The following is a 115,343-nucleotide window of genomic DNA, read 5'->3' on the forward strand; positions in this document are numbered from 1 at the left end:
AGGATGCCTTGCGCGAGTTTATTACCGAGCGCATTTTTGAGCATTTCCCACTGGCCAATATTGATTACTTCACCTAAGCGTTGACCAGACACTTTTATTAAGAGCTATTGATTAAAAAAGCAGGTTACATGAGTCCAGAATCGTTCTGGTTTCCATGTAGCCTGCTTTGTTCTTATTTAAAATAACCTTCGAGTAAAACAAACACCCTCGTTGCTGCGCTAGATAATCATCCAGTCTGGTGTAATTTGCTGTAGCCAGATCGTAATTTTCGTCATCTGATCCGTAAATAACAGCACCCCGAGGAACAACATTAATGCGCCCCCGGCTTTCATCATGATATTGGAATAACGCAAGATCCATCGTGTAGAACCGATGAAAAAAGCCAGAATGAAGAACGGTAACGCAAATCCAGCTGTGTATCCCGTAATCAAAGCCAACCAGGTTGTTGGTTCGCTCGCAGCCATCGCGATGATGGCAGTCAAAATTGGTCCAATACAAGGCGACCAACCTGCCGAAAAACCAATACCAAAAATAAAGGAGCCCAAGTAACCCGCTGGTTTCCATTTCATGTCCATCTTACGCTCTTTCATCAGAAACTGAGGTTTGAACAAACCAAGCAAAAATAAACCCATTAACATAATCAAGATCGCGGATAATTGACGAATGAGATCACGGTTATCATTGAAAAATTGGCCAAACAATCCGGCTCCCAGTCCGAGCGAATAAAACACAGCCGAGAAGCCCAAAATAAACGCCAGCGTATGAGTCAATGTCTTGAAGCGAACTTCACGCTGATTGCGCTCATCCTTCAACCGTTGTACCGTCATCCCCGTAATATAGGAAAGATACGATGGATACAGCGGAAGACAGCATGGCGATATAAACGAAGCTAATCCTGCTACAAAAGCCAGCCACACATTAACATCAGGCATGAAGCGGATATCTCCCTTCCCTGGGGGCTCACTTGCTCACGTTCAGACTCAGGCTCGGAACCCTTTTTTTCCAATCATCGTAAGAATCAGCATCATGATAAGCAAAAGTACAATTGTTGCTCCTGGTGCAAGGTTCCAGATCCCGGCCACAACCAGTCCAATGACCACGGCAATTTCGCCAATGACCACGGATAATATAATCGCCGATTTGAAACTTCGTGCCATCAGCAAGCTTACAGCTACCGGAATGGTAAGCAATGCCGATACCAGCAATGCGCCCACGATTTTGATCGCCGTACTAATGACAAGGGCTGTCATCACCGTAATCAGCATGTTAAGCAATTTCACAGGCAATCCGGTAACCGCTGCGGCATCCTCTTCAAAGCTGAGTAGGAAAAACTCCTTATGTAACAGTGCTACAACGACGACCACGATCAACGTTACCACACCAACCAGCTTCAAATCCGTGGAGTCCAGTGTATAAATACTGCCGAACAGGTAACTCATAACATCTGTATTATAACCTTTGCCCAGCGTGAAGAACAACGAAGCCAGCGCTACTCCACCGGACATGATGATCGCGATCGATAACTCGGCGTAACTCTTGTACGCCTTACGCAGTTTCTCTATTGCAAATGATGCGAGCACGGCGAAAATAAGCCCCACCGCAATCGGATACACTTCAATCAGGAATCCGAGTGCAACCCCGGCAATAGTAACATGAGACAGGGTATCCCCGATCATGGATAAACGGCGCAGCACCAAAAACAATCCGATCAACGGAGCGGTGATGCCGATCAGCAATCCCCCCGCCAGCGCCCGCTGAAAAAAATCACTCATTAAAATTTCCAAAACACACACGACTCCTTCGGCCTTGCTCTAATCTGGTTGCACTCGCTTCTAACGTACCTGGGTGGTGGTATGCTGCAAATTAGTCTCGGCACAATCTTCCACCTCATGGGAATGACGGACATGGAAATGAATTTTTCCGTTCGTCACCGCAGCTTTGGAACCGAGATAACTCTCCATCCGGTCCATATCATGTGAAACCATCAGGAATGTCATCCGGTGATGTTCATGCATATGGGTAATGAGTTCAAAAAAGCTGGCCTGGGATTCGGCATCGATACCTACCGTCGGTTCATCCAGAATCAGCAGATCAGGATGATTAATAAGCGCCCGTGCCAAAAACACACGCTGTTGCTGTCCACCGGACAGTTGTCCGATCCGTTTGTTCGCCAAATCCTCAATCCGCATCACTTGCATAGCATCTGTGCACTGCTGCTGACATTTACGGGACATTCGGCGGAACATATTCTTGTTGTTGTACAATCCAGACATCACGACTTCCCGTACCGTTGCAGGGAACAATGGGTTAAATGCATTCTTCTGCGGAACATATCCAATCCGTTCCCAATCCTTGAATCGGCGGATCGACTGTCCGAATAGCTTGATATCTCCCTCAGCTGGAGGCAAGAGTCCAACCAGCATTCGCAGCAATGTCGTTTTGCCCGCCCCGTTTGAACCGATAATACCGACAAAATCCCTTTCCTGGACCATAAAATCGAGATTTTCGATCACTCTCTGGTCGCCGTAGGAAAATGATAATTTATCGATCTCTATAATTGGATCATGACACAATGGCATGATTTGCTGCATGGCAAAGCCGCCCTTCATTATATATAAGGATTGCAAACGAATCCTTCAGTCTATCTTATTTTAATGCGATCAGCAGATTTTGCAAATTTTTCTCCATCAGGGTGAAATAATCATCCCCGTTGGTAGCCTGTTCTTTGGTTAAACCTTCTACCGGATTCAGGACCATTGTCTCTACACCCGCTTCATTGGCGAGGGTTTTCGCCAGTTTATCAGATACCAGCTCTTCGAAGAAAATGTATTTAATCCCTTCATCCTTCACCAACTTGGCCAACTTCACAATATCTTGACCTGTGGGTTCCGCATCTGGAGAAAGTCCCATAATAGCATGCTGGGTCAACCCATAATCACGTGCAAGATACCCAAAGGCTTGGTGTGATACGACAATTTCCTTATTGGGTACGTTGGACAATTCATCCGTAAAGTGCTGATCCAACGTTTCCAGCTTGGTCCGCAGCTCTTCGTAGCGTTGTTCATATCCTTCTTTATGTGCAGGGTCTACTTCAACCAGGCTGTTTTTAATATTCTCAGCCATTACCATTGCCGATTTTGGACTTACCCACGTATGAGGGTCCACATGATGGTTCGCAATGTCCTCTGCGTTAGCTTCATCTGCATGTTCGTCGCTATGTTCATCCACCTGTTCTTCACCATGACCGTGTCCATCATCACCTTCAGCAGTCAATAGAGTAACCCCTTCACTTACTGCAACTGACTTCACCTTGGTATCGCTATTCAGTGACTTCAGGAAGTTGGGTACCCATCCTTCCAGACCTGCACCATTGTATAGAAACAACTGCGCTTTGGATGTATTCACAATATCTTGACTCTTCGGCGTCCAGTCATGTGGTTCAACACCTGTTGGCAGCAAATTAATGACATTTGCATCTTCCCCACCAATTGTCGAAGTAAACGCATAGACAGGATAGAAGCTCGTAATCACATTCACTTTGCCTTCCACCAGCTTGGCACTCTCCGAATTATTCTGACCGCATGCCGACAATATGAGTAAACTAAGAACAAGCAGACCGCTTAGCAACAATTTAATATGCCTTCTTCTACCTGTCGCTAGAGTCTGGTTTACCTGGTCTAGATTTCTTCCATTATAAAGTTTCACTAGTATTCACTCCGCATCTCTTAATCGTAAACATTACTGAAAGAATTATAGGTAACCTGCTCGAACTTGTCAAGCCGCTCTGTCCTATTCATTCTTTCCTTGAGCACGGAGTTCATAACAGTATATGCTTGTTTTCTTCGCATCAGATCCGATTTCATCCCAAAATAAAAAGTGACCCGATTCTCATCGAGCCACCTTCTATTACAACTATATAAATCAAATCCTTGGTTACACGGTCAAAGTCCTATTTCACTTGTGCGCCATTAGGCATATTATCCGGTACCGTTGCCAGTGTAAGCTGGTCGCCATGGGATGCTGCCAGGATCATGCCCTGGGACAGTTCACCGCGCAATTTCACAGGCTTGAGGTTCGTAACACAGATGACTTTGCGTCCAACCATATCTTCAGGTGAATAAAACTTCGCGATTCCCGATACAACCTGACGTTGCTCATAGCCCAGATCCAGCTGCAACTTCAGCAATTTATCGGCTTTCTTGACCGGTTCACAGGCAATAACTTGAGCGACACGCAATTCCACTTTGGCGAAATCATCAATACCGATCTCTTCTTTGCCTTCTGGTGCTGAGACGGGTTGAGCGGCTTCAGAAGAGCCTCCAGCATCAGCTTGAGCTGCCTCAGGCTGCGCTTCAGCTTTTTTGCCTCCAGTCATCGCTTCAGCAATATAAGCAATCTCCTGTTCAGAGTCCAGACGTGGGAAGATCGGATCACCCTTCTGCAAAGCGTTGCCAGCCGGAATAACGCCCCATTGCTTCGCTGAATCCCAAGTCGTCAGTTCACCTTCCTGAATGCCGAGTTGTTCCCAGATTTTGCGCGGAGCACGTGTTAGGAACGGTTGCAAGAGGATGGAAGCAATCCGCAAGCTTTCAATCAGATGCGACATTACCGATGCCAGTTCGTTGCGTTTCGCTTCATCACGAGCCAGAGCCCAAGGCTGAGTCTCGTCAATGTATTTGTTACTGCGGCTAACAAACTGACTGATCGCTGTCAACGCTACGGAAAATTGCAGATTTTCCATTGCCTGCTCCACTTTCTCCACGGCAGCAAGACCCGCTTCTTCAAGAGATGCATCAAATTCGGTCACACCAGAAGTAAACTCAGGGGCTTTGCCTTCGAAATATTTGTCCACCATGGCTACCGTACGGTTCAACAGGTTTCCAAGGTCATTTGCCAGGTCGGAGTTCACACGTTCTACAAAGCTTTCTGGAGTAAATGTACCATCTGAACCAAATGGAACTTCACGGAGCAGGTAATAACGCAGTGCATCCAGACCATATCGGTCAATCAAGGTTACCGGGTCAACGACATTACCCTTTGATTTGGACATTTTGCCGTCTTTCATCAACAGCCAACCGTGAGCGAATACTTTCTTCGGTAAAGGTAGGTCCAACGCCATCAGCATAATCGGCCAGTAAATCGTATGGAATCGAACAATTTCTTTCCCTACCAGATGCACGTCCGCAGGCCAGAATTTGTTGTAAAGCGATTCGTCGGATGATCCATAGCCCAGAGCTGTAATATAGTTAGACAACGCATCAATCCATACGTATACAACGTGTTTCGGATCGCCTTTAACTTTGACGCCCCATTCGAAAGTAGTCCGAGATACGGCCAAATCTTCCAGACCTGGCTTGATGAAGTTGTTGATCATTTCATTTTTGCGGGACTCCGGTTGAATAAAACCCGGATTCTCTTCGTAATATTTCAGCAAACGATCAGCATACTTACTCATCCGGAAGAAGTAGGATTCTTCTTTTACCAGCTCCACCGGATGCCCGCTATCCGGACTTTTAGCCGAGATAATCTCGCCTTTGTCATTCTTCTCCACATCAACCAGCTGGGTTTCCGTGTAATAGGTCTCATCCGGGATACTGTACCAGCCTTCGTACTCACCCTTGTAGATATCCCCTTGTTTCAACAAACGGTCAAAGATATCCTGAACCACTGTTTTGTGGCGCTCTTCCGTCGTACGAATGAAGTCGTCATTGGAAATGTCCAGTTTGTTCCACAGTTCCTTGATGCCAACCACGATGTCGTCTACAAAAGCCTGCGGTGACTGTCCTTTCTCCTGTGCCTTGCGTTCAATCTTCTGTCCGTGTTCATCGGTTCCTGTTAAATAACGAACAGCATAACCACGCAGACGTTTGTAACGAACCATGGCATCACCCGCCACGGTCGTGTACGCATGCCCGATATGCAGTTTGTCACTCGGATAATAAATCGGTGTTGTCAGATAAAATGTTTTTTGATCAGCCATAGATGACTTCTCCTCCTTCATATAGTCGTGCTTTTTCATTGCATTTGTCTAAAAAAGAACACAAAAAACTCCCGTCCCTGTATGGGACGAGAGTTGCTCTCACGTGTTACCACCCAAATTCCCCGTGCTTTTCACAAACCACAGGCTCTGCCGGTCCTTCGACCGCCCATTAACGCTGGATCACGCCTCAGCCTTACGACAGCCGTTCTAATCAACGTCTGCACGCTCGAAAGAGGTTCCTCCGGGACCATATTCCATCCTCCTCCCAGACCGGTTCTCAGCTCATCCGGCTCTCTGCACTGGCGGTGTGTCTGTACTTATCCCTTCACTGGAAATCATTATACCAAAAATATACTGAAATACTGCCTCCTTTGTCAAGTGGACAGCAATCTTAAATCAACTCAAACCGGCAAAAAACGACCATTAGATCGTTAATCGGATACCATGACAGACTTTTCAGCCTTCGGTGGTACCAGATCCACTCCGCCTGGATGAAACGGATGGCATTTCGCAATACGTTTTGCCGCAAGCAGCGATCCTTTGAACGCACCGTGCACCTCAATCGCCTCCATCGCGTAAGCCGAGCAAGTAGGATAGAAACGACACGTTGGCGGCTTCAATGGAGAGATATAGCTGCGATACACCCGAATGGGAGCCTGAACCAGTCTGCGAGATAACTTCATCGTCAGTGCTTCCCGTGAGTGTGCTGATGTCCGGATGACACTTTGGCTGGCACATGTTCGGCACAGTCCTTACAGTAACCGAAAACTTCAAATTTATGATCGACAACTTGGAATTGCTCAGGCGCATCTGCAAGCTGCATTGGGCAAAAAACGATCGGATATGTCTTCTGGCATTTCAGACAAATCATATGATGGTGATGGTGATCCTCGCTGCAATGTGCTCTGAACTTCACCCCATCTTCAAAGATGACCTGCTCCAGCACACCCAATTCTTGCATGACACGCAAATTCCGGTACACCGTGTCAAAACTCAGTCCGCTGTAAGTCTTACCCATATATTCATAGACGTCCTTGGGTGTCAAATACCCAGGGGATTCAGCAAATAACCGGGCCAGTGTCTTCCGCTGATCCGTAATGCGGAGCCCCTGCGAGGACATGGTAGTAATAATCTGTTCTGTCGACAGCATGATCTAATGCACCTCCTGTCATTCGAGCATTCTGCATAAATCCAAAGAGCGAATTCCTTTCAGCAATACTTAGTTCGAAATGGTTTGATTCGTCTAGGTATTGTACCCGTGAGCCTATGGAATCAAATTATGCAAATGCTGATACTTATGCTTGATTTATATACTACTAATAATGCCTTAAATGAAGTTCATAGTCAACGAACGAACCTGAGCCCGCCGCTGCTTCAGTCACAATTAAAAAGGACCCCATGAACATGGAGTCCTTTTCTGACGGTTCAGATGTTTAATCCTTCGGGCGACTTTTGGGGTGACAGGATTTATAGCATATAAGCTTTCACTCCAAACCGTCCGTTCCTGGTGAAAGGTGAAACAATTACTTCTCTGTCGGAAGAGGTGTGAACAGCAGGTTAACCGGCAAATTACTTCCCGGTGCTGCGGAGAACAGAATCGTTACACTTTGACCATAGGAACCTGTACGATAGAGTACACTTTGTTCATTTGGTGCGCTTACGGATTTGCCGTTCGAAATCTGAACAAGTTCTCCATTAACGAGCGCTACACCCGAGTATTTACCACCACGTGGGTTGAACGAGATCAATGTGCGTGGAGCCACATTGTTCAGTGTGATTTTGTACAGCACGCCAAAGTTACCCGCGTTGGAAGCATCTGTGTACGCCATTGGATCTGTCCCGACCAAATTCGGGTCACTTGCATTATCCCCCAGCGGCAAACGAGCAGGCTTCGAACCTACTTCTTGGTCATACGTAATGATACGGGTTGCATTCGGGTATGTTCCCCGGTTATGCACACCGTCACGATCCAGAACAGGCAGTGTGGACCATACAGCCATCGGATCTTTGCTTTCTTCAATCATGATAACGTTGTAATCCAGTTCATAATCGCTGAAGACATCCGAGTACAAGGAGATGACTTGACCCTGTTTCATAGGAAGAACACTCAAATCGGTCAGAATTAGCTTGCTCTCTCCAGGCTGGATGTACACTTTCTTTTGTCCTGTACCGTTCTGTATGGACTTGAACCAGCGATCAATGGACAGTTTACCTGCCGCAGTTGCTATTGGTGATGGACCTGCAAAACCCATGTTTTGCTGTTCAATGGATGCTGTATACGCATTGTTGTTTGTCGCAACAACATACATTTTCACGCTTTTACCTGTGTTGTTTACATGGTGAATCATGAAACGTGTTTGTCCAAAGGAAGATTCCTTATAAACAATACCTTCTGTATTAACGGTTTCCGGGCTGTTACTACGAATCAGCAAACTTGGCTCGTCGTAATAAGTGAAAGGTATTTTCTCCATCGATGGTACCCCACTACCATCGAAGCTGAACTTCTCACCTACTGGTGTAAACAACTGATTAAAATCAGACATGGTGTACAGCGTTTCACCTGTGATGTTAACCGTCTTGGTATAGCTGTTACTAGCACCATGTTTGTCCGTAACGGTAATTGTTACACTCTTAGGTCCAGGAACAAAGAATGCCAGAGCATTGTTTTCCCATTCAGTTTTCACAATGGCATTTTCATCATCGGTGCTTTGATCAATGTACGTGATCTTTTCACCCATTTTGTACTCTTCCTTGTCTGTCGTAAACATCGCTACAGGAGGAAGATTTAGTTTTTGTACCTGAATCTTTACAGCGTACGGGGCACTCCATTGTCCGCTCGAATCCTGGACAGCATACGTTACCGTATATGTACCTGGTTGGTCAAACGAATCCTGACGGCCAGTCCAACGCTCATCCACGATGTCCAGTCCCTTGGGAGAGCTCGATTTAGTGTTGTATGTTACCGTGTCTCCTGCAAAAATCTCTTTTTGTACCGTGAAGCTGGCTACCGGTTTGGAATTCAGGTTCAGTATAACAGTCTTGGCAGACTGATTAACTTTATAAGTAATGTTAAGTGCCTGAGTAATCGACGTCAGTGGCACCATGAACGTATTTTTTTGTTGATAGGCAGGGCCTTTCATCGTTCTCGATTCACCGTTAACGGTGTAAACGCTACTATTCGTTTTGAAGCGAAGTTCATCTTCGCCGCTAATAATAATGGTTTCTTTGGTTGTATTGTCATATTTCACTTCATAACCAACCCGATCAACCAGTGCGCGGATCGCTACATAAGATACTCCATTTTTAACAGCCATCGGCTGTCCGGCAAGATATGTTTTGCCGTCTTGCACCATTTTGTTGCTGTTCATATAAAGTGTCAGATCTCCGCCCTTACTTCCGGCTATAGATTGACCGCTTGTAGATGGTTGCTCAACTTCAACTGGAGCCGTTGGAACTGTTGTTTCCTCGCCTGCATCCTCTTCATCAGCAGGGTCTGTATTAGGGTCAACCGGAGTAACATCTGTACCTGTAGGTTCATCTGTTACCGGGTTTGTTCCTTCGACTGCATTATTATCAGACTGTTTTGAATCTGACCCGGACTTTACATCCGATTCCGCGATCGTTTGTTCTTTCTTCACAACCTCCACGGATTTAACATTGGCTGTATTTGTTGTTGTTGTATCACTTTGATCGGCTGCTAGTGCATTCGCTGGAATCGCTGCAAACGCTTGGAATACAGCTAAAGCGGTAAGTATGGATAATTTCTTCTTCAAATTCATTCTTTGTCTTTGGCTCCTTCTGCTCCCATTTTATAAATATCCCCCTCAAAAAGTCATACTATTAGACGCTTACTACCGGGAAAAGTTGCTAAAAATATTTGATAAGAATTGTAAACATTTAATAGAGCGAAAATACTATGAAAATAGTTATCTATTACACGTTCGACTTGGAGTGCAATCTGTATTAAAATCTGCCGCAAATCACAATAAAAAAATCCCTCCAAGACATGGTTGAATAAGCACCATGCCACAGAGAGATTTAGAGATTTAGAATTTGCTAACGCAAACTGACAGGCAAGCGTCCTGTTGGCTGCAATTCACCTGTTAAGACGAGAGACAAAGCACGAACCACTGCAGGAGTGTTCTCGTACGTACATATATAACTTCCCGGCGTCGGAATCTCCAATAGATCATATGGATTACGCAGAGCAACTACAATCAGGGAGTACTTTTCACTAAGTTTTTGAACCAAATGATGTTGCCCTTTCGGAAGATGGCCTGCGGAAGTGTAAGTACATACGATGATTTGATCTTCCTCCGTCACATTCTTCAGTATCTCGTCCGCTTCATCATAAGACGGCTGTGTCGTTATTTTGTGCTCCCGAACTCCGGCTCTAAGCTGCGATAACGCCACGCCAAGTGAATCTGTGTGAGACCATGGTTCATCCACTTCTGTCCGTTGCACAACTTCAGGCCAGATGACATAGACATTCTTCTCAGGGTCTAAGGGAAGCAACCCATCATTCTGAACCACAGTAATGCTATTGGAGGCAATCTCATCCAACGTGGATTCGATGGAGGCCAACGATCTTGATGATTCATCTTTCTCTTTTGTTGAGAACATGATCCCATCCTCATCAGATCCATCCGATACAGCATCATCCTTTTCCATGGAGACAAACGTATGCTCCCACTGACCACAACGCGCTGCCTTCCATGAAATAATACGTTCCAATGCCTGGTTAATGGTGGCTTCATCCACTCGTCCAGTACGAACGGCTTCCACAACAGCTTCCACAGCAGAGATTTGATCTTGCAGTGTGTGACTGACCAGAATTAGATCAGCACCTGCCTCCACAGCACGAATGGCTGCTTCGGCCACACCATATGGCTTGGATATCGCATGCATTTCCAGACAGTCTGTAATAATAATGCCGTCAAAGCCCATTTCCTCGCGTAACAGCCCCGTCAACACTTTACGGGACAATGTAGCTGGAATCGGCTCCGGTTCAATCGCCGGGAAGATGACGTGAGCAGTCATGATGGCATCCACTCCGGCCTCAATAGCGCGATGAAACGGCAGAAGTTCCACCTGATCCAGCCTGTTACGTTCATGAGGTACAGTGACCATACCGAGATGTGAATCCACCGCTGTATCTCCATGTCCGGGAAAATGTTTGGCTGTTGCAGCAACGCCTCGGGATTGATATCCTTTGATGGCTGCTGCACCGTGAGAAGCTACGCTCTCCGCATTCTCGCCATAGGAGCGCACACCGATGACCGGGTTAAGAACGTTATTATTCACATCCAATACTGGGGCGAGGTTCATATCGATACCGATGCTTTTTAACTCTTGACCTAGAATCTGTGCGCATTCAAGGGTATAGTCCGGATTACCCGTTGCTCCAAGCGCCATGTTTCCAGGTACCTGGGTCACTCCCTCTTTATCAATCCGGGCCACCATCCCGCCCTCCTGATCCACGGAGATCATCAGAGGTAAATCCCCGGCTTCAGCGGCAATTGCTTGCAAGTCGGCAGACAGTCGATTGATTTGGTCTACACTTTCAACATTCCGTCTGAAATAAATGACGCCTCCGACATGATAATCACGGATCAGTCGATTGACCTGTTCATCCGCATGCTGTCCATGGAATCCACACATAAACATCTGTCCTACCCGCTGTTCCAACGAAAGCTGATCGATCGAATTCATACGCATGCTTTCCTCCCCATTATGAACCTGCTCTTTGGTTTGACCTGAATTCTGATGGTTTCATGTGAAAATGTTTATGGAACACTTTGGAGAAATATCGCCGCTCCTTATACCCCGTTGCTTCTCCAATGGCTGTAATACTCCATTCCGTTGTACTTAATAATAAGGCTGCGCTCTCCATCCGCTTATGGGTCATATATTCAACAAAGGTTACGCCCATCTGGTTTTTGAAAAGCTGACAAAAGTAACCCGGACTGATGCCCAGCCAATCAGCTACCTCATCAATACCCAGATCACATTCCAGTCTGGCGTTCATATACTCGCACGCAGAACTGATCAGCTCAGAAACAGAAGGGCGAGGTACGCTTTTCTTATCATGACAAACATAAGCAAGTGCCTCAGCCAATTCGATTAATTCCTTGATGGAGGTTGCTGAATGCAATGCACTCCAGAAATGCATTTCGTCTTGTTCAGCCATGACATGTACTTCGCGCAATTCACGAAGCATATGTACAAGCAGAAAACGCAGGCTGTTTTCGGCTACGCCATCCAGCGCACTCTTATGCTCGCTCATCCGATGTTTCAGCATAACGAGCAGGTCAATCAATCCCTGTTTATTTCCCTGTCTGATCCAGCGAGTGATCAAGTCCAAATCCTCTTTTGTAATCCACATCGTTGCTCTTCTGGAAGGTTCTTTAGATGACTCTATTAAGTAATCAGCAGAATCTTTTCCCAACTCATCGCTGCGCTGATTAGAATCATTCATGATCAGCAAACGCTGACAGTGCCGGTATCGCTCAGCCATCTGATCATCCAGTTTCACAGGCATAACATCCTGAATGACCCTTGTCTTCATACCTGAACCGGGCTCAAATGTCGTATCTAATTCCATCTGAACCTGTTGAGCCAATGCATCTACCCGCAGTCTCCATTCATCTGATGCCTCCACCAACATACACCATTCTCCCTTACGGGCCGAAATCAGCAGAGTTCCTTCACAGATCCGGTCTGTAATTTCCCTAAGCCTAGAACGGATCATTCCATGCCAGCTTTGGTGCCGGGTCCCAGACCATCCGATCGAATGCTTAAAATACCCCGAAACATCGATAAGTAGCAGGATATACCGTAACGAGGATGCATGTTGTTCAGGGGAAGAAGGAGGAAAAGAAAATAACGAATCTTCCTCTTTTCGCATCAGGTCAATGATATGTTTGTGCTTTACCCATACTTCCATCTCAGATTTGCGGTGACGTTCAGCCTCCACTTCCAACCGTTTCTTCTGAATCTGACTAGCAAGCTCACGCAATTTATGTTCCAGATCCAGGTAATCGATTGGCTTGCATATGTATTCATGGACATTGTAACGGATGGCCGTACGGGCATACTCGAACTGCTGATATCCTGTCAGCAAAATAATCTCACAAGTTTCACCTTGTTCCCGTAATATTCGAATCAGTTCCAGACCATCCATGGAGGGCATACGAATATCACATAACATGATGTCAGGGTGGCATTCTGCAACTTTGTCCAGTGCTTCTGACCCACTTCTAGCCGTACCCACAATTTCAATGCCCATGTCTTCCCATGGCAAAATAAAACTCAAATTCTCCAAAATCGGCAGCTCATCGTCAACCAGCAACGCGGTTAGATTCATTCATCTTCCCCCTGCTCATATTGTGGAATAATACATTGAATGATGGTGCCATGTCCCGTTGATGAACATATAAACACCCCGTATCCGGCCCCATATTGAATCCTTATCCGATCTGCAACACTTCTTAAACCCAGCCCTCGACGCTCTGCCATTGAAGACAGTGGCTTCGTTCCCTCAGCCATAATGTATTCAGGTGGGTCTTCTGCCATATATTCGAATCGGGCCAACATTTCCTGGGGAATACCGATCCCATTATCCTCAACTCGCAGCACCAGGTTATTCCGTTCCACAAATGCACTGATCCGAAGTACACCCTGATATTCAATTCCCTCGAACCCGTGCTGAATACTATTTTCCACAAGAGGTTGGAGGGTAAGTTTGAGCATAGATGAGGTGTACAGATGAGATGGAATATCGATCTCATACCGAAACAAATCACTGAACCTGTAATGCTGGATCTCAAGATAACTCTGCAAGTGCCTTAACTCCTCACCGAGCGAAATCTCCTCCTGATCCTGAATACTGATGCGCAGCATATTGCCAAGACGTGTCACCATTTCACTTACTTTACGCCCTTCTCCCCTCATGGCTAGTCCGTTAATGGATTCCAGCGTATTAAATAGAAAATGAGGTTTGATCTGGGCTTGAAGCACGCGCAGTTCTGCCTTGGCCTTCTGTTCCTGCTCAGCACGCACACGTCGGAACAGACCTCCGATCCGATCCAGCAATTCATTGAACCCTTGGGCGAGTAATTGCATCTCGTCAAAGCCACTTCCTTCGACTCGGGCATTAAAATCCCCGTCATCTACACGCCTCATGAATCGCACGAGTACCGCAATATTGCCGGTAATCCGGTTCATGAAGAACACATTGAAAACCATCGCAGCAAGCAGACACAGCAGAATGATAATAATCGACCAGCCTGCGAACACATTCGTCTCTGCCGATAATGCTTCCCATGAAGCGACACTGACCAGGCTCCAGTTATAGTTTTTCAGATGATATTGTGAAATGATGCTTTCACTGCCATCGAACACTGCTCTGGTGCTGCTGAACCCCGGTCCGTAAATTCCAGATCGCACACCCAGATTTTCCATCTTCTCTCCGCTGTAACGTCCGGAAGGATCGTATACGATCAGACCCTCTTCGTTGATCAGTAGGAACGAAGTTTCCTGTGCAGGATCACTTACTTGCAAATGGCGGAAGATGCGGTCCATCTCCCCTTTTTTAATCTGAACGACAAGGACCCCAATATTCTGAAAATAACTGAGTTCCTTGACTAACCGAATCTGAGTAAAGACAGGCTCTACGCCCGTCAGTTCAGGATATTCCAGAGGGGCCAGCCATTTGGGCACGCCGTTGAGTTCCTGGATTTCTTTGAATATTGGATGAACTTTAAATTGTTGAAAAGGAAGAGCTTGAAAATTTTCTTTCGTAAATATAGAAACTATCTGGTTATCCTGAGACGAACGCGGACGCAAATCATACAAGAAGGCATAACTAATGAACGGGTAGTTGTATAAAAGGGAACGGAAATTACGCTGGCTGGCATTCAGCGACAATTGATTACCGATTCCAAGATCCTGTTTGCTCGGATCTTTGGCGTTCAAAGCCATCTGGAATACCGAAGTGGCAATGCCATTGTCCGTGACATTGTTGATCTGCTGAAAAACATTCTCGATATTATAGCTAATCGCCTGGAGTGCATATTCAGACTGCTGATTGTATTTTTTCTCAATCGTATGTGATGTGACCAAGAACATGCCGATTCCAAGCGTGCACATCGGTACAATGATGAGCAACAGAAAGGCCATGGCCAGCTTCATCCGCAAGTTCATTTCCCGTTCTCCCTATATAACGCATCGTTAATTAACCTTTAACACTACCTGCCGTTACGCCTTCAATGATTTTCTCCTGCAATATGGCGTAGATTACAACAACCGGTACAACACTGTATACAATGCCTGCTGACATCTGGGCATAGTTCATTTGATACTGATCACGAAACTGGACCATGCCGACAGGCAGTGTACGCAGTTTATCGGTGGATAAGAAATAGTTGGCGAGTAAAAATTCGTTCCAGTTGCCGAGGAAATTCACGATAAACACCGTAACAATGGCTGGAACTGTAAGGGGTATCACTATTCTAGCAAAGATACCCGGAGCCCTCAACCCATCCATAACCGCGGCTTCCTCAATTTCTCCAGGGAGCGACCGCATAAAAGCAGCCAAAATAATAATCGTGAACGGAATTGCATTCGCAACATAAGGAATGATCAGCGCCAAATGAGTATCCAAAATGCCGAGCTTGCGGACAAGCAAATAAATCGGCAGCATGAGCGCATTGTTTGGAATCAGCATGCCCGCCAGAATGAGACTGTACAGTAACATGCTCCATTTGCGGTGTCTCATCCGCGTTATAGCAAAAGCAAACATGGCACCAAGCACAATCGTTCCGACTGAGGACAAGACCGAAATGTACATACTGTTCCAGAAATACGTACCAATCTTGGCATTTACCCAAGCCTCTACGTAGTTATTAAACACCCAAGTGGAGGGCAGACCGAACGGATTCAGTGCAATTTCGTTGTTATCCTGCTTGAATGAAGAAAAGATTACGAATAAAAAGGGAAACAGAATCGCAAGTAGATACAACATCAACAAAACATGAGGTATACTGCCTTTTATGTTCTTTACCATCAATATTCCACCCTTTCGTTGCGTCTCGCCACCAGCAACTGATATACCGCGGTGAGCACAAGCGTCAGAGCAAAGATCAGAACCGCAATCGTATTGCCATAACCGTATTTAAAATTGGTAATCGCGTATTTGATCATATACGTGGCAAGCACTTCGGTAGAGCCTGCGGGTCCACCTTTGGTCATAACCAGAACAATGTCAGCTGCTTTCATGGCCCCGGCAATGGATAACATGATGACGACGGAAATGATAGGTCTGATAAGTGGCAATGTAATTTTGAATGCTCTTTGTACGGCAGTTGCTCCATCGATGGCTGCCGCTTCATCCAGATCCTTGGGAATAGCCAGAATGGCCGCCAAAACCATGACAATATAGAATCCCGTCCACTGCCAAGCATTGGTTACGAGAATGGATATCATTGCGAACCGATTATCGGATAGCCAATAGACCGGCGAAATACCTACGGCTTCAAGTAACTGATTCAACAGGCCGATGTTAGGCTCATAGATGAATCCCCACAGAATACCGATGACTGCCGTTGACATAATGGACGGCAAAAAGACGGCTGTTTTGTACAATCCCTTCAATTTCTTTACATTCGCAATGAGCAAGGAAAACAGCACAATGAGAGGCACCTGGATCAAAACAGAAAATGCGATAAAGAAACCGTTATTGCGAGTTGAAATCCAAAAACGTTCATCTGTCAATGCTTTTGCATAGTTGGACAGTCCCACAAAACGCGGCTCTGCGGATACACCGTTCCAACTGGTCAGACTGTAATAGAGTGAACTGCCGATAGGATACAGGAAAAACATGATAAACAAGATCAGTGCCGGCAACACAAACAACGTATAGATCAGCGGGCTGCGGAGTGAAGTATTCATGATCTACCTCCTTCAGTGACTTCAACTTCTTATGCTCATATATAGAGCAGATTCCTCAGCAGTGTAATTCTTTAGATAGGACCAAGGGTTTTACCCCGGCAGTGTTCCAACCGGGGTAAACCAGCATGGTGTTAGCAGGTACGTTTCTTTGCTTGATAGATCGCTTATTCTACTGAAGCATTAGCCTCTTCCTGAACCTTTTGCAATTCTTCGGCCATTTTCTCTGGCGTAGTCTGTCCACCAACCAGCTTCTGAATTTGCAGGTTGCCGATCTCTGTCGTAACATCAGCTTGAACGAGTGCATCAAACGCCGGGAAAGAAGTCTGCGATGCATTCAGAACAGCTACGATTTCTTTCATTAAATCGTCGGTGATGCTGTCAGTCAGCACTTTTTCATCCAGTTTCATCGCTGGTAACACACCGTCTTCTACGAGCCCACGTACTTGCATATCTTCGTTGTAGAAGTTTTTGATAAAGGCTTTAACAGCCGCCAACTTCTGCGGGTCATCCGCAGCCGCTGCAGAGAAACCGTATCCATTATTGACGTCACGCATCAGGGCTGTCTGATCTCCTACACCGTTCTCTACCGGAGGCATATTGAAGAAACCAACTTTGCCAATGAGCGACTCCCCGCTCTGTCCTTCCTTGAATACAGACGATTTCCACGTTCCGTCATACATCAGAATCGCTTCACCGCTCGTAAATTGAGTTGTATATTCAGCATATTCATAACCAAGCTCGCCTTTTTTGAAGTAACCTTTATCCACCCATTCCTTATGCTTCGCGAATCCTGCGACAACGCCTGGATCAGTCCACTTGGCTTCGCCTGTAGCAAACTTCGCCGTAATATCAGGTCCAGCGTAACGGGACCACAGATGGTTCGTTAACATGAGTGGAACCCAGCCTGCTTTGGAAGCAGAAGCAAGTGGCACCTTGCCATCAGCCTTGATCTCAGCGAGCATATTATCCAGCTCAGCCATTGTTGAAGGCGCTTTCCAACCTTTTTGCGTAAAATACTCTTTATTGTAGAAGAATCCTTCACCCGATCCCCCAATAGGCAGTCCGTACACTTTGCCTTCATAGGTGAATGGTTCAAGCGATGAAAATTGGTCCTGAATGCCCAGCTCTTGCAAGATCGGCGTGAGATCCAACAACATGCCTTCTTTAGCATATACTTTGGAGTCTGGACTACCGAACAATTCGAAGATATCCGGCGGATTGCCTGCTGCCATCTCACCACGAAGTTTCTCCTTACGGTTTACATCGGATTCAACTCCGTCCAGTGTAAAGGTCAGGTTGGGTACTTCGCTCTCCACTTTGGCCACAACGTCCTGCAGAATGGCCAGCCTTTTTTGTTTGTCGGCACCCACCTGAGTGTGACGGAGAAGCATCTCAACCGGTTCCTTGCTTGGCTCCGCAGGCGTATTGCCTGCTCCCTGTTGTGGTTCGTTAGTTGAGCTCGAACAACCTGCCAATGTCCATGATGTGATAAGCAATAATGAAAGCAGTAATGTCATTCCTTTTTTCATTCGTATGACCCCCCTCAAGATATTGAGCATTTGGCTTTACACTCTGATTATAAAAAGTTGTAGCTTACATCGTAAGGATGACAATTCATCAATGGAGGGATAAAATCCTTCACTGGACAAATAATCTTGCATTTACAATTGATAACAGCAAAAAAACAGCCCCTGCGAAACATGTTCGCAAAGACTGCTTGGTTGGAAGATCTGTATATAAATGTTTACTTAATGGAGCAAGTCATGCCCGCTGTTTCCGTACGACCTTGTTCAATCAAACGATACGCCCGCTCTACTTCCTCATCACTTGGAGAAGGAACTCCATCGAGCGGATAGGCTTTCCCCAGTGCCTGCCATTTGTAAATACCCATCTGATGATAAGGCAGAATTTCGAACTTCTCGACTCCATTTAGCGTTCCAATAAACCGCCCCAGATTGAGCAAGTCCTCTTCCTCATTGTGAATCCCTGGCACATACACGTGGCGAATCCACATTTTTCGTCCATTGTCCGATAACCATTGTGCGGTGCGCAATGTTCTCTCGTTGGATTTGCCTGTCAGCTTGATATGTTTCTCATCATTGATGTGCTTCAGATCCAACAAAACCAGGTCCGTGTTATCTAACAAATCATGAATTCGATCCGGTTCATTGAAACCGTTGCTGTCCAGCGTAGTATGCAATCCCCAGCGGCGTTTTGCTTCTTTGAAAACTTCGGCTACAAAATGAGCCTGTAATGTTGGCTCTCCGCCGGATACCGTAAGTCCTCCGCCGGAACTACGATAGTAGGACAGGTATGGCTCGATTTCAGCCAGTACCTCCTCCACGCTCATTTCCCTGCCACCATCCAGTGCCCATGTATCCGGATTGTGACAATACTGGCATTTGAGCAGACATCCCTGCATAAAAAGCACGAAGCGGATGCCTGGGCCGTCAACCGTCCCGAAAGTTTCGAGTGAATGAATATGTCCATTAACCATGCTGCCTCTTCCTTTCTTTATCGCATCCGCTGTGCGTTTAATATAGAGGTTCTATTCCTTTGAACCGTTGAGTTAAGCCCAAGTTACATCGAACCGTGGAAGGTCCGGTTAATGACATCGAGTTGTTGCTCACGTGTCAGTTTGATGAAGTTAACCGCGTAACCGGATACCCGTACTGTCAGCTGCGGATAGTTTTCCGGGTGATCCATCGCGTCAATCAACTGCTGGCGATCAAATACGTTCACGTTCAGATGGTGTGCCCCTTGACCAAAATAACCGTCCATCATGGCAACCAGATTGGATTTACGTGTATCTGACTCTTTTCCGAGTGCTTTAGGCACGATGGAGAATGTGTTAGAGATCCCGTCAAGGCTGTGTTCGTACGGCAATTTGGCTACTGAGCCAAGGGATGCCAGTGCACCTTTTTTGTCCCGACCATGCATTGGATTCGCTCCTGGTGCAAACGGTTCGCCTGCTTTACGGCCATCCGGTGTTGTACCTGTTTTCTTGCCGTACACTACGTTCGATGTGATCGTCAGTACAGACTGTGTTGGGATCGCATTACGATACGCTTTGTGTTTGCGAATCATGCCCATGAAGCTTTCCACCAGTTCAACTGCGATGCTATCGACACTGTCTTCATTGTTACCGTAACAAGGGAAGTCGCCTTCAATTTCAAAATCAATTGCGATGCCTTGTTCGTTGCGGATCGGTTTGACTTTCGCATACTTGATGGCACTCAGAGAGTCTGCTGCAACCGAGAGTCCAGCAATACCACAAGCCATCGTACGTACGATGTCGCGGTCATGCAGGGCCATTTCAATACGCTCATAGCTGTATTTGTCATGCATGTAGTGAATGACGTTGAGTGAGTTCATATACAGTTTGGCGAGCCATTCCATCATCGGTTTGAAACGTTTCATAACTTCATTGTACTCCAGCACTTCGCTTGTGATCGCCGGATATTCAGGTCCAACTTGTGCTCCCGATTTCTCATCACGACCGCCGTTGATTGCATACAGCAATGCTTTTGCCAGGTTGGCACGAGCGCCGAAGAACTGCATTTGTTTCCCGATCTTCATCGCAGATACACAGCAAGCAATACCATAATCGTCTCCATAGATCGGACGCATCAGATCATCATTTTCATACTGGATGGAGCTCGTTTCGATGGATACTTTCGTACAGTATTGTTTGAACGCTTCCGGAAGCTTGGTGGACCAAAGTACAGTAAGATTCGGCTCAGGTGCAGGACCAAGGTTGTTCAAAGTGTGCAGGAAACGGAAGCTGCTTTTCGTAACACGGGTTTCTCCATTTACGGACATGCCACCGATGGATTCAGTTACCCATGTTGGGTCTCCACTGAACAATTCATTATAATCCGGCGTACGCAGGAATTTGACGATCCGCAGTTTCATAACAAAATGGTCAACCAGTTCTTGAGCCTGTTCTTCAGTTAGCAAGCCTTCTTGCAAGTCACGTTCAATGTAAATATCAAGGAACGAAGAAACACGTCCGAGCGACATCGCCGCACCATTTTGCTCTTTAATCGCAGCCAGGTAACCGAAGTAGAGCCATTGGAACGCTTCTTTTGCGGTTGTGGCTGGCAAAGAAATATCGAAACCATGCATTTCACCCAGTTGTTTTAACTCTTGCAATGCACGAATCTGTTCGGACAGTTCTTCGCGGAGGCGAATGACATCTTCATCAATCACATCGACTTCAAGTGCATTCAGCTCACTTTTTTTATTTCGAATCAGGAAGTCCACGCCGTACAGAGCTACCCTGCGATAGTCACCGATGATCCGGCCACGGCCGTAAGCATCAGGCAGACCGGTAATAATCCCTGCTTTACGTGCTGCACGCATTTCAGATGTATAAGCATCAAATACGCCCTGGTTATGTGTTTTACGGATGTTCGTAAATATATCTATGACGCCTTGAGGCATTTCAAAACCATAAGCTTCACAAGCATCAATCATCATGCGAATTCCACCGAATGGCTGAATGGAACGTTTGAATGGAGCATCTGTTTGAACACCAACAATCTGTTCTTTGGATTTATCCAGATAACCTGGTTGGTGAGAAACAATCGTTGCTGGCGTGTTTACGTCAACATCAAGTACCCCGCCGTTATCGCGCTCTTTTTTAGTCAAATCGGATACGATATCCCATAACTCTTTCGTATTCTGAGTTGCACCTGCAAGAAATGCTTCGTCGCCATAGTAAGGTGATAAGTTGCGTGCCAGAAAATCATTCACATCTACGGATTTCGTCCATGTTCCTTTGGTAAAGTTTCTCCAGCCTGTTTGTTGTTTGACATCTTTTTCGATCACCGACATAGTAATCCCTCCACAAATTTGGATTTCCGGACACATGACAGGATGCTTCACTCGTCTCATCTGTGCCCAGAGCCGCGATTAATGTGATAAATTTCACATGTGAGCCGGAACATGTTCTCTCTACTTGGGAACCGGAACCGCGGATGAATGTTTTTCTTACATTTTCAGTATACGTCTTCGTTCTTTCATCATCTGTGATTTTTATCACAAAGTTTGTGACCATCCTCACTCCACCTGTGCTGTGCCATGGTGAACCCTGCAAATTCACACTTAGCCACTGCGCGGACAGAACAACTTCCGATTGCTGTTATCCCCGGATTTTTTTGATTTTATTTTTCAAAGGGTAAAATACGGGGATAAAGGCGAACGCTTCGCTTCTTCAGTTTTTTCTGCCCTCTCCGTTATGGTATGAATACCTGGTTCAAAAAGTAACATCACGGATTCCGTGTAACCTCTTTTAAAAAAGACAACTGCAAAGATTACGTTTTACCTTTTTTTACTGGAAAGACGGCAATCGGGGCTCCCCTTTCGGGGAACCCTGACTATCTGCCTTAATCCTGCTGTTGTGCTTTAGTTGTTATTCAAACTTGCCATAGAATGCGTTGCGATACACATCTGCCAGTTCAGTCACTAGCGGCAGTTTTGGATTGGCTGTTGTACATTGGTCCTCGAATGCGCGGTCTGCCAGATAATCGACATGTGCCTCAAAGTCTTTGGCATCGAATCCGATTTCCTGGAACGACTCTTCAATACCCAATGTTTTGTTCAGTTTGCGAATGGCATTAATGAGGCTGGTAACCCCTTCTTCTGTCGTACGTGCAGGCAATCCCAGAATGCGGGCAATTTCCGCATAACGCTCATCTGCAACAAAGTGCGAATATTTCGGGAACGATGCAAACTTCGTCGGTTTTTTCGCATTGTAGCGAATGACGTGTGGCATCAGGATCGCATTGGTACGTCCATGTGCGGTGTGGTACTGACCGCCCCATTTGTGTGCCAAGCTGTGGTTAATGCCCAGGAACGCGTTGGCAAAAGCCATACCGGCAATCGTTGAAGCGTTATGCATTTTCTCACGAGCCAATTTGTCACCTTGCAGCGCTGATTGCTCGAGGTATTGGAATACCAGTTGAATCGCTTTGATCGCGAGTCCATCCGTGTAATCATTCGCCATGACGGATACATATGCTTCAATGGCGTGAGTCAATACGTCCATACCTGTATCCGCAACAGCGGTTTTAGGCAGAGAGTATACGAATTCCGGGTCTACAATGGCTACGTCTGGTGTTAACTCGTAGTCTGCCAGTGGATATTTCGTATTGCCTTGATTTTTATCTGTAATAACTGCGAACGATGTTACTTCCGAACCTGTGCCCGAAGTTGTCGGGATCGCTACGAATTTCGCTTTCACGCCAAGACGTGGATATTTGTAGATCCGTTTGCGGATATCCATGAATTTTTGCTTCAAATCATTGAAATCCGTGTCAGGATATTCATAGAACAGCCACATCGCTTTGGCAGCATCCATCGGTGATCCCCCGCCGAGAGCGATAATGCAGTCTGGCTGGAAGCGGCGCATCATTTCCGTACCGCGGTCTACCGTTGTTGTGGATGGATCGGGTTCGACATCAGAGAACACTTCAATGGCTACTGGCATTTGACGCTGACGCAGATAGTGCTCTACTTTTTCCACATAACCGAGTTTGACCATCATGGCATCCGTAATAATGGCTACGCGTGTGATGTCCGGCATTTTGGCAAGATACTGTGTTGCACCTTTTTCGAAGTAGACTTTATTCGGCACTTTGAACCACTGCATATTCACGGTACGGCGAGCCACCCTTTTCACGTTGATTAAGTTTACAGCGGTTACGTTGGAAGAAGTCGAGTTACGTCCATACGATCCGCAGCCCAATGTCAGTGACGGCATGTTGGTGTTATAGATGTCACCGATGGCGCCGTGTGTGGATGGCGAATTCACGATAATCCGTCCGGTTTGCAGGCGATCTGCGAATTTGCTAATGACTTCTTCGTTCGTCGAATGAATAACAGAGGAGTGACCCATGCCGCCAAAAGCAACCACTTCTGCTGCACGCTCAATCCCTTCAGCTGCCGTTTTCACTTTGTAACAAGCCAGTACCGGGCTTAGTTTTTCAGCCGACAACGGGAATTTTGTACCTACCCCTTCAATCTCGGCTACGAGAATTTTGGTGTTAGCAGGGACCTCGATACCGCACATTTGCGCAATGCTGACTGCAGATTGACCAACAATCGCCGGGTTCACCGCACATTTCTCAGCATTAATCGCACCTGCGGTCAGTTTCGCTGCCTCATCCTTGTTGACGAAGTAACAGCCGTTCGCGATCATTTTCTTTTTCACCTGATCGAAGATCGGTTCTTCGATGATGACTGCTTGCTCGGAAGCACAAATCATGCCGTTATCGAACGATTTGGACAAAATCAGATCCGTTACTGCTTGATTGATATCTGCGCTTTTCTCAATAAAGCAAGGTACGTTCCCTGGCCCTACGCCCAGTGCTGGTTTACCACAGCTGTATGCCGCCCGTACCATACCTGATCCGCCTGTTGCCAGAATGAGCGCCACATCATTATGATTCATCAGTGCGTTTGTGCGATCCATGGAAGGATCATCAATCCACTGGATACAATCCGCTGGAGCACCATGCTTCACTGCAGCATCAAGCAGGATTTTGGCGGCTTCCCGGCTACAGTTCTGTGCAGATGGGTGGAAACCGAAGATGATTGGGTTACGCGTTTTGATGGAAATCAGTGCTTTGAACATCGTGGTGGATGTCGGATTCGTTACCGGGGTAATCCCCATGATGATGCCGACAGGCTCCGCAATTTTCTGGAAGCTTTCGTACTCGTTATCTTCGATAACCCCTACTGTTTTGTCATATTTTATGCTATGATACACATATTCTGTTGCAAATATATTTTTGGTGATTTTATCCTCATACACACCCCGACCTGTTTCTTCCACGGCCATTTTGGCGAGCATCATATGTTTGTCCAGACCTGCCAGCGCCATCGCTTGCACGATGCGGTCAATCTGTTTCTGATCCATGGACATGAATGCTGCATGTGCTTTATTCGCTTTGTCAATTAACGTTTGAATATACTGACCTGCTGTCGGTTCTTTTACTGGGGCGACTTCGTTCTTTACAGCCATCTCCCTCATCCTCCTAAAGGTTCGTATTGGTTTGTCTCTCTTCTTTACATTCACATCGTACCATGGGGAAAGAGTTAATTATGTGATTTTTTTCACAAAGTATAACAAATTTAATTTAAGTTTTTTAGTGTCTCTCACTTAGCCATTTACACTTCCTATTTAAACTATAGGGCTGTCAGATTCATCCTCTCCTTTCGAAAGTGAATTTAATCACAATGTTTGAAATTTCGCCATTTTTGCCCCCTTTCCACGCCCCTCAAACGGCAAGATAAGGTATATACTGAACTTAAAAATTGAACCACCGCAATTTGTACCGTCCTTCCCGGCCGAGAGATGACCCTGATCAGGACGGCAACGGTTTGCGGCGAACCACGGGGGCCAGTCCAAGCTGCAGAAGGCCGTCCGATGGACACAAAGGGGAGATAGACTTATGAGAGAACAACTGAGTGTACTGGAAAAACGCGGAAATACCAACTGTTTCTCGGAAGCGAATTTCAACCATCTGCTCGTAACGATGAAGGACAGAACCTATCCGGAAGGAACCCATCTGTATTGGGAGGGGGATGTCTCTGACAAACTTTATTATATGAAACGAGGCCGTGCTCAGATCACCAAATCCACGGATGAAGGCAAGGAATTGATTATGTACATGTATCAAGCCGGTGATATGATTGGGCAGGCTGATCCGTTCTTCGGATCGAAACACAGCTTTTCGGCGGAAGTGCTGGAGGATAGTGAGATCGGCGTACTGGAGCATAAAGACCTGGAAATGCTGATCTGCCAACACTGTGACTTTGCGATCGACTTTATGAAATGGATGGGTATCCATCACCGGTTAACCCAAACCAAATTCCGTGATCTGATGTTATATGGCAAACCGGGCGCACTCTGCTCCACGCTGATTCGATTGTCCAATTCCTACGGCGAGCCCCATGGAGAGCATGTCATGATTCATAAAAAAATAACACACACGGATCTGTCCAATATGATTGGAGCGACCCGTGAAAGTGTCAACCGCATGTTAAGCGATTTGCGTAAAAAAGACGCCATTGAATACGATAACGGCATGATTGTCATCAAGGATCTGCACATGCTCCAGGGCATCTGTCACTGTGAATTATGTCCTAACGAGATTTGCCGAATCTGACGCTTTTCCCATCTTGTAAAACTTTTGATACGCAAATGAAAAAAGCCCATCTTCTATAACGAAGATTGGGCTTTTGTTATGCTTAAGATACAGTAGTCAACTCGAGCTTTACTGCATCACGTGGATTCAATTTCATGTCCAAACCGTTTTCCATCAGTTCCTTATCATTCACCATGATCATCCAGCGTTGGTTCATCCGGGGAATTACATTTTCAACGGAAACAACGAATTTGTTGTTCTCCGACATTCTTACAATCCCACTGGACTTCAATACATCACGCACAGTACATTCCTGAACATACACCCCGGCATATTGACGATTGAGATTTGGCATAATATTTCCACCGCTCACCTTGAGTAATGTTGTTTGGTAAACAACATCGTCTCCCCCACTGTCAGCGGCTTTTACATATATGATCACTTCATCTTTGACATGAAGCTCCATGTCCCAATTTTCCGGGTCAATATCCTTGCCATTCAGTTTGACCGCCCAGCTAAGTGAGGAGTCCAGAGAAACTTCCCCCACGGATTGGATCCGCTTGCCATCTGCTGTAAAATCGACAAGTCCACTGTTCAATAGTGCTTTCTTGAGCGTCAGACCTTCACTAAAATCTCTCTTAATGGACTTCGTTGCGTCAGGCAAAAAAGTACTGCCATCCACTGCCACAGTAATAGTATTCTGCGATTCGGTCTCTTTGACGATTGGCTGTTCGGAAGGCTGTGTCTCGCTACACCCGGCTAATATAACCAGAATAAGCAGACATATACCTATGTAACCGGGGATTCTCTTCTTCATGTAGGTAACACCACCCTGCGTAAAATCATTCACCCTGTTGTCCATAACCTCTATTATGGCACAAAATTCATGCAAAAAAAGTGTCAATGCCGTTACTTTTCATCCAGCAGCGTCCATAACTGGTTTGTACAACACAAAGAGCCTGCAAGCAGGCCCTTTGGCTCCTAATTATTATTAAGGTCTATTAAGTAGCATGTTTACTGAACACAAGCCTGCATGTAGGTACGGCCTCCGTCTCCATCCTTCAGATACGGGTTGAGCCCAAAGAACTGTTCCTCCGACACATAGACGCCTGTCAGCAAACGCCCTTCAAGTAATCCACCATCCACCTGTACACAGAACGAAGGTGCATCCACATATTCCTGGTAGAGCGGAATCTGACCCGATGATTGGTGTACCTTGGATACCTTGCCTTGCTCGTGCAGCGGCCGTTCAGAGAAATAGGTAGGTACAATATAACGGGCAATCACATCCAGCTCTTGTACAGTGTAGAAGGTGTCATCACCCAGCCAAGGCGCAAGCATGCGGATCTTCTCATATTGTGACCATACAATCGCCTGAATCAGCATCTCCGCTTTAACAAAACGCCCTTCGCCCACATCCAGATACACACGTTCTTCATGAACGTTGGCTTCGGCCTGAACCCCGATGGAATCGGGTTGTCTCAGTTCACATCCAATACATTTCCAGCCTCTTGCTGTCTGAATCCATTTTTGCAGTACCGCCGGAGCCATTACCTGACCATTGCTATTCGTGGAATGAGTCTTCTCTCCTGCAACATCATCCTTAACCGACGGGGAATATGAGGTTCGTTTAAATAGCTCCGCAGCTTTTTTGTAGATTAAATGTACCTGGATGGATGCGCTCTCAAGTTCTGCAATATCTTGCTTGCCGTAGCGTACTTCACGGGATAAGCTTTCTTCTCTCATGACAAGTGGCCTCCTCGCTCCGGCCGCCTGCGGCCATTTTATTTACAATTATACTACAACTCGCGACAACATGTGCAGGACCCTTAAGACAAAAACTCCTGATTTCCACTGGAAATCAAGAGCCTTTATCCCATCAGTTCACTTAGTTTGAGCCGGGGAAGCTGTTACTACTCAACCCACTGCTCTGCCCAGTCTTGAATTTGATTCATAACGGGCTGTAGCGCCTTGCCTTTCTCTGTCAGTTCATATTCAATACGAACTGGCGTCTCCGGATAGACATGACGGATCAGAATTCCTTCGCTTTCCAGATCTTTCATCCGTTCTGACAACATCTTATCACTCATCGATGGAATCAGGTTGGAGATATCCTTGAACCGCTTCGAACCACTCATCAACGTTTGAATAATCAAACCGTTCCAGCGCTTACCCAAGAAAGAAAACGCCGTCTCAAAGCGCGGACACATCCGCAGATCTTGGCCTTCCACATTAATCACCTCTTTAGAGATCACTCAACTTACGTTTAGTTAGTATATTTCATAATAACATATTTAAGTCTCAAAGAAAACGTCTGCCGCTAAAAAGTTAAAATTTTAGGGGCATAACTCAACTTCGATGATACAACTCAGTATACATCACATGGGACAACGGAACCATGGGAAAATATCGTCTAACTCCCATGTAGCTATCTTACCCAAAAAGAACCCAGCTGCCACAGTCATACTTGACTTGGAGAAGGGTTCTTTGGTATATCGTTTATTTTATCCGTTCATACAGCCAATTTGCAGCTTAAACCAGCACGTTACCAAGTGATCTTACAGGCTCGCTGAAGCCAAATTCCGGCTTAACGTTGCGCGTAGGATATGCCCACTTCACTCCATTGCTGATCACTTTTAAAATTTCCGGATTGTAGAAGGTCGGGTATGTTTCATGACCTGGACGGAAATAGAAGATTTTTCCTGAACCGCGGAGGAACGTGCATCCGCTTCGGAATACCTCTCCGCCTTGGAAATTACTTACAAACACCAGTTCATCCGGTACTGGAATATCGAAGAATTCTCCGTACATTTCTTCTTTTTCCAGAATGATCTTGCTATTGATTCCCTCGGCAATCGGATGGGACGGATTCACACACCAGATAATCTCCTGCTCATTAGCTTCACGCCATTTCAGATCACAACTTGTGCCCATCAGCGCTTTGAATGGCTTGGAGAAGTGACCAGAGTGCAGCACAATCAACCCCATACCATCCAGGACTCGCTGTGCAACCTTCTGTGTAATCTCGTCGCTCACACGCTCATGCGCCATATGTCCCCACCATATAAGCACATCTGTCGAATTCAGCACCTCATCACTTAATCCATGCTCAGGCTGATCCAGTGTTGCAGTGCGAATGGCAAAGCCTTCGCCTCCCAGCCCGTTTGCCAACGCCATGTGCAAACCGTCAGGGTAGACTTCTTTTACTTCATCATGAATTTTCTCATGGACAAATTCATTCCAAATGGTGACGTTAATCATATTCAATTTCCCCCTAGTGTAACTCTAAACCCACCACATATCTCCCAGCGGCTCTTCAATCAATACTTGTTGGAGATTTTGCACAGCTTTAGAGAATCCTTCTTCTACCGACATCAGACCATCTTCGTGTTCAATACTTACGACATAATCATATCCAACCAGACGCAGAGCACTAATAATATCAGCCCAAGTCTTGTTATCGTGACCATAACCGACCGAGCGGAATTGCCAAGCACGATCAAGCATGTTTGTATAATCCTGCATATCCGTTACACCATATTTGTTCACGTTAATTGGATCAATAGTTGTATCTTTCGCATGGAAGTGATGAATCGCGCCTTCACGTCCCAGAATGTGGATCGCTTGCACCGGATCAATACCTTGCCACCACATGTGGCTCGGGTCCAAGTTAGCGCCAATCACTTCGCCTGCTGCTTCACGCAATCTCAGCAAGGTAGCTGGTGTATGCACAGAGAATCCACCGTGCAGTTCCAGTCCCACTTTCACATTGTGATCTGCAGCGAATTTGCCCCACTCTGTCCAGTAAGGGATAACTTTGTTGTCCCATTGCCATTTAAGAACTTCCTGGAAGTCATTCGGCCATGGTGCAACAGGCCAGTTCGGATATTTGGCATCCTCATGGTCTCCCGGACAACCGGAGAATGTGTTTACAACAGGCACTTCCAGTTTCTCAGCCAGTTCTACCGTCTTAACGAAATCATCGTGGAATCCTTTCGCAATATCCTTTTGTGGATGAAGTGGGTTACCGTGACAGCTCAGTGCGCTGATGGTCAGACCGCGAGATTCTACTGCATTTTTGAAGTTTTTCAATGCTGTCGGGTTGCTCAGAAGCTCATCCGGTTTACAATGAGCATTCCCTGGATGTCCACCAGTTCCGATTTCTACTGCTTTCAAGCCTTTGGATGCAACATAGTCAAGTGCATCCTCCAATTTACGTCCTCCGAATAGTACCAAAAATACGCCGAGTTTCAAGTGCGATTCCTCCCTAGATTAAATATCATATTAATTGCTGGTTTTATGAACCATGAACTGCATAAATATACCGTTCAGATCACATGATTGTATCGTTATTGTGGAAAATCAAGAGCTTTTCTATCCTGAAAATAAACGTAAGAATACTGGTTATTTCATTGGAAATGACATCCGGTCGGTTTAGTCGAAATAAACCGCTCTGCCTGTCTGAGCAGACTCGTAGATCGCTTCAAGAATCTGAGTAACCACGATGGCTTGTTCAGGTTTTACAACTGGATCTTTGTCTTCTATGATCGCTTCAAGCCACATTCTAGCTTCACGATCCGCTTCATTTTCTGCACTACCGGAATAAAAAGCAACCCCGCCTGCATCCAGATCTACCTTAGTTTCAAACAGACGGCTGCGTTTCTCGCCATTGATACGCAGACCATCTTTCATATCCGCGCCACCTTCTGTTCCGCAAAGCAGTGATTTCGCTTCGCCGAACTCAGCTACGTTCAGCGCCCAGCTGGACTCGACGATAATTGTAGCCCCATTCTCCATCGCCACAAAGCCGAATGCAGAATCCTCTACCTTAAATTGTTCCGGGTCCCACGGACCAAAAGCATTGGCCGCATTCTCACGTTGACCCAGCTTGTGGAAAGTTGAGCCCATAACACTCTTCGGCTTGTAATTATCCATCAGCCAAAGAGTCAGGTCCAATGCATGCGTACCGATATCAATTAGCGGTCCTCCACCCTGCTTTTCCTCATCAAGGAACACACCCCAGGTAGGTACAGCACGGCGGCGAAGTGCAATCGCCTTACCGAAATAAATATCGCCCAGCTCGCCTTCTTCACACATTTGTTTCAGATATTGGCTGTCATTGCGGAATCGGTTCTGATACGCAATGGACAACTTTTTGCCTGTACGTTGTGCGGCTTCCAGCATAGCCTGCGCTTGTGCAGACGTTTTCGCCATTGGCTTTTCACACATTACATGTTTGCCCGCCTCAAGGGAAGCGACCGTGATAACGGAGTGGGAGTCGTTTGGTGTACACACATGTACCACATCAATACTCTCATCCTTCAGCATCTCGTGATAATCCGTATATACTTTAGCTCCCTCAGCACCGAATTCGGCTGCTGCCTCCTCCGCACGTTCTTTCACAATGTCACAGAAAGCGACCATACGGCCCTGAGATTGTTTGGACAGGCTGGGCATATGTTTACCTTTGGCGATTCCGCCACAACCTACGATGGCGATATTAAGTACTTTAGACATGAACAAGTCCTCCATTAGCGGCATATTTTCTAATCCAGTTCATACTGCTCTCGATGCTTTGCAGTGGAGGATTCTGACATACATCCTGTTCCACAACAAGCCACTCGGCTCCCGCCTGATCTGACGCTGTAGCTACAGCTCCCAGATCTACCTCACCTTGGCCGAATTCCACTGTCAGGACTTGGCCTTCTGAACGGCGCATGTCTTTCCAGTGGACAAGTGGCAGACGTCCCGCATACTTCGCGATGACTTCCGTTGGCGGGTATCCTGCGGCGTGAGCCCAACACGAATCCAGCTCCACTTGCAGGTGGGAAGCGGTTACGGTATCATACATCGCGTATAACGCCGGCTGACCCTCAACCTGCTCTGTAAATTCAAAATCATGATTGTGATACATTAACACCATGTCCTGCGCTGCACATTTCTCACCAATCTCATTCAGGGAAGCAAATACGTTATCCCATTGCCGTTGTTCTTCCGACAGATAAGGGACAATCAGGTTTTTGTTTCCGATGGCTTTGTGATAAGCGATCACGCCATCAAGATCCTCAATCAGACTATTGTACTGAACATGGGTACCCACGATCTCCAGACCGAATTCATCCAAAATGGCCTTTACTTCTTCCGGGCTATGCCCGTAAAAGTTGTGAAACTCTACGCCTTGATATCCAAGCTCTGCAACCTTGTCGAGTGTACCTTTGAAATCTTGCTCCAGTTCATCCCGTACCGTATATAGCTGTAATCCAACCTTCAACATTTACCGGTTCACCTCATCCGAGATCAATTAGTGTGACTGTACAGCCTCTGACTGATTTTCATCTGTATTGTTTTCTGCTCCTGCTTGATAAGTGCTCTCCAGCTGGATGTGTTTGCCCTCAAACGAGGAGCGTTGGAACGCATGCATAGCTTCAAGAACATGATAGGCAAGCTTACCACTGGCCTTGTGTTCGCGTCCGGCTCGAATGGATTCAACCATTTCGGTAACGCCGATTCCACGCTCGTTCTGTCTGCTCTCAAAAGCAGGCGTCACAGTCTCCCATGTGTCCTGACCGAATCTGCGGAGCTTCACTTCCCCGTTAAAAAAGTTAGGATCCGGTATGCTCATCGTACCTTCGGTACCGTAGATTTCAATCCGTGGCAAATCCGAAGCACCCCGGATATCGAAGCTGGTGATCATTGTTGCAATGGCACCTTCCTCAAAATCAATCGTTCCTGCCAAGTGTGTTGGCGTCTGTACCTCAAGAGATGTACCTTCCTTCGGACCGGAACCAATAACGCGGTCCGTGATCTGTACACCTGCCGATGAACTGATTCTGCGAATCGGTCCAAGGAGAGTAATCAGTGCGGTCAAATAGTAAGGCCCCATATCGAACATCGGTCCGCCACCAGCGACATAAAAGAACTCCGGATTCGGATGCCAAGCCTCCGGCCCTCCACCCATGAAGAATGATGTTGCCGCAATCGGTTTACCGATCAGTCCTTCTTCAATAGCCTTGCGGGCAGTCTGAATACCTGAGCCAAGGAACGTATCCGGTGCTGAACCAACATACAATCCTTTTTCCTCAGCCAGTTCGATTACCTTGCGACCATCCTCAAGAGAGATTGCCAGTGGTTTCTCGGCATACACATGTTTGCCTGCTTCAAGCACAGCCAGATCAGTCATGGCATGACTGCCAGGAACCGTGAGATTTAGTACAAGCTCAATTTCATTATCTTGCAGTAACTCATCTACATTGTAAACGTTTGCGATATTGAATTCATCAGCTCGTTCTTGTGCCCGTTCACGGATCAAATCCGCAACAGCCACCACTTCAATGAGAGGATTATCTTTAAAATTTTCAAGATAAATGGCGCTAATGTTACCGCAACCAATAATACCCGCTTTCATTTTCTCCACAGTGATGTTCATCTCCTTATGAATGGTGAGAACCTGTAAATTTGCATATTTGGAATTGAAGGTTTTACGCTTAAGTGTTGCACTTGAATTTAATACTATGGTATTCCGTTTCGGCTTCAATTAAAATGAATAATATGATCGAAACATGAACTATCTGGTCATAATTTTCAAATTGCAAGGAGTATGCCAATGCCGACTGATTATTCCTGCCAGGTTCTTACAGCAGGCTTCTCGTTTCATCGCAAACCTTATATAGGCTTGCATCCTGAGGGAGTAAAGAATTACTTGTTAAGACTCCAGACGGACGGACGTTGCCGAGCACGTGTAGACGGCACCATGTCGCTTGTTGATGCGGGTGATCTGCTTCTGTTTAGTCCAGATGAGCCGTATGAACTGAGAATAGACAAAGAACAAAATCCGATGGGTGAACGACTTGTGGAGAGTGGTGATTACCATATTTTCTTCAATGGGGACTGGGTGGATGAGTGGTGGAAACATCACAAGCGGCCGAACCGGATCAAGGTGCAGCTGACCGAAAGCCTGCTTACCCTGTTTCGACAGCTCGTATTGGAGCAGCGCCGTATTTCCAATCCGTACCCTGAAATCGCCAGTTATTATATGCGAATTCTTTGTCTTGAAGTGGATCGTATGCTCTCGGAGCATCCGACGATTACCAACACCAACTATGTGGCATATGAGATTAAAAGTTACATCGAGGAGAACGCTTCTTCTCTATTCAAGCTTGAAGATATAGCTACCCATATTGGAATCAGTGTTTCAAGGGGAGTTCATCTCTTCAAAGAAGCGTTTGGTAAAAGTATTATGCAATATACACTGGATGTACGACTGAACATGGCCAGGGAACGGATCATTTTTAGTCCAATGACACTCGAACATGTAGCCGAATCTTCCGGCTTTAACAATTATACGTATTTCCACCGGGTATTCCGCTCCCGGTTTGGCATGTCGCCCAAAGAATTCCGCGTCATTCACCGGGAACAGATGTAATCGCTTCATTAATACGTATACGTATTATCCGTAACCGAAACTTATTTGCGCGCGGCAATCGCCTCGGATACAACCATAGCCAGATCTTCATTGCCAAACATGGATAGCACGCCCAATACGGTGTCGTCCGGAATGTCACCGGCTTCCTCCTTGGATACAACTAGCTTCAGCACCTGCTGCAAACGCTCGTTGCTCAGTTGTTCCGGGTAGGCTTGCCGGTACATCTCTTCCGGATCCAGTCCCTGATTGACACACCACTGGGCAAATACCAGAATCATCATTTCCTCTTCCTGTTTATACGTCTCAATTACAGCTTCCTCAATCTGTTTGTTGCGTTCTTTTTCATATTCATCCATGGTGTTATTCTTCCTCCATTATCGTTTAATGAATCATTGGTGCGGAAGGCTTCATTTATACTCCCGCACGACCTTCTGCAAGATTAACCACGGATAAGCTGTTCAGCCAGGTCATGACTGTCCATAACGTGACTTGCACTGATGGCACAGTCATCCGGGGTTTCAAGATTTGCCAAAAATTGATCAATCGCTCCCGTAAATCCTCTTCGGGTCAAAATACTTTCCCACCTGCCAAAGGTTTCCTTGCGTTCCTGTGCACCGCGTTCCTCATACTTCGCTATTTCCATGTTCAGCACTTCTACCGATCTTCCCCCGCCATACAGCTCAAGCTTCTCCAGATCCGCTCCTGCTTGGCGTATCATATCGAATCTGCCATATGCCGTTCTACCCAACTTGGCTGATCCTGCGGCGTGCAGCAGGCGGTCCAAGTCATTTTTACGTATCCACTGATGGAGCAGCTGCACATTGTGATCTGAATACCATAACATCAGGTCAAGAATATGAATCAGATCATCATAGATAGTTTCCGCAGCGGGACGATCCTGAATGCCTGTACGATGTTTAGTAACTGTCAGCGATTCAAAGCCTTGTCCAGCCTGCATCCATTCCTTCGCGTTTTGATACAAAGGTGCAAATCTCCGGTTAAAACCTACCGCCAAAAGAAGACCCTGTGCTTCCGCAAATGCGGTCATTTCTTCCGACTCCCGTAACGTATAGGACAGCGGTTTGTCCACGTATACTGCCAGCCCCCGCTCCAAACATTGCATGACAATGTCAAAATGAGTTTCTGTCGCTGTATGTACAAACACCGCATCCAGATCCCAGGACAACAATTCTTTCATATCCGTTGTTCCATTGTTCAATCTATAGGTATGCTGTATTTCCTTCACCGGCTCGGGAGAACGGTTCATAATCCCCGCAATTTCCACGTCCGAGTGGGCAGTCAACAGCGGCAAATATACTTTACGTGCAATGTCCCCGAGTCCGATGATCGCAGCACGGGTTCGCTTGGTTGTTTCCATTATGATCATTCCACCTTCAGATGAGTTCTATATTTCTACGTCCTATAGTGTAACCCTTCAGGCAGCAACATGCCAGTGATTGCAGCTAGAACCGCCATGAATTGTCCATCCTTTGGTTGAACGTGGTAAACTTTAGAGAGAAAGCAATACGGATTGGGATACAGTAAGACCTTCCTGGTCTGAAAGGAGCGTTTGGGATTTTGCGAAAATGGTTATGGCTCCTCTTATATGTTTTACTTGCCGGAGTCACGTTTATTTACAGATATGAACTGCTGGCCTGGACCGATCTGCATCAGTCCATTCCACTTTTACTAGCCATGGCGACATTGTTTGCTCTTGTACCCGTAATTCCGTACAAGATCGTCATTATTGCCTTTGGCTATAGTTACGGTACTGCAACAGCAGCCTGGATATGCTGGCTTGGGACCACATTTGCTGCACTGCTGGTATACACCGGAGCGAGGACGATATTCCGAAATCAGGCCAGATCCTATCTCGAACGCATTCGGGGTTTGAATCGATTTACAACATGGATGGAGGCTCATCCCTTCATGGGTATCGTGTCTATGCGACTGCTGCCCATCGTGCCCCAAATGGCGGTTAATATCTACGCGGGCATTACCTATACCCCATTCTGGGTCTTCATGGTTGCGACGGCAATTGGCAAACTGCCTGCGATTTTTGTTTTTGCCTATGCAGGTGCACAAGCAGAAACATCAATCTGGGTGAGCCTGCTAATCCTTGCCGGTTATCTGGTGTTCATGACGATAATATTGCTCTTGTTTCGCTTACGCTCTCGTAAAAAAGCCTAAGTGGGAACAGTCAGAAACATTTCAGATTCATCCTCTTTACGATCCTGCTTGGTTGGCTTGCCAATTCGGGATATAATAGAAGAGTAAGCCAAAATATCATTCTTCATCAGAAATGGAGTGACTATAGCATGGAACAACATACTAGTGAAAAAGCAACTTTTGCAGGCGGGTGCTTCTGGTGTATGGTATCCCCCTTCGAGGAACTACCCGGCATTCATAAGATTGTATCGGGTTATACAGGAGGACATACGGAGAACCCCACATATGAGGAGGTCTGCTCGGAAACGACTGGTCACGTAGAGGCCGTTCAAATTACATTCGACCCGGCCATCTTCCCATATGAGAAGCTCGTTGAATTGTTCTGGCAACAGATCGACCCAACGGATACGGGTGGACAATTCCATGACCGTGGATCATCTTACCAGACGGCCATCTTCTATCACAGTGAAGAACAACGCCAGATCGCAGAAGCTTCCAAAGCAGCTTTGGCACAAAGCGGACGTTTTGACAAACCAATTTTCACACCGATTTTGCCAGCGAAAACGTTCTATGAAGCAGAGGAGCATCACCAAGGGTACCATCACAAAAATCCTGCGCACTACAAACGGTACCGTAAAGGTTCTGGACGTGAAGACTTTATCGAAAGCAACTGGTCCGGCAAAGTGGATAAAGACGGCCTGAAAGAGCGTCTGACGCCGCTGCAGTTCGAAGTTACCCAGAACAACGCAACCGAACCAGCATTTCATAACGAGTTCTGGGACCACCATGGTGACGGAATTTACGTGGACATCGTATCCGGTGAGCCACTGTTCAGTTCCACCGACAAATACGATTCCGGCTGCGGCTGGCCAAGTTTCACCCGTCCACTGCGGGACTACAATGTGAAGGAAAAAACGGATCTCAGCCATTTCATGATTCGTACCGAAGTGAGAAGTCGTGAAGGGGATTCCCATTTGGGTCACCTGTTCAATGACGGCCCTGCCGAAGCTGGTGGAATGCGTTATTGCATCAATTCCGCAGCCCTTCGTTTTGTACCCAAAGAAGACCTAGAAAAAGAAGGATATGCCGAATACGCCGTACTGTTTAATTAAGTTATGATTCATTGAAGTACGGAAATAATGAAGCGCTAGCGAATCGAACGCACCTTAAGATGACAATTAACGTGCAATACTAATTTTAACGAGCTTCAGTCACGTTATTCGGTTGAAATCTACGAAAAAGCCTGAGGCAGCACATGTAAAGCGATCAAATAATGCCTCTACGATTCGTTAAACCACAGACTTGAGGGAATTGGAGTATTAACTTGTGCTCAGTTCGTTAGACATTAATTAAGACTAAAAGGGGCTTCCCGTCATCTTTATGACATATGGGAAGCCCCCTTTTTAGTTTGCTTTTTTTGTATATAGATTGAAATTGGCTTACATCATACTCACAATCCAGCCGATCCAGTAAGCAAATGGAATCAATAACAACTGCGCCAACAATGTACCAAATAAACGGGATACAAGCATACAGCCATAGATCTGATTCATTCGATCCAGCCGAATTTCACCACGCAGAGATTTGTCGCTGAGCAACGAAATACGAGGATCAATCAGGATGGTTAACAAAATGGTCGCTACTCCATTAATGAGTCCGGTGGATTGCGAAGCAGCTACAGCCTGACCCGGATAAAGATACGCAGCGTACAGACTGGACAGGACCCCAGTCGTATAGATTGCTGTCACCGCTATGTTCAACGTCATTAGACGTCTGGGCATTCCGTTTTGTACCAATAGTTTTGCCATTTTCCATGATGGCGGGGTAATATAATACATCGCGTTTTTGAGCTTGCTGCGTTTCATCAGTCCTCGAACCATGGAAGGAATCGATCCTGCCGCCTCAAAATGAACGACCATTCGGGAAGCGAGCTTGACCATCGTTGGAAAACTTAGAATAGCCAAGGCCGTTCCTATCGTAGCCGCACCCATCAGCCAGTGCAGTTGCGCTGCAAAGTGTGGGTTCCCTCCACTCGCCGCAGTATCCACCAGATTGCCTACCATCGGCCCTTGGGCCATATTGGAGGTACGCGAAACCAGCAACAAAATTCCGGACAGGGACAAGGCCAGCGCTATTCGCCGAGTGCGTAATCCCCCAAGGCGCAGTGCATAGGACAGGCTGTCAGCCGCATGAATAAGCATGGTAAATAACATAGGAATGGCCAGGCTCAAACTAAACATATGTAAATCTCCTTATCTTTTTCCTAATGTGCTTCTATTGTAATTTCAAGTATGGAAGCATTATACTCCTCATCCACATAAAAGTATAGAAAAGCACTAAGAAGTTGAACAGTAGAATGCACAAAAATACAGCACACGCTTCGAAGTTCTCCACAATAATCGTTTATTCATCCGGGTGCAGGGTAATATACAAATAACTTATATTGTACAGGAGGGAATCAATATGCCGTGGAACAAACAGGATTATCCCGTTTCCATGAAAAATCTGGAGCCTCGTGTCAGACATAAGGCCATTGAGATTGCCAATGCATTGCTGGATGACGGTTATGAGGAAGGACGCTCCATTGCAATCGCGACTGCCAAAGCGGAAGAATGGGATGAGAATCATCCCACATCGAAGCATTCGAAGCAGGCTACAAAACATACTTCATCAGACAGCAAATCGGAGCATGGAAAATCTTCATCTCCACGCCGTCATTCCGAACCTGTCTCTTCTTCCAAAAGCCATGATAATATTCATGTCGTTCCTACCGACTCTGGCTGGGCCATCAAGGAAGAAGGTCAATCCAAATCTCTGGCTACGTTCCGAACCAAAGCCGAAGCTGTGGATGCTGCCAAAGAAAAGAGTGAAAAACAAAACATTCGGGCTATTATCCATAATGAAGATGGGCAAATTGCCTCTTCCATCAAGCCTTGAGTGAATCTGTTCTAAAATAGAAATATCGTGAATGTATTACTTTTAATTTTTTTTACTGAAGGCAAGCAAAAAAGCCCTTTCGCCGCTAATGGAATGATTCCCATCAAGCATGCAAAAGGGCTTTGTGTTTGGTATGAGGCAAGCCCACCTTACTTGAACAACATTCATTTCGAATAGGGTGGCCGTTACGTTTAATGCGAAACCCCTCTAGCCACAGGAGCTCGTTGTGAAGCACCGCTGACTACTTTGGCAGCAGTCGACACGGGCAGCTTCACAGCTGAGGTCGTAACCGTCCGGCGAGCCGGGAAACTGACCATATACGTAATCACTTTACTGGCAATCCATACGGCCAGAATGGTATATAAAGTTTCTTTTACCGGTAGAAAGAAAAGCGACAATCCGAGTACAAACGCATCGCTGACAAAGAAAACCGTTCCCAGCTTCCAGCCCTTCCAACGGCTAATGAGCACCGCCAGAATGTCGTCTCCACCTGTTGCTCCTCCGAATCGAAGCACCATACCAGCACCCACGCCGGTGATAACACCGGACAAGACTGCCGGAATCCACAAATTACCGTGAAACGGAATAACCAGGGTGGAGTACCGCTCAAACCCGTCATAGAACAATGAGAATGCGGCCACACCCAGCAGCGCCTGAATCATGAACTTCCAGCCCTTGAGGAACCAGGCCAGAATCATGACTGGAATATCCAGCAGCAGCATGCCAATAGCAGGTGATAAGCCTGTCGCGTACTTTCCAAGCAGGGCCAGACCGACAAATCCGCCCTCCGATAAATGATTCTGAAAATTAATGTGATAGTAGGCAAATGCCAAAATAAATGTTCCGAGCAGCATAATGGCGAACTTTACCGCCTCTGTCTTAACTTGTTGTAAGGTTAACGATGTTCTCTTCATTCAGGTTCCCTCGCAGTTTGTAAAGGTTGGTTTGCACCGACCGTACCCTGCAAAAGGCAAGCCTGGAAGAAATCATCGTATTTGTCCTTCGAATATTATTCATTCCAATCCCCTCTTTCGCAGAGTCAGCCGTTTTTTTCTTTACGGTGGTGTACTCTACAAGGGGCGCTAAGTATAAGAGAGATCGTAACGTTTCCAGATCGTCCTTGGGGAAATTATCCTTCGGGAACTCATGGTATCCTGATCCTTTCTGTCTGTTGGTGGTTAGCTGTGCCAATTAAACTGATGAATATTACACCATGCATAAGACCATATAAACTTTACACTTAACCACTTCGATTGCAGTACCCTCTTTCGATCGCTGTTATCCCCGGATTTTTTGATTCCCTTTTCCTAAGGGAAAAATCCTGTGATAAAGGCGAACACTTCGTTTCTTCAGACGGGTTCTGCACTCTACGTTCTCGTGTAAAAATTTAGTTCGCCTTCTATAGACACATGTAACGTTCAATTCAGTTTAAAAATCTAAGCTAACTTGCTTGTTCTTCTATTATATAACACCGATGTGATTGGGTCGAAACAGCAGACCCTTCAAATATGAGCAAAAAGCACACTCTTGCCTGCTTGAGCCGCCAAACAGCCACACCAGGACAAGCTTCTCTACCTAATGGTGCTACCTGCTCCTTCATTCTATGACTGAAGCTTCCAAATATAACTGTCCAGTCACCCAACTGTGACAATTTGGGTCCATTTTTTATTTTTCCGCGGATTTTAAAGGAATCATTTCCCTCTTGCACATACACTATAGCAAATGTAATCGGCTTATCTTGGGTCCAGTTAAACGTTCCAGACTTACTCTGCTGTTTATGGTATAATATAACAATTGAATCCCACTACCCGTTTAAGCGAGGCGGATTATGAAAACGTTAAAGCCAAGAGTCTTTATTGGCTGCTCGCTGGAAGCGAAGCCGATTGCAGCCGCAGTACACGAAAACTTGCGTTTCTCGGCCGAAGTTACCCCTTGGTACTCCGGAGTTTTTAATCCAAGCAGCTATACCATGGACGATTTGGAAGCAGAAGTGCGTACAACAGACTTTGCCATTTTTATTTTTCATCCGGATGATATATCGAAAATTCGTGGGAAGTACTATGCCTCTGTCCGTGATAATACAATGCTGGAAATGGGTTTGTTTATGGGTCGGTTAGGACGAAAGCGTATTTTTTTCATTCTTCCAGAGGATATTACTGACATCAAAGACGCCAGCAAGATCGAAGGTTTACGTATGCCCACAGATCTGCTGGGGTTAAATCCACTGGTTTATGAAATTCGTTCAGACGGGAAATGGGCGCCAGCCGTCTCGGTGGCCTGTTCCAAAATCGCCGACAGCATCGAAGAACAGGGGCGATGGAGCGATCCCGAAGTGGAAAAAATTATCGAGAAGCACAAAAGGTCTGAGGGTGAAGCCCGATTACAGTTGCTCAAGCTGCTGCGATTCTTCAGGGAGTTACTGCGTACCCGCAAAGCAGATTCGGTTATGTTGGAGCGAATGAGCGATGCACTTCGAAGTGCATTTGTATCCCTTCCTCCATTTGCCGTGCGTGGGACTGCCATATACCGTACAGATGACAGTGGTCATATTGAACAATTATGTGGTAACGTTGGGGAACCGGGAAGAAAATATAACTTGTCCGCCAATGACGACAAGCAGCCCGATGATCCGAAGCGCATTCTGGTCATTGATTCTTACCTGGAGAACAAAATCAAGATCAACCTCTATGACGATTATCTTGAGAAAGAGTATCTGCTATGCTATCCTGTAGCCAAGAGGTATGTAATCACAGTCCATATTATTGGACATATTGAAGCGGATGAGGCGATATTTCAGCAGATGGATTTGGAGAACCGTCATCTGTTCAACGCCATCAACGATTTGTTAGGAGGCGAACCGGAATGAAACCGGAAACGAAAAAAATAAGCAAGCGCTGGGGCAGCGACAAAAAGGTACGCCTCAGTTCTGCGCCCGAATCATCACGACCGGTTCCGGAACCCAAGGAAGAAGATCGTTTCCACAAACCGGCCGTACCGCTGACTACGATTGGCCCTTCCCTGAAGGGTAAGGAAAGACCTTACAAAGTGATTCTGGAAAAAGAGGCTCTTTACGAGAAGCCTCAGTATCTGGCTTAACCGCTTTATGCTCATATACAACTCTGCCGTCTGGTTCGGTAGATCATCTGGCCCCGCCGCCCAAGGCAGGGGCTTTTTTGTTGCAACACTTTGGCAACCCTTCATAACATTCGCTAGTACCAACGGACTAAAAGCTCTTCACCTATTCGGCTGATGCATTAAGTCATTTTCTTTATGCCCTTAGGTTTCCTGCAAAACCCAAAAATTATACCTTATTTTGGAGAAGGCTTGTCCCTATTTCACCGCCTACAACCTCAGCATAAATCGCATATGTGCTACTTCCAATATTTCTCGGTTGTATTGTGTATCATCATTGCATATATTGATTATAATATAAGAACATACGTTCTGTAAATAAGAACATGTCCGAATTCAAGGTTAAGGAAGTGAAAGTATGTCATCATCCCCTTCCGCCCCATCCCCTGCGGATGAAGACCACCGATTGATTAAAAGCATGGTTGTACGCACTCTTCTGCTGGATGTGCTTGAACGGGATATTCGCACACTGGATACGTTGCAGCTCAAAATGCCAGAGGTCTACATTCTGTCTCTAACCCGCATTCAGAATGATGTACTTAAGGAAATGCTTACGCTTCGCAAACAAATGAGAACTCGTGGCGTCAAGGTTCTGGAGGAGAAACGGCAAGTTGATGGAATCGAAACCCAGTACCTGTGCAGAGGCTATTTGCAGCGGTTCTATATGCTGTGGACGTTCGCGCGGAATGAAGTCAAAAAAGAGCTTAGTCGGCATCTGGATATGGATTTGACCCAGCCGATATAGCTAATTCATCTGCTTAATGTACCCTTCATCGTTTGAATTCACATTTCTTTCTTAGTCCACTTGGTTCACTTACTCCTTAGACTCCTCACCCTTCTGCCTAATCGAAACAGGTTGACCCCGGGAGGCTGCGTTCATTAAGATGGAATAGACATGTCTGTGCATTCCGTTCAGACTTGTAATGAAAATGGATTCCTATAAGCAACAAGCCTGCCTGCCATTAAAGGCGGACAGACTTGTTCATTGGGAATTGCTTTCAACGTCTTATCAATCAAGGAGCTGTACTTCATGGACTTGAATTCGCATTTAATTAATAATCAAACACCCGCACATACAGGCATTGCCGCAAATGTTACTGAGCTGATAGGCCAGACACCTGCCGTCAGACTGAACAGACTTACAGGTAGCGATTCCGCTGACGTATACGTCAAGCTGGAATACTTCAATCCGAGCGGCAGCGTCAAAGACCGTGCCGCCTATAACCTGATCGTTCAGGCTGAACGGGCAGAACTACTGCTTCCCGGCGCAACCATTATCGAACCAACCAGCGGCAATACCGGCATCGGTCTTGCAATGAATGCTGCTGCCAAGGGATATAAGGCCATTCTGATCATGCCGGACAACATGTCCAAGGAACGCATCAACATTCTGAAAGCCTATGGCGCAGATGTCGTGCTCACCCCTGCCGCAGAACGGATGCCTGGCGCGATTCGCAAGGCCAAAGAACTTCAGGCCGACATTCCGGGAAGTTTCATTCCCCAGCAATTCGAGAATCAAGCGAACCCGGACATCCACCGGATCACCACGGCTCCCGAAATTATGCAGCAGATGGAAGGCAAGCTGGACGCCTTTATCGCCACGGCGGGAACAGGCGGTACGATCACCGGAACGGGAGAAGAACTGCGTAAGCAGCTGCCGGACATTCGTATCTATGCGGTAGAGCCGAAAGGTTCACCTGTGCTGTCCGGCGGCGAGCCCGGACCCCACAAGCTCGTCGGTACAAGTCCGGGGTTCATTCCGGACATTCTGAATACCGACGTGTGGGATGCCATTATCCAGGTGTCCGATGAGGATGCACTGGATACGATGCGGCAGCTTGCTGCCCGGGAAGGGCTGCTACTCGGCCCTTCCTCTGGCGCTTCGGTGTGGGCCTCCCTGCGCATCGCGCGGGAACTGGGGCCGGGTCACCGAGTGCTCTGCATTGCGCCCGATACCGGGGAACGGTATTTGAGCATGGGTATTTTTTAACAAAGAAAAACTCTTACACAAGTTAAAGACTCCCCTCCAAAATGAGCGCTTGATCACAGCTGGACGTTGAATCCGCAGCGTACAAGTACTTACTCTGGAAAGGGAGCCAGTTAAGTTAAATATTCTAAATATGAATGTGAACTAGTGTGTCAGGGTTGTCCATTCTACACCTTCGGGAAGCAGAGCCGCAATGCGGTCTTTGGCTTCCTTTTTGCTGTATAACGATTCATCGAGAATCGCGGCGGTACCTGAATCACTGCTGGTCCGAATCAAACGTCCCAGACCTTGCTTCACGCGCAGCAACATGTATGGAAGATCGATCTCTTCATAAGGTGCAGCAGACGCTGTGCGTTTTGCATTAAATACAGGGTCCTGTGGTGGATACGGGAGCGACCAGATCATGACATTGGATAATGACGGTCCTGGAACGTCCAGACCTTCCCACAGATTGACGGAGCACAGTACACTCTCCTCATCCTCCTGGAAAGCGGCAATCAGGTCACTAATCTCCCGATCTCCCTCATACATAAAGCGTAACCCTTGAGCCTCAGGGACATGAACAATGTCCTGCTTGAATGCACGCAGCTCTTCCATCGTACGGAACAGAATCAGGGCACGACCCCCACTCTCCTGAAGCAACGTTACGGCGTCACGCAACCGATTTTCATTTTCCGGGTGACCAGGTACGGTTTCATCTGTAATCTTCATCTGCATTTTGTCCGCATAGTCATATGGAGAAGCCACGGAGAACGATACAAAATCATCAATCCCCAGACTGTCTGCCACATAACGGAATGAATTATCCACAGATAACGTTGCGGATGAGAAGACAATCGGAATGCCTGTGTTGAACACACGCTCGTTCAGAATTTCCTTCACGGTACGCGGCATGATCGATAAGGTTGTCTCGTCATCGCTCTGTTCAGCCCAGCAGATGTACCCATCTTCCTTACGGAACAACGCAAGGGCAGACTGAATCATGTCCAGATGTTCTTCCACTACACGCATCTGATAGCCGTCCAGCGAGAACAATCCGCTCTCAAATACCAATTCTTCGCCGATCGCATCCAATACGCTGGTCAGTCGTTCAATCTCCCGCAGCAACGGCGGTTCTACCCGCACTTCTTTCCGTTCCGATCCGGGAATGGCTACCGTATACGTATCCAGCAACGCGAACAGTCGCTCACTGCTCTCTATCGCTTCATCCACACGCTCGGCGAGGGATTCACGAATCTCACCTTCAAGCAGGCGAGTGACGAGTTCCTCGAAGATGCGGTGTTTCAATTTGTAGCTCAGTGCGTTCAGGGCCGCTTCTTCCAGCAAATGTCCTTCATCAAATACAACCGAGCTGTGATCAGGCAGCAATGGCAATTGTCCCTCGCGTTTGCGCGCTTCATAGGTCCACACATGCTCCATATAGTAATCATGGGAACAGATGATGATGTCCTTGGAACGGCGGTAGTGGTCACGTGATAACGTCAGACCACAGCGTTGACGTTTGGGACAAACGAAGCAATCCTGGAACGGGTCCCAGTTAATTTTATTCCACTGGCGATCATTCAGATGTGGATACTGTTTACGGTCACCATACGGATGGAAGGCCTGAAGCGTACCCGGCGTATTCACAAAATCCGGAAGGCTCTCATGCACCTCTTCGATCACCTGCGCATCCTCGTCCGCAAATCTCATCGCACTTAATTTATTCAGACAGACGTATTGGTCAGGTGATTTTCCCAGACGTGCATCCACTTCCAAGTCCAGATGTGCAGCCAGCTTCGCAATATCTCCGCCGGGCTTCACAAGCTGTTCAATCAAGGACTCATCAGCACAGGCAATCACCGCCGGTTTACCCGTATAACGTGCATAACAGACCGCGTAGAGCAGATAGACTAGTGTCTTGCCTGTCCCCACACCAGCCTCAGCCATAATGGTCTTTTTATCTCCATAGGCCCGTTCGAGCTGGTACGCCATAAAAATCTGTTCATCCCGTACCTCGAAGCCAGACTCAGGCAAAATATCGTAAAAAACATCGGCAACCCATTCCCCTAAACGGGATACAAAGGGCTCTGCCGGATCATATGCAAAAGGATAACGTTGTGTAGACAATCCTAGGTCAGCCTCCATTCTTCTATAAGTGGTGCATTTTTATCTAAAAACCGTCCATAGGGCAAAAGTTAATTATCCCACGCCATGAGGTGGGTGACAAGCTTTTTTTGCGAAATTTTATGTATAGAACCGGACCACAGGGAAAATATATACAGAAACCCAACTTAAGGAAAGGTGGTCTCTATGGATAACCATTCTTCACAACCTGATCATTCCTCAGACAAGGCACCCGAGACATTAACGGATCGGCAAGGCCATCCCATCACGGACAATCAGAATGTTCGAACCGTCGGCAGTCGAGGACCGACTACGCTGGAGAACTATCATTTTCTCGAAAAGATCACCCATTTTGACCGTGAACGCACCCCGGAAAGGGTTGTCCATGCCCGCGGAGCTGGCGCTCATGGTGTATTTCAGGCGTATGGAACGGCCGGAGATGAACCGGTATCGAAATACACACGCGCACGTCTGTTTCAGGAAAAAGGCAAAGAAACGCCCGTATTCGTTCGCTTCTCTACAGTTATTCATGGTGGACATTCACCGGAGACACTTCGGGACCCGCGTGGATTTGCTGTAAAATTCTATACCGAGGACGGCAACTGGGATCTGGTGGGCAACAATCTGAAAATCTTTTTCATTCGTGACCCGCTCAAGTTTCCGGATATGGTACATGCCTTCAAGCCCGACCCGTTGACCAATGCACAGGATATGGAACGGTTTTTCGATTTCGTTTCGCTCAGTCCTGAAGCCACCCATATGATTACGTTTCTCTTCTCCCCTTGGGGAATTCCGGCCAACTATCGACAAATGCAGGGGTCGGGCGTCAATACATACAAATGGGTGAATCAGGAGGGCACAGGCGTGCTCATTAAATATCACTGGGAGCCGCTCAATCAAGGCATACGCAACCTTCTCCAGAAGGACGCCAGCGATATTCAGGGGCAGAACTTTAACCACGCTACACTCGACCTGTATCACGCCATTGAACAAGGAGATTACCCGGAATGGGAATTGTGCGTTCAGGTTATGGAGGACGGCGAGCATCCAGAACTGGATTTTGATCCGCTGGACCCGACCAAACTGTGGCCGCCAGAGCAGTTTCCGTTTTTGCCGGTTGGGAAAATGACGCTAAACCGCAATCCCGAAGACTACTTTAATGAAGTGGAACAAGCAGCGTTTGGCACAGGTGTACTGGTGGATGGACTGGATTTCTCGGATGATAAACTGCTGCAAGGCCGCACCTTCTCCTACTCGGATACCCAGCGTCACCGGGTCGGTGCCAACTATCTGCAACTGCCAGTTAATGCACCCAAAAATCGGGTTGCCACCAATCAGAGCGGCGGGCAGATGCAATATCAGGTCGACCGTGCACCAGGTCAGAATCCACACGTCAACTATGAACCTTCCTCGTTGGGCGGCTTAAAAGAAGCAACCCCACGTGGCAAGGAGCATGAACCTCTTATTGAGGGTCATCTTGTTCGCGAGAAAATTGAGCGTACCAATGACTTCGGACAAGCCGGGGATACCTACCGTTCGTTTGAAGATTGGGAGCGAGACGAGCTGATCAGCAATCTGGTAGATGCTTTAGCCACATGCAAACCGGATATCCGCGAGCGCATGATCTCCCATTTCACACAAGCGGATGCCGATTATGGACGCCGGGTAGCGGAAGGATTATCCGCCGTCTCAACGGATGACAGTGCCACGGTCCAGCCCAAGCATGAGCCCACAGTGGAACAGGCCGCCAAGCGCAGCCATGAAGCAGATCCATATTAAGCACTGGCTGGTTTAGTTAAGGCGTATTTTAAGGTAAAGGACATGTTATATAGAAACGTATAGGTTCGTTAATTAACCCTCGGTAGCAAAGACTGCTTAAGCAGCTGCTATCGGGGGTATTTGGCGTTTCAACCTGAGCAACCTGTGAGCTGATCATGTGGGGCCCTTCTATTTTAAATATTTATAAGGTTGATTTCGGTTGATTGGAGGTATGGATCATGCCGTTTGCTGCGAAAAGGGGCTCTTTCTACGTTAATTTCAGATGATCCCCTGTTAAATGAGGGACATGAACTGAGCGCAGGATTATACGCTACTCATATGAATTTCCATTTCCGACCAGTTATACGAGGCTTATCAGTAGGTTGTGTCCATCTGATCAAATGATTATTGATGATAACGTTTACAACATTTACCATGAACCTGTGTCCTCTAGGACTTCATTTCCCAATTACTAAGGAGGTTTGCTTAATGAAATTATTCCCAATCACTTCTGTTCATGCATCATCTCAACGTTCGCTGAAATCGAAAATGACTCACATCTGCCTAAGTGCCGCGTTCCCACTATTATTGCTCGGCGGTGGATCGGCTGGTGCGGCGGAACTGATCGATAGCGGACTGCAAAATCCCTCTGATTCTGTGGCTGCCTCCAGCATCGCACTCGCTGCAGGTGATCTATATGTCGCACCTGGCGGCTCGGCTAGCAATCCCGGAACCCTCGCGAGTCCTACGTCACTGGCTAACGCGTTGACCCAGATCGCACCGGGTAAAACAATATATCTGCGCGGTGGCACCTACAGTTTCTCGGAAACGGTTACGATTGAGCGAGGCAACAGTGGTACATCGGGACAACGCAAGAATCTGGTGGCGTACGGATCGGAAAAGCCTATCTTTGATTTCTCGGCCCAAACCTTCGCCTCCACCAATCGCGGGCTGCAAATGTTCGGAGACTACTGGCTCGTCAAAGGACTTGAAGTGAAGGGCGCGGGCGACAACGGTATCTTTATCGGGGGCAGTTACAACCGTCTGGAACAGATCGAAGCTCATCATAACCGGGATACTGGCATCCAACTCGGACGTTATGCTTCGACTGCGGCAAACAGCGAATGGCCTGCCTATAATGAAATTATTCGCTCCTATTCCCATGATAACTATGATCCGGATGACGGAGAAGATGCGGACGGCTTTGCCGCCAAATTGACGGTTGGCCCGGGCAACCTGTTCGACGGTTGTATCGCTGCCTATAATGTGGACGATGGCTGGGATCTGTACAGCAAAACAGATACGGGCGCCATTGGCGTCGTAACGATCCGCAACAGCATCTCCCATCACAATGGGCAGACTTCGGATGGTACATCCACCTCCAATAGTGACGGTAACGGCTTCAAGCTGGGCGGCGAGAAAATCGCGGTGAATCACATCGTGGAGAACAGCATTGCTTTTCAAAATAAAAAGCACGGCTTCACCTATAACAGCAATCCCGGTTCAATCCAGATGAAAAACAATACGTCCTGGCAAAATGGCCAAAGCAACTTTGCCTTTGATGTAGGCACACATATCTTCACCAACAACCTGTCCTTCGAAGGCGGCGCCAGCGACAAAACCAGCGGAACCGACGTCAGCAGCACCAACGTCTGGTGGAAAAACAAGAAGAGCGTGAACGACAAAGGCCTGCTCGCCAGCGCAGCCGACTTTGTCTCCCTCGTACCTTCGGTGACACGCAGCGCGGATGGAACGCCTGTCCTGGGCGACTTCCTGAAGCTTGCCACTGGCAGTGATCTGATTGGGTCGGGTACGCCATCGGGTACGAATATTGGTGCGCGGTAGGTTGTAGTTAGACAGGTGTAGGTAATAATTGCGGGATTAAACACAAAAGCCCCTTCCCATGCCAGCCTGATCGGTGGTAATGGAGAAGGGAATTTTTGGGTTTGAATGATCGGGCAACCAACAGTTAATGCTAGTTACTTATGTTTTCGAATATTTTGGGCTGGTTTTGAAAGGTTACATCTGCCCTGCTCGCGTATAGGTTGGGTTAATCGTTTGCGCTCATACTCTGCACAAAACCTCGATCATCAGCCTACCGCCTGTGCGGAAACCTTGCTCAAACGCTGCTTCCACGTACATGGACGTCGATTGCCCGATTAAGTCTACCAATTCTTCCAATGCATCATATTCGTTCTCCGTATGTTGTGTCTTATAGTTCTGCATCAGGTCCGATATGCGGCGATTGATCTCCTGATACTCGGCATGCTCAGGATGAATCGACTCGTCCAACCGCAGGTTTCCGTGAAACAAATCCTCGATCAGGTTTGACATGTTATCCTTCATGGTACGGTCACCTCAGGGATATTGTAACTCAGGGGATGAGGTGAGATGATAATTTAGCGGGAAATCCGCTAGTATAACTGCGAACGTGACAAGTGGGACATCCCAACCGCTATATTAATAAAGTGGATCATCCTCTATCTAGTCGGATGTGTCTGCCGAAATATCATCTTCGAAATCCATCCAGCAGACCATTTTCCCTAAGGAACCGCTGCTTGAATATTATGTTATCTAATGCCGATTCTCCTTTTAATTGTTAATCAAGGAAGTGGATTTTCGTTTTCCCACCTCTCAACTGCTCTTGTCTAATGTGAATGGCGTCTAATTTTGAAGCGAAAATATTTATTTGTTGAAAGCTAGAATACTCCGCTGAGTATTAACCTCCAAGCCTTGTTACCGCACCACAACTAACAGTACAATAATTCCGAGACAAGTCAGCCAGCTTACTGGGTGACCGAAATTTAATCCCCAGCCGACTCCGAACCTTTTCTCGACCATTAGGTTTGGATCTTTGCGATTGAAATAAATCATACCTAATAGCCATTTATCATCATCATGGACAGGTCTGACATTGGAGGAATCGTCAGATCGCTCCAAGCGGCTTCCGCCCTGACCAGCCCAGAACGATAAGGCGAAGGCGTATAGGATGATAAAAGCTATTATAATTAGGATAATGGGGATAGCGAAATTGATGTTAAGTAGAGATATCATGTTTAGTTGCACAACGGAAAACAGGATAACTATTAAGAAGCTTGCTGTAATCATAAAATATGACCAAGTACGGCGGAATGTTACGTCTTGTCTGATGGAACGGTTAGGATCAGTGGGTTGAACCTGATGCTTCACTCTGCGAATACTCCAATTCTCAAATATGAACAAAAGTGTTATGAACACTTGCATTATCGTAGGCATAAACACAGAACTATAAGATTTAGCTGCATAGCGGTCTACGTTCCAGCTGCTGTTGAAATGGATCGGAATCTGATCAGGAATAAGATCGTAGTTGCGTAGCACAGTTAGAATACTAACACCAATAATTAAAAAATGAATGAGGAACCAATTACTAGACAAGCCAATGTTTCTTTCCCGAAATTCAGTGTCCACTGCCATGATCGATGGTTCCGGAGCAGTAGGCAGCATAGGTAGTAAACTTTTCATTTTGAAATGATAGCTAATGTTTATGACTAGGGAGATTACGACCATGGCGAGTGAATAAGTGACAATGATCCAACTTTGTTGCTTGGAATGTTCAACGTATATTAGGCAGATGATGCAAACAATGAATAGGATGGTATGTAAGGTAGCACTAATCCTAGCATATGATTTCCGCATCTGGCGCAGAGGCTCACTGTGGAATTGTGCAGCGCTGACGGTGACCCCAAAACTAATCGTCTCTCTTGTTAAATAAGGCATGCTTACCATGAGTACAATGGTAGGTACAAATACAAAGATCATTACCATAACAGGCATTATCGTTATATCATTCGCCTCCTCTTATACATAAGTGTGTATTCGAAAACTCTATAACCCTTATAGCATAGGGGAATCATCACTATGCCTTTTTGCGTATGATTATCCTATTAAATTAGGATAGGTAATCGACTTGAACATAAATTTAATTATAATCGCTTTTAGTGACTACAGGGGCGAAATTAACAATTTATCCAGATTTTTTGTTACGTAGAGTTACTCATCTGACAACTGCAAGATGTACATCAAATCCATCGCTGTAAAACTAGCTATTTCTCCTCTGAATATATAAATACATAATTACTCTCATCCGACTTCTCTTCTGAGAAAACAAAACCTAACCGATCAAAATTTCTGATATCCTTCACATCTGTAATTTTACGCTCTGCCATATATCGTACCATCTCACCTCTGGCCATCTTGGCCCTGGTTGCCTTTTCAATGACTTTGCCCTCGACCATTTGTCCAAATACACAAGTGATAAATCGGGTTTCCTCCCTCAGAAAAGGCGTGATGTTTTTGCTATACTCTTTTGAAGCCAAATTCAGAATACAGTCGCTTTCCGATTGAAGCTGCTCTGCCAATTTGCTGCCCCAGAACTGATAAAGGGACTTGAACGCCGAACCTTGAAACTTGCCCTGCATCTCCAACCGATAAGGAGTGACCCCATCCAAAGGCCGTAACATGCCATAAAAACCGGATAATATGCGCAAATGCTGCTCCAGATACGCCAGTTCCTCCTTTTGCAACACACCTGGCGACATATACTGATACTGAATACCCTCATAGGCATAGATGGCTGGGGTAAGATTTGCTTTTATATTCATATTCCGGATCCGCTCCACGTTCTGTTCGGCGATTGCATCGTTACACTTCCACATTGCTTTGAGTTCATCATAGGTTAACTTTTGAAGCAAACTGAGTAGCTGTTCTGATTCGTTTATAAAATGCGGCATCTGTGTCATAGCCATAAGATCGGTATCGATCTTCATCTTTTTAGCTGGTGATATAATAATCCTCATCGTGCTGATCCATCCTTAATCTACCGTTGTTTTTGTCGTTATTCATTGTACAGGATTGGCTAGGTGAATCCAATATCTAGGCTTAACTAAATCCATTCATGGTGCCTTTGAAATGACTCAAAAATGAACAAGTCAGCCCACGATTGGACCGGCTTGTTCATTAGAATTCAACACATTAAATTGTTGAAAAAGTAAGGGGTGCATATCAAACCGCTAATTAGGGAGATACGCTCCCCGCGCTGCTATTTTGCTCTGTTTTTGTAGTCGGCAATTGAATCATTGGCGTATTTGACCCACTTACATATGGAAGGGCTCCATCCCATTTCTTGATGGTTTCATATTCAACGAGTTGACTCGATAATGATTGTTGAAGCTCTTTATTTGCTTTAGCTTGACCTTCTGCTTCAATCAATAGTTTGTCTGCATTACCTTGCGCTTCCACGCGCTTACGATCTGCTTCTTTCTTGGCGATCTCAAGTTCAGTCGTTTTACGTTCCAGTTCTTGTGAAGCTTCGACACGCTTATCGATTGCTTCCTGAGTCTTAGCATCAGGTTGAGGAACACCTACAGTAACGTTCGATACAATAAATCCTAACTCTTTAACGTCATCAGAAAAACGTTGTTGAACATCCACTCCTGCTTCGGATGACTTTTCACCATAAACATCAATGACTGTAAACTTAGAAATACCTTTACGAGCTGCGTCGCGGAAACGTGTTTTGAGATATGTATCCTCAATTTCTTGAATGCTAATTGGCCCAAAAGTATTGAATATAGAAGATACTTTACTTGGTTCTACTTGGTAGTTGTAAGCAAAATCAATTGTGATGTTTTTCCCATCAGAAGTTGCAATCTGAATATCTCTGTATTCAACCGTTTGAATTCGGATCGGATATTTGGTTACTTTATCAAACGCTCCAACGAGTTTCCACCCTTGACTTAGTGTACTATCTTTTACGCCTCCATTGGGTGAATAGACGACCCCAACATATCCATTAGGAATTCGTGTTAAAAAGAAGGTCACCAGTAACACTCCCACAATAATAACTACTGCAACCGCAATAGCCCCTACTTTAAACGTCTTTGAATTTTCCATCACCATTCTCCTCTTGTTTGAATTTATTGTATTTCTTCAGCAGTCTACCACCTATTTTATTGAATAGCGGGAACATTAATGACCATAGAATAAATGCTAGGATAAAGATTAAAATGATTCCCCCAATAAATGGCATATTCGTCCTCCCCTCTATGGATGTAACCGAGTACAAATTTATAAATAGCAACTAATTATATCCTCCTTTATATATACTTTGTAAAATCGTATTCGGTTTCAATGATATTCAGACACCATTCCAATATTCTTCTACCGCTGTCAATTGAAAAAGAGGGACATAATAATACGGAAGATTTTCCCAATCCCCTCGCCTGCACAATCAAAATATAAAAGAAACCCCGGTAGCACGTCTGCATTCAGCAGCGTACAGCCGAGGTTCATCATTATCATTTCAAATAATACATTATTTATCTCTACTTAAACTCACCTTGTAAAATCATGCTGCCCAATCGTCAGCAACGTTGGTCTGCTCTTACTCCACAACGAAGTTGCAATCTTCGGATTATAATAATAAAGTGCTCCGTGTGTTGGATCAGTGCCATTCAAAGCTTTACGAGCTGCCTGATAGGAAGTCTGGGTTGGCTTCGTATTAAACTGTCCATCGTCTATGGCTGTGAACTGCCCTTTTTGGAAAATTACTTTCGGAATTGATGACGGGAATGCATTCGAATGCACTCGATTCAGGACGACCGCGCCTACAGCAACCTGTCCTTCAAAGGACTCTCCGCGTGCTTCCCCATGAATCAGCTTCGCAAGCTGGCGCAGCGTGTTACCTTGGGCTGCTGCCTTCTTGTTCAGTCTGTTCAGTGTTGCCGGGCCTGCAATCCCATCCGCACTCAGCCCCTGAGCCTGCTGGAACTTACGGACAGCGCCTTTGGTGATAGAGCCATAATACCCCGTCAATCCAGCTTTAAAATACCCCAATTCGTTTAACTGCTCCTGCAATTGCAGTACATGTTCACCGCGAACGCCTTGTTCCAGCTTCTGCGCTCCGGCAGGCGGAGCTGCCATCGTGAGACCGAGAGCCATTGCGAAGGCACCGAGAAGCACACTGACTCGTCCTGCTCTTTTGCCAGCCTTTCTCCCTCTGCGATGGGTGATTTTCCGGCTAATGGTAATAGGTTCCATGTGGTCGGTGCTTGTGTGCAAATCATGCAGATCAAGCCTCTCATCCCCGCTATCTAATCTAAACTCTTCATCAAGGCTGTAGATATAGCTCGTCATCTTCATCTGGTTCATTTCTTTTATCTCTCTAACAGGAGTAAGATCAATCACATCATATCTCCCGTTTATCTCACTCATCCTATCGTTGCCATTATAGCTGTACATCACATTCATACCGACATTCTCAATCACACGTATCAGTTCACACATGCTATTCTGTCCACTCATCATTTGCTTTTCATTCATTTTATTCTTCTCATTCATCATATTCTTTTCAATCATTTCACACGTCTGATCCATTTCATTACTGTTCTTCATGATTAGATTAACCTCCACTTTTCTGAATCCAGATCCCACTTTTTCCCCCTGAATCCTCACGGCCCTACATCCCGAGTGTCATTATAGGATATAGAAAAAGTAACGTCTATCGGACCGATGGCGCAGGCGAAAATCCACTCTAAACACAGCAAAAAGAGACATGAGCCCATGGTCACGCCATAGTCATGCCTCTTCTTGTATCAACCTTCTGCCGCTTATCCACCCCGTTATAGTCGTAGGCAGGCAGACCCGCACAAAAGTTGCGTTGTATTTATTGACATTTATTCGGCCAGTTCCAGACCCTTGGTTTCCCGGCCCAGGAACAGCACAGCCGCAGCGCCAATGAGGATGGTCACGAAGAATATCGTGAAAATTAGGCTGATTGCGACTTCACGCTGAACCAGCATACCAACCATTAATGGAGCAAGCACGCCCCCAATCCGGCCTACCGATGTAGCAAGACCCACACCTGTTGAACGAACGGAAGTGGGGTACAATTCCGGACTGTATGCGTACAGACCGCCCCAAGCTCCCAGATTGAAGAAGGAAAGACAGATACCTGCGGTCAGGATCGTCGCTTCCGTTGTTGCCAGTCCAAAAGCAATCGCACTTACTGCTGTCAATGTAAGATAAACGACAAGTACAAATTTGCGGCCAAACCGCTCAATGAAGTACGCCGCTGTGAAGTAACCTGGCAGCTGTGCGATCGTCATAATCAGCACGTACTGGAAGCTTTTGACCAGCGTAAAGCCTTTTGCCATAACAACCGACGGCAACCACAGGAACATGCCATAATAAGAGAAAATGACGGTAAACCACAAGATCCAGAGCATCAACGTTGTGCGGCGATGAGGTGCCGACCAGACCGTCGCTACCTTTTCGCGGAACGTGATTTTCTTAATCTTGGTATTGTTCTTGTAACGAGGCGGGTCCTGAATGGCACGGCGCAGATACAGCGCATAGAACGCTGGAACGGCACCAATGGCAAAAGCAATTCTCCAGCCATATTCCGGGATAACAAAGTTGGCAATGAGTGCCGATACAATCCAGCCACCTGCCCAGAAACTCTCCAGTAGTACAACTGCACGTCCACGTTCTGCCGTAGGCATCGACTCCGATACCAATGTAGATGCCACGGGCAGCTCTCCGCCGAGGCCGATACCTGCAATCAGACGCAGTACACACAATACAGCGAATCCGGTGGCCAAGGCTGACAGACCGCTCGCGATCGTAAAGATCAGTAGGGTCCACATCAAAATGGCCTTTCGGCCGAAACGGTCCGCAAGTGCCCCCGCAAGCAATGCACCGAGCGCCATACCGATGGAGTTGATACTCGTAAGCACCCCGACTTGTCCAGGGCTGAGACTCCATTCCTTGGCGAGTGCAGCCACGATGAAGGAAATCATGCCGACTTCCATTGCATCAAACAGCCAGCTCATGCCGGCACTGAACAGCAGCTTGCGCTGCTTGGGATTCCGCAATACTTCCAGTTTGCTCATGTCTTATAGCTCCCTTGATCTCTATGTAGTCATTCTGACACTAAACCATTATTATGCAGAATGATCCAGAAATCAATGTAAAATACGCATATCCGTTGATCTTCTTCCTATACCTTACCCCTTGAGTGAACCCGCTGTCAGACCTGCTACAAAATAACGCTGGAGCAGAATGAACAGCACGATCATCGGAATGGCTGTTACCAGTACACCGGTGAGCATCATCGGATAGTTGGTCACGTATTCCCCGCGGAACTGCATGAGTGCGAGTGGTAACGTCAGCTTGGACTTACTGCTGAGCATCAGCATCGGAATGAGCAGATCATTCCACACCATAACGAGCAGGAACGTGGCTGTAGCTGCCAGAGAAGGTGCGGCGAGTGGTAGGGCAATCCGTGTATAGAGCCTCCACTCGCTTGCTCCATCCATACTGCCCGCTTCCAGTATTTCCGCATTCAGCATACGCATGAAGCCCGTCAGCATAAATACGGAGACCGGCATCAGCATCGCGGCTGAAACTATAATTAGTCCTGTCAGACTGTCCGACCATCCGAGCGTACGCGTCAGGGAATAGATCGGCAGCATGCTCACTTGGGAAGGAACGATCAGACCTGCAACGAACAAAGCAAACACAATTTTGCCCACACTGCCACCCCAGCGAACAATGGCATAAGCAATCATGCTGCTGAGCAACAACTCAATCGCAACGGTACCCAGCGTTACGACCAGACTGTTCCCGAAATACTGCCACATCGGCTGGTTGCGGAACATGCCAGTGAGATTGTCCCATGTAAACGGGTCCGGCCAGCTAAATGGACTGATGAAGAAGTTGCTGCTCGTTTTGAACGATGACACAAATACAAAGTACAGCGGCACAAGAATTAACAGGGCGTACACCAATAGGATCAGTCGATTGAACCATTTTAAAACCATAGGAACCCCCTCCCTTCTTCTTTAAGTCTTTTAGGTCTGCTCAGGCATCGTTCTCATTCAAGTTTTCTGCCCTAAAGTCATTTCAACGTAATGAAATCCAGAACTCGTTCAATAATTCGTTTAACAATTAGAATACTCACGACTCACCTATTCACGAACATATCAATCCGTCCAATCGTTAATAGCTTACCCGGTCGGCACGCAGCGCCTTGAACTGCAATAACGTCAGCAAAGCGAGCAGAACCAGGAAGATCATCGAACCCGCAGAAGCCAGGCCAAATGAGTAGCTGCCAAAGGCGGTGTGATAGATATAAGTTGTCAAAATTTCAGTAGCATAGTTCGGGCCTCCGTCTGTCATCGTGAAAATGAGATCAAAAGCCTTGAAGGATTGAATCGTGGTATAGGCCACGACAATCGTTGCCGAAGGTGCAAGCAGAGGCCATGTCACGGTACGGAATACCTGCCATTTGCTGCCGCCATCCATACGTGCTGCTTCATACAGCTCCGCTGGAATGCCTTGCAGACCTGCGATAAACACGATCATCATCTGCCCGGCATGTGCCCAGACCTGTACCGCGGCAATCGAGTAAATTGCGATCTTCGGATCACCAATCCAGTTGTGGGCAAAGCTCCCCATACCAGCCTCGTTCAAACCATAGTTAATGAGCCCGATGGAAGGATCGTACATAAAAGCCCAGATCAAACCCACCGATACAGAGGACAGAATCGCAGGCAGAAAATAGAGCGCCCGGAGTGCGATACGTGTCTTGGTGTTACGTACCAGGAGCAGCGCCAGAACAAGTGAAATAAAGGTTTGCGCAATGACAACCGTTAACATGAACTCGACGTTGTTGCCAAAGGCTTTGCGAAATACGATGCTGCTGAGACTGTCCTTGTAATTATCCAGCCCTACAAATGCATACGACGGGGATACCCCGTCCCAATCCGTAAAGGAATAGAACAGCCCCGTCAATGTAGGAAATACGAACAGTGCAACGTACAGCAGCAACCCGGGTAACAAAAACAGGGATAGCTGAATACGGTTCTTCATCGTTTATTTCCCGATATGCTGATCAATGATCGCCTGTGCCTGCTGCGCTGCTTCTTCAGGAGAAGTTCCGCTCAGTACAGCCTGAATGGAGTTGGTTACTGCTTTCTGATTATCTCCGTTCAGGATAGTGAACCGTGGCTGGAACACGGTCTTTTTGCTCGCCCAATCTCCGGCAACCTGGAGCTCAGGTGTATCGTACTTCACATCATTCACCGTTACATTCTGTCCCGTCTGGTTCGCATATTCGCCAGCCACTTCCGGATTGCTCAGGAATTCGATGAACTTCTTCGCTTCTTCGGGGTGTTTGGACTTACTGTTCACCGCAAGCATAAATGTCGTGGTATGAACGCCTTCATACTTCGCCTGATCGGCACTCACCGTAATCGGTGCAAGCAGCTTCTGCTCCAGATTCGGATTTTGAAGCTTGTTCTGAGCCAGCTGATAAGATCCGCTTGCCAGCATGGCTGCTTTCTCCTGGATAAAGAGTGCTCCCGCTGCCGGGTCTTTCGTTCCCAGTGCGTCCTGCTGGAAGTATCCTTTGTCGTTCAGTTCTTTGATTTGAGTTAATGTTTTCACCCAAAACTCATCCGTCAGTTTGGCCTCTCCGGCTTCCACTTTGGTAAAAATGTCGTCACTCGGTGCATTGTTCATCACCATCGTATTCATGAATTGGCCTGGACCAATATCCGCTCCAGCAAATGCAATCGGAATGATGCCGTTGTCTTTCAGCGTCTGGCATAGTGCCAGGAAGCCTTCCCAATCCGTTGGCGGGGTCAATCCATATTTTTCGAACAACTTCACATTGTAGATTGGATCGTTATATACGAGTTGATAAGGAATTGCATTTTGCTTGCCATCGTGCTGGCCTGCTTCAATTAGCTTAGGATTGTATGCAGACAGAAACGACGATCCAGTCAGATCAGTGAACAATCCGGCTTTGGTGAAGGCTTCGAACTGTGCACCAGGGAAGGAAGCAAATACATCCCCAACTGAACCGTCACTGATTTTGGATTGTACAGTGGATTGATATTGGTCTGAAGGAAGAGTCTGCATTTCCACATGGATGTTTGGATTTTCCTTTTCAAACGCATCAATCGTCTTGTTCAGTGCTTCCACATCCTCTCCACGCCAGTGCATGAAGCTGATTGTTACTTTGCCCGAACCGGAGGAATCGCCCCCTCCTGATGCCGCGTTATCCCCGCCGCCGCAGGCAGACAGCAGGATGGACATTACCAGCATACTGACAAGGGGCAGGATATATTTTTGTTTTTTTCTCATGAAAGAAGACCTCCTGAAAGATGTTATATAAGTTGAACGAATGATTTACACTGTATCACTACGCGTTCAGAACAATCTTCCAATCGCTGTTATCCCCGAATTTCTTTGAATTATTTCTTCAATGGTTAAAATCCGGGGATAAAGGCGAACGCTTCGCTTTTCCAGATTTGTTTTGAACGCTTCGTTATCGTGTAAAAAAGGTTAACTTATTTAGTTGGTAGTAACTGAATGTTGCTTCTGTCTTGTTTTCCACTTCTCACGAATAATCGGCATAACCGTGCGGCCGAAAATTTCGGCTTCTTCCAGATGCGGATATCCCGACAATATAAATGTGGTCACGCCCAGATCCCCATATTCCATCAATCGTTCTGCGACCTGTTCCGCTGTACCGACAATGAGGATCGCTCCGCCTGAACGTACAACGGACAAACCTGTCCACAGGTTGGGACCTACGACAAACTGCTGCTTCTCGGACAGTTCCCGCAACTCATTCTGTCTGCGTTGGTTGGTCGCATCCGTCTCCGCAAAGATAGCCTTGGCTTTCTCGATGGCCTCTGGTGGGACTTTGCTAATAATCTCCCAAGCCGCCGCCCATGCTTCTTCTTCCGTATCCCGGATGAGTACTTGTGCCCGCATGCCGTAACGCAACTGGCGATCTTGTCCTGTTTCCTCTTTGATCTGTCCACGAATGACTTCAATTTCTTCGATCTGCTCCTGAATCCAGTCATGCGGCTCGCCCCACATGAGGAATGTATCTGCGTGTTCAACAGCGACCCGTTTCGCAATCGGTGAACTTCCACCCAAGTAGAACGGCGGATACGGATTTTGCACCGTTTCAGGCATGCCTACCGGACCTTTGAAATTATAATACTTACCGTTAAACTCCGAATTGTCTTCGGATGCTTCCTGATTCGATATGGCACCACTTCCAGCAAACTCGGTCAGATTGAGCCCGGCCGATTGTGTCCATGAACGCTTCATCACTTCCATGTACTCGCTCGCCCGTTCATAACGTTCATCATGGGCATGAGCCAGTGGATCTCCCAGTTCCTCCAAATCCCGAACCGAACTGCCTGTCACCACATTGATCATGGCACGACCGCCAGACAGTTGATCCAGTGCCGCTCCCATACGCGCCGCCAATACAGGGGTGACCAGACCCGGTCGAATGGCCACAAGTGGACGCAGTGTTTTCGTGTGACTCATGACAGCCGAACCCACAACCCACGCATCCAGACAGGCTCCCCCTGTCGGAATCAATACAAATTCAAAACCTGCCGTCTCCGCTGTCTGCGCTACTTGAACCAAATAATCCAGACTCGGTTCCCGCTCCGGGGCAACTCCTACATATTTTCCGTCTCCTGCTGTAGGCAAAAACCAACCAAACTTCATCTCTTCCTGTTCGCTCACGCAAGTCAATCCCTTCTATAAATAAAGTCTCATGTTAAAAATAAGATCGGTGTTGTGCACATTGGCCGTTCCGGTTACGAATCGTTCTTTCGATCACTGTTATATCCAGATTTTTTTGATTTCCTTTTCAAAGGGGAAAATCCGGAGATAAAGGTGAACGCGTTGCTTCTTCAGAATCGATTTCGTCCCCTTCACTACGTTCGCACTCGTTAAACCTTATTTTTAAAGTACGCCTAATTTCTAATCATTTTATAAGTTACTGCACTCCCAAATGCCGATTAATTAACTTGGTTTAATAGGTATGGACATCATAACAATTGATTTGTCTGTGATCAATGTCATTTCGCGGCCATTTTATTTTGTCATTTTGTGGTGAATTCACAGGAATAGGTCTTCTCGATCTTGAATATTCACAAAACCCACCTGTATAATAGGTTATAAGAGAAACTTTCAGAGATTACAAACTATACTTATATTAAAGAGGTGTTCCTGATGATCGAGAGCATGAAGGAGGACCACCACGAGTTTTTGGATATTATTTTTTTTACTCCGTCTGAATTCGAGAAAGCCGGTGGAGCATGGCCGATTCGAATCGGTCGTAATATAGCCAAGAGCAACTATCATATCGGCCCTCGAACGACGCCTTTTCATTATTTAATTTTTGTTCTGGAGGGCGAGGGAACTTTCATACAGAACGGACATCGTTATTCCCTGCGTGCCCGCGATGCATTCTGCCTGTATCCACAGGTTACCCATGAGTACTGGTCCGACCCAAAGGAATCTTTGCACAAAATTTTCATTGCCTTTGATGGAAAACATGCAGCTGAACTTTTGGCACGAATCGGGCTTACTCCAGACGCGCCGCATCGTTCAGGCGTACTCACGCCGGAGACGGCAAGTGGCATGCGTGCTTTTATGGAAGAGGTTCGCAAACCTCAGGGAGGCGCAAGCGACCTGGGACGACTTACCCGTTTTCTCGGATTGTTTGACCGGATTGCCAAATCCCCTGCTACCCGAGTGCTTCAACCAGACTCTGCCACACCCTGGCTGCAAAAGGGCAAGGAGTACATGGATATTCACTTTGCCGGCGGCATTACCGTGGAAGGTGTATCTTCTCACGCTGGCGTGGATCGGACCCATTTTGCCAAACAATTCCGTAAAGCCTACGGCCTGTCTCCTGTCCAGTATATTCAACGTCTCAAAATGAATCAGGCCAAACGGTTGCTTGTTCAGACCCCGTTAACGTTAACTGAAGTAGCGCATTCGGTGGGTTACCCTGATCTGTTTTCTTTCTCCAAAGCGTTCAAAAAGCAGGTGGGTCTGCCACCCAACCGATATCGAACGGCCGAGAACAATAAAAGCTGATTTGTCGCCATCCGCATGCTAACGAATAGCAAAAAAAGGCAAGCCTCCTTGATCGGAGACTTGCCTTTTCCTCATTACATATTACAGTGCTCTTTCTTAAACTGCATATACCTATTATATACACCCGCTACTTCTTCTCCTCGCTCTTTCGAGCCAGCGGAATTCCGTTTTCCTTTGCATACCATGCTTCATAATGATGCACCGCAACACCTGCAAAAGATGAATGAGAAGCGCCGAGATCAAACACTTTCTTCATTTCTTCGTCCATATTGGTGATAGATTTGCTGAAAAAGGTTAGATGATCGCCCTCATGCGTATCAGCCAGTTCGGCTCCAACCCATACCTTCTTGCCAAGCTCATCCGCTTCATCCAGCTCTTCCTTGGACAGATCATACATCTGCTGACCACGATCCCGATAGGCCATGATGGCTACCGCATCAAAGTGATCAATCACCCAGCGGCTGAATGTACCTCCGCCTTCTGCCGACTCGCGAGCATCCAGCCAGAAAGGGATTGCGGCACTCATGTAGAGTCCGGCATCATTACCAGCTTTGGTCCACGCCTTCATGTTGTCGCTCCACTCCGCAATAACGCTATTCTGCTCGTTCTCCCAGCGTTTTAGCTGATAAGGCTCAACATCCAGCTGAATTCCCTCAAAGCGTTCATTTTTGGCCGAAGCTGCATTATATGCCCGTACTTTTTCAATAAACGCAAGTCCCTCTTCCCGCTTCTCCGTATAGGCCCAGTCTGCATGACCGTTAAGGGCATGTACTTCGATCTCAGCCTGCCTCGCAGCCGCGATGAATTTGCGGTATGTCGCATCGGGTACCTCATCCTGAATTTGCAGGAAAATGGTATTCACGCCCTGCGCCTTGGAGAAGGAGATAATTTCAGGCGTCTGCTCTGCAATAATGGAAGCGTCCCACAGCCAGGTCGCTTTGTGTTCCTCATGTGAAAACCATTTGAGTAGCCAGGGCAGAAGAAGCAGGCAGAACAGCAGGGCCAAGATGGCCCATTTTGCCTTCACCGACAGTTTGCCCCACTTGTTCGTTATATTCCTCAGACGAGCAACGCTTCACTTGGCTCAAGCACAGGGTGCTGTACCGAATGACCAATCTTGTAAATGTGCGGATGTGGATACGTTTTGAACGCATTACGTGTATCCAGAATCGGCACGCCCATCTCGGCAATATCAAAGTAAGGCAAATCGCTGTGGTTGGTGATCAGCACGATGCAGTCGTACTTCTTGAACTGTTCCAAGTTGAACACTTCGCTATATACCGTCTCGCCATGCTTGTCCAGGAACGATTCAGCATGTGGATCATAATAGCTGACATTGGCTCCACCTTCCTTGAACTGTTCATAGATTTCCAGTCCTGGAGATTCACGCAAATCGGCAATATTCGGTTTGTACGACATACCAAGCAACAGAATGTTGGATTTACGTACCGATTTCGCGTACTCATTCAGAATGGTTGATGTTTTGTTCAGTACATAATATGGCATATTGTCATTGGTGGATTGTGCCAGCTCAATGAACTTGCTGTAGAAACGGAATCCTTTAGCCTTCCAGGACAGGTACATCGGATCAAGCGGGATGCAGTGACCGCCGATGCCAGGGCCCGGATAGAAAGGCATGAAGCCAAACGGCTTCGTCGCAGCTGCGTCGATAACTTCCCAGATATCGATGCCCATACGGTCACACATCATGGCCATTTCATTAACAAAGGCAATGTTTACGCTGCGGAATGTATTTTCCAGCAGTTTGGACATTTCAGCCACTTTTGGCGAAGATACAGGTACAACTGTTTCAACGTATTTGCTGTACAACGCTGTTCCCAGTTTGAGGCAAGCTTCAGTTGTGCCCCCGATTACTTTTGGTGTATTAAAAGTAGTGAATCGTCCGTTGGACGGGTCCACACGTTCAGGCGAGAAGCACAGGAAGTAGTCTTTGCCTGCTTCATGTCCGATTTTGTCCAGCTCATCCTGGATCAGCTCTTCGGTTGTACCTGGATAAGTGGTGCTCTCCAAGGTAATCAGCATGCCTGGTTTCATGTGCAGTTTAATCTGATCCACAACCGTCTCGATATAAGACGTATCCGGGTCCTGATTTTCACTAAGCGGTGTAGGTACGCAGATGCTCAACGCATCGATCACGCGCAGCATGCTGTAATCCGTTGTAGGCTGGAAGCGGCCGCTTTGCATCACTTTTTTCAATTCCTCGGACGAAATATCGTGAATATAGGAATCTCCCTGATAGATGCTCTCCACTTTGGATGCATCCAGATCAATCCCGATTACCGTGAAACCCTGATTGACCATTTCCACCGCAAGTGGTAATCCTACGTAACCGAGCCCGACCACGCCGAGCACCGCTTCTTTATTTTCGATCGCATTCAGTAATGTGTGGAATTGTTGATTCTCCATGATATTCCCTCCGGGCAGTGTATTTGTTTGGTTGATTGACGAATCCATTTGATAGATGTTTGTCTGTAGATGTACTTATTTGTCTGATAAAGATTAATGAAGGCTATCTGTTTCTCTTGGCTTACTTGTGGTTGCTTTTAATGCAGGCAACGCCTGATTCGGGCATCCAGCTCCACAGGTGAGAACGGTTTGGTCATATAATCATCGACTCCGCTGCGGAAGCATTGACTGATCGTTTGTTCCACACGCTGTTCCGTTAATACGACGATTTTGGGCGGCTGAGCCACATCCAGGTTCTGGATATGTTGAATGAACGGCAGGCCATCAATGCCATACAGGTTCAATTCGGTCAGCACCAGATCAGGCGTGATTTTTTCAATCAGTTCCAGTGCAGCCAGTCCGTCCACCGCTTCATAGGTTTCATACCCCTGCATCTTCAGACGCAATTGCAGAAACTCGCGTACCGTCGGATCGTTATCCACAATCAAAATTCGTTCCGGCTCGTCTGCCGTCTTGTCCAGCGTGTAGATATGAATCTCCGACGGGTCTACCAGCTTGGCGGACTCAGCCATATGTTGAATGGTTGCCTTTGAAGGACGTTCACCTGCCGGGAAACTTGCCAGCGTGATTTGGGGATCGGCACCAGGTACCGTCTCCTGCAATTCATGCTTGATGCGAAGCCCCTCATAATGAACCTCATCCAGCGTTAACTCTGGCAGCAGGACAGCAATTGCCTGTGTGGCTCCATCCTGCCAGACCTGGAAGGCAGACTCACTGGTCTGCTCCAGATATGTCCTGACCTGCTGCTCCGGCTGAGACTGCCCTGCACAATGGATGAACATTAAGCCGCATGTTTCGGCACCCGTTTCTTTCAATCCCTGTTCTACACTGCGGTACACATTAACGGCAGCCTCACGCTGCAATGTCGCCGTATTTGGCATGTTCTTTTCCACCCTTCTCCCTCGGTTATCTATATTGTTTCTGCTGTATTGCCTTGATTACGCTGTGCTTAGGCCGCCTCGCTTGTCTTCTCTTCCTCGGACCAGCTCTGGCGTGTCATGGTACCCCATGAGTTGTTGTTTTGCATGAACTGGATATGCCCCTGCAATCTCCACAGCACGCCGAGCTGATGATAGCCGACGAATTTCAGAGCGGAGTAGAACAGCATTTTGACCAGATCGGATAGCTTGTTATACCGTTTGAATGCAATTTCCTCAAGCACAAGGGCTCCCACACTGAGCAGATAACCACTCACAATGTTGAGCGATCCAAAGAGCACAAGTATCGGCCACTGGGTCATATCCATCAGTACATATCCCGTGAGAGCGAGAAGTCCGGTAATGCGGAAATACGGATTCAGCGCTTCAAAAAGAATGTTGTACGGCATGGTCAGCATGCCCATGACTTTATATTTCGGGTTGAACAACATGCCGCGATTCTCGATCATGTTCTTCAGATTTCCACGTCCCCAGCGTTTGCGCTGACTGGACAAGATCCGGTAGGAATCCGGCGCCTGTGTCCAGCACACGGCTTCAGGGCAGAAGGCTACGCGGTATTTCAATTTATTCTCCAACATATAACGGTGAAGTTTGATGATAATGTTCATGTCTTCACCCGGATAACCGTCCCGGTATCCCCCAACCGCAATAACCGCATCCTTGCGGAACATGCCAAAGGCACCTGAGACGATGATCAGACCATTCATGTGACTCCAACCGATCCGTCCGCCGAGAAAGGCTTTGAGATACTCGATGGACTGGAACATCGGCCAAATCTTGCGAGGCAGTGAAACGTCCTGCACTGCCCCATTCTCGATTTTGCAGCCGTTGGCTATCCGTACATCCCCACCAATAGCAACCGTCTCTTCCGGATTCTCCATATACATGCGAGCCATACGAATCAGGGCATCCTTCTCCAGCAAAGAGTCAGCATCGATGGAAGAAATCAATGGATAATGAGACAGGTTGATTCCGGCATTGAGGGAATCGGCCTTACCGCCGTTTTCCTTGTCGATGACATACAGGTCGGGGAATTCCGGATTGTGGTAGATCCCGCGAATTTTCTGACAGGAAATCTTGCCGCGAATCATCGTGTTGGGTACCGGCTTCAGACGATATTCTTCCAGCAACACCTTCAGGGTGGTATCGCTTGAACCATCATTCACCACGATGACTTCATACGTTGGATAATTCAGCGTCATCAGACAGTTCACATTTTCAATAATCGTCAGTTCCTCGTTATATGCGGGCACCAGCAAGGAAACCGAGGGTACCAGCTCCGAGCCTGACAACGTATTGTATTTGGAATAATGCGATCGCCTGAAGATCGTCCAAATATTACGGAATGATAGGGCCAGAATGGAAAAGTAAAGCGTATTTACGGCAACGACATAATAAATTGCGACCATGCCGTAGATTAATAGTAGATCTCTAAGCAGTGTAATCCCCTCCTACCGCAGCCACACCTGTACGTTTCTTGCTTGTTATCCGGTTCCCACGTACGGGACCGAAGTACCGATCATACAGCAGCCTTTTTTTGTTATGTGCAATCATCTGGTCAACGGCTTTGTGGTCTGTTCCTGAGTGCTGCATCGTACTCTCAATCTGCTGCATTGCAATTTCCCGTTCAGCACCTGTGCCCTCCACAGCGGCCTGACACAAGGCTTCAAATCCCGGTTCACCCAGCTTGCCAAGGCTCTCCGCACTGTTATAGCGTACTCCCCAATCTTCATCACGCAGCGCTTTGCGCAGCAGTGGAATGCTGCCTGCCGCATGTTTCGAACCGAGCGCCTGCACCACTTCGGCACGCACCTCCGGGTCCGAATCCTGCATGAGCTTCAGAATGGTCTCGTCCTGAAGTGCCGGACTTGCGCTAAGATATAGCTTCACCGCTTCTGCCCGTACATCCTGATGTTCTGCGCCAACAAGTCTGTCGAGTGCAGGCATCACTTCGGGTACAGCTTGTCCCCACATCGCAACCAATCCCACTTTGACAAAGTCAGGATTGCGATCTTCCAGCAGCTCAAGCAGAATTCGGCTTGGTTCCAGACTGGTTTCGAGCAAAATATCTGCTGCCAGATGATGAATCGATTTTCCTTTGGTTAACAGCAACGCGAGCATATCTTTCAGTTCACCCTGACGGATGGTACATCTTGCGATCGAACGACCAATCATAATTGCCATCGGACCAGGTTTTTCATCCTTAAGCAATTCCATCAAGCCTGGAACGGCCTCTGGACAACGCATGCCGCCCAATCGATAAGCTGCATCAATCTGGCGTCCGTAACGAATACGACTCAGTTCCTTCAGATCATGCTCTACAAATCCGGCTTCACGGCAGAGTACAATTAATTTGTTGCGATACTCGCCCTTGAACTGATCAATCCATTCAATAAGTTTGCTCTGGATGACCCGACGCTCGAGTGGGGCCAACTTCCCAGGTGGCAATCTCAGGGGACTGTCCTCTGTCAGCGCCGTCTGCACATACGTAAAGTAGTCACGCTGCTTTAATTTATAAAACTCAATCTTGCGCCGTTTGCCGTTGTGGGACATTTTCATGGCAAACAGCAGGATTACACCCACAGCGACGAGCGCCGTACAGATGTATAGAAATAGATAAGCCAAAGCCAAATTCGGAAACATGTGAAAAGGTCCTCCTTTATACTCATTTATTCGGTCTGAAAACTTGGAATTTGTTCATACCGTTTCTTCATTTCCTCGTAGCTCAGTTTCAGTCGTTCACTGTACTTTACCTGCTCCCAGGGCTGCCAGCTGTATATAGGCAATGTCTTCACATCCAGTGTCTTCTGTTCACCACCAGGCCAAGAGATATTTCCAGTAGAACGATCCATTAGCCACGGAACCAGGGTCACGCCTTTAACAGCGACCGTTTCGAATTCTCGTCCACCTTTCAACGCTCCATACTTGATCGCTTGCAGTGAACTTGGGTCACCGAATCCAAGCAGCATCCATGGAATACGCATCTCGACCTGATTACCGTTATATTGCCAGGCGGTTAACGAATCCGTATCGGACTGATCTGGAGCTGTCGTTCCCCGTTTCAATGTACCGACCTTCTCGTTCATGAACGGTTGGGCGGACCGGGTATCCGGTGGAGTCATCCGCAGGCTGACCGCCAGGTTCCATGGATGGAATGGATCTGCCGCATTTTCTTGCTCCTCGGGCAGCATCCCGTAACCTTCCTTGCCATAGAGACGCTGGTTAAAGTCATAGTCCTTGGCGATCTCCACTTGTGATTCATCATCCTGCCCCAATGTAATCACTGTTTCGAGTCCGTCACTCAGCGTTCGATCCGGAAGTCTCGTACCCGGCTGATTGCCGCCATCCAGCGTATCCGTTCCGATGCGCAGCAAGGTCTGGTCTGGGTCAAAAGGTTGATCCAGCGTCATGCCAATGTACAGGTAGGCTTCATCATGGGTCATTTTCATTTCCTTGATGCCATCTACCTTGCCTTGCCAGACGGTGACCTCTTCCTTCTTCAGCGTATTCCAGTCATCCAGTTTCCCGTCGATGGTCAGCTGTTCCTGCTTACCGGGGTCCATGGCGAGCAGACCGAACATCTTCTCATTCGTCAGCACGTTCAGCCAGTAGGCGCGCCGATCAGCTGGAATTTCAAGCGGCATCGTGTTCCAGGTTTTTTTGAACCACTCATCCTGCCACATGAACAAAATCGCTCCCGCATACCCTTCATCATAAATATCCTGAGTCAGCGATGCGTCGATCTCGCCCTGCTCGACCTCGTTATGTCCGCCCTGATCCCGACCTCCCATACCGAGATGGGAGATTCCAAGCGAAGACGGTACACCGTACTCAGTAATCATTACAGGCATATCGGAAAACTCGGCTTTGAGCTTGCGCAGATAACTTTTGTACGTGTTGTACTCGCCGTTCTCATCCTTGATCGTCTGGAGTGTCTGGTCCGTATGGAACAAGTCCGGGTAATAAGGGTACACATGGTATGCTGCAAAATATCCGCCCTGCCACTCTTCCGGTTGAATATGTCGCGCATCCACACTCACCAAATCCTCTTCGAACAGCGGCTCGCCCGGATGATCCAACACGTCGGTTGTTACCCAGTTCGTGAAGGTCATTGGATGCTCCCACCCGTATTTCTTCTCCAATACGGCGGTATAGTCCAGCAGCTCAGCCAGCCAATTTTCGAACGGTGATGCATCCTGCGTCCCGGAAAAATGAACGCCTTTGTACTGCGGCACGTCAGGATGGCTCTCATTCGTGTTGTTCACCATCGAAGGGTCCCACTCGGTCCCCACATGCCAAGCCATCAGATATTTCCCGGCATTCGTCTTGTATTTGCCGCTTGACTCTCCCGGTTTATCGGGAATGTCTGCATCCCCATATACAGCCGATACCGCCTTTTCAATCTCCTGCTTGAACGTCTGCTCAATATGGTCAGCATAGGCATCCTGCTTTTCGATCAACTCTTCTTCCGGCGACCATATGCCCTGTATAAAATATAACGGTTGCTCCCGGCCACGGTTATACTCAACCAATGCGGTATAAAAAATCGGCTCATGTACCGTGTACACCCGGATTACATTGGCCCCCAGATCCTCAATCTGCTGGAACCACTTCAAGTAATCCTCTTTGGTCAACGGAAATTCGCCCGGGTAATGTCCTGGTGATGTAGCACCCAGGTTCACACCTTTCACGAACATCTCCCGCCATGCGCCATCGGGTCCATATTCCATGAACCGGTCTCCATCGGTCTTGAATTTCATCTCCGTGCCATTATCAGCTGTGTACGTAACGAGCTGGGGTTGCATATAGTGCCAGCCGGCAAATATTCCGCCTGTCACTACGGCCGCTCCTGTCAGCATCGTTAGCAACCAACGTCTTCGTCTTCGTCTGCTCATGGCTCTTGATTGCTCACCTCTCTAGTATGCATCCTGCTTCATCTGCGGATCTTAAATGACATGAAGGTCTGCGGGAAATCCCGCATCGGATGTCCGCTTTGGGTAGAGATGTCAGCGGTGTAGTTCTCACTATAGCTCTAAGACTCTGCATTTGTAACTAGGCTGTTGGAAGCAAACGTGAACTGCAACATTCTGCCCATAATTCGTAAAATGCGCCATCAACTAGCATCCATGAGCCCTTCTTGCTCTTATGTCCCATGGACACGAATATATGCCACTTTAACCGTCCGTTTGAGGTTCTTCCAGGCTCGCACATCTCTACCCGTTATTGTTATATGCAACGCGGATTGCGAGATCTGTTTCCGCTTGAACGCTTACCCCATTAAACGCTAATGATATTTTAAAGTTGCGGACATTTTTACAGTATTAACCATAAAGATTACAAAATTGATACTATAGTCCGATAACGTATCCTTGAAAACCCGCGTCCTATCAAGGTTTTCTGAAAAGTACAGAAAATGAAAAAAGGACATCAGTCCCCCCCTATAGGACTGTGCCCATTTATATTACTTTTACATAAAGCCCAATGAACACCCGGTCATCACCCGGAAGTCACGGATCTCTTACACGAAATGTAAAAAAATACATCTTTTTTCCTAAATTTTGACTCTAATAGGTCCATCCAATAATTGTGTCCAATTTGCAAAATAATTCCGGTTGCCGCATCTGGCATTGTCGGATATGCTTATAAAACAGGAACACTTGTTCCATACTGTAAATAAACTGTAAAATAACGTTGGCTGAATGAATCCCATCACTGCACAGAAGCAGCCGAATCATGAATAAAAGGAGAGAAGTACTATGCCCCGCAAAGACGGACGTGTCATTATGCTGGCCGATTGCCAGTCATTTTATGCCAGTGTGGAGAAGTCTGCACATCCTGAATACAGAGACCGTCCGCTTGTTGTTGCGGGAGATCCTGCACGCCGTTCAGGCATTATTCTGGCAGCCTGCCCACTCGCCAAGTCCTATGGGATTACTACAGCAGAACGGCTGGGTGAGGCTCTTGCCAAATGCCCCGATGTTGTCGTCATTCGTCCCCGGATGGCCGAATATATTCGTGTTTCCCTACACATTACCCGTATCCTTCAGTCCTATACCGATCTGGTTGAACCATATAGCATTGACGAACAGTTCCTGGATGTCACCGGAAGTTTAGACCTGTTCGGCAGTCCTGAAACGATTGCCCGCAGCATTCAGGACAGGGTAATGGAAGAGACTGGCGTCTATATCCGCGTCGGCATCAGCGACACCAAGGTTGTCAGCAAGATGGCCTGTGACCTGTATGCCAAAAAAGTCCCCGGAGGCATCTATACATTGCCCCGCAAGGACGTGCAGACAACATTGTGGAAAAAGCCTGTTCGAGACATGTTTATGGTCGGTTCCCGGATGGGGCAGCATCTCTATAAGATGGGGATTCATACGATTGGGGATCTAGCGCAGACTCCATTGTCCCGGCTGAGAGAGCGTTGGGGTGTAAATGGTGAGGTACTGTGGCGTATTGCCCGCGGGATCGATGATTCTCCGGTAAAACCCGGGACATATGCTCACCAGCAGCAGGGCATTGGACATCAGATGACATTGCCTCGGGACTATGAATCGTGGGAAGACATCAAAGTGGTGCTGCTCGAACTGGCGGAGCTGGTCAGCCGGCGTTCCCGGGACAAATCGCTCATGGGCAATGTCGTCTCTGTAGGATGTCGGGGGCAGGATTACGATCGTCCAACCGGCTTCTCCCGCCAGATGAAGGTGAATGAACCTACCAACATCACCGATGAAGTATACGATGCGGCGGCAGCTCTGTTTCTGCGCCATTGGGACGGATTACCCATTCGCCGCATCAGCGTGTCATTGACCGGACTCGTGCCCGATTCCGAAGTACAGCTGTCCTGGTTCGATGACCGTGAACGCAAAAGAGAACTGGAACGTGCCACGGATGACATCAAGCGCAAGTTCGGAGAAACCGCGATCATGCGGGCCTCCTCGCTCTGCTCGTCTGCGCAGGCACAGGACCGTTCTCATAAAATTGGAGGTCACTATAAATGAGTAAAAAATTACAGCAAAACGGGATTTTTGAGTCGTCGCGCATGATGCTTCCCGAACACCGGGAAGCCTACATCATTCATCAGGAGCAACTTGCTCCCCGTACCCGTCCATCCCTGGATGCCCAGGCAGCTGAAGAAATGTCCCGTTTGCTTAGTAACTCCATGCTGCTCGGGGATGCAGTCACCATCACCCTGTTCCATGAACATGATGATATCCGCTTTACCGGACAGGTGCTCCGATTGGACTCCCCTGCCCGTACCCTTAAGCTGCTGATGGAGAGTGGGACTCGGGACATTCAGATGAATCTTATTACGGATGTGGTACTCGCGAATGAATGATGCGCGCCAAAGACCCAGACGTCAGACAGCCTTACTTTTCTGGGTGTTTGACTCGTCAATATGAACCATATCTTAAGGAGTGAAGCTTTTTTTGGGTTCACCATATTTCGCTCCCGAGGCGAATGTACTTGATATAAAGGGAGCATCCCGAATTCACCCCAGCGTTGCGGGTGTACCGGAATAGATGCAGCATGGCCATTGCTATGCAGGACCCTTTTCCTACGGGATCTGAACCAAGACTGAAGCAGCCAACAAGCCACATTCCTATCGGACTATTTCGTTCCAAAGAAGCAAAAGGACGAATTGGTGATTCATCGGCTACTCAGGAGGGTAAGGGGATGACTTCGTTAGAACAAACTCCAGTCAAATTCTCTGGAAAGACGCTCAAGCAGATGCACGCCTGCAATGCTGTTTCCTTTCCGATTCAGAGCCGGACCTACAAGACCGATGCCAAACTGGCCTGGAACCAGAGTCAGAATTCCACCCGACACTCCACTCTTGGCAGGCAACCCGACCTGAATCGCGAATTCGCCTGATGCATTATACATACCGCAGGTAGTCATGAACGTTTTGGCGATCTGCACATAACGACGAGGAATAAGCTCAATCCCGGTGATCGGATCTGTCCCGTCATAAGCAAGCACCAGTGACATACGGGCCAGGTCTGCACAAGTCACCTCGATGGAGCAATGGCGGAAATAGACGGCAAGCACATCTTCGACGTCATCCTTGAGCACACCATTGTGCTTCAGAAAATAACCAAGCGAGCGGTTCAGATGGCCTGTCTCCGATTCGGACCGATATACCGCCTCGTTATAGTCCAGCCGATCATTATTCGCGAGCTTGCGGAAAAATTCCAAAATGCGCCGTGACTTCTCCTCTTTACAATCCCCGGCAATGAGGGACGATACCGTGATCGCGCCCGCATTGATCAATGGATTAAACGGAATGCCCGGTTCGACCAGTTCAAGCTTGATCATGGAATCATAATCATCGCCGGTAGGTTCTTTTCCTACATTAAAGAAGACCGCTTCCTCCCCATGATCCATCAGGGCCAGAATGAGTGTAAATACCTTGGAGATACTTTGCATCGTAAACGGGACACCACAATCTCCGGCTGACACATGATTGCCTTCGGCGTTCATGATATGTATACCCAGTTCGTCCTGTGAGGCCTTGAATAACTCGGGAATATAAGAGGCTACTTTCCCCTGTCCGGTGTGCAGACGGCTGGTCTCCAGCCATTCCGGCAACAACTGGTTCAGACGTTCCATTGCAGCATTGCTCATCTCCATCTCCTCCAAATCTCTGTATGAGCATTTCGCATGCCTCCGAATGACGAGTTCCCATCGAAGTGATGCAAAATGCCCGATATAGTATGTATTACCCGCAAGCCTGATCCCTTACCGCTTCACCTGAAGATTCAGCTCCAGAATCTCACCGGGTAACCCATGATAATCTCCAACCCATGTGGATACAAAGTTCTGTCTGAGCAATATTCGACGTGATGCCGCATTGGACGGATCGATAACCGCATAAAGTACACCAATTCCCGCCGCCTGTGCCTGGATAATCAGCCGAGCTGCGATGGAAGTCCCGTGTCCTCTCCCCCAATGCTCCGGCAGAATCATGTAACCCATTTCCGCCCGGGACGGATCGGATTCATCCGGGATCAGTTTGGCGTAGGCCATTCCTACCCCATCTTCACCAGATATTCGATAATAGCCACAATTGTTGCCGAGATTATAATTCAGCATGGATTCAAATTCCGCAGTAGCTTCATGCTCAGGCAGAGCACGTTCGGTAATCTGTTGCATGACTTCAATATTGGACACAAGAGCATAATAATCAGCAAAATCAGATGGTGCATATTTCAAGAAATTCATGACGAACATACCTCCTCCAAATGGCTAACAAGGACTTGCTCTTTTTATTTCACCTAGAGTATACCAGAAGCCAAGTATGCATTGCACACAACCACTTCATGTACAGAATTCTCATTCCTATCAGGTCCAGCAGGTACCAAAAAAGCGGCCTCCGTAGGAGACCGCCCAGCTTGCTTTTTATAAGAACTTCGTCCCCACTACGATCAGCTTGCCCGGGATGAAGGGTTAAGATTCATCTGCTGTTCACGTTGACGTGTACGACGTCCTTGACCCGGAGGCGTAATAATCAACGCCAGCAAGAGCGAGACGGCACACAGTACAGCGATCACAATAAAGGTAAGATGGAATCCGCCCAGCATGGCGCTGATAAACGATCCAGCCAAGGCACCAAATCCAAATCCCTGATAGATGACGCCGTAGTTTTTGCTCTGATTTTTCAGTCCAAAGTAATCTGCCACAATCGCCGGGAAGACCGTGATATTGCCACCGAAACAGAATGCGATAGCGGCTACACAGGCGAAGAAGATGCCAAAGCTCAGCGGTACCAGGCTCAGCGTCATTACGGCAACAGCCGTAACCAGCAGTGCTCCGGCAATAACTTTCATCCGTCCTACTTTATCCGACAACGCCCCCAGAATGATACGTCCAGCAGTGTTAAAGATCGCAACCATCGCCACCGCATTGGCCGCCGTAGCCACATTAAGACCTGCCAACTGCACACCGATGTCTTTCACAATACCGATCAGATACAGTCCACTCATACAGGCCGTGAAGAAAATAACGAACAGCATATACGCTTCTTTCGTGCGCAGCATTTCTTTGACCGTATAATCATGACGTGTTTCTGGTTGCTTCGCACCGTCCGTGCTACTTGCTGGAGCTTGTTCACGAACAACCGCTTCACGGATCAGGAACGAGCCGCCCACGATCAATACCAATACAATAATGCCCCAGTACATAAAAGCTTGAGCAGGACCAACAGCACCAATTAATGCCGAGTTCACGTATTTGAACAACAGACTGCCTGTACCAAAGGCCCCGACCGAAATACCTGAGATCAGACCTTTTCGCTCAGGAAACCACTTGATCAGGTTGGACAGGGAAGTAATGTACGCCGTACCATCCGCGAATCCAACCACAAATCCGGCCAGGATGTAGAGCAGTGTCAACGAACTCACTTGAGAACTGAGCACGAGTCCCAGACCAAGCACAACTCCGGCTACCCGAATCAGGCGACGAAGCCCCCATCGTTCTTGCAGTCGGCCGGCAAATAGTGTGGCAAATGCCAAAGCAAAGCTGGTAATCGAAAATGTTATCGCGACCGAGCTGACGTCCCATCCGAAACGATCAGACAACGGTTGATTAAATAAACTCCAGGTGTAGATGGTTCCGAGACCCATTTGTACAATGATGGTTCCCAGTACAATAAGCCAGCGGTTCATTTTCATAGTTGTAGATGCTGAATTAGGTGCGGATGAAATAGCTGCTTTCATCGTGATCTCCCCTTTGCCGATGTCATATATATGAATGCGTTCACAAGCTAATCATACATGAAAGGGGATTCATTACACCGATTTGAGCATGAGTTGCATCAGATGCGGAATGAAATGCCTCTAGATGCGCATGAGCTGCCTGAATTCTTTGACTTTGCCCCGGCTAACCGGTACTTCAGCCTCCAGATCACGCAAACGAAGCAGGTACGTATTGTTAAACCAAGGCACAATTTCACGAATTTGAGACAAATTCACGACGTAAGAACGATGGCAGCGGAAAAAGGTTTCCAGCGGTAATCGACCGTGAAAATCCGAAATACTGACCGGCATCGTAAACTCACCGTTTTTGGTATACACCTTCGTTACTTTCTCTTGTGCTTCTGCATAATAAATATCGGCGGTGTCTGTCACAATAATATTGTCATTGCGCAGCAGGTTAATGCGTCGTTCCGTCTGGATATTGGATTCCCGTGCCTGCATATTTGATGCAGACCATTCATCGTTGGCTTGAGCCGCATTGTGAGCCTGCCCATCGTCACTGCTGTGTTCACGTTTCTCCTGCTCATGATCCCGTTTGAACGCCGTTTCGAGTTTATTCAGCATCGCGGCAATTCGTTTCTCATCATAGGGCTTCAGAATATAGTCAAACGCCTCCAGCTCAAACGCTTCAGCCGCATGCTCCTTATAAGCCGTTGTGAATACGATATATGGCTTGCTCGCAAACTTTCCAATATGATGTGCCAGCATCATGCCGTCCAGCGAAGGGATATTTATATCAAGAAAAATAACGTCGACTTCCTGCTCCTGCAGAAACTTCAGCACATCCAGTCCATCTTCCAGACAATCTACCACTTCAATTTGGCTATGTTCCTGTATCAAGTAATTCAGTTCCTCACTTGCCGGAATTTCATCTTCAACAATAAGGGCTCTCATCGACCGTTCATCACCTTGTTACTACATCTCCTTTGGGTACATCAAATAAAATATCGGTTCCATGCTCCAGCCGTGTAATTGTTAACCCTTGTCCATAAATGAGCTTCACCCGACGATGCACGTTGTACAACCCGATCTGGTTGGCTGGCATCCGGTCATGGTAAACACGCTCAATAATGTCGGCTCCAATGCCTGCTCCTGTGTCACTGACCCCAATTCGCACAAAGTCAGGATAATCCTGTACCCGAATCCGTACTGTCCCGGGTCCTTTTACCTTGAGAATACCGTGGATAATGGCATTTTCCACAAGTGGCTGGATGACCAGACTTGGAATATGCACAGCCACCTCATCAATATCATAGATGACGTTAAGCCTGCTGCCGAAGCGCGCCTTCTCGATCTCCACATAATTGCGGACCTGCTCCAACTCCTTGTGAATATCGATAAGCTCATCCGATAGCTCCAGGTTATAGCGCATATATCCAGACAGATTCACAATCAATTCGCGTGCCCGATCCGGCTTGGTGCGAATGGATGAGGCAATGGCGTTCAGCGCATTGAATAGAAAATGAGGATGAATTGTGGTCTGCAATGCACGCAGCTCCGCTTTATTGGCCGCAGCCTTGATCTCCTCCACACGTGATACTTCCATCTGGGTGGAAATAATCTGGGACAGGCCCACAGCCATCGTTTGCAACGGATACGTAATCTTGTAAGCTTTGCGGTAATAGATTTTCAAGGCACCCGTTACTTCGCCCCGCTCTTTGAGTGGAATGATGAGGAGGGAGTGGATATCCGGCGTTTTTTCGTCAATGACATCATTGCTGATCGTAATCTCTCCGCTGGAGATCGTCTTCTTCGTCATCTCACTAATAATTTCATTACCGATGTGATATCGTTCCTCACCAAATCCCACATAAGCCAGTACATTTCGGGTATCCGTAATCGCAACCGCATCAGCCTGAATATCCTCCTGAATAATCCGGCAGATCGTACGCAGGGAGTCTTCATCAATGGAACGGAAGTACGGCAAGGTCTTGTTCGCAATCTCCAGCGCCAGCTTGGCCTGACGAGCTGCAATCATTTCCTTTTCCCCTTCCACACTCTGCACCAGCAGTACGATTAGCCCAATATTCACCTCACCTAATATCATCGGCAGCGCAATCTTCGAGACAATGTCGGCCCCCAGTGGATCGGGATAGGAATACAGCAGGATAAGCAGCATCGTAAGCGCCTCACAGATCATTCCGGCCGCAATACCGATCATCCAGCGCTTCGACTTAGGCGTATACTTATGTATATACCCGGAGACCAGACCTGCAAGGATACTCGTGATCAGGCACGGGATCGCCGTAACTCCATCCATATCGATTAAATATCGATGCACCCCCGACACAATCCCGGTAATGATGCCTACAGGCCCCCCGAACAGAATACCGCCAGACATAACAGCAATAATGCGCACATTCACCAGAGAGCCTTCCACATTAATACCGGTATAGGTACCGAAGATAGCAAATGCACAGAATAACAACGTAACCGCAATGTACTCCTGCCATCTCAATTTTCCCTTTTGCAAGATCTGTCTAAACCGCGGTATCCTCGACAGAAAGAATAAAAATATAATCAGCAGTGCCGCCCGTTCAAACAGCCCCAGCAGCATCGTAAACATCTCCGTCAATCTGACTTCCTCCACATCCGTCAAAAATAAACGCCCATTATCGCAGCAGCGTTTTCCTCACCTTGAAATCCATGTATGCTCGTATGCAACAGTTTACCGCTCCCCCAGAAGGAAAGCAAAGTCGATCCTGTGAAAATGGAAGTAGCCGTAAGTCGCTAACCTATTGAACAGACGATACGGAATTCATTTTGCTCTAAACCATTCTCTTCCCTACCAACAAAGCTTCACTTTCCTACACATATAACTCCACTTCCAGAAATTCACTGTTTTATAATTAATTGGAACATTATGCTAATTAATCAAACTGAAATTTATTTAAGAAAGGTGTATTTAAATGTTTGTAATGCTACTGATAGGCTCACTCCTGCTTTTTAGTGGTTTGTGGTACATCATTTACTTTATCTCGAAACGTACCCAAAACCCTAATCGCTCGTCTGCTCATGTGCTGAGAGTGATTTTAAGTATTTCGATCCTCGTACTAATAGTTGAAAACTACATATACGAAACAGTACCTTCTAATGCCATTTTAATTTTAGTATTTATTGCATCTTCAATAGCCACTAGCCCTTTTTTTGTTAAGAATAAAGAGTGATGGGATGATACTAAAGGACCTACAAAGAATTTTGTTAAGGATTATTTATAACTAGTTCAGTAATCAACGGAGGATAAAATGAAAACACCAATCCAGCAGGTTTTGAAAGTTTTCTCTGACCGGGTTTCAGTTTATACAGATCTGAATTGGAGTATAGCTGGTTCAACAGCTTCTTTGATTCAAGGTTGTAACAATATCGGGCCGAATGATATTGATATCTTGGTCAAACAAAACGGTGATGTTGATAAAATCGTCAACTTATGGGCTTTTGCCCGACTGAACATTCATGGAATCATTATTGAAATGGCCAACACCGTGTCGGACAAATACCTTGAATTAAGCCCTGTAGTGTGGGAGTCGAAAAGATATGAGGAGTTTTTTGGAATGCTGATTCCCGTGGTCCCCTTAGGATTGCAGCTGCATTCCAGTTATAAACAAAAGAATCCAAATCGCGTCAAAGCAATCAGCGAGGTCATAAAGTTGAAAAATCTGGATCTACAATTCATGGAGAACTATTTATCAAGCAGCTCCTATCGACAGCTCATAGAATCAATTTAGATGATAATTCAAATAACATCCGTTTAGAATCTGCATTTAGGTGCTTCATAAGCAACTTTTCCCCGGCAAATATAAAGAAGAAACCACTCCTCACAAAATGGAGTGGTTTTCTGAAAGTTAGAACTAAACCTTTGGTTCGAACAGTCAATTTAACTCTGCTATGATACGATGTAAAACCTTTTTGCTTTCTACGTCTTTTGGCCGTGGTATCCTGCCAATCTGTTCGTAAACCTCTTTCTCTTCCAAGAGCTGCCTAGGGTTCAAGACATAAGCTGATAATTCGTTCAACATAAAACGTTGTGGTAACAAGGAATCAAACCGCCAGACCCACTCAGGTAAGCCGTTCATAATAATACTTCTATCCTCCGCTCTGGTTATATAGCAAAAAGTGATGTCTACGTTATCCTTCTGAAAATCAGATTGCCTACCTCGAAATTCTTCTTTGACGGGAACCTGTTCATATCCAGCTTCGATAAGAGCAGATTCTAATTGATCTCGGTATTGTATCCAAGTTATCAAGTCTATATCGTCATGTAGACGGGTAACCTTTCCAAGTAAAAAATCAATTGCCCATCCGCCACGTAACCAAAAATCAATTTCCATTGTTGCAGATATTGCACTAATTTCACTTAATAAATTTAATTGTGATTCTGTTTGAGTTTGGAAAAGCGGATCTATCATATTAAACCTCCTGTAAAGCAGTTCATCACTTCTCTAGTAATCACCTGTTTAATACATTCCATTTTTGAAGGAACAAAGCTCATGCTACCATATGTTGGCATATATTTCTATATCGTCAATTATCCTCTAAGTACTTCGACACGCCTCAGTACTTCATATTCATATACCATTGACGGACGAGTTCCAGCACTCCATTTCTGCATAAATCTATAAATTCAGCTCGATTCATTTACATATATATTCTTCTTTATTCATAGGACTGTCACTCGCCCAAACAATCAAAAGGGCGGTCCATAAGTCATATTCCTGACTTATGAACCGCCCCATCCACTAAAATTACTTCATACACATTCGATGTAATTTGGTTTTTATAAAATGAACTTCCAGTTACACAGTAACGGAGAGTGCAGAACCAATCTGGAGAAGCGAAGCTAAAAGCTTTCTGAAAGAAAGCTGCATCGGAAGCATACGCTGCGCCTTTATCACCGGATTTTACCCTTTCAAAGGGTAATTCAAAAAAATCCGGGGATAACAGCGATCGGAAGATGGTACTGCACTCGGAGTGGCCCCGTGTAAATGAAACTGTTTCATTTTATACCACCCAACATTCTATCGAATCCCTACCTAAACATGCCCCACAACTTAATCAAATGAAACGTATTGTTCGGATCGATCTTCTGCGCAAGAACAAAAGCAACAAATTGTTCCTCCTGAGTCGCAGAAAAATTCTCGTTCAAAATGACCGCTGACGACTTGACCAACCTTCTCACCTTCGCCTTATCCTGCAAATCGGACTTGGTGACCCCATCTATCAACTTTTTGATACGCTCTTTGACAGCGGGATTTTTCATCTTTGTTTTGATCCGCTCCACCAGCTGCGGACTGATTCCATATTGTTGGTAACCCAAAACGAACAGCACCTCCTGAATAATGAACTCACTTCTTATTCATATGACAGGAGGGCCTGTACACTTGACATTTTCCCACGGAAAATGTGGAAAACCACACATTCATAGCCCGATCAATCGATCAGATCACCCTGGAATACTTGCTGCTGCTGTAAAAAGTCACGTAAAGGAGCGTAGTCAACAGACGTCCAGAAGCTCGCATCCGCAATCAGGCTGGAGACGTCATCTCGCGCCTGCTCCAATACCGCAAAATCTGCAACCATGTCGGCAAGACGGAACTCCGGTAATCCACTTTGCTTGGTGCCAAAGAAATCGCCCGGCCCCCGTAAATCCAGATCTCGACGGGATACCTCGAATCCATCTTCGGTTTCCGTCATGACCTTCATGCGCTCCTGCCCCACCTCTGTCTTGGGGTCTGCAATGAGTACACAATAGGATGCATGAGCGCCCCGACCGACCCGACCACGAAGCTGATGCAGCTGCGACAGACCGAAGCGGTCCGCATCCATAATGACCATCAGCGTTGCGTTAGGCACATCGACCCCGACCTCCACAACTGTTGTGGAGACCAGAAGCTGAATTTCGTTGCTGTAAAAGTCACGCATCATCTCTTCCTTCTCGCCAGCCGTCATCCGTCCATGCAGCAGACCTACACGGTACTTCGGAAAGTTCTGTTGCATCTGGATATGCAGGTCAATGGCATTCTGTACATCCAGCTTCTCCGACTCTTCAATGAGCGGGCAGATCAGATAGGCCTGACGTCCCTGGTCCACTTCTCGCGAAATAAAACCAAGAACCCGGTCCATCATGTCATGCTTGACCCAGTACGTCGAGATAGGAATCCGCCCCTTTGGACGTTCCGAGATGGTCGATACTTCAATATCACCAAAAGCTGTAATGGCAAGCGTTCGCGGTATCGGCGTCGCCGTCATCGTTAACACATCCGGGTTATAGCCTTTACGCCGCAAAATGCTGCGCTGGTTCACACCGAAGCGATGCTGTTCATCTGTAACAACAAGACCCAAGTCACGGAAAAATACATCCTCCTGAATCAAAGCGTGTGTACCCACAACGATATCGATCATACCCATCTGCAAGGATGCAATCAGATCTTTGCGCTTCCGTCCATTCACGCTGCCCGTTAACAGCCCCACAGTTACGCCAAAAGGTTCAAACAGCTTTTGCAGTGAGCGCATATGCTGTTCTGCCAGAATCTCCGTAGGGACCATCAGAGCCCCCTGAAAACCGGAACGAACGGTCGTATACAGCGCGATCGCCGCAATAACCGTTTTACCTGAGCCTACATCTCCCTGCAGCAATCGATTCATCGAATACGGTGAACGCATATCATGCAGAATTTCAAGCTCTACCTTCTTCTGTGCATCCGTCAGTTCAAATGGCAAACTGCGAACAAACTCCCGAATCGTCGTATTATCCGTTGTGTGCACTACACCATCCATACGATCCCGGTTCAATGCACGATACGCCTGCATCTTGAGTTGAAACAAAAATAGCTCCTCATACACCATCCGCTGTCTGGCCTGCTGGCCTTCCCGGTTATCCTGCGGACGGTGAATCCCGGCAATCGCCTGTTTGCGAGGCATGAATCCATATTTGTTCATGAGTAATTGAGGCAGAATTTCGGGGATCATTTCCCCGAATTGGACTAACCCCTGATTAATCGTTTTGCGCATCCATGACTGCGTTAGCTTGCCGGTTACCGAATACACAGGCTGCAGCGTGCCCGATCGTCCTTCCCCTTTATCCGGGAATTCCGAGTCCGTTACGGTCATCTGCATACGCTTCTGTTCCCATTTCCCCGTAATAACAATCTCCCGATTGGGCGTAAGCTGTTCTTTCAGAAAATGCCGATTGAACCAGGTGGCTGAAATCATCCATTCTTCCGTCATCACCTTACAGGTAAGGCGTGACTTTTTGCCATAACGCTGCAACACTGGGATGCCCATCACTTTACCCTGTACCGTAATTTTGTCCCCGTCCTTCACTTCACTGAGCGAACGCAGCCGATAATCCTCATAACGGAACGGATAATATTCAAGCAAGTCTTTTACAGTAGAGATGCCAAAGGCGTGAAGCTCTCCCTCTTTGAGAGCACTCACGCCGCTAATTTGTTTAACCGATATTTCTTCCCATTTCATGTCTAATCCCTCATTCCGGAACAGGCCACATAAAGATGGCAATTACGCCAGGCCCAACATGGCTGCCAACGACAGCTCCAATATTGGTATACACCACTTCATTCAGTGTAAAATGTCCACGTAATTGCTCTGCACAAGCGATCGCTGATCCGGGGTCTGCGGTATGACCTACCGCCAGATTAACACGTTGACCCGCCAGATCCTGCTGAAACAGCTCAATAATGCGTGCCATGGCTTTTTTGTGACCTCTGACTTTCTCCACTGCGTAAATAACGCCTTCCTCATCAATGGACAAGATCGGTTTAATATTCAGCAGTGTTCCCAAGATGGCCGCAGCTTTGCCAATCCGACCACCTTTCTGCAAATACTCCAATGTATCTACGAGAAAGAACAGCTTGCGGCTCTGCTGCATGGCGGCTACAGCCGCAGCGATCTCCGCAGCGGATTTGCCTTGTTCGGCAAGCTCGGCAGCCTGTACGACCAATAAACCATATCCATAGGATGCAGACTTCGAATCCAGTACCGTTATATCGCCCTCACGTTCCAGCAACGATTTGCCAAGCAGTGCCGATTGATAGGTACCACTCATGCCGGAAGACAAATGAATCGATACAATGGGCCGCTCCGGGTCCTCATCCAACAGTGTGTTATAGATATTCATAAAATCGGTGGGAGAAGGCTGTGAGGTTGTAGGCAGCACAGATACCTTCTCCAATTTTGCATAGAACTGTTCCGAAGTCAGATCAACGCCGTCTGCATAAGCTTCTTCCCCGAACAAAACACGCAGCGGAACAACATGAATCCCGTATTTACGGATCAGTTCTTCCGGTATATCTGCCGTGCTATCGGTTACGATCGCAACCTTGTGGCTCATCAGATCCCCTCCTCTTTGCTTAAGTGCTTCAGGACTCTACAGAGAACAAATAATAATAAACCGGCTGTCCTCCAAGATGCACCTCTACCTCAGCATCAGGATATTGTTCTTCAAGCCATGTGACAAGCGCAGCGGTAATCTCAGGGGTAGCCTCGTCCCCTTCAAGGATGGTCACCACTTCATCTCCGCTCTCCATCATCTGTTGCAGCAGACCTTCACATGCGTGCAGCATGCTTTCGTCCGTTGCCACGATCTTGGAATTATGGATACCGATGTAGTGTCCCGCTTTGATATCAAGCTCATCATATTGTGTATCTCTGACCGCATGAGTCACTTGACCGGACTGTACCCGGCTAATCGCCTCAAGCATATGGTCACGGTTGGTATCTGCAGACTCATCCTCCTGGAAAGCAAAAGCCGCTGCCATACCCTGAGGGATCGTCTTGCTCGGAATCACAATAATTCGACGCTCATCTTCAAGCAACTCCCTAGCCTGCTCGGCAGCAAGTACAATATTGGAGTTGTTCGGCAAAATAAATACCTGTTCTGCCGCGATCGAACGCACCGCTTTCACAAAATCTTCAGTGCTCGGATTCATCGTCTGTCCACCAGACAGAACAACATCCACGCCAAGACTCTGGAAAATCTCTGCAATGCCGTCACCGGAAGATACCGCGATGAAACCATATGGTGCCATCTCATCTGCTGGGAGCACGGCTTTTTCCACGCTACGCGCCGCTTCAGGCGGAATCTCTGCGAACAGCTCAGGCGAAGGCGCAATGTCCATGCCTGCTGTCAGCAGATCACGATGCTGCTCACGCATATTGAGAATATGAATTTGTGTGATTTCGCCATAACGGAGAGCCATGTTTAATACATCCCCAGGTGTCTTGGAATGCACGTGAACCTTAATCACTTCATCGTCAGCAATAATAATGATGGAATCCCCGTTAACTGACAACGCTTTCCGGAATGCTTCGTCATCAAATGCAACACCTGCGTTCTCTCCAAGCTCGCGGTTAATAAAGAACTCCATGTCATACAGGAACTCAATATCTTCCGTTTCCAGTCGCGCTTGGGCAGACATTGGCATCTCCGGTACGATTACCTGCTGTGCAGGCTTCGCAGAAACCAATTCTGACGGTGCAGCCGGTTTCAATGCAGATGCCGCTACGGTTGGTTGTACGTCTCTCTGGAAGGATGTACGACTTGCTCCGTCCGTTTGCAACAGAACGTCCATAAAGCCTTCGTAAATATATACAAGCCCCTGACCTCCTGAATCCACAACACCGACCTGTTTCAATACAGGCAGCAATTCCGGAGTCATTGCCAGTGCTTCTTTTGCTTTTAACAATACTTCATTCATTAATTCAGTTATATCATTCGTCCGTCTTGCGTAGTAGCTGGCATGTTTCGCCGCTTCCTTGGCTACGGTAAGAATGGTCCCTTCAACGGGTTTCACTACGGCTTTATAAGCTGCGTCCACACCGTTCTGCAGGGCTGCGGCGAACTGGAGTGTATTCAGTTCCTCATAAGGAGCAGCTGAACGACTGAATCCGCGGAACAATTGCGATAATATTACTCCGGAATTCCCCCGTGCGCCCATAAGCAGGCCTTTTGATAAAATACCGGCAGCTTCTCCGATGGAGGCAGAACTCTTGCGTTTAATCTCTGCGACTCCTGCACTCATTGTCAAATTCATGTTCGTTCCCGTGTCACCATCCGGCACAGGGAAAACATTCAGGGAATTGACGTGCTCTGCATGCTGTCCAAGTTGTTCCGCTCCGGCAAGTACCATTGCGGTGAAATCTGTTCCATTTAAAGAACGTATACTCAAGTGAGAATTCCCCTTCCTAGCTTGATACACGAACATCTTGCACCAAGATGTTATCTGGTCTGTTCATGCGCAAACGCTTATCGCGTTATTCTTCGTCCATACCTTGTCCGGCACAGGCATAATAATACATAATGTCAGCCGGATTAACGGTCTGGGCGGCCGGGCAACCGATATCCTGCAATTGCTCTGTTACCCCTAATTCGGGGCATACGGATATGCACCGGTATCAAGAGCCGGCATGAATGCCGCATGGAGACTGGTGCCAATGATGGAATGCCGCAGCTCACAGCGTTGCCAAAAAAGCAGACCACCGACCCTTTAAGGCCGGTTTTTTCTCCGGCTTCCCGCGGCAACAGCCTGTTCAACGCTGTATTATGGACTATTCAACATTGTACTATATTAGACAGGAGAAATAAATAAAGTTTTTGGATCAGTTGACGAAGCTTTTTTCAATATGATATTATATTCAAGTATTGTTTTATGCAGGTTTAGTAATGGAAATGATCCGGCTATGCCGGCTTGAACAACGCCATTAGCTACTGGAACCTGACCATTGTGGTCAGGAAGAACAATTTAGCCCGTCTGGAATGGCATTCGTGTCTCCTTAGGGCAACTGGTTATTTTAGGATAGGAGGTGTAATCTATGTCTCGCAAATGTTATGTGACAGGTAAGAAACCGGGCACCGGTAACCACGTATCCCACGCTAACAACCGTAACCGTCGTTCTTGGGGCGTAAACGTTCAGAAGGTCCGCATTCTCGTGAACGGTAAACCAAAACGTGTATACGTAAGCACCCGTGCACTGAAAGCCGGTAAAGTGACTCGCGTATAATCACGCAAAGCTACTATAAATCGGGTAAGCAAAAAGCACCTTGTTCCTTGCAGGTGCTTTTTTGGTATTCAGAAATAAAATCATGAATACACACATCAGCATGTGAATGTCCGCCGCATGGCGCTTCGCAGGTCCGAATTCCAGATGATCCTGAAGCCAAAGCGGCGGTATTCGCCAATGGAACCTTTTAATCATGTCAGTTCTTTTGAAACGTATTAAGAATCGCTTTTACAAACCCTCCCAAAAACTTCGGCAGTTTGAATGTGTAAAATTTCATACTTCACCCTCCCCATCATGCTCATGCATCCGCCGTATCCTATGCTCCAGGCCTTCTTTGCCTTAAACACGACAAAAAAGGCTACATGAGAAACCTGCTCATGTAACCATATTTATGCGGAACCCTTTGTCCCTATTCCACAATGACGAGCCTGGTTATCAGGTCATTTAGGTTTGAGTAGGGATATATTGATAAGCAGCGATCATGAATACACTCAATAAGTAATACAGTATGCTGAAAATCACAAAAGTAACCCGAAGTCCTGTACGGTCAAATTTGCGGAAGTACATAATGACAACACCAACCCCGATCAATGACGTAATCGCATTGTATGGGGATTGAATAACCGCAAACATAGCAAGCACCAGTCCCGTAACGAGACTCGCAGCCATGGTCCACAGCGTCTCCTTGAGGTTCATGCTCAGCCTCCGTAACTACTGCGAATTTCGGCAATCGCGGCAGCGCGATCTTCACGTCCAAATACAGCACTTCCCGCAACGAGCACATCCGCTCCAGCTTCAACCACAAGCGGAGCCGTGTCGGCAGCAATACCGCCATCCACTTCAATATGCACGTCATGACGTCCTTTTTCGTTCAACCAGCTACGAATTTGCTTGATTTTATTCATCGTGCCAGAGATGAAAGCCTGTCCACCAAAACCGGGATTTACGGTCATGACAAGCACCATATCCACATCGTCCAGCACTTCCTTAATAGCACTCGCCGGAGTTCCCGGATTAAGGGCAACCCCTGCTTTAACTCCCTGTTCCTTAATCAGATGAATAACCCGGTGCAGATGCACACAAGCCTCAGCATGAACCGTAATGACAGCCGCGCCAGCTTTTGCAAATTCCTCAACATAACGCTCTGGGTTCTCAATCATCAAATGCACATCAAGCGGCAAGCTTGTATGTGGAGCGATCGCTTTTACAATCGCAGGTCCAAGCGTAATATTAGGGACGAAATGACCGTCCATGACATCAACATGAATCCAGTCTCCGCCAGCAGCTTGGGCTTCCGCCACTTCCGCGCCGAGACGGGCAAAATCCGCAGATAAAATAGATGGGGCAATTTTAATCATATTAATACCTCCGCTTTTTGTCTTTCATTTCTGTAAGGAATTGTTCGTAATGCTTATAACGGCTTTCGGAAATCATTCCCTCCGCCTTGGCTGCAAGCACCCGGCAACCTGGTTCGTGCGTATGGGTACAGCCTCGAAACTTACACTGATCGGCATATTGAGCGAACTCCCGGAAACAAGTGGATAACTCCTCCACACCAATCTCCAGGAAGTCCAGTTGGCTGAATCCCGGCGTATCGGCGACAAATCCACCATTATCCAGCGGTATGAGCTCCACGTGCCTGGTGGTGTGTTTCCCTCGGCCAAGGCGCATGCTGATTGCACTGGTCTCCAGAGTTAGACCTGGCATCAAGGCATTCAGCATCGAAGATTTACCTACACCGGATTGCCCGGAGAATACGCTAATCTTGCCGGCAAGACGCTCCTTGAGCAGTTCATTGCCTTCACCGGTTCGTGAACTGGTAGAGATAACTTCATATCCAATTCGCTCATACATAGCTTTTACTTCAGCCACTGTATCACGGGCATCGTTTTCTGGATCAGCTAGGTCCTGCTTCGTGAGCACAATCAGTGCATCCAGTCCAGCTTGTTCGATATGTACCAGGAATTTGTCCAACAGATTGAGATTCATGTCCGGTTCCTTAACGGAAAATAACAGAACAGCCAGACTTACATTGGCAACAGGTGGACGAATTAACTCCGTCTCACGTTTGCGAATCTCATCTACTGTTCCTTCCCCGTTCTCTGTCAGCATATAGCTAACTCGGTCACCCACAAGTGGTGAAGTACCCCGTTTTCTGAAGATACCTCTGGCCCGGCATTGAACGGCGGAGCCTTCAACCGAAGGCACCCCGCTGTCTTCCAGTGGCATGACATAATAGTAGCCGCTTAGCGCTTTAACGATGATACCTTCTGGCATAGCTCCGTCGCCCTCCTTTAATTTACAGTACATTTACCCTGAACGTCGGCAATAAGCCGCCCTTATGGACGGCTTGATGCGTTAACGACTTCCTTTTTCTTATCTTTTCCCTTGGCGAGACCATTTCCGTTCTTCATCGCAGAAGTATCTGCCTCGCCATTTTCCCCTTCACCCTCAACAGGTGTATCCGGTTCACCTTCCTGATTCGTATCCACGGTGCCTTCATCATCACCACCACCGCCTTGTTCAGGCTCCTCCGTTGTTGGAGGGGGATCTGCACCCTTCTCAGGCTCAATGGTAGGCATAACTACCGTTCCGTTTTTGGCATCACTATAGGACACCAGATACGTATCCAAGAATTGGCCATCCCGGTAGACAGAGACAACACCGTCGACGTTTGGAGCCAGAATAAGCGGAATTGTCAGCGTTTGAGCAGACTTGATTGTCCGGGTCCCCCATTCTTGACTTTTGCCACGAGCATCTTCGAAAGTAATTCGAATTTTGCTGCTCTTTCCTATTTCTTTTGGCGAAACGTTAATGTTATAGGCGTAGTTCAATGCCTCTGGCGGATATCCAGTACTAATGAAAATGGTAATTTTGTCACCAGGATTCACGTCTGCACCGGCTTCCACAGGCCATTGCTGTGTCACTTTGCCTTTATCTACAGTGTAGCTCGACTCTTCCTGAACTTGAGCAAGGATTAACCCAGCGGATTGGAGCTTTTTCTCGGCCTCGCTTCGTGTGAGATTTTTCAAGTCAGGCATTTTTATCGTTTCGGATCCTTTGCTCACAGTCAGAACAATCTGAACCTCTGCTGGATCGTATTCTTCATTCACTCCAGGAGTTTGGGACAGAACCATACCCGCAGATTTATCATTTGAAAATTCTTCCTTACGCTGAATCTGATCCTCTTTGATATCCAGTTCGGTGAGTTGTTTGACCGCCTCATCGTATGACAGATCTTTGAGATCAATCATCTTGGACAGTGCTTTTTCCGCCCCAACACTCAGCTGGACCTCAGAGCCTTCTTTGACGATATCGCCTTCATTCCTGCTCTGATCGAACACAATACCCGGATCAACGCCTTCCTTGTACTCCCGTATGACATTATCACTGACAACAAGCCCGTTGTCTTGCAACATTTGACGTGCCTTTTCTTCGGTCTGACTCACAACATTGGGCACCTTCACATCTGGCACAACAAGCATGCCTTTCACGTACCACACAACTCCAACCATCGCGATAAGAATAAGCACGGTCAACGAGATCAGCAGCGCTGGCTTCTTCCAGTTCTTTGTTTTGGGTTTGCCATTGTTGTTATCTTGGTCAGACTCCATCACGGGTATAGCACCTGTGGATGTAACTCCACGCGGCTCCGGCTTGATCGCCGGCATAACACGGGTCTGATCGATATCATCCTCATCCGGAAAATTAATCTTCGTTTCATTACGTCTTTCCGGCATCAGGCAGGTTTCCAGATCCGTCTGCATTTCTTTAGCGGATTGGTAACGCTCCTGCGGATTTTTGCGCATGGATTTCAGAATAACGTTCTCCACGCTTTGCGGGATAAGCGGATTGAATTTGCGCGGTTCATCAAACTCTTCCTGCAAATGCTTCAAAGCAACGCTAATTGGACTCTCTCCCAGGAACGGAAGCTGCCCAGTCAGCATTTGATAGAGTACTATACCAAGAGAATATAAGTCCGACTTCTCGCCAGTCACGATGCCTTTGGCATGCTCAGGTGAGAAGTAATGTACGGAACCGACCACTGAGCCGGTCTGAGTAATCGTTGTGGACGTAACCGCACGGGCAATCCCGAAATCCGTTACTTTCACACGGCCATTACGACCAATCAATATATTATGGGGTTTGATATCCCGATGAATGATCTGATTATGATGTGCATGATCGAGAGCATCTGCAATCTGGGAGGCGATTCGAACGGCCTCGTCCACCTGCAGAGGCGCCCGTTCTTTAATAATTTCATTCAGGTTTTTGCCTTCAACATATTCCATGACAATATAATGAACGTCATCTTCCTGCCCTACATCATAAACACTAACTACGTTAGGATGTGACAGCGAAGCTGCTGATTGTGCTTCTCTGCGGAAACGGCGGATAAACTCTTCGTCATGAACAAATTGCTGCCGTAACACTTTGATGGCAACGTTCCGGTTGAGCAACAGGTCCTGGGCCTTATACACAAGAGCCATGCCGCCACCGCCGACACGCTCGATCACTTCATAGCGTCCGCCTAGCTGGTGCCCAATCATGACTCACACCCCGTTTCCGATATCACGGAACCTTCCTTTTGCAGTTCGAATAATGCCACCGTGATATTGTCATCTCCTCCAGCAAGCAAAGCCAGCTGAAGCAAGCGATCCGCACGATCTTCCAATGCCAGTTCCAGATTACCTGCGACCTGAATGATCTGCTCATTGCTGACCAGATTACTAAGCCCGTCACTGCACAGGAGAAGAACTTCGCCTTCTTCCAATTTGACGGTATCCAGATCCACCTTCACTTCCGCGTCTGTCCCAAGTGCACGTGTCAGCACATTGCGACGCGGATGATGAGAGACATCTTCTTTGCTGATCTGACCATTTTTGAACAATTCATTGACCAGTGTATGGTCCTCGGTCAACTGGATGACATTCTTGTTTGCAATTTTGTATGCTCTGCTGTCACCGATGTGACCAATAACACCTTCCGTATCATTCAATAATGCCGCAACCACGGTAGTCCCCATGTTGTGGTAATTATCATCCGAGGAGGCAGTACGGAAGATCACTTCGTTGGCATGCAAAATAGCATCGCTCAATGCGGCTGACAAAGACGCATGTGAAAGACCCGGCTCAAGCGTTCCCAGATCCTGCACCAACGTCTCTACCGCCAGGCGGCTCGCAGTATCTCCTGCAAGATGTCCGCCCATACCATCGGCAACAATACCCAGAATATAACCTGTATCGAGATTTCGAATCCAGGCTGAATCTTCATTCACCGAACGCACCCGTCCGATATGGCTCACATGAACTGTTTTGATCAAAACGTTCTCACCTCAACTCCATATGCTTTGCACGAAGCTGACCGCAAGCGGCAGCAATATCATGTCCCTGTTCACGACGAATGGTTACATTAACACCCTGCTCCGAGAGAATCTTCTGAAAATTGAAAATGTCGCTTCTGGATGTTCTTACGTACTTGCGCTCAGGTACATGGTTGACTGGAATCAGGTTCACGTGGCACAGCATGTTCTTAAGCACGCTTGCCAGTTCTGCCGCATGTTCCGGCTGATCATTCACACCACCGATAAGTGCGTACTCAAACGTAATTCTGCGACCCGTTTTCGCCAAGTAATAACGCAACGACTCCATTACATCCTCAAAAGGAAAACGGCGGTTTACTGGCATCAATTTGGAACGCAATGCATCATTTGGCGCATGGATGGAGATCGCCAGGTTAATCTGTGTATCTTCATCTGCAAACTTGTAAATGTTTGGTACGATTCCACTTGTGGACACCGTGATATGGCGCTGACCGATATTCAGCCCTTTTTCGTGAATCATGATACGCAGGAACGTCATTGTTGCTTCATAGTTCTCAAAAGGTTCACCTGAACCCATGATTACGATGCTGCTGACCCGCTCACCGCGTTCGTCCAAAATTTTCTGGGCTTGCACAACCTGAGCGACAATTTCCCCAGCCGTAAGGTTACGTTTCAGTCCGCCCAGCGTGGATGCACAGAACGTGCAACCAATCCGGCAGCCAACCTGTGTTGTTACACAGATGCTGTTACCATAGTTGTGCTTCATGATAACTGTTTCGATCGCATGATCATCATGCAGACCGAACAGGAATTTCACAGTTCCATCCTTGGATTCAAATTTCGTAATTTCAGTAAGTGTAACGAATTCAAATTGTTCAGTCAGCTTTTCACGCAGCGCTTTGGACAGGTTCGTCATTTCACTGAAATCATTCACACGTTTCACATAAATCCAGTCGAAGATCTGACCACCGCGAAAAGCCGGCTCCCCGTTCTCAACAGCCCACTGTTGCAGCTCCTCCAGGGAATAATCATATATAAAAGGTTTCATTTTGTTGTCAACACCTATTCCTTCTTTTCTTTTCATTCTTCCTATTCTATCACAAAGACCACTTTACATCCATGTATACCCTTGATGCCTGTACTTCATGCATTATAACACCTCAGTGCCTGCATCGCACCCTATCATCACTTTTTACTGATGTTAAACCTTGAGGCTAATCACAAAGAAATCCGCCGAAGTTCCCCTCGGCGGCTATCCTTCAGTGCTCTATTAAACTGTTAATCCGCTATCCTTGTCAACCTGGCAATGAAAAATCCGTCACTGTGAGCGTACTGTGGCAGGATCTGCACGCCACCGTTCACAACCTTCCACTCGGCTGTTTCCAGACCAGACCAGGCAGACTCTTCAGCCGCCTTGTATTCCGGATGCCGGTCCAAAAAGTCAGCAACTCTATGCTCGTTCTCCGCAGGCTCGATTGTACACGTACTATACACCAGAATACCACCTGGCTTTAATAGCGGTGCAACCCGATCCAACAGTTCACGTTGCAGATTGGAGATATCGTGGATATCTTCCACAGTTTTGGTCCATTTGACATCCGGCTTGCGGCGAATAACACCTAGACCGGAACATGGCGCATCCAGCAGAATGCGGTCAAACGATGCCTCCGGATAACGCGCATCCAGATCAAGCGCATCACCTATCACAGCATCAATGCAGCTGAGTCCCAGACGATCTGCCTGATCCATGATCAACTGACGTTTGTGAGCATGTACATCATTGGCCACAATCCGTCCACGGTCCTGCATTTTCTCAGCCATATGGGCTGTCTTTCCGCCGGGAGCTGCACAGCAGTCCAATACAGTCTGACCTTCTTCAGGCCCAACTGCCTCGGCTACAAGCATGGAACTTTCATCTTGAACGGACAGCAAGCCATCCCGATACCAGGACGTAAGAGCCATGTTGCCACCACTACGAACGAGAATACCGTCTGGACTAAGTCGGGAAGGTTCCACGATCGCCCCCGTGCTCACCATCTCTTGCATCAGTTTCTCACGTGTAGTCATTGTCGTGTTCACACGAACACTAACCGCAGGCGGTTCATTATTTGCACGACAGATCGCTTCCGCTGTCTCTTCGCCATATTGACTGATCCAGCGTTCGACCATCCACAGCGGGTGAGAATGTTCCAGTGAGATACGTTCAGCAGCGGGCAGATGTTCAGGGATGCGCAGCTCATCACGATTGCGAATCATGTTCCGCAGAACGCCATTCACCATACCGGAGATGCCCTGATGACCCAATTTCTTAGCCAAATTGACGGCTTCACTCACCACCGCGTGTTCTGGAATACGGTCCAGATATAACATCTGGTACACGCTGATGCGCAGCAGGCTGCGAACCCAAGGTTGCAGCTTGGATACACCTTTGGCTACATAGCGTTCCAGATAATAATCAAGGGTATTCCGTCTCGCGATCGTACCATAGACTAATTCTGTAGCCAGTCCAGCATCTGCCGGACTTAGCTCGGCCTCTTTCAGACGCCGGTTCAGCTCAAGGTTGCTGTAAGCTCCTTCTTGCTCAACGGCGCTCAGTACCTTTACGGCGAGTGTACGAGCAGATGTTTTGGGCCGTTCGGAACGTGAGGAACCATTTGCCGAAGATGGGGATGCAGATGAATTTCCTGCACGACCCAGTTTTCCTGTGTTCGGACGACGTTGGTTTCCTCCGCGCCCGGATGCATCTCCTGCGACTTTATGACCATTTCCTGATGGACGGCCCGGTGTATTTCCGCTCATTGCAGCACCGTTCCTGGTTTCAGGGTACCACCACGGGCAAAGTCAGCAGCTTGCATTACTTTTTTGCCCGCGGGCTGAACCTCAGTAAGCCAGAGAGAACCGTCACCTGTGCGAACTTCAATCCCGTTTTTGCCCAATTGTAACACCGTTCCCGGCTCAGCTTGTCCAGCATCCGAAGACGAGAGTACATCCGCCTGCTTCGGATTTGCTGCTGCCCAGACCTTGAAGACCTGATCATCCCACATCGTAAATGCACCCGAGAACGGCACAAGACCGCGAATCTGATTGAACAATTCACGCGACGTGCGATTCCAGTCCATCTTCTCGTCATCCCGAGTCAGATTACGTGCATACGAAGCCTCGGCTTCATCCTGTGGGACAGCCGTTGTTTCGCCAGCAACCAGCCGCGGCATTTCTTCCTGAAGCAATTTGGAACCCGCTTCGCTGAGCTTTACAAACATGGATCCTGATGTATCTTCATCCGTAATCGCCACTTCCACACGTGAGATCATATCTCCCGTATCCAAGCCTTCCGCCATAAACATCAGCGTAACTCCCGTCACTGGCTCTCCATTAATAATGGAGCGTTGAATCGGGGCACCACCGCGATATTTTGGCAAAAGAGAGCCATGCACGTTCACACAACCACGAACAGGCATATCCAGCACAGCCTTGGGCAGAATCTGCCCAAAAGCCGCAGTCACAATCAGATCCGGTTTCCATTCAGCCAATCGGGCTACAGCTTCTGGAGCACGCAGTTTCACTGGTTGAAATACAGGCAGGCCGTGGCGTTCTGCCGCAGCCTTGACTGGTGTTGGTGTAAGCACCTTTTTACGTCCCTGTGGTTTATCCGGCTGTGTCACTACCCCAACCACGTTATATCCCTCGGCAATAAGCATATCGAGAGATGGAACTGCAAATTCAGGCGTTCCCATAAAAACAATATTCAAATCGATCACTCCTTAGTTACGACGCGGCCCAGTTTGATCGGCTGCAATTTCGTACACTTTTTCAGCAATATCCGTAAAGAGCACGCCATCCAAATGGTCAATCTCATGTTGGAATGCGCGTGACAACAGCCCGCTGCCCGTAATAATCAGTTCCTTGCCTTCGCGGTCCAGCCCTTTGACTGTAACCGTCTCAAAACGACGCACATCACCGTTAATGCCAGGGATACTCAAGCAGCCTTCGGGTCCAAATTGCTCTCCCTCACTCGAAATAATCTCCGGATTGATCATCTTGATCAGCCCCTGCTCATCACCGCAATCGATCACAATAAGCCGTTTCAAAATACCAACCTGTGGTGCAGCCAGACCTACGCCTTCAGCGTCATACATTGTATCTGCCATATCATCCAGCAGTTTCTGTACATTAGGTGTAACTTTAGTTACCTCTTTAGCTCTTTTGTGTAGTACCTCATCCGGTTCTTTCACGATAATACGAATCGACATGTTGTAAGCACCTTCCTAATCCTCATCATAATTTCAGGACATCAGGCTCATTTCAAAAATAGTACTGATTTTCTGCTATGTAGCAGGTATCAAAAACTGATTTTAAGATCGAGCCATCATTCATGTTGTTTTTAATCTATGTTTATACCGCTTGTTTACATCCGCATTTTAATACAAATGCTCACATTAACATTTGCGGGTCTACATCCAGACTAATTTGCAGTTTTTGCGCCTGAACATCGTCGTCCATGCGCCGGGCCGTCGCGAGCGCCAGTCCAATGGCGTCGACATCCCCCCGCCATTTTATCATACATTGGAATCTGTATCTATTCTTGATCCGAGGAATTGGTGAGGCTACCGGGCCAAGCACGTCAAAGGCATCATTGCTGAAACGATCCAAACTGCCTAACCAGCCAGCAGCATTTGCCTTTTCTTTCAGTATTCGTGTGTAGTTCTCAGCCAGCCGGATCAGTACCGGAAGCTGCTCATGTGAGAAGGTCACCAAAATCAGGCGACAGTAAGGCGGGTACTGCAAATTGCGCCGATGCAATAATTCCTCCCGGACAAACGAAACATAGTCATGCTGGCTCGCATGCCCAATCGAATAGTGCTCTGGTGTATAGGACTGAACGAACACCTCGCCCGGCAGTTGATGTCGACCTGCACGGCCCGCCACCTGGGTGAGCAGCTGAAATGTTTTTTCGGCAGCCCGAAAATCTGGCAAATTAAGTGCCGAGTCTGCTGTGATGACTCCAACCAAGGTGACATCAGGAAAATCAAGCCCTTTGGCAACCATCTGGGTACCCAACAATACGTCTGCCTTTTTCTCACGAAACTGCTTCAACAACTTCTCATGCGAACCTTTTTCGCTCGTTGTATCCACGTCCATCCGAATGACGCGAATACCCGGGAACAGCTTCGCCAATTCTTCCTCTACCCGCTGCGTACCTGTACCGAAATATCGAATATGCTCACTGCCGCAATCCGGGCACACTTCTGGTGCTGCTTCCGCATATCCACAATAGTGACAACGAAGATTATTGGAGCGCTGATGATAGGTTAATGAAATATCACACTCGGGACAGCCTGCAACGTATCCACAACTGCGGCACATCACAAAGGTGGAATAGCCACGTCGATTCAGCAGAAGCACGGTCTGTTCCCCGCGCTCCAACCGCTCTTCCAATCCTTTGTGCAAGGCACGGCTGAACATCGAGCGATTTCCGTCCTTCAACTCTTCGCGCATATCAACAATCCGTACCTCCGGCAGCTTATTACCAAGTGCGCGGGTAGGCATCTCCAACAAAAGTGGTGCAAAATCATCATTGCTCTGTGAACGGGCAGCATAGTAACTTTCCAGCGAAGGTGTCGCTGAGCCCAGGACAACGACCGCCTGATGCTGCTGTGCTCTTTTTACCGCTACATCACGGGCATGATATTTCGGGGTTTCTTCTTGTTTATATGAAGTCTCGTGCTCCTCGTCCATAATGATCAGACCAAGACGACTAAACGGAGCAAAGACTGCTGAACGGGCGCCAATGGCAACCTTCACCTGACCTTCCCGAATTTTGCGCCACTCATCATAACGCTCTCCACCAGACAGACGACTGTGCATCACGGCAACCTGATCACCAAAACGTCCTTTAAAACGCTCAACCATCTGCGGTGTCAATGCAATCTCAGGTACAAGCACAATTGCCTGTCGATCCTGTTCAATACAGCGCTGAATGGTCTGGAGGTATACTTCCGTCTTACCACTGCCTGTTACACCATGAAGCAAAAAGACGCCATGGCGCCTTTCTTGCAATCGACCATTAATATTGTTATAGACATGCTGCTGCTCGTCGGTCAGATTCAATGGCTCGGTCGCACGGAACTTACGGCCCTGATAAGGGTCACGAAAGACTTCGACGTCCTCCGTTGCAACCAGTCCTTTCTCCTCCAGACCTTTGACTGTAGCCGCTGATACCTGAAGTGTGGACAGCAATTCTTTCATCGCCATCGGCAACAGTTCTTTCATTTCCAGCAAGAAAGTCAAAACTTCCTTCTGCCGTTGTGCCTTTGCCGGGAATGAATTCAATGCCTCTTCCGCAGCCGCTACATCCACAGCAAGATCAATGGATTTCATCGTTTTTTTATTCAGCTTGTCCTTAATCGCCTGACTTTCCAGCAGGACACCACTGAGCAGCAACTTCTTGATCAGCACAGCATGATTGGGGTATTTACGACTCAGTTGTTGTAAGGGAACCTGCCCACGACTCTTCACAAAACGAATAATGTCTTGCTGCACCTTTTCTGAAGTCGACTCTTCTCCCCACACAAAAAGAACTTCTTCGCCTGACGCCGAACCTGCCATTTGTCCATCCAGCGCATCTCCAAGGGAGATATACCGTTCTGCTTTCCCTTTCAGCGCAGTCGGTACCATCACCTGTAAAGACAAAATGCGGTTGCTGGCATAACGTTCACTCATCCATTCGGCCAATTCAACCAAATCTTCTGACAACGGTGGAACGATATCTAGCAATTCCTGAATCGGTTTGAGTTTGAATTTCTCCGTACCCGTGCGAGGTACCAGATCAATCACGAAACCCTGCACCGTCCGATGACCAAAAGGTACACCTACCCTGCTGCCAATCTCAATCCATTCACGCATGGATTCCGGCACCAGATAATCAAACGGCCGGTCCGTCTCCTTCACAGGAACATCGACAATAACCTTGGCGATTTCCATATTAATTCCTCCCGGCAATGCGCTCCGCCGCAATCGAAAGCAACCGGCGGGCCACCTCTTCCTTGGCCACCACCTGAAGCTCTTCCACCAAACCTTCACGGTCATAGATGTGCACCGCGTTGGTATCTGTTCCAAATCCGGCACCCGCCTGGGTGACATCATTGGCTACGATCAGATCACAGTTTTTCCGTTCCAGTTTCTCACGTGCATACATTTCTAATGAATTTGTTTCCGCAGCAAAACCAATCAAAAATTGATGGCTCTTCTGCTTACCCAGCGTTTCAAGAATATCTATATTTTTAATAAGTTCAAGCGATAATGTATCGCCTTTCTTCTTGATTTTCTCTGTGTACACTTCCTTGGGGCGATAATCCGCAACAGCTGCGGCCTTAACCACGATATCTGCATTATCCCATTGGCTTACTACCGCATCATACATATCCTGCGCTGACTGCACCGGGATCACCTGTACATTCGCCGGTGGCTGAACCTGGGTATTCCCCATAACCAAAGTCACATCTGCCCCCAGATCATGCGCTGCCGCTGCAATGGCAAAACCCATTTTTCCTGAGGAATCATTGGTAATGTACCTTACCGGATCAATGCGTTCTATGGTACCTCCTGCAGTGACCACAACCTTCTTCCCGCTCAACAAAGAAAGCTGTTCATTACGTTCCCGTTTAACAGATTCCTGCTGTTCAAAAAAACGTTCCACCACATCGACAATCGTCTCTGGTTCTTCCAACCGTCCTTTACCCACATAACCACATGCCAGTTGACCTTCACCCGGTTCAATCATCATGGTTCCGCGCTCGGTTAACAGGCACATATTATGCTGTACCGCCGGATGATCATACATATGTACATTCATCGCTGGCGCAATCATCACCGGAGCAGTGGTTGCAAGCAAGGTTGTTGAGAGCATATCATCTGCCATCCCATGTGCCATTTTGGCAATCACATTGGCTGTTGCCGGAGCAACCAACACAAGATCGGCCATATCAGCCAGATGAATATGCGAGACGACCGAAGGCTCCCGCTCATCAAATGTATCACTATATACTACATTTCGGGTCAAGGTTTGCAGCGTTAATTCGGTAATAAACTGTTTCGCGGAATTCGTCATAATGACATGAACGTCCGCTCCTTTTTGCACCAGCCTGCTGCATAATGTAGCCGCCTTGTATGCGGCTATGCCGCCAGTCACACCAAGCACGATTTTTTTACCGTTCAACATGGTTATCCCCCCGATATATACGACCTTTATAAGGATGAATAGAGAAAAAAATAACAACCTCGCGGTTGTCAAATAAATCCGGCTTGCGCCGTATGCAGTTGAAGAGCAGCCGCAGGCGGCTTACTCTTCTTCCTCTTCGTCCTGTCCTTTGATGACAACGAGCAGATCACCATAAATTTCTTCAAGTGCAACGCCAACCTGTTTATGGGATCTGGCATTTCTCAAATCCGTTTTCTCACCTTCACGAAGCTGTCTTGCCCGGCGGGAAGCGGCAACAACAAGGGAATACTTGCTGTCGACTTTGTTCATCATTTCATCAATAGAAGGATACAGCATATTTACAAAACACCTCTTTGCATTAGTATAATCACAATTCGCCGCCTGACGGAATCATGGTGCACCGCTGGATACGTTAACCAGACTGGAGCTACTCTCATATATCCTATGACAGCAGCTCCACTGATTATCGCATTTTGCGGCGGCAAATGGATTATTTATTGATCTTACAATGTTCGGCGATAATGATGCTTTCTATTCGTTTACACGCCAAATCAATTTCATCATTAACGACAGCGTAATCGTACTGCTCCAGCAGACTGATCTCATCTACCGCGACGGACATCCGGTGATCAATCGTCGCCTGACTTTCCGTACCACGGCCCTGAATGCGATCTTTAAGCTCGTCCAATGAAGGAGGCAACAGAAATACAAAGATCCCTTCCGGGAACTTTTCTTTCACTTTCAACGCGCCTTGAACTTCAATCTCAAGAATGATGTCCCGGCCTTCGTTAATCGTTTTCTCCACAAAATCACGCGGTGTTCCGTAGTAGTTCCCTACATATTCTGCGTGTTCCAACAATTGATCTTCAGCAATCATGTTCAGGAATTCTTCATGGCTTCTGAAGAAATAATTGACGCCATGTTCCTCACCCAGACGTGGCTGACGAGTCGTTGCCGATACAGAATAAATCAATTCCGGCACCCGTTTGCGCAAAGCGCTGCATACTGTACCCTTCCCGACCCCTGATGGGCCGGACAACACTACCAGTAATCCCTTAGACATATTACACTCCATTTTATTCGTCGTTGTCATCATCTTTCGAAGAAAGACGATGGGCGACCGTTTCTGGCTGAACCGCAGACAGAATGACATGATCGCTATCCGTAATAATAACGGCACGAGTACGTCTTCCGTATGTTGCGTCTATCAGCATATGACGGTCTCTTGCCTCTTGTATAATTCTCTTGATCGGCGCCGATTCCGGACTCACGATGGATATAATCCGGTTCGCCGATACGATGTTACCGAATCCAATGTTAATGAGTTTGATTGCCATAATCAGGTTCTTCCCCCTATACATGCGACTCTTTTGCCGAAATATGACCGTTCATTCGATATTCGCCGCTTGCTCACGAATTTTCTCCAGTTCCGCCTTCATCTCGACAACACGGTTCACCAGAGCCAAATGGTTGGCTTTTGATCCAATCGTATTGACTTCCCTATTCATCTCCTGAATAAGAAAGTCCAACTTGCGGCCTACTGGCTCATCACTTTTCAGCAGTTCCCTGCTCTGTCCAAAGTGACTCTGTAGACGCGTAAGCTCTTCCTCTATGTTAGAACGATCGGCAAACATAGCAATTTCCATACCTAATTTATGCTCGTCAAAAGGGAAAGAGCCTTCTTCCTGCATTTCCGTAAGCCTTTGTCTTAACTTGTTGCGATGATCACTCACCACAGTCGGCGCAAGAGCAAGCATCTCGGTATGCAGTGATTCCAGACGACTGACACGTCGTTCCAGATCACTGGCCAGATGAAGACCCTCGCGGGCGCGCATCTGCTCCAGACCGGATAAAGCCTCTTCCAACCCCTGCTGCAGGACACGCTCCCATTCGTCCTTCTGCTCTTCCGGAAGCGAACTCGTCCCATCCGAATGAACCATGACATCTGGAAGTGCCAGCATATCCATAATACTCGGTTTGCCCTGCATACCATAGCGGCTTTCCAATTGCTCTGCGGCCTGAAGATAGGCCCTGACCGCCTGCTCATTCAGAACAGCGGGAAGAGCCTGGTCTTCATCTTTTTCTTTCATTACATAAACATCAATCCGCCCACGTTTTAAGCGGCTCTGTACCTTTTTCCTCAATCCGTCTTCATAACACGTCCACTCTCTCGGGAGACGCATCATCACTTCGCAATAACGATGGTTGACAGACTTGATTTCCAATTGTACCTTATAGCCTCCAAAATGAAAGGCGGATTGACCGTATCCGGTCATACTGAATGACATCGGCATCACATCCGTTACACTATTGTAATTGATTATTAGGGTTGAAACAAGTAGGACATTGATGCTCCGACTTCTCCCACACATATTGGGTCAGTTCGGCCGTCATACTATAGAACATAAATGGAGTCATTAAATAGATTCCTTTGAAATGTTTTGTTGCTACATCCAGAAGCTCCTTGGCGATCTTCACACCCATTGCTCGACCTTCTTCACCTTCGAGACCAGCCATCCGGGAACGCACTTCATCCGACAGCTGAATACCCGGAACCTCATTATGCAGATATTCCGCATTTCGGCCGCTGGCTAACGGCATTAGCCCTACAAAGATCGGCACATCCAGATGCTTGGTCGCTTCATGCATGGCTACGATTAGTTCAGGATCGTATATCGGCTGCGTCATAATATAATCGGCTCCGGAAGCAATCTTTTTCTCAAGCCGCTGTACAGCCTTATCCAGATGTTTCACATTCGGGTTGAATGCGGCACCGATAACAAAGCCTGCCTTCTGCTTGAGCGGTTTACCGGAGAAGGATACTCCATCGTTCAACTGCTTGATCATACGTATAATTTCAAAAGAAGTCAGATCGTATACCGAGCTTGATCCGGGCAAGTCTCCAAATCGTGCAGGGTCACCTGTTACAGCGAGTACATGATTAATGCCTAGAGCATCAAATCCCATCATGTGCGATTGTGTCCCGATCAGATTCCGGTCACGACATGCAATATGCACCAGTGGGCGCAATCCTGTACGGTCCTGAACAAGATGGCCGAGAGCCATATTACTCATCCGGGTAACCGCTAGGGAATTATCAGCCAATGTTAACGCATCTGCACCTGCTGCTTTCAATGTCTCGGCACCTTTCATAAACTTCGCAATGTCGAGATCACGCGGTGGGTCAAGTTCGACGATGACCGTATGACGTTGTTTGACTAGATCCACAATCGTAGGCTGCCCACCCCGTCCAGACCGTTCATCTACATTCTCATGCAGGATAATACGCGGTTTCGACTCGGATGGATCAGGTTCCAGTATTGGAACAGGTGTGTATTCAACAAGAGCCTGGGCGATTGCGGCGATATGATCAGGTGTTGTACCACAGCAGCCTCCGATGATACGTGCGCCCAGATCAGCGAATTGCACTGCCGTCTGTCCGAAGTATTCCGGGGACGCTCCATAACGGAACTGACCATCGACGTAATCCGCTGCACCCGCATTCGGGTAAACAGACATCGGGACACCGATACGGCCTGACACCGTCTCCATCGCCCGCATAATTCCGTTTGGACCGGAACGGCAGTTGAAACCAATGACGTCAGCCCCTTGCTCACGCATGATTCGGAAAGCTTCTGGCATCGTATATCCATCCAGTGTGTGCCCTACATCCTCAACAGCGAACTGTCCAATCACGGGCAGATCACTCAGCTTGCGAGCCTGCAGGAGGGCGATATCCATTTCCTCGATATCATAGAAGGTTTCGAGCAGAATGCCGTCCACTCCTTCTTCGAGCAGTGCAAAAATCTGTTGCTGATAGAAACGCTTCAATTCACTTGTTGATACGTTGGTCCGCTTTCCTCCACGAATGGAGCCAACCGCGCCCAGAACATAACCGTTTGCGCCAGCTACTTCTTTGGCGATACGTACACCGGCACGGTTGACATCCTCGACCTTGGACTCCAGACCAAACTTAGACAACTTATCGTAATTGGCAGAGTACGTATTGGTTTCATGAATTTCCGTACCTGCATCGCGGTAACGACGATGCACATCTGCCACCACTTCAGGTGATATCAAGTTCAACTCTTCATAAGAAATCCCTACCGGGAATCCCATCTGATACAGGAAAGTTCCCATCGCCCCATCCCCTATGAGGACCCGTTCCTGCATTACACTGCGTAAATCCGCCTTCATCCCTTTTCCCCCCGCCTGACTGATCATTTCATACTAATGTAACACAAAAAACATCTGAAAACGAAGAAAAACACAGGTTTTTCGTGAAATTCAGTTTCTATAACCCTCTGGACTAGTAGGAATTCATATAACTGCAAAAAAAGAGGCCCTAAGGCCTCCTCATTTAAACGTATTCTTTACGAAGTGACTCCCTTGAAAACAACTTCAGCAGGTCCAGTCATGTACACGTGGTTGTCGGCTTCGTTCCACTCAATATGAAGATCGCCACCCTTGAGGCTGATCACCGCTGTGCGATCCGTATGTCCGTTCAGAACGGATGATACCAGTGTTGCGCAAGCTCCGGTTCCACAGGCAAGTGTTGGTCCAGCACCGCGTTCCCACACACGCATGTCCACATAGCCGCGATCGCGAACCGTTGCGAACTCTACATTGATTTTTTTCGGGAACATGGGATGAACCTCAAGTAGTGGCCCCCATGTCGATAGATCGAAATTCACAGCATCATCCACATAGATGACTGCATGAGGATTACCCATGGAGACGGCCGTAAATTTGAAATCCTGTCCATTTACTTCGATGGAATGATCCACCACCGGATTGGCATCCACGGTCGTTGGAACCTGAAGTCCATTCAGGATAGGCTCTCCCATATCCACACGAACGGTTTGCACTTTACCATCACGAATGTTCAAGCTTACTGGTTGTACACCCGCGCCAATGGTTTCAATCGTAATCTGTTCTTGGGTCACATGACCATGATCATATACATATTTGGATACACAGCGTATGGCATTGCCACATTGCTCTGCTTCCGAGCCGTCCGAGTTCATGATGCGCATCTGAAAATCCGCCTTCTCTGAAGGCAGTATATAAACCAGGCCATCCGCACCGATACCGAAGAAACGGTTGCACCATTTTACAGCCAATTCTGCTGCATCAGCCGGAAGCTGTTGTTCTCCAAACACAACAATAAAATCGTTGCCGAGTCCGTGCATTTTTGTAAATTCCATAACCTTGCCCACTCCTTTTGGCAGTCTGCTGCCAAAGCGTTATTCTTGCTTCTCTACAGGATACCCTGGATATTCATATCCAACATTCCCAATAAAAAAAGCTATCCTGCAAAATGCCGAGGAATCTCGCCTCGAATCATTTTGAGGATAGCATAACGAAAACGATAAGCAATTGCTATTGATTTTATGCCGAAAACTTTGTACTTTTCGGTACGAAGCGGCCTGGGCCCATGCGGCGACGGTTGCGACGACCTCCCCACACGCTGCCCACTCCCATCAGGAAGGTTGGAATACCTGCGGCAACGATGGAAATGGCCCATTCACGCATACCCAGTGGTACTGTTTTGAAGATAGGCTGCAACGGCTCTACATACATGACCGCCAGCATCAGCACGATGGATGAAATAACTGCAAATACCAGGTACTTGTTCTGCAATGGATTGCGGTGGAAAATGGAGCGTGAACTACGGCAGTCAAATACATGAATGAGCTGTGCCAAAACGAGAGTAGCAAAGGCAACAGATTGAGCTTTAATGAGCTGACCCGGTTCATCTGGCGCGGCCTGTAGGGTAAGCCAGAACGCCCCGAGTGTACAAAGCCCGATCAATACACCCCGACTGACAATTTTCCAACCCAATCGTCTGGCAAAAATATTTTCCTTGGCGCCACGCGGCTTGTGTTCCATCAGATCTTTTTCCGGCTGATCCACACCAAGTGCCATCGCTGGCAATCCATCCGTCACCAGGTTGACCCACAGAATCTGGATCGGCACGAGTGGCAAAGGCAGTCCCATCATCATCGCGAAAAACATCGTTAAAATCTCGCCAACATTGGATGCTAGCAAATACCGGATAAACTTGCGGATGTTCTCATAAATATTACGCCCTTCTTCAATTGCAGCTACTATAGTAGAGAAATTATCGTCACTCAGAATTAACGCCGATGCTTCCTTCGTCACATCCGTGCCTGTTATTCCCATCGCAATACCGATGTCTGCTGCTTTAATGGCTGGTGCGTCGTTCACGCCATCTCCAGTCATCGCTACGACATGTCCTTTGCGCTGCAATGATTTTACAATCCGTAGTTTGTGCTCAGGCGATACTCGTGAGAATACGTAAATGCCCTCTACCTGTTTATCCAGCTGCTCGTCCGTCATACCCGCCAATTGCTGGCCGCTAAGTGAAGCCCCACCCCGTGGAAGAATACCTAACTGTTGGGCGATAGCCTCTGCCGTCGTACCATGATCGCCCGTAATCATAACGGTACGTATGCCTGCTCTGCGACAAGTCGCAATTGCATCCCGTGCCTCACGCCGCGGTGGATCAATCATGCCTGCAAGCCCGACAAAGACGAGCTGGCTCTCGGCAGCATGTTCATTCTCTACTTTTTCATTCGGCCGTACATCGCGGTAAGCCATCCCGAGAACCCGCAGTGCAGAACCCGCCATATTCTCGTTCGCCGCCATGACTTTCTGCCGCAGCGTTCCTGTGAAAGGTACCACATTGCCTTCCCACAAAATGTAGCTGCATTGCCCAATCAGCACATCTGGTGCACCCTTGGTGTAGACCATCCGCCCACCCTGATGGTGAACCAAGACAGACATCCGCTTCCGGTCAGAGTCAAACGGGAACTCCTGCTCACGTGCATATAACTCTTTGAGGCCAGCGGGGGTAAGTCCCATTTTGGAGGCCAGTGTTACAAGCGCCCCTTCCGTAGGGTCGCCTTTCAGCTCCCATACCACGCTGTTTTCCTTGACCGTTTCATTAACATGATCTTTCTTTGTACCTTTCTTCGCTTCTTTCTTACTATCCTTATTTGTCTCTTTACCTTTCTTTTTACTCCGCATCTCATCTCCAACACTCTCGATAATACTGGCATTATTACATAGTGCGCTGATCTGAAGCATTCTCCGCAATGTCTGGTCACTCTTCAGTTCCAAGGTACGACCATTCTCCAGCATCTGTCCTTCTGGTGCATAACCATCCCCGGTGACCTTGATGCTGCGTCCCTCCAGCCACACGTCCGTAACCGTCATCTTGTTCTGGGTCAACGTACCCGTTTTATCCGAACAGATGACCGAGGCACAACCAAGGGTTTCGACGGAGGGAAGCTTGCGCACAATCGCTTTTCGCTTGATCATACGCTGTACGCCAAGGGCTAACGCAATCGTTACAATCGCTGGCAAGCCTTCTGGTATGGCGGCCACTGCGAGGCTGACGCCTGCCAGAAACATGCCTACTGCCGGTTGTCCATGCAAAATACCTGCAACAACAACCATGACGGTTAATCCGAGCGCCACAAAAATCAAAATTTTACCCAACTGTTCCAACCTGTGTTGCAGCGGTGTTTCCTGTTCCTCCGTATTCTGGATCAAGTCGGCGATTTTGCCCATCTCGGTATCCATGCCCGTCCGGACCACAACGCCCTTGGCGGTACCACGAGTGACCATCGTTCCCATGAATCCAATGTTCTTCTGATCTCCTAGCGGCACATCCTCCGCAGCTATGGGATGGCAATGTTTGCTTACAGGAACCGATTCCCCCGTAAGTGCAGATTCCTCCACATCGAGGCTGTTCGTGGACAGCCAGCGTACATCGGCAGGTATGCGATCACCGCTCTCCACAAGCACGATATCCCCTGGCACCAAAAGTTTGGCCTCAAGATGTAATTCCTGACCTGACCTTAGCACTTTGGCCAGTGGGGCCGACAATTGTTTCAATGCACGAAGGGAACGCTCCGCCCGGAATTCCTGTACAAAACCAAGAATGGCATTAAGCACAATGATGGCAACAATCGTTACAGCATCCAAGTATTCTCCAAGCAATCCGGACACCAGTGTGGCACCCATCAACACCAGAACCATGAAATCCTTAAATTGATTAAGCAATAATGTAATTGGAGATATGCGCTTTCCTTCGCTCAGCTCATTTGAACCGGCGGCCTTCCTCTTTTCGGTTGCAGTCTCTTCGGTTAATCCTTCCTCAAGACTGACGCCAAGAGTGTTACGAAGCTCTTCAACGCTAAGTTGGTGCCACTTGGTATGTTCCATGCTTCAAAATTCCCTCCCAGTCTGTATTTCCTCTGTAAAACGTCACACATACTACACCGGCTATGCTAATCAACAGGTTGTACGCGATGCCGGACAAACTACCTGCTCTATATGTATTCGGACAGGACCCTAATTAGCACCCGATGGCGAATCCTTTCCCTGATGGGCAGAATAAGCTAAAATAAAGGTCTGTGGTTATATACACAGTGGCAATCCGATTTATTGCTATACAAACGAATACGAATCTGCAACGGGTTCTTTTTTACATATCCCGGTGTTCATTTCAGTTATAGATAGAGAGGACGTTGAAAAAAATGGCATTGGACGGCATCGTAACACGAGCTATCGTACATGAACTGCAAGGCTGCAAGGGCGGACGCATCAGCAAAATACATCAACCTAACGGCCATGATGTTGTACTGACCCTCCGTGCTCAGCGTGGAAATAGCAAATTGCTTATTTCGGCAAGCCCGACATATCCGCGTGTGCATTTTACCGAAAAAACGTTTGTTAACCCTACTGAAGCTCCCATGTTCTGCATGCTGCTGCGTAAGCACTGCGAGGGTGCGATCATTGAGGAAATTCGTCAGATTGGTATGGAGCGGATTATTCATATCGACGTGCGTCAGCGCGATGAACTGGGTGATGTTTCGGTCAAACGGATCATCATTGAACTGATGGGGCGTCACAGTAATATTGTTTTGGTCGATCCGATCACGGGGACGATTCTGGATGGGATTCATCACGTAACCCCGTCCATCAGTAGTTACCGGGTCATTATGCCTGGATTTTCGTACACCGAGCCACCAGAGCAGCATAAAAGCAATCCGCTGGAAGTGAGCAGCACTGAATTCCAAAATAGCTATACTGCTGCTGAAGAAGAGGTCTCTCGCTGGCTGGTGAATTCATTCAGCGGTCTTAGTCCGCTGATCGCAGGAGAGATTACCTCTCGGGTACCTGCTAATCAAGGTGACGATCAAGCTGCAAGTGAAGGTGTGGCTCGAATCGAAGCCGATGGGCTGTGGAATGCTTTTGAGTCCATCATGGGGCCAGTAAGAGATAATAGTTATACGCCTGTGACTGGGCTAAATGCTAAAGGCAAAATGATTTTCTCAGCCGTTCAGCTTCAGAGCATTCAGGACGCAGAGAAAACCTATGACACGATGAGCAAGTGTATGGAAGATTATTACGGAGACAAGGCCGAGCGGGATACGGTTAAGCAAAGAGTGAGCGATCTGCTACGTTTTCTGCAAAATGAGCGCAGCAAAAACATCAAAAAGCTGGACAACCTGAACAAGGATCTGCTGGAAGCCGACGATGCGGATAAATTCAGATTATGGGGTGAGCTGCTGTTTGCCTCCCTGCATCAGGTTAGTAAAGGGGACAAAAGTGTGGAGCTTGTGAACTTCTATGATGAAGATCAAGCGAACATTACCATTCAGCTTGACCCATTGCTTACACCGTCTGACAACGCACAACGTTATTTCAAACGATATAACAAATATAAGAACAGTCTGGCTGTTATTCATGAGCAGCTTGGAAAAACGAAAGACGAGATCGACTATCTCGACAATCTGCTCCAGCAACTGTCTATCGCATCCATGAACGACATCGAGGAAATTCGCGATGAGCTTGTGCAACAGGGTTATCTTCGCGACCGCAACAAAAAAGGCAAAAAGAAAAAGAAAAACGACCGCCCTACAGTGCATCAGTTTACTTCTTCAGAGGGAATTGAACTTCTCGTAGGCAAAAACAACCTGCAAAATGAGTACGTCACCAACCGTTTGGCTTCTTCCAATGACACTTGGTTGCACACCAAAGACATCCCGGGTTCACATGTCGTCATTCGCAGCACCGACTTTGGCGAAGCAACCTTGGAGGAAGCCGCACAACTCGCGGCTTACTTCAGTCAAGCCAAAGAATCCAGCAGCGTGCCGGTGGATTACACCTTTATCCGACATGTACGCAAGCCGAGTGGCTCCAAACCAGGCTTTGTCATTTATGACCACCAGAAGACCTTATTTGTGACGCCAAACGAAGAGCTGGTTAAAAGTTTGCCATCCACGATCAAAAATGGATAAGAGGCTTGCTTTTCAACCCGGTTAGGCAACGTAAAATCCCCCGGAACAAAAGACTGTTCGGGGGATTTTTTGTTTCTCAAATTACCATGGACTTAAGTTGGTGATTCAGTGTATTGTTTTATTTTGAATATAAATTCATTTTAATGTATAATAATTCAATTATTAAATCTATAAATAAATTTCTAAGGATGTGTCCCATGACGCTAAATATCAGACCAACTCACCCTAATGATGTACTACCGCTGAGTGCATTAATGCACGAGTATGTCGTCGGCTTTTATAACAACCCCTGGCCTGGTGATCAGGCAATCGAGCTTTTAATCAAAAACCTGCTTGATCAGCAGATAGGTGTTCAATTCGTTGCAGAGCAGGACGGTGAACTTATCGGATTCGCTACACTCTATTTTACCTACAGCACGATGAAGGCAAACCGCGTTGCCATTATGAATGACTTGTTTGTGACGGAAGCTTGCAGAGAAGGCGAAGCCGAGGCCAAACTGTTTGAACATTGTCAGCAGTATACACGTGAACACGGATGTGCTTACATGTCCTGGATCACAGCAGCAACCAACGAGCGGGCACAGCAGTTATTTGAACGCCTTGGAGCTGCTCGCGGCACATGGGTGAATTATTCCATCACCTAGCTTAATTATAGGCAATCAAAAAGGAGATAGAGACATGGCTAGCGATTAACGCTCACCCCATCTCTATGTCCTTTTTTTCATATTCAATTTTAGCACGATGACAACCGATCCCTTATACCCCAGTCTAATAAAACATATGAAGAAAGTTTCCCCATCAAGACTTTCCGGCTGCAGCCCGGAGTTTATCGAGCACATCAATGGTTACGGTTTTGCTACCCAGATCCCCATGAAATACTACCCCTTGCCTTACACCATGGTAATCCGAACCACCTGTTTGAATGAGCCCAAATTCCCGTGCCAACTCCGCATATCTGCGCTCCTCTTCTGGTCCATGATCCGAATGAACCACTTCAATACCGTCAGGATGGGCGTCCACCAGAATGCGACGAACCAATTCGTCGTCTCTGTATAAACCAGGATGGGCAATAACAGCAGCACCACCCGCATCTTTAATCCACTGGCATGCATCTTCCGGTGCAACTCGGGGAACCGATACATAGCCCGGTTGGCCTTCAGCCAGATAACGATTGAATGCATCCCTCATATCAGCAGCATATCCTTTTCGTACCAACACGTCTGCCATATGAGGTCTACCGATGCTTTCATCCGGCTCCAGCGGTCGGCCAAGGCCATCAATGACCTCCTGCCAGCTAATTTCGAGTCCAAGCTCCTGCAGCTTGGCAATGATCAGATGATTGCGTTCTTCTCTCGCCTCCCGAAGCCCGCGCAGTCGCTCCAGAAATTTCTCATCTTCTGTATTCACATAATACCCCAGCACATGAATATCCTTGCCGCCAGCGCGGGTACTGATCTCTACCCCTGCCACAACGTCAATTCCATACTCACGGCCAGCCCACTGTGCCTCGGCTACACCAGCTACTGTATCGTGATCTGTCAGCGCCACCGCAGACAGTCCTCTTTGTTTGGCGAGCTTCACATTCTCGGCAGGTGGCTGCATTCCGTCCGACGCTTGGCTATGCGTATGAAGATCACAACGTCCGTTAAAGTGATTCATGAACAACAGCTCCTTCTTATATCTAGTGAGTAACAGAATGGATTTTAAATTAATATGACCCTCTTATTCCGCTCGTCCTTCTGATGTTGTCTGCTCATGCTGACGCAAATAATTCAGGAACGCTACTGCTGACAAGGGAAGCAATGAAGATTTCAGATGTATAGCGTAGAATTGTCGTTTGAACTCAAGCCCACGAATATCCACGATATGAACCAGTCCAAGGGCCAGCTCATGCTGAACGGACGACGGGGATAACATGGTGATACCCACACCCGCTTCTACGGCGGATTTCACAGCACCTGTACTGCCAAGTTCCATCACCACATTCATGTCCTGTGGATCTATATTTCTCTTCTGCAACTGATCTTCCATCACCTGACGGGTACCCGAGCCTTTTTCCCGCAACACAAACGCGTAGTTCAGCACATCTTCAAGCTCTACTTCCCCACGATCTGCCAGAGCATGCCCTGCCGGAACAATCAGCTTCAATTCATCCTGCATGACCGGCTCTACAATCATATCCGGGTGGTTTACTGGCGCTTCAATCAGTCCAAAGTTAAGCTGATGTTTCAAGATATCGTCCATAATTTGCGTCGTATTCATCACTTTCATAACGATCGAGATATCCGGGTATTGGCGAGCAAAAGGACCCAGCATTCGTGGCAACACATACTCACCAATCGTCAAACTTGCCCCAAGCTGCAATCTGCCTTGCAGCATCTGTGTAAACGCGGACATCGCCTCATCTGTCTGTCTGACCAACTCTACACTGCGTTTGGCGTGAGGCAGTAATGTCCGACCTGCCTCGGATAATTCTATTTTCTTGGTGGAACGATGCAGCAACTTGGTCCCAAAATAATCCTCAAGAGATTGAATCTGCATCGTCACCGCAGGTTGTGTCATATGTAGTGCTTGCGCAGCCGCTGAAAAACTTCCCTTCTCTGCTACGGTATAAAAAATATGCAATTGATGAAAATTCATATCTTCGCCCCTCTTCTGTACGCTTTCCCCATTGTAGCCGATTTCGTGAATTCCAACAAAAAAAGCA

The 115,343-nt window shown here is 47.4% G+C and carries 96 protein-coding genes (1 of these 96 only partly in view); 19 read left to right on the top strand and 77 right to left on the bottom strand.

The features are described from left to right. Positions 1–77 carry the end of a spore photoproduct lyase gene (splB, locus tag BLS14_RS11015; protein ID WP_063565682.1) on the top strand. Its footprint begins 994 nt before the window's first position, so the window shows 77 of its 1,071 coding nt (coding positions 995–1,071); its start codon lies beyond the left edge, outside the window; the stop codon is at positions 75–77. Between the two features lie 141 nt (positions 78–218). On the opposite strand, the gene BLS14_RS11020 is transcribed toward splB, so the two are convergent. The 17 genes from BLS14_RS11020 to adhE all read right to left on the bottom strand — a co-directional run bounded on the left by BLS14_RS11020 (position 219) and on the right by adhE (position 24,959). Beyond that, positions 219–932 (bottom strand): cytochrome c biogenesis CcdA family protein, encoded by a 714-nt coding sequence (locus BLS14_RS11020; protein WP_024631017.1) that lies wholly within the window; start codon positions 930–932, stop codon positions 219–221. 48 nt (positions 933–980) lie between these two features. Then, positions 981–1,784, bottom strand: coding sequence for a metal ABC transporter permease (locus BLS14_RS11025; protein ID WP_063565681.1), 804 nt, complete (start codon positions 1,782–1,784; stop codon positions 981–983). Between the two features lie 48 nt (positions 1,785–1,832). Further along, positions 1,833–2,609, bottom strand: coding sequence for a metal ABC transporter ATP-binding protein (locus tag BLS14_RS11030; RefSeq protein WP_256336359.1), 777 nt, complete (start codon positions 2,607–2,609; stop codon positions 1,833–1,835). A gap of 37 nt (positions 2,610–2,646) precedes the next feature. After that, positions 2,647–3,636 carry a metal ABC transporter solute-binding protein, Zn/Mn family gene (locus tag BLS14_RS11035; protein WP_064636712.1) on the bottom strand — a complete coding sequence of 330 codons (990 nt, stop codon included), beginning with the start codon at positions 3,634–3,636 and terminating at the stop codon, positions 2,647–2,649. 313 nt (positions 3,637–3,949) lie between these two features. Continuing rightward, positions 3,950–6,019 (bottom strand): methionine--tRNA ligase, encoded by a 2,070-nt coding sequence (gene metG, locus BLS14_RS11040; RefSeq protein ID WP_256336360.1) that lies wholly within the window; start codon positions 6,017–6,019, stop codon positions 3,950–3,952. A 392-nt stretch (positions 6,020–6,411) separates the two neighbouring features. Next, the gene (gene yidD / locus BLS14_RS11045; RefSeq protein WP_024631022.1) at positions 6,412–6,663 is read right to left on the bottom strand and encodes a membrane protein insertion efficiency factor YidD; all 252 of its coding nucleotides are present in this window, start codon (positions 6,661–6,663) and stop codon (positions 6,412–6,414) included. Positions 6,664–6,665: 2 nt separating this feature from the next. Beyond that, positions 6,666–7,130 (bottom strand): Fur family transcriptional regulator, encoded by a 465-nt coding sequence (locus BLS14_RS11050; protein WP_063565677.1) that lies wholly within the window; start codon positions 7,128–7,130, stop codon positions 6,666–6,668. Positions 7,131–7,503: 373 nt separating this feature from the next. Continuing rightward, a complete protein-coding gene (locus tag BLS14_RS11055; protein WP_090951530.1) occupies positions 7,504–9,759 on the bottom strand; it encodes a stalk domain-containing protein in 2,256 nt (751 codons plus the stop codon). Between the two features lie 277 nt (positions 9,760–10,036). Beyond that, positions 10,037–11,698 (bottom strand): beta-N-acetylhexosaminidase, encoded by a 1,662-nt coding sequence (nagZ, locus tag BLS14_RS11060; RefSeq protein WP_090951533.1) that lies wholly within the window; start codon positions 11,696–11,698, stop codon positions 10,037–10,039. 13 nt (positions 11,699–11,711) lie between these two features. Further along, positions 11,712–13,346 carry a response regulator gene (locus tag BLS14_RS11065; protein ID WP_090951536.1) on the bottom strand — a complete coding sequence of 545 codons (1,635 nt, stop codon included), beginning with the start codon at positions 13,344–13,346 and terminating at the stop codon, positions 11,712–11,714. Continuing rightward, a complete protein-coding gene (locus BLS14_RS11070; protein WP_090951539.1) occupies positions 13,343–15,184 on the bottom strand; it encodes a cache domain-containing sensor histidine kinase in 1,842 nt (613 codons plus the stop codon). The genes BLS14_RS11065 and BLS14_RS11070 overlap by 4 nt, the downstream gene beginning before the upstream one ends. A 31-nt stretch (positions 15,185–15,215) precedes the next feature. After that, on the bottom strand, positions 15,216–16,046 hold the full coding sequence (locus tag BLS14_RS11075; protein ID WP_063565672.1) for a carbohydrate ABC transporter permease: 831 nt from the start codon (positions 16,044–16,046) through the stop codon (positions 15,216–15,218). Next, positions 16,046–16,930, bottom strand: a complete 885-nt coding sequence (locus tag BLS14_RS11080; protein ID WP_090951542.1) for a carbohydrate ABC transporter permease — start codon at positions 16,928–16,930, stop codon at positions 16,046–16,048. Before BLS14_RS11080 ends, BLS14_RS11075 begins: the two co-directional genes overlap by 1 nt. A 164-nt stretch (positions 16,931–17,094) precedes the next feature. Further along, positions 17,095–18,459, bottom strand: coding sequence for an extracellular solute-binding protein (locus tag BLS14_RS11085; protein WP_063565670.1), 1,365 nt, complete (start codon positions 18,457–18,459; stop codon positions 17,095–17,097). Positions 18,460–18,674: 215 nt separating this feature from the next. Further along, the gene (gene pflA / locus BLS14_RS11090; protein ID WP_090951544.1) at positions 18,675–19,427 is read right to left on the bottom strand and encodes a pyruvate formate-lyase-activating protein; all 753 of its coding nucleotides are present in this window, start codon (positions 19,425–19,427) and stop codon (positions 18,675–18,677) included. A gap of 83 nt (positions 19,428–19,510) precedes the next feature. Further along, positions 19,511–21,769 (bottom strand): formate C-acetyltransferase, encoded by a 2,259-nt coding sequence (pflB, locus tag BLS14_RS11095; protein WP_090951547.1) that lies wholly within the window; start codon positions 21,767–21,769, stop codon positions 19,511–19,513. Between the two features lie 577 nt (positions 21,770–22,346). Continuing rightward, positions 22,347–24,959: a bifunctional acetaldehyde-CoA/alcohol dehydrogenase gene (adhE, locus tag BLS14_RS11100; protein WP_063565667.1), complete on the bottom strand. Its 2,613-nt coding sequence runs from the start codon at positions 24,957–24,959 to the stop codon at positions 22,347–22,349. Positions 24,960–25,389: 430 nt separating this feature from the next. Between adhE and BLS14_RS11105 the strand changes: the two genes are divergently transcribed. Beyond that, a complete protein-coding gene (locus BLS14_RS11105; RefSeq protein ID WP_063565666.1) occupies positions 25,390–26,106 on the top strand; it encodes a Crp/Fnr family transcriptional regulator in 717 nt (238 codons plus the stop codon). A gap of 82 nt (positions 26,107–26,188) precedes the next feature. Here BLS14_RS11105 and BLS14_RS11110 read toward each other — a convergent pair whose 3' ends face one another. From BLS14_RS11110 to BLS14_RS11145, 8 genes are all read right to left on the bottom strand, one after another. Next, entirely contained in the window at positions 26,189–26,902 is a 714-nt protein-coding gene (locus tag BLS14_RS11110) for a hypothetical protein (protein WP_063565665.1), read from the bottom strand. A 197-nt stretch (positions 26,903–27,099) separates the two neighbouring features. Beyond that, positions 27,100–27,831, bottom strand: coding sequence for a hypothetical protein (locus tag BLS14_RS11115; RefSeq protein ID WP_063565664.1), 732 nt, complete (start codon positions 27,829–27,831; stop codon positions 27,100–27,102). Positions 27,832–27,998: 167 nt separating this feature from the next. Further along, complete coding sequence (locus BLS14_RS11120) at positions 27,999–28,295, bottom strand: winged helix-turn-helix transcriptional regulator (protein ID WP_148661829.1); 297 nt, start codon at positions 28,293–28,295, stop codon at positions 27,999–28,001. A 322-nt stretch (positions 28,296–28,617) separates the two neighbouring features. Further along, on the bottom strand, positions 28,618–29,346 hold the full coding sequence (locus BLS14_RS11125; protein WP_063565663.1) for a ThuA domain-containing protein: 729 nt from the start codon (positions 29,344–29,346) through the stop codon (positions 28,618–28,620). A 24-nt stretch (positions 29,347–29,370) separates the two neighbouring features. Beyond that, positions 29,371–30,339, bottom strand: a complete 969-nt coding sequence (locus BLS14_RS11130) for a sugar phosphate isomerase/epimerase family protein (protein ID WP_024631039.1) — start codon at positions 30,337–30,339, stop codon at positions 29,371–29,373. 180 nt (positions 30,340–30,519) lie between these two features. Next, the gene (locus BLS14_RS11135) at positions 30,520–31,602 is read right to left on the bottom strand and encodes a Gfo/Idh/MocA family protein (protein WP_090951552.1); all 1,083 of its coding nucleotides are present in this window, start codon (positions 31,600–31,602) and stop codon (positions 30,520–30,522) included. Beyond that, positions 31,595–32,359: a sugar phosphate isomerase/epimerase family protein gene (locus BLS14_RS11140; RefSeq protein WP_090951555.1), complete on the bottom strand. Its 765-nt coding sequence runs from the start codon at positions 32,357–32,359 to the stop codon at positions 31,595–31,597. The genes BLS14_RS11135 and BLS14_RS11140 overlap by 8 nt, the downstream gene beginning before the upstream one ends. Positions 32,360–32,386: 27 nt before the next feature. Further along, complete coding sequence (locus BLS14_RS11145) at positions 32,387–33,499, bottom strand: Gfo/Idh/MocA family protein (RefSeq protein WP_063565660.1); 1,113 nt, start codon at positions 33,497–33,499, stop codon at positions 32,387–32,389. Between the two features lie 189 nt (positions 33,500–33,688). Here BLS14_RS11145 and BLS14_RS11150 point away from each other — a divergent pair, with 189 nt between their 5' ends. Continuing rightward, entirely contained in the window at positions 33,689–34,507 is an 819-nt protein-coding gene (locus BLS14_RS11150) for an AraC family transcriptional regulator (protein ID WP_063565659.1), read from the top strand. 41 nt (positions 34,508–34,548) lie between these two features. Here BLS14_RS11150 and BLS14_RS11155 read toward each other — a convergent pair whose 3' ends face one another. Further along, the gene (locus BLS14_RS11155; RefSeq protein WP_024631043.1) at positions 34,549–34,863 is read right to left on the bottom strand and encodes a hypothetical protein; all 315 of its coding nucleotides are present in this window, start codon (positions 34,861–34,863) and stop codon (positions 34,549–34,551) included. A gap of 83 nt (positions 34,864–34,946) precedes the next feature. Then, positions 34,947–35,885 carry a Gfo/Idh/MocA family protein gene (locus BLS14_RS11160; protein ID WP_090951558.1) on the bottom strand — a complete coding sequence of 313 codons (939 nt, stop codon included), beginning with the start codon at positions 35,883–35,885 and terminating at the stop codon, positions 34,947–34,949. A gap of 200 nt (positions 35,886–36,085) precedes the next feature. Between BLS14_RS11160 and BLS14_RS11165 the strand changes: the two genes are divergently transcribed. Together BLS14_RS11165 and msrA are read left to right on the top strand one after the other, a co-directional pair. Beyond that, positions 36,086–36,697, top strand: a complete 612-nt coding sequence (locus tag BLS14_RS11165; protein WP_063565657.1) for a TVP38/TMEM64 family protein — start codon at positions 36,086–36,088, stop codon at positions 36,695–36,697. Positions 36,698–36,825: 128 nt separating this feature from the next. Continuing rightward, positions 36,826–37,788: a peptide-methionine (S)-S-oxide reductase MsrA gene (gene msrA / locus BLS14_RS11170; protein ID WP_063565656.1), complete on the top strand. Its 963-nt coding sequence runs from the start codon at positions 36,826–36,828 to the stop codon at positions 37,786–37,788. 327 nt (positions 37,789–38,115) lie between these two features. Here msrA and BLS14_RS11175 read toward each other — a convergent pair whose 3' ends face one another. Next, positions 38,116–38,916 (bottom strand): lipid II flippase Amj family protein, encoded by an 801-nt coding sequence (locus BLS14_RS11175; protein ID WP_063565655.1) that lies wholly within the window; start codon positions 38,914–38,916, stop codon positions 38,116–38,118. A gap of 223 nt (positions 38,917–39,139) precedes the next feature. Here BLS14_RS11175 and BLS14_RS11180 point away from each other — a divergent pair, with 223 nt between their 5' ends. Then, positions 39,140–39,613, top strand: coding sequence for a DUF2188 domain-containing protein (locus BLS14_RS11180; RefSeq protein WP_063565654.1), 474 nt, complete (start codon positions 39,140–39,142; stop codon positions 39,611–39,613). Between the two features lie 191 nt (positions 39,614–39,804). On the opposite strand, the gene BLS14_RS11185 is transcribed toward BLS14_RS11180, so the two are convergent. After that, positions 39,805–40,527 (bottom strand): YitT family protein, encoded by a 723-nt coding sequence (locus BLS14_RS11185; RefSeq protein ID WP_063565653.1) that lies wholly within the window; start codon positions 40,525–40,527, stop codon positions 39,805–39,807. A 914-nt stretch (positions 40,528–41,441) separates the two neighbouring features. Here BLS14_RS11185 and BLS14_RS11190 point away from each other — a divergent pair. The 4 genes from BLS14_RS11190 (at position 41,442) to cysK (ending at position 44,735) form a co-directional block, all read left to right on the top strand. After that, positions 41,442–42,479, top strand: a complete 1,038-nt coding sequence (locus BLS14_RS11190; RefSeq protein ID WP_090951561.1) for a nucleotide-binding protein — start codon at positions 41,442–41,444, stop codon at positions 42,477–42,479. Further along, positions 42,476–42,709: a hypothetical protein gene (locus BLS14_RS11195; RefSeq protein ID WP_063565650.1), complete on the top strand. Its 234-nt coding sequence runs from the start codon at positions 42,476–42,478 to the stop codon at positions 42,707–42,709. The genes BLS14_RS11190 and BLS14_RS11195 overlap by 4 nt, the downstream gene beginning before the upstream one ends. 394 nt (positions 42,710–43,103) lie before the next feature. Continuing rightward, entirely contained in the window at positions 43,104–43,490 is a 387-nt protein-coding gene (locus tag BLS14_RS11200) for a YhjD family protein (protein ID WP_063565649.1), read from the top strand. Between the two features lie 285 nt (positions 43,491–43,775). Then, positions 43,776–44,735 carry a cysteine synthase A gene (gene cysK / locus BLS14_RS11205; protein WP_063565648.1) on the top strand — a complete coding sequence of 320 codons (960 nt, stop codon included), beginning with the start codon at positions 43,776–43,778 and terminating at the stop codon, positions 44,733–44,735. Positions 44,736–44,876: 141 nt separating this feature from the next. Here the strand turns inward: cysK and BLS14_RS11210 are convergent, their stop codons facing one another. Next, positions 44,877–46,841 carry an ATP-dependent DNA helicase gene (locus BLS14_RS11210; protein ID WP_244552221.1) on the bottom strand — a complete coding sequence of 655 codons (1,965 nt, stop codon included), beginning with the start codon at positions 46,839–46,841 and terminating at the stop codon, positions 44,877–44,879. A 183-nt stretch (positions 46,842–47,024) separates the two neighbouring features. On the opposite strand from BLS14_RS11210, the gene BLS14_RS11215 reads away from it, so the two are divergent. Then, positions 47,025–48,617, top strand: a complete 1,593-nt coding sequence (locus BLS14_RS11215) for a catalase (RefSeq protein ID WP_090951564.1) — start codon at positions 47,025–47,027, stop codon at positions 48,615–48,617. Between the two features lie 468 nt (positions 48,618–49,085). Next, on the top strand, positions 49,086–50,441 hold the full coding sequence (locus tag BLS14_RS11220) for a right-handed parallel beta-helix repeat-containing protein (RefSeq protein WP_218133139.1): 1,356 nt from the start codon (positions 49,086–49,088) through the stop codon (positions 50,439–50,441). Between the two features lie 219 nt (positions 50,442–50,660). Here BLS14_RS11220 and BLS14_RS11225 read toward each other — a convergent pair whose 3' ends face one another. The 10 genes from BLS14_RS11225 to BLS14_RS11275 form a co-directional block, all read right to left on the bottom strand. Next, positions 50,661–50,942 carry a DUF6809 family protein gene (locus tag BLS14_RS11225; RefSeq protein WP_090951567.1) on the bottom strand — a complete coding sequence of 94 codons (282 nt, stop codon included), beginning with the start codon at positions 50,940–50,942 and terminating at the stop codon, positions 50,661–50,663. A gap of 390 nt (positions 50,943–51,332) precedes the next feature. Next, positions 51,333–52,394, bottom strand: coding sequence for a DUF1648 domain-containing protein (locus BLS14_RS11230; protein WP_176854460.1), 1,062 nt, complete (start codon positions 52,392–52,394; stop codon positions 51,333–51,335). Positions 52,395–52,678: 284 nt separating this feature from the next. Then, positions 52,679–53,431: a peroxide stress protein YaaA gene (gene yaaA / locus BLS14_RS11235; RefSeq protein ID WP_090951573.1), complete on the bottom strand. Its 753-nt coding sequence runs from the start codon at positions 53,429–53,431 to the stop codon at positions 52,679–52,681. Between the two features lie 217 nt (positions 53,432–53,648). Then, on the bottom strand, positions 53,649–54,527 hold the full coding sequence (locus BLS14_RS11240) for a prohibitin family protein (RefSeq protein WP_083584859.1): 879 nt from the start codon (positions 54,525–54,527) through the stop codon (positions 53,649–53,651). Positions 54,528–54,968: 441 nt separating this feature from the next. Next, a complete protein-coding gene (locus BLS14_RS11250) occupies positions 54,969–56,027 on the bottom strand; it encodes a cell wall hydrolase (protein ID WP_256336362.1) in 1,059 nt (352 codons plus the stop codon). A 281-nt stretch (positions 56,028–56,308) separates the two neighbouring features. Beyond that, a complete protein-coding gene (locus BLS14_RS11255; protein WP_063565627.1) occupies positions 56,309–57,526 on the bottom strand; it encodes an MFS transporter in 1,218 nt (405 codons plus the stop codon). A gap of 114 nt (positions 57,527–57,640) precedes the next feature. Next, on the bottom strand, positions 57,641–58,456 hold the full coding sequence (locus BLS14_RS11260) for a carbohydrate ABC transporter permease (RefSeq protein ID WP_090951575.1): 816 nt from the start codon (positions 58,454–58,456) through the stop codon (positions 57,641–57,643). A 178-nt stretch (positions 58,457–58,634) separates the two neighbouring features. Then, the gene (locus tag BLS14_RS11265; protein ID WP_170867933.1) at positions 58,635–59,507 is read right to left on the bottom strand and encodes a carbohydrate ABC transporter permease; all 873 of its coding nucleotides are present in this window, start codon (positions 59,505–59,507) and stop codon (positions 58,635–58,637) included. A gap of 3 nt (positions 59,508–59,510) precedes the next feature. Further along, the gene (locus BLS14_RS11270) at positions 59,511–60,785 is read right to left on the bottom strand and encodes an ABC transporter substrate-binding protein (RefSeq protein ID WP_090951579.1); all 1,275 of its coding nucleotides are present in this window, start codon (positions 60,783–60,785) and stop codon (positions 59,511–59,513) included. 210 nt (positions 60,786–60,995) lie between these two features. Continuing rightward, on the bottom strand, positions 60,996–62,177 hold the full coding sequence (locus BLS14_RS11275) for an LLM class flavin-dependent oxidoreductase (RefSeq protein ID WP_090951789.1): 1,182 nt from the start codon (positions 62,175–62,177) through the stop codon (positions 60,996–60,998). Positions 62,178–62,687: 510 nt separating this feature from the next. On the opposite strand from BLS14_RS11275, the gene BLS14_RS11280 reads away from it, so the two are divergent. Beyond that, the gene (locus tag BLS14_RS11280) at positions 62,688–63,560 is read left to right on the top strand and encodes a helix-turn-helix transcriptional regulator (protein WP_063565624.1); all 873 of its coding nucleotides are present in this window, start codon (positions 62,688–62,690) and stop codon (positions 63,558–63,560) included. A 127-nt stretch (positions 63,561–63,687) separates the two neighbouring features. On the opposite strand, the gene BLS14_RS11285 is transcribed toward BLS14_RS11280, so the two are convergent. The 6 genes from BLS14_RS11285 to BLS14_RS11310 all read right to left on the bottom strand — a co-directional run bounded on the left by BLS14_RS11285 (position 63,688) and on the right by BLS14_RS11310 (position 71,880). Further along, positions 63,688–64,587, bottom strand: a complete 900-nt coding sequence (locus BLS14_RS11285; protein ID WP_240321456.1) for a hypothetical protein — start codon at positions 64,585–64,587, stop codon at positions 63,688–63,690. A 32-nt stretch (positions 64,588–64,619) separates the two neighbouring features. Beyond that, the gene (locus BLS14_RS11290) at positions 64,620–65,987 is read right to left on the bottom strand and encodes a nucleotide sugar dehydrogenase (protein WP_063565622.1); all 1,368 of its coding nucleotides are present in this window, start codon (positions 65,985–65,987) and stop codon (positions 64,620–64,622) included. A 137-nt stretch (positions 65,988–66,124) separates the two neighbouring features. Beyond that, positions 66,125–66,928 (bottom strand): response regulator, encoded by an 804-nt coding sequence (locus BLS14_RS11295; RefSeq protein WP_090951582.1) that lies wholly within the window; start codon positions 66,926–66,928, stop codon positions 66,125–66,127. Between the two features lie 68 nt (positions 66,929–66,996). Then, a complete protein-coding gene (locus BLS14_RS11300) occupies positions 66,997–68,394 on the bottom strand; it encodes a glycosyltransferase family 2 protein (protein WP_170867934.1) in 1,398 nt (465 codons plus the stop codon). Between the two features lie 22 nt (positions 68,395–68,416). Next, a complete protein-coding gene (locus tag BLS14_RS11305) occupies positions 68,417–69,628 on the bottom strand; it encodes a HEAT repeat domain-containing protein (RefSeq protein ID WP_090951584.1) in 1,212 nt (403 codons plus the stop codon). Positions 69,629–69,654: 26 nt separating this feature from the next. Next, positions 69,655–71,880 carry a hypothetical protein gene (locus BLS14_RS11310; RefSeq protein WP_090951587.1) on the bottom strand — a complete coding sequence of 742 codons (2,226 nt, stop codon included), beginning with the start codon at positions 71,878–71,880 and terminating at the stop codon, positions 69,655–69,657. Positions 71,881–72,741: 861 nt separating this feature from the next. On the opposite strand from BLS14_RS11310, the gene BLS14_RS11315 reads away from it, so the two are divergent. Further along, positions 72,742–73,986, top strand: a complete 1,245-nt coding sequence (locus BLS14_RS11315; protein ID WP_063565618.1) for a DNA polymerase IV — start codon at positions 72,742–72,744, stop codon at positions 73,984–73,986. Beyond that, complete coding sequence (locus BLS14_RS11320) at positions 73,983–74,324, top strand: YolD-like family protein (RefSeq protein WP_076288242.1); 342 nt, start codon at positions 73,983–73,985, stop codon at positions 74,322–74,324. The genes BLS14_RS11315 and BLS14_RS11320 overlap by 4 nt, the downstream gene beginning before the upstream one ends. Before the next feature lie 347 nt (positions 74,325–74,671). Here BLS14_RS11320 and glsA read toward each other — a convergent pair whose 3' ends face one another. The 5 genes from glsA to BLS14_RS11345 all read right to left on the bottom strand — a co-directional run bounded on the left by glsA (position 74,672) and on the right by BLS14_RS11345 (position 80,299). Next, entirely contained in the window at positions 74,672–75,613 is a 942-nt protein-coding gene (gene glsA, locus BLS14_RS11325) for a glutaminase A (protein WP_063565616.1), read from the bottom strand. 114 nt (positions 75,614–75,727) lie between these two features. Next, the gene (locus tag BLS14_RS11330) at positions 75,728–76,210 is read right to left on the bottom strand and encodes a GNAT family N-acetyltransferase (RefSeq protein WP_063565615.1); all 483 of its coding nucleotides are present in this window, start codon (positions 76,208–76,210) and stop codon (positions 75,728–75,730) included. A gap of 203 nt (positions 76,211–76,413) precedes the next feature. Next, positions 76,414–77,703: an L-lactate MFS transporter gene (locus tag BLS14_RS11335; protein WP_170867935.1), complete on the bottom strand. Its 1,290-nt coding sequence runs from the start codon at positions 77,701–77,703 to the stop codon at positions 76,414–76,416. 120 nt (positions 77,704–77,823) lie between these two features. After that, entirely contained in the window at positions 77,824–78,636 is an 813-nt protein-coding gene (locus BLS14_RS11340) for a LytR/AlgR family response regulator transcription factor (protein WP_063565614.1), read from the bottom strand. A 10-nt stretch (positions 78,637–78,646) separates the two neighbouring features. Then, complete coding sequence (locus BLS14_RS11345; protein WP_063565755.1) at positions 78,647–80,299, bottom strand: sensor histidine kinase; 1,653 nt, start codon at positions 80,297–80,299, stop codon at positions 78,647–78,649. Positions 80,300–80,987: 688 nt separating this feature from the next. On the opposite strand from BLS14_RS11345, the gene BLS14_RS11350 reads away from it, so the two are divergent. Continuing rightward, positions 80,988–81,467, top strand: coding sequence for a hypothetical protein (locus BLS14_RS11350; protein WP_090951590.1), 480 nt, complete (start codon positions 80,988–80,990; stop codon positions 81,465–81,467). Positions 81,468–81,611: 144 nt separating this feature from the next. On the opposite strand, the gene BLS14_RS11355 is transcribed toward BLS14_RS11350, so the two are convergent. From BLS14_RS11355 to BLS14_RS11375, 5 genes are all read right to left on the bottom strand, one after another. Then, positions 81,612–82,148 (bottom strand): nucleotidyltransferase domain-containing protein, encoded by a 537-nt coding sequence (locus BLS14_RS11355; RefSeq protein ID WP_090951593.1) that lies wholly within the window; start codon positions 82,146–82,148, stop codon positions 81,612–81,614. A gap of 620 nt (positions 82,149–82,768) precedes the next feature. Beyond that, the gene (locus tag BLS14_RS11360) at positions 82,769–83,056 is read right to left on the bottom strand and encodes a stage VI sporulation protein F (RefSeq protein WP_063565612.1); all 288 of its coding nucleotides are present in this window, start codon (positions 83,054–83,056) and stop codon (positions 82,769–82,771) included. Positions 83,057–83,169: 113 nt separating this feature from the next. Beyond that, complete coding sequence (gene recG, locus BLS14_RS11365; protein ID WP_090951596.1) at positions 83,170–85,215, bottom strand: ATP-dependent DNA helicase RecG; 2,046 nt, start codon at positions 85,213–85,215, stop codon at positions 83,170–83,172. Positions 85,216–85,225: 10 nt separating this feature from the next. Beyond that, positions 85,226–86,089 carry a DegV family protein gene (locus BLS14_RS11370; protein WP_090951599.1) on the bottom strand — a complete coding sequence of 288 codons (864 nt, stop codon included), beginning with the start codon at positions 86,087–86,089 and terminating at the stop codon, positions 85,226–85,228. A 28-nt stretch (positions 86,090–86,117) separates the two neighbouring features. Then, positions 86,118–87,926: a DAK2 domain-containing protein gene (locus tag BLS14_RS11375; protein ID WP_090951602.1), complete on the bottom strand. Its 1,809-nt coding sequence runs from the start codon at positions 87,924–87,926 to the stop codon at positions 86,118–86,120. A gap of 643 nt (positions 87,927–88,569) precedes the next feature. Here BLS14_RS11375 and rpmB point away from each other — a divergent pair. Then, positions 88,570–88,758 (top strand): 50S ribosomal protein L28, encoded by a 189-nt coding sequence (gene rpmB, locus BLS14_RS11380; protein ID WP_024631107.1) that lies wholly within the window; start codon positions 88,570–88,572, stop codon positions 88,756–88,758. Between the two features lie 196 nt (positions 88,759–88,954). Here rpmB and spoVM read toward each other — a convergent pair whose 3' ends face one another. The 19 genes from spoVM to BLS14_RS11480 all read right to left on the bottom strand — a co-directional run bounded on the left by spoVM (position 88,955) and on the right by BLS14_RS11480 (position 110,555). Next, positions 88,955–89,035 carry a stage V sporulation protein SpoVM gene (gene spoVM, locus BLS14_RS11390; RefSeq protein WP_019424875.1) on the bottom strand — a complete coding sequence of 27 codons (81 nt, stop codon included), beginning with the start codon at positions 89,033–89,035 and terminating at the stop codon, positions 88,955–88,957. A gap of 167 nt (positions 89,036–89,202) precedes the next feature. After that, positions 89,203–89,454 (bottom strand): hypothetical protein, encoded by a 252-nt coding sequence (locus tag BLS14_RS11395; protein WP_063565607.1) that lies wholly within the window; start codon positions 89,452–89,454, stop codon positions 89,203–89,205. Positions 89,455–89,456: 2 nt separating this feature from the next. Further along, the gene (gene rpe, locus BLS14_RS11400; protein ID WP_090951606.1) at positions 89,457–90,116 is read right to left on the bottom strand and encodes a ribulose-phosphate 3-epimerase; all 660 of its coding nucleotides are present in this window, start codon (positions 90,114–90,116) and stop codon (positions 89,457–89,459) included. Position 90,117: 1 nt separating this feature from the next. Continuing rightward, complete coding sequence (rsgA, locus tag BLS14_RS11405) at positions 90,118–91,035, bottom strand: ribosome small subunit-dependent GTPase A (RefSeq protein WP_072735348.1); 918 nt, start codon at positions 91,033–91,035, stop codon at positions 90,118–90,120. A 62-nt stretch (positions 91,036–91,097) separates the two neighbouring features. Beyond that, positions 91,098–93,308, bottom strand: a complete 2,211-nt coding sequence (gene pknB / locus BLS14_RS11410) for a Stk1 family PASTA domain-containing Ser/Thr kinase (protein WP_090951608.1) — start codon at positions 93,306–93,308, stop codon at positions 91,098–91,100. Further along, positions 93,305–94,081 carry a Stp1/IreP family PP2C-type Ser/Thr phosphatase gene (locus BLS14_RS11415; protein WP_064636613.1) on the bottom strand — a complete coding sequence of 259 codons (777 nt, stop codon included), beginning with the start codon at positions 94,079–94,081 and terminating at the stop codon, positions 93,305–93,307. Before BLS14_RS11415 ends, pknB begins: the two co-directional genes overlap by 4 nt. 7 nt (positions 94,082–94,088) lie before the next feature. Next, positions 94,089–95,129, bottom strand: a complete 1,041-nt coding sequence (rlmN, locus tag BLS14_RS11420; RefSeq protein ID WP_063565754.1) for a dual-specificity RNA methyltransferase RlmN — start codon at positions 95,127–95,129, stop codon at positions 94,089–94,091. A gap of 230 nt (positions 95,130–95,359) precedes the next feature. After that, a complete protein-coding gene (rsmB, locus tag BLS14_RS11425; RefSeq protein ID WP_090951611.1) occupies positions 95,360–96,880 on the bottom strand; it encodes a 16S rRNA (cytosine(967)-C(5))-methyltransferase RsmB in 1,521 nt (506 codons plus the stop codon). Next, positions 96,877–97,830, bottom strand: a complete 954-nt coding sequence (fmt, locus tag BLS14_RS11430; RefSeq protein WP_063565603.1) for a methionyl-tRNA formyltransferase — start codon at positions 97,828–97,830, stop codon at positions 96,877–96,879. Before fmt ends, rsmB begins: the two co-directional genes overlap by 4 nt. Positions 97,831–97,842: 12 nt before the next feature. Next, positions 97,843–98,331 (bottom strand): peptide deformylase, encoded by a 489-nt coding sequence (gene def, locus BLS14_RS11435; protein ID WP_024631117.1) that lies wholly within the window; start codon positions 98,329–98,331, stop codon positions 97,843–97,845. Positions 98,332–98,512: 181 nt separating this feature from the next. Then, positions 98,513–101,062 carry a primosomal protein N' gene (priA, locus tag BLS14_RS11440; RefSeq protein ID WP_090951614.1) on the bottom strand — a complete coding sequence of 850 codons (2,550 nt, stop codon included), beginning with the start codon at positions 101,060–101,062 and terminating at the stop codon, positions 98,513–98,515. A 1-nt stretch (position 101,063) separates the two neighbouring features. Next, positions 101,064–102,299, bottom strand: a complete 1,236-nt coding sequence (coaBC, locus tag BLS14_RS11445) for a bifunctional phosphopantothenoylcysteine decarboxylase/phosphopantothenate--cysteine ligase CoaBC (protein ID WP_090810754.1) — start codon at positions 102,297–102,299, stop codon at positions 101,064–101,066. Between the two features lie 120 nt (positions 102,300–102,419). Next, the gene (rpoZ, locus tag BLS14_RS11450; RefSeq protein WP_024631120.1) at positions 102,420–102,635 is read right to left on the bottom strand and encodes a DNA-directed RNA polymerase subunit omega; all 216 of its coding nucleotides are present in this window, start codon (positions 102,633–102,635) and stop codon (positions 102,420–102,422) included. Positions 102,636–102,789: 154 nt separating this feature from the next. After that, a complete protein-coding gene (gene gmk / locus BLS14_RS11455; protein WP_024631121.1) occupies positions 102,790–103,362 on the bottom strand; it encodes a guanylate kinase in 573 nt (190 codons plus the stop codon). A gap of 13 nt (positions 103,363–103,375) precedes the next feature. Next, the gene (gene remA, locus BLS14_RS11460; protein WP_006209218.1) at positions 103,376–103,636 is read right to left on the bottom strand and encodes an extracellular matrix/biofilm regulator RemA; all 261 of its coding nucleotides are present in this window, start codon (positions 103,634–103,636) and stop codon (positions 103,376–103,378) included. Between the two features lie 51 nt (positions 103,637–103,687). Beyond that, on the bottom strand, positions 103,688–104,587 hold the full coding sequence (locus tag BLS14_RS11465) for a YicC/YloC family endoribonuclease (RefSeq protein ID WP_064636609.1): 900 nt from the start codon (positions 104,585–104,587) through the stop codon (positions 103,688–103,690). Positions 104,588–104,606: 19 nt separating this feature from the next. Then, the gene (locus tag BLS14_RS11470) at positions 104,607–106,496 is read right to left on the bottom strand and encodes a bifunctional homocysteine S-methyltransferase/methylenetetrahydrofolate reductase (RefSeq protein WP_090951617.1); all 1,890 of its coding nucleotides are present in this window, start codon (positions 106,494–106,496) and stop codon (positions 104,607–104,609) included. 176 nt (positions 106,497–106,672) lie between these two features. Further along, on the bottom strand, positions 106,673–107,506 hold the full coding sequence (gene dapF / locus BLS14_RS11475) for a diaminopimelate epimerase (protein ID WP_072735353.1): 834 nt from the start codon (positions 107,504–107,506) through the stop codon (positions 106,673–106,675). A gap of 184 nt (positions 107,507–107,690) precedes the next feature. Continuing rightward, positions 107,691–110,555 carry a cation-translocating P-type ATPase gene (locus tag BLS14_RS11480; RefSeq protein WP_090951620.1) on the bottom strand — a complete coding sequence of 955 codons (2,865 nt, stop codon included), beginning with the start codon at positions 110,553–110,555 and terminating at the stop codon, positions 107,691–107,693. A 314-nt stretch (positions 110,556–110,869) separates the two neighbouring features. Between BLS14_RS11480 and BLS14_RS11485 the strand changes: the two genes are divergently transcribed. Together BLS14_RS11485 and BLS14_RS11490 are read left to right on the top strand one after the other, a co-directional pair. Continuing rightward, entirely contained in the window at positions 110,870–112,636 is a 1,767-nt protein-coding gene (locus tag BLS14_RS11485; RefSeq protein WP_090951623.1) for an Rqc2 family fibronectin-binding protein, read from the top strand. A gap of 197 nt (positions 112,637–112,833) precedes the next feature. Next, on the top strand, positions 112,834–113,280 hold the full coding sequence (locus tag BLS14_RS11490; protein ID WP_063565595.1) for a GNAT family N-acetyltransferase: 447 nt from the start codon (positions 112,834–112,836) through the stop codon (positions 113,278–113,280). 154 nt (positions 113,281–113,434) lie between these two features. On the opposite strand, the gene BLS14_RS11495 is transcribed toward BLS14_RS11490, so the two are convergent. Beyond that, positions 113,435–114,295, bottom strand: a complete 861-nt coding sequence (locus tag BLS14_RS11495; protein ID WP_090810762.1) for a PHP domain-containing protein — start codon at positions 114,293–114,295, stop codon at positions 113,435–113,437. A 63-nt stretch (positions 114,296–114,358) separates the two neighbouring features. Further along, positions 114,359–115,276: a selenium metabolism-associated LysR family transcriptional regulator gene (locus tag BLS14_RS11500; protein ID WP_063565593.1), complete on the bottom strand. Its 918-nt coding sequence runs from the start codon at positions 115,274–115,276 to the stop codon at positions 114,359–114,361. Positions 115,277–115,343: the final 67 nt, after the last annotated feature.

It is taken from the genome of Paenibacillus sp. OK060, from assembly GCF_900101205.1.
Taxonomy (GTDB): Bacteria; Bacillota; Bacilli; order Paenibacillales; family Paenibacillaceae; genus Paenibacillus; species Paenibacillus marchantiae.

What these genes read in the sequence shown, in the direction of transcription:
- BLS14_RS11020 (WP_024631017.1), bottom strand. Translation starts at nt 932, where the DNA reads ATGCCTGATGTTAATGTGTGGCTGGCTTTTGTAGCAGGATTAGCTTCG.
- BLS14_RS11030 (WP_256336359.1), bottom strand. Translation starts at nt 2,609, where the DNA reads ATGAAGGGCGGCTTTGCCATGCAGCAAATCATGCCATTGTGTCATGAT.
- metG (WP_256336360.1), bottom strand. Translation starts at nt 6,019, where the DNA reads ATGAAAAAGCACGACTATATGAAGGAGGAGAAGTCATCTATGGCTGAT.
- yidD (WP_024631022.1), bottom strand. Translation starts at nt 6,663, where the DNA reads ATGAAGTTATCTCGCAGACTGGTTCAGGCTCCCATTCGGGTGTATCGC.
- BLS14_RS11050 (WP_063565677.1), bottom strand. Translation starts at nt 7,130, where the DNA reads ATGCTGTCGACAGAACAGATTATTACTACCATGTCCTCGCAGGGGCTC.
- BLS14_RS11055 (WP_090951530.1), bottom strand. Translation starts at nt 9,759, where the DNA reads ATGAATTTGAAGAAGAAATTATCCATACTTACCGCTTTAGCTGTATTC.
- nagZ (WP_090951533.1), bottom strand. Translation starts at nt 11,698, where the DNA reads ATGCGTATGAATTCGATCGATCAGCTTTCGTTGGAACAGCGGGTAGGA.
- BLS14_RS11065 (WP_090951536.1), bottom strand. Translation starts at nt 13,346, where the DNA reads ATGAATCTAACCGCGTTGCTGGTTGACGATGAGCTGCCGATTTTGGAG.
- BLS14_RS11070 (WP_090951539.1), bottom strand. Translation starts at nt 15,184, where the DNA reads ATGAACTTGCGGATGAAGCTGGCCATGGCCTTTCTGTTGCTCATCATT.
- BLS14_RS11075 (WP_063565672.1), bottom strand. Translation starts at nt 16,046, where the DNA reads ATGGTAAAGAACATAAAAGGCAGTATACCTCATGTTTTGTTGATGTTG.
- BLS14_RS11080 (WP_090951542.1), bottom strand. Translation starts at nt 16,930, where the DNA reads ATGAATACTTCACTCCGCAGCCCGCTGATCTATACGTTGTTTGTGTTG.
- BLS14_RS11085 (WP_063565670.1), bottom strand. Translation starts at nt 18,459, where the DNA reads ATGAAAAAAGGAATGACATTACTGCTTTCATTATTGCTTATCACATCA.
- pflA (WP_090951544.1), bottom strand. Translation starts at nt 19,427, where the DNA reads ATGGTTAATGGACATATTCATTCACTCGAAACTTTCGGGACGGTTGAC.
- pflB (WP_090951547.1), bottom strand. Translation starts at nt 21,769, where the DNA reads ATGTCGGTGATCGAAAAAGATGTCAAACAACAAACAGGCTGGAGAAAC.
- adhE (WP_063565667.1), bottom strand. Translation starts at nt 24,959, where the DNA reads ATGGCTGTAAAGAACGAAGTCGCCCCAGTAAAAGAACCGACAGCAGGT.
- BLS14_RS11105 (WP_063565666.1), top strand. Translation starts at nt 25,390, where the DNA reads ATGAGAGAACAACTGAGTGTACTGGAAAAACGCGGAAATACCAACTGT.
- BLS14_RS11110 (WP_063565665.1), bottom strand. Translation starts at nt 26,902, where the DNA reads ATGAAGAAGAGAATCCCCGGTTACATAGGTATATGTCTGCTTATTCTG.
- BLS14_RS11115 (WP_063565664.1), bottom strand. Translation starts at nt 27,831, where the DNA reads ATGAGAGAAGAAAGCTTATCCCGTGAAGTACGCTACGGCAAGCAAGAT.
- BLS14_RS11120 (WP_148661829.1), bottom strand. Translation starts at nt 28,295, where the DNA reads ATGTGTCCGCGCTTTGAGACGGCGTTTTCTTTCTTGGGTAAGCGCTGG.
- BLS14_RS11125 (WP_063565663.1), bottom strand. Translation starts at nt 29,346, where the DNA reads ATGATTAACGTCACCATTTGGAATGAATTTGTCCATGAGAAAATTCAT.
- BLS14_RS11135 (WP_090951552.1), bottom strand. Translation starts at nt 31,602, where the DNA reads ATGTCTAAAGTACTTAATATCGCCATCGTAGGTTGTGGCGGAATCGCC.
- BLS14_RS11140 (WP_090951555.1), bottom strand. Translation starts at nt 32,359, where the DNA reads ATGTTGAAGGTTGGATTACAGCTATATACGGTACGGGATGAACTGGAG.
- BLS14_RS11150 (WP_063565659.1), top strand. Translation starts at nt 33,689, where the DNA reads ATGCCGACTGATTATTCCTGCCAGGTTCTTACAGCAGGCTTCTCGTTT.
- BLS14_RS11155 (WP_024631043.1), bottom strand. Translation starts at nt 34,863, where the DNA reads ATGGATGAATATGAAAAAGAACGCAACAAACAGATTGAGGAAGCTGTA.
- BLS14_RS11160 (WP_090951558.1), bottom strand. Translation starts at nt 35,885, where the DNA reads ATGGAAACAACCAAGCGAACCCGTGCTGCGATCATCGGACTCGGGGAC.
- msrA (WP_063565656.1), top strand. Translation starts at nt 36,826, where the DNA reads ATGGAACAACATACTAGTGAAAAAGCAACTTTTGCAGGCGGGTGCTTC.
- BLS14_RS11175 (WP_063565655.1), bottom strand. Translation starts at nt 38,916, where the DNA reads ATGTTTAGTTTGAGCCTGGCCATTCCTATGTTATTTACCATGCTTATT.
- BLS14_RS11180 (WP_063565654.1), top strand. Translation starts at nt 39,140, where the DNA reads ATGCCGTGGAACAAACAGGATTATCCCGTTTCCATGAAAAATCTGGAG.
- BLS14_RS11185 (WP_063565653.1), bottom strand. Translation starts at nt 40,527, where the DNA reads ATGAAGAGAACATCGTTAACCTTACAACAAGTTAAGACAGAGGCGGTA.
- BLS14_RS11190 (WP_090951561.1), top strand. Translation starts at nt 41,442, where the DNA reads ATGAAAACGTTAAAGCCAAGAGTCTTTATTGGCTGCTCGCTGGAAGCG.
- BLS14_RS11195 (WP_063565650.1), top strand. Translation starts at nt 42,476, where the DNA reads ATGAAACCGGAAACGAAAAAAATAAGCAAGCGCTGGGGCAGCGACAAA.
- BLS14_RS11200 (WP_063565649.1), top strand. Translation starts at nt 43,104, where the DNA reads ATGTCATCATCCCCTTCCGCCCCATCCCCTGCGGATGAAGACCACCGA.
- cysK (WP_063565648.1), top strand. Translation starts at nt 43,776, where the DNA reads ATGGACTTGAATTCGCATTTAATTAATAATCAAACACCCGCACATACA.
- BLS14_RS11215 (WP_090951564.1), top strand. Translation starts at nt 47,025, where the DNA reads ATGGATAACCATTCTTCACAACCTGATCATTCCTCAGACAAGGCACCC.
- BLS14_RS11220 (WP_218133139.1), top strand. Translation starts at nt 49,086, where the DNA reads ATGAAATTATTCCCAATCACTTCTGTTCATGCATCATCTCAACGTTCG.
- BLS14_RS11225 (WP_090951567.1), bottom strand. Translation starts at nt 50,942, where the DNA reads ATGAAGGATAACATGTCAAACCTGATCGAGGATTTGTTTCACGGAAAC.
- BLS14_RS11230 (WP_176854460.1), bottom strand. Translation starts at nt 52,394, where the DNA reads ATGATCTTTGTATTTGTACCTACCATTGTACTCATGGTAAGCATGCCT.
- yaaA (WP_090951573.1), bottom strand. Translation starts at nt 53,431, where the DNA reads ATGAGGATTATTATATCACCAGCTAAAAAGATGAAGATCGATACCGAT.
- BLS14_RS11240 (WP_083584859.1), bottom strand. Translation starts at nt 54,527, where the DNA reads ATGGAAAATTCAAAGACGTTTAAAGTAGGGGCTATTGCGGTTGCAGTA.
- BLS14_RS11250 (WP_256336362.1), bottom strand. Translation starts at nt 56,027, where the DNA reads ATGAAGAACAGTAATGAAATGGATCAGACGTGTGAAATGATTGAAAAG.
- BLS14_RS11255 (WP_063565627.1), bottom strand. Translation starts at nt 57,526, where the DNA reads ATGAGCAAACTGGAAGTATTGCGGAATCCCAAGCAGCGCAAGCTGCTG.
- BLS14_RS11260 (WP_090951575.1), bottom strand. Translation starts at nt 58,456, where the DNA reads ATGGTTTTAAAATGGTTCAATCGACTGATCCTATTGGTGTACGCCCTG.
- BLS14_RS11265 (WP_170867933.1), bottom strand. Translation starts at nt 59,507, where the DNA reads ATGAAGAACCGTATTCAGCTATCCCTGTTTTTGTTACCCGGGTTGCTG.
- BLS14_RS11270 (WP_090951579.1), bottom strand. Translation starts at nt 60,785, where the DNA reads ATGAGAAAAAAACAAAAATATATCCTGCCCCTTGTCAGTATGCTGGTA.
- BLS14_RS11275 (WP_090951789.1), bottom strand. Translation starts at nt 62,177, where the DNA reads ATGAAGTTTGGTTGGTTTTTGCCTACAGCAGGAGACGGAAAATATGTA.
- BLS14_RS11280 (WP_063565624.1), top strand. Translation starts at nt 62,688, where the DNA reads ATGATCGAGAGCATGAAGGAGGACCACCACGAGTTTTTGGATATTATT.
- BLS14_RS11290 (WP_063565622.1), bottom strand. Translation starts at nt 65,987, where the DNA reads ATGGAGAATCAACAATTCCACACATTACTGAATGCGATCGAAAATAAA.
- BLS14_RS11295 (WP_090951582.1), bottom strand. Translation starts at nt 66,928, where the DNA reads ATGCCAAATACGGCGACATTGCAGCGTGAGGCTGCCGTTAATGTGTAC.
- BLS14_RS11300 (WP_170867934.1), bottom strand. Translation starts at nt 68,394, where the DNA reads ATGGTCGCAATTTATTATGTCGTTGCCGTAAATACGCTTTACTTTTCC.
- BLS14_RS11305 (WP_090951584.1), bottom strand. Translation starts at nt 69,628, where the DNA reads ATGTTTCCGAATTTGGCTTTGGCTTATCTATTTCTATACATCTGTACG.
- BLS14_RS11310 (WP_090951587.1), bottom strand. Translation starts at nt 71,880, where the DNA reads ATGAGCAGACGAAGACGAAGACGTTGGTTGCTAACGATGCTGACAGGA.
- BLS14_RS11315 (WP_063565618.1), top strand. Translation starts at nt 72,742, where the DNA reads ATGCCCCGCAAAGACGGACGTGTCATTATGCTGGCCGATTGCCAGTCA.
- BLS14_RS11320 (WP_076288242.1), top strand. Translation starts at nt 73,983, where the DNA reads ATGAGTAAAAAATTACAGCAAAACGGGATTTTTGAGTCGTCGCGCATG.
- glsA (WP_063565616.1), bottom strand. Translation starts at nt 75,613, where the DNA reads ATGAGCAATGCTGCAATGGAACGTCTGAACCAGTTGTTGCCGGAATGG.
- BLS14_RS11330 (WP_063565615.1), bottom strand. Translation starts at nt 76,210, where the DNA reads ATGAATTTCTTGAAATATGCACCATCTGATTTTGCTGATTATTATGCT.
- BLS14_RS11335 (WP_170867935.1), bottom strand. Translation starts at nt 77,703, where the DNA reads ATGAAAGCAGCTATTTCATCCGCACCTAATTCAGCATCTACAACTATG.
- BLS14_RS11340 (WP_063565614.1), bottom strand. Translation starts at nt 78,636, where the DNA reads ATGAGAGCCCTTATTGTTGAAGATGAAATTCCGGCAAGTGAGGAACTG.
- BLS14_RS11345 (WP_063565755.1), bottom strand. Translation starts at nt 80,299, where the DNA reads ATGCTGCTGGGGCTGTTTGAACGGGCGGCACTGCTGATTATATTTTTA.
- BLS14_RS11350 (WP_090951590.1), top strand. Translation starts at nt 80,988, where the DNA reads ATGAAAACACCAATCCAGCAGGTTTTGAAAGTTTTCTCTGACCGGGTT.
- BLS14_RS11355 (WP_090951593.1), bottom strand. Translation starts at nt 82,148, where the DNA reads ATGATAGATCCGCTTTTCCAAACTCAAACAGAATCACAATTAAATTTA.
- recG (WP_090951596.1), bottom strand. Translation starts at nt 85,215, where the DNA reads ATGAAATGGGAAGAAATATCGGTTAAACAAATTAGCGGCGTGAGTGCT.
- BLS14_RS11370 (WP_090951599.1), bottom strand. Translation starts at nt 86,089, where the DNA reads ATGAGCCACAAGGTTGCGATCGTAACCGATAGCACGGCAGATATACCG.
- rpmB (WP_024631107.1), top strand. Translation starts at nt 88,570, where the DNA reads ATGTCTCGCAAATGTTATGTGACAGGTAAGAAACCGGGCACCGGTAAC.
- spoVM (WP_019424875.1), bottom strand. Translation starts at nt 89,035, where the DNA reads ATGAAATTTTACACATTCAAACTGCCGAAGTTTTTGGGAGGGTTTGTA.
- BLS14_RS11395 (WP_063565607.1), bottom strand. Translation starts at nt 89,454, where the DNA reads ATGAACCTCAAGGAGACGCTGTGGACCATGGCTGCGAGTCTCGTTACG.
- rpe (WP_090951606.1), bottom strand. Translation starts at nt 90,116, where the DNA reads ATGATTAAAATTGCCCCATCTATTTTATCTGCGGATTTTGCCCGTCTC.
- rsgA (WP_072735348.1), bottom strand. Translation starts at nt 91,035, where the DNA reads ATGCCAGAAGGTATCATCGTTAAAGCGCTAAGCGGCTACTATTATGTC.
- pknB (WP_090951608.1), bottom strand. Translation starts at nt 93,308, where the DNA reads ATGATTGGGCACCAGCTAGGCGGACGCTATGAAGTGATCGAGCGTGTC.
- rlmN (WP_063565754.1), bottom strand. Translation starts at nt 95,129, where the DNA reads ATGAAACCTTTTATATATGATTATTCCCTGGAGGAGCTGCAACAGTGG.
- rsmB (WP_090951611.1), bottom strand. Translation starts at nt 96,880, where the DNA reads ATGAGCGGAAATACACCGGGCCGTCCATCAGGAAATGGTCATAAAGTC.
- def (WP_024631117.1), bottom strand. Translation starts at nt 98,331, where the DNA reads ATGTCGATTCGTATTATCGTGAAAGAACCGGATGAGGTACTACACAAA.
- priA (WP_090951614.1), bottom strand. Translation starts at nt 101,062, where the DNA reads ATGGAAATCGCCAAGGTTATTGTCGATGTTCCTGTGAAGGAGACGGAC.
- coaBC (WP_090810754.1), bottom strand. Translation starts at nt 102,299, where the DNA reads ATGTTGAACGGTAAAAAAATCGTGCTTGGTGTGACTGGCGGCATAGCC.
- rpoZ (WP_024631120.1), bottom strand. Translation starts at nt 102,635, where the DNA reads ATGCTGTATCCTTCTATTGATGAAATGATGAACAAAGTCGACAGCAAG.
- gmk (WP_024631121.1), bottom strand. Translation starts at nt 103,362, where the DNA reads ATGTCTAAGGGATTACTGGTAGTGTTGTCCGGCCCATCAGGGGTCGGG.
- remA (WP_006209218.1), bottom strand. Translation starts at nt 103,636, where the DNA reads ATGGCAATCAAACTCATTAACATTGGATTCGGTAACATCGTATCGGCG.
- BLS14_RS11465 (WP_064636609.1), bottom strand. Translation starts at nt 104,587, where the DNA reads ATGTCATTCAGTATGACCGGATACGGTCAATCCGCCTTTCATTTTGGA.
- BLS14_RS11470 (WP_090951617.1), bottom strand. Translation starts at nt 106,496, where the DNA reads ATGAAGGCGGATTTACGCAGTGTAATGCAGGAACGGGTCCTCATAGGG.
- dapF (WP_072735353.1), bottom strand. Translation starts at nt 107,506, where the DNA reads ATGGAATTTACAAAAATGCACGGACTCGGCAACGATTTTATTGTTGTG.
- BLS14_RS11480 (WP_090951620.1), bottom strand. Translation starts at nt 110,555, where the DNA reads ATGGAACATACCAAGTGGCACCAACTTAGCGTTGAAGAGCTTCGTAAC.
- BLS14_RS11485 (WP_090951623.1), top strand. Translation starts at nt 110,870, where the DNA reads ATGGCATTGGACGGCATCGTAACACGAGCTATCGTACATGAACTGCAA.
- BLS14_RS11490 (WP_063565595.1), top strand. Translation starts at nt 112,834, where the DNA reads ATGACGCTAAATATCAGACCAACTCACCCTAATGATGTACTACCGCTG.
- BLS14_RS11495 (WP_090810762.1), bottom strand. Translation starts at nt 114,295, where the DNA reads ATGAATCACTTTAACGGACGTTGTGATCTTCATACGCATAGCCAAGCG.
- BLS14_RS11500 (WP_063565593.1), bottom strand. Translation starts at nt 115,276, where the DNA reads ATGAATTTTCATCAATTGCATATTTTTTATACCGTAGCAGAGAAGGGA.